The organism is Massilia suwonensis (genome assembly GCF_042655665.1).
Taxonomy (GTDB): Bacteria; Pseudomonadota; Gammaproteobacteria; order Burkholderiales; family Burkholderiaceae_D; genus Telluria; species Telluria suwonensis.
On sequence record NZ_JBHSMR010000001.1, the window covers coordinates 1 to 113,473 of the forward strand.

General features: G+C 63.2%; 109 protein-coding genes (1 of these 109 cut by a window edge). 49 read left to right on the plus strand and 60 right to left on the minus strand.

The features are described from left to right. Positions 1–129 precede the first annotated feature (129 nt). From ACFPQ5_RS00005 to ACFPQ5_RS00060, 12 genes are all read left to right on the plus strand, one after another. Positions 130–1,101: a phage major capsid protein gene (locus ACFPQ5_RS00005; protein ID WP_379750644.1), complete on the plus strand. Its 972-nt coding sequence runs from the start codon at positions 130–132 to the stop codon at positions 1,099–1,101. A 157-nt stretch (positions 1,102–1,258) separates the two neighbouring features. Next, positions 1,259–1,969 (plus strand): hypothetical protein, encoded by a 711-nt coding sequence (locus tag ACFPQ5_RS00010; protein ID WP_379750646.1) that lies wholly within the window; start codon positions 1,259–1,261, stop codon positions 1,967–1,969. Positions 1,970–1,999: 30 nt separating this feature from the next. Beyond that, a complete protein-coding gene (locus tag ACFPQ5_RS00015) occupies positions 2,000–2,722 on the plus strand; it encodes a phage adaptor protein (protein ID WP_379750648.1) in 723 nt (240 codons plus the stop codon). Continuing rightward, entirely contained in the window at positions 2,722–4,371 is a 1,650-nt protein-coding gene (locus ACFPQ5_RS00020) for a hypothetical protein (RefSeq protein ID WP_379750650.1), read from the plus strand. The genes ACFPQ5_RS00015 and ACFPQ5_RS00020 overlap by 1 nt, the downstream gene beginning before the upstream one ends. Positions 4,372–4,382: 11 nt before the next feature. Further along, positions 4,383–4,850, plus strand: a complete 468-nt coding sequence (locus tag ACFPQ5_RS00025) for a GNAT family N-acetyltransferase (protein WP_379750652.1) — start codon at positions 4,383–4,385, stop codon at positions 4,848–4,850. Between the two features lies 1 nt (position 4,851). Next, positions 4,852–5,112, plus strand: coding sequence for a hypothetical protein (locus ACFPQ5_RS00030; RefSeq protein WP_379750654.1), 261 nt, complete (start codon positions 4,852–4,854; stop codon positions 5,110–5,112). An 84-nt stretch (positions 5,113–5,196) separates the two neighbouring features. Beyond that, positions 5,197–6,657, plus strand: a complete 1,461-nt coding sequence (locus ACFPQ5_RS00035) for a hypothetical protein (RefSeq protein ID WP_379750656.1) — start codon at positions 5,197–5,199, stop codon at positions 6,655–6,657. 26 nt (positions 6,658–6,683) lie between these two features. Then, positions 6,684–7,412, plus strand: coding sequence for a phosphoadenosine phosphosulfate reductase domain-containing protein (locus tag ACFPQ5_RS00040; RefSeq protein ID WP_379750658.1), 729 nt, complete (start codon positions 6,684–6,686; stop codon positions 7,410–7,412). Then, a complete protein-coding gene (locus ACFPQ5_RS00045; RefSeq protein WP_379750660.1) occupies positions 7,402–9,369 on the plus strand; it encodes a hypothetical protein in 1,968 nt (655 codons plus the stop codon). The genes ACFPQ5_RS00040 and ACFPQ5_RS00045 overlap by 11 nt, the downstream gene beginning before the upstream one ends. A 2-nt stretch (positions 9,370–9,371) precedes the next feature. Next, a complete protein-coding gene (locus tag ACFPQ5_RS00050) occupies positions 9,372–11,525 on the plus strand; it encodes a glucosaminidase domain-containing protein (protein WP_379750662.1) in 2,154 nt (717 codons plus the stop codon). A 197-nt stretch (positions 11,526–11,722) separates the two neighbouring features. Then, entirely contained in the window at positions 11,723–13,210 is a 1,488-nt protein-coding gene (locus ACFPQ5_RS00055; RefSeq protein ID WP_379750664.1) for a hypothetical protein, read from the plus strand. Next, positions 13,210–13,698 carry a hypothetical protein gene (locus ACFPQ5_RS00060; protein ID WP_379750666.1) on the plus strand — a complete coding sequence of 163 codons (489 nt, stop codon included), beginning with the start codon at positions 13,210–13,212 and terminating at the stop codon, positions 13,696–13,698. The genes ACFPQ5_RS00055 and ACFPQ5_RS00060 overlap by 1 nt, the downstream gene beginning before the upstream one ends. A 215-nt stretch (positions 13,699–13,913) precedes the next feature. Here the strand turns inward: ACFPQ5_RS00060 and ACFPQ5_RS00065 are convergent, their stop codons facing one another. Beyond that, positions 13,914–14,603: a hypothetical protein gene (locus tag ACFPQ5_RS00065; protein WP_379750668.1), complete on the minus strand. Its 690-nt coding sequence runs from the start codon at positions 14,601–14,603 to the stop codon at positions 13,914–13,916. 97 nt (positions 14,604–14,700) lie between these two features. On the opposite strand from ACFPQ5_RS00065, the gene ACFPQ5_RS00070 reads away from it, so the two are divergent. Further along, positions 14,701–14,895 carry a hypothetical protein gene (locus ACFPQ5_RS00070; protein ID WP_379750670.1) on the plus strand — a complete coding sequence of 65 codons (195 nt, stop codon included), beginning with the start codon at positions 14,701–14,703 and terminating at the stop codon, positions 14,893–14,895. Then, positions 14,892–15,092 carry a hypothetical protein gene (locus ACFPQ5_RS00075; RefSeq protein WP_379750672.1) on the plus strand — a complete coding sequence of 67 codons (201 nt, stop codon included), beginning with the start codon at positions 14,892–14,894 and terminating at the stop codon, positions 15,090–15,092. Before ACFPQ5_RS00070 ends, ACFPQ5_RS00075 begins: the two co-directional genes overlap by 4 nt. A gap of 340 nt (positions 15,093–15,432) precedes the next feature. On the opposite strand, the gene ACFPQ5_RS00080 is transcribed toward ACFPQ5_RS00075, so the two are convergent. After that, positions 15,433–15,618: a hypothetical protein gene (locus ACFPQ5_RS00080; protein WP_379750674.1), complete on the minus strand. Its 186-nt coding sequence runs from the start codon at positions 15,616–15,618 to the stop codon at positions 15,433–15,435. A gap of 150 nt (positions 15,619–15,768) precedes the next feature. Further along, positions 15,769–16,068, minus strand: a complete 300-nt coding sequence (locus ACFPQ5_RS00085) for a hypothetical protein (RefSeq protein WP_379750676.1) — start codon at positions 16,066–16,068, stop codon at positions 15,769–15,771. Positions 16,069–16,415: 347 nt separating this feature from the next. On the opposite strand from ACFPQ5_RS00085, the gene ACFPQ5_RS00090 reads away from it, so the two are divergent. From ACFPQ5_RS00090 to ACFPQ5_RS00115, 6 genes are all read left to right on the plus strand, one after another. Then, positions 16,416–16,796, plus strand: coding sequence for a hypothetical protein (locus ACFPQ5_RS00090; RefSeq protein WP_379750678.1), 381 nt, complete (start codon positions 16,416–16,418; stop codon positions 16,794–16,796). Positions 16,797–16,952: 156 nt separating this feature from the next. Beyond that, entirely contained in the window at positions 16,953–17,249 is a 297-nt protein-coding gene (locus ACFPQ5_RS00095; protein WP_379750680.1) for a hypothetical protein, read from the plus strand. A 522-nt stretch (positions 17,250–17,771) separates the two neighbouring features. Then, positions 17,772–18,629, plus strand: a complete 858-nt coding sequence (locus ACFPQ5_RS00100; protein ID WP_379750682.1) for a c-type cytochrome — start codon at positions 17,772–17,774, stop codon at positions 18,627–18,629. A 70-nt stretch (positions 18,630–18,699) separates the two neighbouring features. After that, a complete protein-coding gene (locus ACFPQ5_RS00105; protein ID WP_379750684.1) occupies positions 18,700–20,103 on the plus strand; it encodes an MATE family efflux transporter in 1,404 nt (467 codons plus the stop codon). Between the two features lie 107 nt (positions 20,104–20,210). Continuing rightward, entirely contained in the window at positions 20,211–22,430 is a 2,220-nt protein-coding gene (locus ACFPQ5_RS00110) for a S9 family peptidase (RefSeq protein WP_379750686.1), read from the plus strand. Positions 22,431–22,771: 341 nt separating this feature from the next. Then, entirely contained in the window at positions 22,772–23,971 is a 1,200-nt protein-coding gene (locus ACFPQ5_RS00115) for a right-handed parallel beta-helix repeat-containing protein (protein WP_379750688.1), read from the plus strand. A 60-nt stretch (positions 23,972–24,031) separates the two neighbouring features. On the opposite strand, the gene ACFPQ5_RS00120 is transcribed toward ACFPQ5_RS00115, so the two are convergent. Continuing rightward, positions 24,032–24,211 carry a CsbD family protein gene (locus ACFPQ5_RS00120; RefSeq protein ID WP_136219539.1) on the minus strand — a complete coding sequence of 60 codons (180 nt, stop codon included), beginning with the start codon at positions 24,209–24,211 and terminating at the stop codon, positions 24,032–24,034. Between the two features lie 209 nt (positions 24,212–24,420). Between ACFPQ5_RS00120 and ACFPQ5_RS00125 the strand changes: the two genes are divergently transcribed. After that, entirely contained in the window at positions 24,421–25,527 is a 1,107-nt protein-coding gene (locus ACFPQ5_RS00125) for an AI-2E family transporter (protein WP_379750690.1), read from the plus strand. Between the two features lie 84 nt (positions 25,528–25,611). Here ACFPQ5_RS00125 and ACFPQ5_RS00130 read toward each other — a convergent pair whose 3' ends face one another. The 4 genes from ACFPQ5_RS00130 to ACFPQ5_RS00145 are packed head-to-tail and all read right to left on the minus strand — an operon-like array spanning position 25,612 to position 31,282. After that, a complete protein-coding gene (locus ACFPQ5_RS00130) occupies positions 25,612–25,788 on the minus strand; it encodes a CsbD family protein (RefSeq protein WP_379750692.1) in 177 nt (58 codons plus the stop codon). Positions 25,789–25,822: 34 nt separating this feature from the next. Next, positions 25,823–26,497, minus strand: a complete 675-nt coding sequence (locus ACFPQ5_RS00135) for a class I SAM-dependent methyltransferase (protein ID WP_379750694.1) — start codon at positions 26,495–26,497, stop codon at positions 25,823–25,825. Positions 26,498–26,548: 51 nt separating this feature from the next. Further along, positions 26,549–28,597, minus strand: coding sequence for a M13 family metallopeptidase (locus ACFPQ5_RS00140; protein ID WP_379750696.1), 2,049 nt, complete (start codon positions 28,595–28,597; stop codon positions 26,549–26,551). 30 nt (positions 28,598–28,627) lie between these two features. Beyond that, on the minus strand, positions 28,628–31,282 hold the full coding sequence (locus ACFPQ5_RS00145) for a M1 family metallopeptidase (RefSeq protein WP_379750698.1): 2,655 nt from the start codon (positions 31,280–31,282) through the stop codon (positions 28,628–28,630). 283 nt (positions 31,283–31,565) lie between these two features. On the opposite strand from ACFPQ5_RS00145, the gene ACFPQ5_RS00150 reads away from it, so the two are divergent. Continuing rightward, positions 31,566–31,847 (plus strand): flagellar protein FliT, encoded by a 282-nt coding sequence (locus ACFPQ5_RS00150; protein ID WP_379750700.1) that lies wholly within the window; start codon positions 31,566–31,568, stop codon positions 31,845–31,847. Positions 31,848–32,208: 361 nt separating this feature from the next. On the opposite strand, the gene ACFPQ5_RS00155 is transcribed toward ACFPQ5_RS00150, so the two are convergent. Further along, the gene (locus ACFPQ5_RS00155) at positions 32,209–33,477 is read right to left on the minus strand and encodes a FimV/HubP-related protein (RefSeq protein WP_379750702.1); all 1,269 of its coding nucleotides are present in this window, start codon (positions 33,475–33,477) and stop codon (positions 32,209–32,211) included. An 86-nt stretch (positions 33,478–33,563) separates the two neighbouring features. Here ACFPQ5_RS00155 and fumC point away from each other — a divergent pair, with 86 nt between their 5' ends. From fumC to ACFPQ5_RS00170, 3 genes are all read left to right on the plus strand, one after another. Beyond that, positions 33,564–34,958 carry a class II fumarate hydratase gene (fumC, locus tag ACFPQ5_RS00160; RefSeq protein ID WP_379750704.1) on the plus strand — a complete coding sequence of 465 codons (1,395 nt, stop codon included), beginning with the start codon at positions 33,564–33,566 and terminating at the stop codon, positions 34,956–34,958. Between the two features lie 76 nt (positions 34,959–35,034). Beyond that, positions 35,035–35,247: an RNA-binding S4 domain-containing protein gene (locus tag ACFPQ5_RS00165; protein ID WP_136219548.1), complete on the plus strand. Its 213-nt coding sequence runs from the start codon at positions 35,035–35,037 to the stop codon at positions 35,245–35,247. Between the two features lie 104 nt (positions 35,248–35,351). After that, a complete protein-coding gene (locus tag ACFPQ5_RS00170; RefSeq protein WP_379750706.1) occupies positions 35,352–35,636 on the plus strand; it encodes a DUF883 family protein in 285 nt (94 codons plus the stop codon). A gap of 263 nt (positions 35,637–35,899) precedes the next feature. Here ACFPQ5_RS00170 and ACFPQ5_RS00175 read toward each other — a convergent pair whose 3' ends face one another. The 7 genes from ACFPQ5_RS00175 to ACFPQ5_RS00205 form a co-directional block, all read right to left on the minus strand. Then, positions 35,900–36,100: a YjfB family protein gene (locus ACFPQ5_RS00175; protein WP_379750708.1), complete on the minus strand. Its 201-nt coding sequence runs from the start codon at positions 36,098–36,100 to the stop codon at positions 35,900–35,902. A 19-nt stretch (positions 36,101–36,119) separates the two neighbouring features. After that, positions 36,120–36,674: a molybdopterin-guanine dinucleotide biosynthesis protein B gene (mobB, locus tag ACFPQ5_RS00180; protein ID WP_379750710.1), complete on the minus strand. Its 555-nt coding sequence runs from the start codon at positions 36,672–36,674 to the stop codon at positions 36,120–36,122. Then, entirely contained in the window at positions 36,661–37,452 is a 792-nt protein-coding gene (locus ACFPQ5_RS00185) for a general secretion pathway protein GspB (RefSeq protein ID WP_379750712.1), read from the minus strand. Before ACFPQ5_RS00185 ends, mobB begins: the two co-directional genes overlap by 14 nt. After that, a complete protein-coding gene (locus tag ACFPQ5_RS00190) occupies positions 37,453–39,033 on the minus strand; it encodes an AAA family ATPase (RefSeq protein ID WP_379750714.1) in 1,581 nt (526 codons plus the stop codon). A gap of 4 nt (positions 39,034–39,037) precedes the next feature. After that, a complete protein-coding gene (locus ACFPQ5_RS00195) occupies positions 39,038–39,508 on the minus strand; it encodes a hypothetical protein (protein ID WP_379750716.1) in 471 nt (156 codons plus the stop codon). Beyond that, positions 39,505–39,690, minus strand: coding sequence for a hypothetical protein (locus tag ACFPQ5_RS00200; protein ID WP_136219554.1), 186 nt, complete (start codon positions 39,688–39,690; stop codon positions 39,505–39,507). The genes ACFPQ5_RS00195 and ACFPQ5_RS00200 overlap by 4 nt, the downstream gene beginning before the upstream one ends. A 63-nt stretch (positions 39,691–39,753) precedes the next feature. Continuing rightward, positions 39,754–40,578, minus strand: a complete 825-nt coding sequence (locus ACFPQ5_RS00205; RefSeq protein WP_379750718.1) for a metal-dependent hydrolase — start codon at positions 40,576–40,578, stop codon at positions 39,754–39,756. Positions 40,579–40,716: 138 nt separating this feature from the next. Between ACFPQ5_RS00205 and ACFPQ5_RS00210 the strand changes: the two genes are divergently transcribed. After that, a complete protein-coding gene (locus ACFPQ5_RS00210) occupies positions 40,717–42,048 on the plus strand; it encodes a GIN domain-containing protein (protein WP_379750720.1) in 1,332 nt (443 codons plus the stop codon). Positions 42,049–42,086: 38 nt separating this feature from the next. Here the strand turns inward: ACFPQ5_RS00210 and ACFPQ5_RS00215 are convergent, their stop codons facing one another. The 4 genes from ACFPQ5_RS00215 to ACFPQ5_RS00230 form a co-directional block, all read right to left on the minus strand. Then, positions 42,087–42,626, minus strand: coding sequence for a hypothetical protein (locus tag ACFPQ5_RS00215; protein WP_379750722.1), 540 nt, complete (start codon positions 42,624–42,626; stop codon positions 42,087–42,089). A 74-nt stretch (positions 42,627–42,700) separates the two neighbouring features. Beyond that, entirely contained in the window at positions 42,701–43,204 is a 504-nt protein-coding gene (locus ACFPQ5_RS00220; RefSeq protein ID WP_379750724.1) for a CcdC protein domain-containing protein, read from the minus strand. A gap of 43 nt (positions 43,205–43,247) precedes the next feature. Next, complete coding sequence (locus ACFPQ5_RS00225) at positions 43,248–43,487, minus strand: helix-turn-helix domain-containing protein (RefSeq protein WP_379750727.1); 240 nt, start codon at positions 43,485–43,487, stop codon at positions 43,248–43,250. Continuing rightward, positions 43,487–44,020 carry a DUF2975 domain-containing protein gene (locus tag ACFPQ5_RS00230; protein WP_379750729.1) on the minus strand — a complete coding sequence of 178 codons (534 nt, stop codon included), beginning with the start codon at positions 44,018–44,020 and terminating at the stop codon, positions 43,487–43,489. Before ACFPQ5_RS00230 ends, ACFPQ5_RS00225 begins: the two co-directional genes overlap by 1 nt. 82 nt (positions 44,021–44,102) lie before the next feature. Here ACFPQ5_RS00230 and ACFPQ5_RS00235 point away from each other — a divergent pair, with 82 nt between their 5' ends. Beyond that, complete coding sequence (locus tag ACFPQ5_RS00235; protein ID WP_379750731.1) at positions 44,103–44,924, plus strand: alpha/beta hydrolase; 822 nt, start codon at positions 44,103–44,105, stop codon at positions 44,922–44,924. A 4-nt stretch (positions 44,925–44,928) separates the two neighbouring features. Here the strand turns inward: ACFPQ5_RS00235 and ACFPQ5_RS00240 are convergent, their stop codons facing one another. Continuing rightward, a complete protein-coding gene (locus tag ACFPQ5_RS00240) occupies positions 44,929–47,226 on the minus strand; it encodes a putative bifunctional diguanylate cyclase/phosphodiesterase (protein ID WP_379750733.1) in 2,298 nt (765 codons plus the stop codon). A gap of 320 nt (positions 47,227–47,546) precedes the next feature. Here ACFPQ5_RS00240 and ACFPQ5_RS00245 point away from each other — a divergent pair, with 320 nt between their 5' ends. The 6 genes from ACFPQ5_RS00245 (at position 47,547) to ACFPQ5_RS00270 (ending at position 54,831) form a co-directional block, all read left to right on the plus strand. Beyond that, positions 47,547–48,428, plus strand: a complete 882-nt coding sequence (locus ACFPQ5_RS00245) for a glucosamine kinase nucleotide-binding domain-containing protein (protein WP_379750735.1) — start codon at positions 47,547–47,549, stop codon at positions 48,426–48,428. Beyond that, a complete protein-coding gene (gene nagA / locus ACFPQ5_RS00250; protein WP_379750737.1) occupies positions 48,425–49,510 on the plus strand; it encodes an N-acetylglucosamine-6-phosphate deacetylase in 1,086 nt (361 codons plus the stop codon). Before ACFPQ5_RS00245 ends, nagA begins: the two co-directional genes overlap by 4 nt. Beyond that, the gene (locus tag ACFPQ5_RS00255; protein WP_379750739.1) at positions 49,507–50,529 is read left to right on the plus strand and encodes an SIS domain-containing protein; all 1,023 of its coding nucleotides are present in this window, start codon (positions 49,507–49,509) and stop codon (positions 50,527–50,529) included. Before nagA ends, ACFPQ5_RS00255 begins: the two co-directional genes overlap by 4 nt. Before the next feature lie 10 nt (positions 50,530–50,539). Then, on the plus strand, positions 50,540–52,099 hold the full coding sequence (locus ACFPQ5_RS00260) for a glycoside hydrolase family 3 protein (RefSeq protein ID WP_379750741.1): 1,560 nt from the start codon (positions 50,540–50,542) through the stop codon (positions 52,097–52,099). Between the two features lie 189 nt (positions 52,100–52,288). Further along, a complete protein-coding gene (locus tag ACFPQ5_RS00265) occupies positions 52,289–53,626 on the plus strand; it encodes a tetratricopeptide repeat protein (RefSeq protein ID WP_379750743.1) in 1,338 nt (445 codons plus the stop codon). Between the two features lie 134 nt (positions 53,627–53,760). Beyond that, a complete protein-coding gene (locus ACFPQ5_RS00270) occupies positions 53,761–54,831 on the plus strand; it encodes a flavodoxin family protein (RefSeq protein ID WP_379750745.1) in 1,071 nt (356 codons plus the stop codon). A 160-nt stretch (positions 54,832–54,991) separates the two neighbouring features. On the opposite strand, the gene ACFPQ5_RS00275 is transcribed toward ACFPQ5_RS00270, so the two are convergent. The 10 genes from ACFPQ5_RS00275 to rpsP form a co-directional block, all read right to left on the minus strand. Then, the gene (locus ACFPQ5_RS00275; RefSeq protein WP_379750747.1) at positions 54,992–55,792 is read right to left on the minus strand and encodes a glucose 1-dehydrogenase; all 801 of its coding nucleotides are present in this window, start codon (positions 55,790–55,792) and stop codon (positions 54,992–54,994) included. Positions 55,793–55,883: 91 nt separating this feature from the next. Next, the gene (locus ACFPQ5_RS00280; RefSeq protein WP_379750749.1) at positions 55,884–58,625 is read right to left on the minus strand and encodes a M16 family metallopeptidase; all 2,742 of its coding nucleotides are present in this window, start codon (positions 58,623–58,625) and stop codon (positions 55,884–55,886) included. Between the two features lie 111 nt (positions 58,626–58,736). Continuing rightward, positions 58,737–59,186 (minus strand): CBS domain-containing protein, encoded by a 450-nt coding sequence (locus tag ACFPQ5_RS00285; RefSeq protein WP_379750751.1) that lies wholly within the window; start codon positions 59,184–59,186, stop codon positions 58,737–58,739. A gap of 178 nt (positions 59,187–59,364) precedes the next feature. After that, complete coding sequence (locus ACFPQ5_RS00290) at positions 59,365–59,709, minus strand: DUF3579 domain-containing protein (RefSeq protein WP_136219569.1); 345 nt, start codon at positions 59,707–59,709, stop codon at positions 59,365–59,367. 111 nt (positions 59,710–59,820) lie between these two features. Further along, positions 59,821–60,780, minus strand: coding sequence for a CobD/CbiB family protein (locus ACFPQ5_RS00295; RefSeq protein ID WP_379750753.1), 960 nt, complete (start codon positions 60,778–60,780; stop codon positions 59,821–59,823). 90 nt (positions 60,781–60,870) lie between these two features. After that, positions 60,871–61,548 (minus strand): CoA pyrophosphatase, encoded by a 678-nt coding sequence (locus ACFPQ5_RS00300; protein WP_379750755.1) that lies wholly within the window; start codon positions 61,546–61,548, stop codon positions 60,871–60,873. Positions 61,549–61,610: 62 nt separating this feature from the next. Next, positions 61,611–61,997 (minus strand): 50S ribosomal protein L19, encoded by a 387-nt coding sequence (gene rplS / locus ACFPQ5_RS00305; protein ID WP_379750757.1) that lies wholly within the window; start codon positions 61,995–61,997, stop codon positions 61,611–61,613. A 125-nt stretch (positions 61,998–62,122) separates the two neighbouring features. After that, positions 62,123–62,881, minus strand: a complete 759-nt coding sequence (gene trmD / locus ACFPQ5_RS00310; RefSeq protein ID WP_379751605.1) for a tRNA (guanosine(37)-N1)-methyltransferase TrmD — start codon at positions 62,879–62,881, stop codon at positions 62,123–62,125. Between the two features lie 26 nt (positions 62,882–62,907). Further along, positions 62,908–63,450, minus strand: coding sequence for a ribosome maturation factor RimM (gene rimM / locus ACFPQ5_RS00315; protein ID WP_379750759.1), 543 nt, complete (start codon positions 63,448–63,450; stop codon positions 62,908–62,910). Positions 63,451–63,486: 36 nt separating this feature from the next. Further along, entirely contained in the window at positions 63,487–63,735 is a 249-nt protein-coding gene (gene rpsP / locus ACFPQ5_RS00320; RefSeq protein ID WP_313706804.1) for a 30S ribosomal protein S16, read from the minus strand. 284 nt (positions 63,736–64,019) lie between these two features. Here rpsP and ACFPQ5_RS00325 point away from each other — a divergent pair, with 284 nt between their 5' ends. Beyond that, the gene (locus ACFPQ5_RS00325) at positions 64,020–64,430 is read left to right on the plus strand and encodes an NINE protein (RefSeq protein ID WP_379750761.1); all 411 of its coding nucleotides are present in this window, start codon (positions 64,020–64,022) and stop codon (positions 64,428–64,430) included. 28 nt (positions 64,431–64,458) lie between these two features. Here ACFPQ5_RS00325 and ACFPQ5_RS00330 read toward each other — a convergent pair whose 3' ends face one another. The 8 genes from ACFPQ5_RS00330 to ACFPQ5_RS00365 all read right to left on the minus strand — a co-directional run bounded on the left by ACFPQ5_RS00330 (position 64,459) and on the right by ACFPQ5_RS00365 (position 73,813). Further along, positions 64,459–65,175, minus strand: coding sequence for a hypothetical protein (locus tag ACFPQ5_RS00330; RefSeq protein WP_379750763.1), 717 nt, complete (start codon positions 65,173–65,175; stop codon positions 64,459–64,461). Positions 65,176–65,330: 155 nt separating this feature from the next. After that, positions 65,331–67,121 (minus strand): acyl-CoA dehydrogenase, encoded by a 1,791-nt coding sequence (locus ACFPQ5_RS00335; RefSeq protein WP_379750765.1) that lies wholly within the window; start codon positions 67,119–67,121, stop codon positions 65,331–65,333. Between the two features lie 260 nt (positions 67,122–67,381). Next, the gene (locus tag ACFPQ5_RS00340; protein WP_379750767.1) at positions 67,382–68,314 is read right to left on the minus strand and encodes an electron transfer flavoprotein subunit alpha/FixB family protein; all 933 of its coding nucleotides are present in this window, start codon (positions 68,312–68,314) and stop codon (positions 67,382–67,384) included. 14 nt (positions 68,315–68,328) lie between these two features. After that, positions 68,329–69,078: an electron transfer flavoprotein subunit beta/FixA family protein gene (locus tag ACFPQ5_RS00345; RefSeq protein WP_379750769.1), complete on the minus strand. Its 750-nt coding sequence runs from the start codon at positions 69,076–69,078 to the stop codon at positions 68,329–68,331. Between the two features lie 195 nt (positions 69,079–69,273). Further along, the gene (locus ACFPQ5_RS00350) at positions 69,274–69,531 is read right to left on the minus strand and encodes a sulfurtransferase TusA family protein (RefSeq protein ID WP_379750771.1); all 258 of its coding nucleotides are present in this window, start codon (positions 69,529–69,531) and stop codon (positions 69,274–69,276) included. Positions 69,532–69,955: 424 nt separating this feature from the next. Beyond that, the gene (gene alaS, locus ACFPQ5_RS00355; RefSeq protein WP_379750773.1) at positions 69,956–72,565 is read right to left on the minus strand and encodes an alanine--tRNA ligase; all 2,610 of its coding nucleotides are present in this window, start codon (positions 72,563–72,565) and stop codon (positions 69,956–69,958) included. A 188-nt stretch (positions 72,566–72,753) separates the two neighbouring features. Next, positions 72,754–73,518, minus strand: coding sequence for a glycerophosphodiester phosphodiesterase (gene ugpQ, locus ACFPQ5_RS00360; RefSeq protein WP_379750775.1), 765 nt, complete (start codon positions 73,516–73,518; stop codon positions 72,754–72,756). A 1-nt stretch (position 73,519) separates the two neighbouring features. Further along, positions 73,520–73,813 (minus strand): DUF1294 domain-containing protein, encoded by a 294-nt coding sequence (locus ACFPQ5_RS00365; RefSeq protein ID WP_379750777.1) that lies wholly within the window; start codon positions 73,811–73,813, stop codon positions 73,520–73,522. Positions 73,814–74,015: 202 nt separating this feature from the next. On the opposite strand from ACFPQ5_RS00365, the gene ACFPQ5_RS00370 reads away from it, so the two are divergent. After that, positions 74,016–74,585: a hypothetical protein gene (locus ACFPQ5_RS00370; protein ID WP_379750779.1), complete on the plus strand. Its 570-nt coding sequence runs from the start codon at positions 74,016–74,018 to the stop codon at positions 74,583–74,585. Between the two features lie 36 nt (positions 74,586–74,621). Continuing rightward, complete coding sequence (locus ACFPQ5_RS00375; RefSeq protein WP_379750781.1) at positions 74,622–75,068, plus strand: DUF3597 domain-containing protein; 447 nt, start codon at positions 74,622–74,624, stop codon at positions 75,066–75,068. Positions 75,069–75,093: 25 nt separating this feature from the next. Here the strand turns inward: ACFPQ5_RS00375 and ACFPQ5_RS00380 are convergent, their stop codons facing one another. Together ACFPQ5_RS00380 and trpS are read right to left on the minus strand one after the other, a co-directional pair. Continuing rightward, positions 75,094–76,143 carry a serine endopeptidase gene (locus ACFPQ5_RS00380; RefSeq protein ID WP_379750783.1) on the minus strand — a complete coding sequence of 350 codons (1,050 nt, stop codon included), beginning with the start codon at positions 76,141–76,143 and terminating at the stop codon, positions 75,094–75,096. 155 nt (positions 76,144–76,298) lie between these two features. After that, the gene (gene trpS / locus ACFPQ5_RS00385; RefSeq protein WP_379750785.1) at positions 76,299–77,321 is read right to left on the minus strand and encodes a tryptophan--tRNA ligase; all 1,023 of its coding nucleotides are present in this window, start codon (positions 77,319–77,321) and stop codon (positions 76,299–76,301) included. Positions 77,322–77,688: 367 nt separating this feature from the next. On the opposite strand from trpS, the gene ACFPQ5_RS00390 reads away from it, so the two are divergent. Then, positions 77,689–80,007 carry a family 1 glycosylhydrolase gene (locus ACFPQ5_RS00390; protein ID WP_379751607.1) on the plus strand — a complete coding sequence of 773 codons (2,319 nt, stop codon included), beginning with the start codon at positions 77,689–77,691 and terminating at the stop codon, positions 80,005–80,007. Here the strand turns inward: ACFPQ5_RS00390 and ACFPQ5_RS00395 are convergent. After that, positions 79,998–80,591 (minus strand): hypothetical protein, encoded by a 594-nt coding sequence (locus ACFPQ5_RS00395; RefSeq protein ID WP_379750787.1) that lies wholly within the window; start codon positions 80,589–80,591, stop codon positions 79,998–80,000. The two genes, ACFPQ5_RS00390 and ACFPQ5_RS00395, sit on opposite strands and share 10 nt — an antisense overlap. Then, positions 80,588–82,009, minus strand: coding sequence for a cytochrome P450 (locus tag ACFPQ5_RS00400; RefSeq protein ID WP_379750789.1), 1,422 nt, complete (start codon positions 82,007–82,009; stop codon positions 80,588–80,590). The genes ACFPQ5_RS00395 and ACFPQ5_RS00400 overlap by 4 nt, the downstream gene beginning before the upstream one ends. 118 nt (positions 82,010–82,127) lie before the next feature. Between ACFPQ5_RS00400 and ACFPQ5_RS00405 the strand changes: the two genes are divergently transcribed. From ACFPQ5_RS00405 to ACFPQ5_RS00420, 4 genes are all read left to right on the plus strand, one after another. Next, positions 82,128–83,027, plus strand: a complete 900-nt coding sequence (locus ACFPQ5_RS00405) for an AraC family transcriptional regulator (protein WP_379750791.1) — start codon at positions 82,128–82,130, stop codon at positions 83,025–83,027. Between the two features lie 132 nt (positions 83,028–83,159). After that, entirely contained in the window at positions 83,160–84,065 is a 906-nt protein-coding gene (locus tag ACFPQ5_RS00410) for an MORN repeat-containing protein (RefSeq protein ID WP_379750793.1), read from the plus strand. 99 nt (positions 84,066–84,164) lie between these two features. Then, complete coding sequence (locus ACFPQ5_RS00415) at positions 84,165–85,934, plus strand: cation:proton antiporter domain-containing protein (RefSeq protein ID WP_379750795.1); 1,770 nt, start codon at positions 84,165–84,167, stop codon at positions 85,932–85,934. 48 nt (positions 85,935–85,982) lie between these two features. Further along, positions 85,983–87,233 carry a CaiB/BaiF CoA transferase family protein gene (locus ACFPQ5_RS00420; RefSeq protein ID WP_379750797.1) on the plus strand — a complete coding sequence of 417 codons (1,251 nt, stop codon included), beginning with the start codon at positions 85,983–85,985 and terminating at the stop codon, positions 87,231–87,233. A gap of 94 nt (positions 87,234–87,327) precedes the next feature. Here the strand turns inward: ACFPQ5_RS00420 and ACFPQ5_RS00425 are convergent, their stop codons facing one another. From ACFPQ5_RS00425 to ACFPQ5_RS00485, 13 genes are all read right to left on the minus strand, one after another. After that, a complete protein-coding gene (locus ACFPQ5_RS00425) occupies positions 87,328–87,654 on the minus strand; it encodes a hypothetical protein (protein WP_379750799.1) in 327 nt (108 codons plus the stop codon). Between the two features lie 117 nt (positions 87,655–87,771). Further along, entirely contained in the window at positions 87,772–88,251 is a 480-nt protein-coding gene (locus ACFPQ5_RS00430; protein WP_379750801.1) for a hypothetical protein, read from the minus strand. Next, a complete protein-coding gene (locus ACFPQ5_RS00435; protein WP_379750803.1) occupies positions 88,252–88,671 on the minus strand; it encodes a hypothetical protein in 420 nt (139 codons plus the stop codon). A gap of 44 nt (positions 88,672–88,715) precedes the next feature. Then, entirely contained in the window at positions 88,716–89,834 is a 1,119-nt protein-coding gene (locus tag ACFPQ5_RS00440) for a hypothetical protein (protein WP_379750805.1), read from the minus strand. Positions 89,835–89,999: 165 nt separating this feature from the next. After that, complete coding sequence (locus tag ACFPQ5_RS00445; RefSeq protein WP_379750807.1) at positions 90,000–90,425, minus strand: hypothetical protein; 426 nt, start codon at positions 90,423–90,425, stop codon at positions 90,000–90,002. Positions 90,426–90,525: 100 nt separating this feature from the next. Further along, a complete protein-coding gene (locus ACFPQ5_RS00450) occupies positions 90,526–91,629 on the minus strand; it encodes a hypothetical protein (protein ID WP_379750809.1) in 1,104 nt (367 codons plus the stop codon). 60 nt (positions 91,630–91,689) lie between these two features. Further along, the gene (locus tag ACFPQ5_RS00455) at positions 91,690–93,249 is read right to left on the minus strand and encodes a hypothetical protein (protein ID WP_379750811.1); all 1,560 of its coding nucleotides are present in this window, start codon (positions 93,247–93,249) and stop codon (positions 91,690–91,692) included. Positions 93,250–93,295: 46 nt separating this feature from the next. Next, a complete protein-coding gene (locus ACFPQ5_RS00460; RefSeq protein WP_379750813.1) occupies positions 93,296–96,082 on the minus strand; it encodes a type VI secretion system Vgr family protein in 2,787 nt (928 codons plus the stop codon). 119 nt (positions 96,083–96,201) lie between these two features. Continuing rightward, positions 96,202–97,419: an MFS transporter gene (locus ACFPQ5_RS00465; protein WP_379750815.1), complete on the minus strand. Its 1,218-nt coding sequence runs from the start codon at positions 97,417–97,419 to the stop codon at positions 96,202–96,204. A gap of 267 nt (positions 97,420–97,686) precedes the next feature. Then, the gene (locus ACFPQ5_RS00470; protein ID WP_379751609.1) at positions 97,687–98,556 is read right to left on the minus strand and encodes a hypothetical protein; all 870 of its coding nucleotides are present in this window, start codon (positions 98,554–98,556) and stop codon (positions 97,687–97,689) included. 14 nt (positions 98,557–98,570) lie between these two features. Next, the gene (locus ACFPQ5_RS00475) at positions 98,571–99,347 is read right to left on the minus strand and encodes a hypothetical protein (RefSeq protein WP_379750817.1); all 777 of its coding nucleotides are present in this window, start codon (positions 99,345–99,347) and stop codon (positions 98,571–98,573) included. Then, positions 99,344–99,856, minus strand: coding sequence for a hypothetical protein (locus ACFPQ5_RS00480; protein WP_379750819.1), 513 nt, complete (start codon positions 99,854–99,856; stop codon positions 99,344–99,346). The genes ACFPQ5_RS00475 and ACFPQ5_RS00480 overlap by 4 nt, the downstream gene beginning before the upstream one ends. A gap of 22 nt (positions 99,857–99,878) precedes the next feature. Then, the gene (locus ACFPQ5_RS00485; protein WP_379750821.1) at positions 99,879–100,169 is read right to left on the minus strand and encodes a DnaJ domain-containing protein; all 291 of its coding nucleotides are present in this window, start codon (positions 100,167–100,169) and stop codon (positions 99,879–99,881) included. Between the two features lie 241 nt (positions 100,170–100,410). On the opposite strand from ACFPQ5_RS00485, the gene ACFPQ5_RS00490 reads away from it, so the two are divergent. The 3 genes from ACFPQ5_RS00490 (at position 100,411) to ACFPQ5_RS00500 (ending at position 105,224) form a co-directional block, all read left to right on the plus strand. Beyond that, positions 100,411–102,165 carry a glutamine--tRNA ligase/YqeY domain fusion protein gene (locus tag ACFPQ5_RS00490; protein ID WP_379750823.1) on the plus strand — a complete coding sequence of 585 codons (1,755 nt, stop codon included), beginning with the start codon at positions 100,411–100,413 and terminating at the stop codon, positions 102,163–102,165. Positions 102,166–102,354: 189 nt separating this feature from the next. Then, positions 102,355–104,178 (plus strand): CHASE domain-containing protein, encoded by a 1,824-nt coding sequence (locus ACFPQ5_RS00495; RefSeq protein ID WP_379750825.1) that lies wholly within the window; start codon positions 102,355–102,357, stop codon positions 104,176–104,178. Between the two features lie 263 nt (positions 104,179–104,441). Further along, the gene (locus ACFPQ5_RS00500) at positions 104,442–105,224 is read left to right on the plus strand and encodes a glycine-rich domain-containing protein (RefSeq protein ID WP_379750827.1); all 783 of its coding nucleotides are present in this window, start codon (positions 104,442–104,444) and stop codon (positions 105,222–105,224) included. Between the two features lie 403 nt (positions 105,225–105,627). On the opposite strand, the gene ACFPQ5_RS00505 is transcribed toward ACFPQ5_RS00500, so the two are convergent. From ACFPQ5_RS00505 to ACFPQ5_RS00515, 3 genes are all read right to left on the minus strand, one after another. Beyond that, a complete protein-coding gene (locus ACFPQ5_RS00505; RefSeq protein ID WP_379750829.1) occupies positions 105,628–105,891 on the minus strand; it encodes a hypothetical protein in 264 nt (87 codons plus the stop codon). A 190-nt stretch (positions 105,892–106,081) separates the two neighbouring features. Further along, positions 106,082–106,333, minus strand: a complete 252-nt coding sequence (locus ACFPQ5_RS00510) for a hypothetical protein (RefSeq protein ID WP_379751611.1) — start codon at positions 106,331–106,333, stop codon at positions 106,082–106,084. An 18-nt stretch (positions 106,334–106,351) separates the two neighbouring features. Beyond that, positions 106,352–107,284 carry an NAD-dependent epimerase/dehydratase family protein gene (locus ACFPQ5_RS00515; RefSeq protein ID WP_379750831.1) on the minus strand — a complete coding sequence of 311 codons (933 nt, stop codon included), beginning with the start codon at positions 107,282–107,284 and terminating at the stop codon, positions 106,352–106,354. A gap of 12 nt (positions 107,285–107,296) precedes the next feature. Here ACFPQ5_RS00515 and ACFPQ5_RS00520 point away from each other — a divergent pair, with 12 nt between their 5' ends. The 3 genes from ACFPQ5_RS00520 to ACFPQ5_RS00530 all read left to right on the plus strand — a co-directional run bounded on the left by ACFPQ5_RS00520 (position 107,297) and on the right by ACFPQ5_RS00530 (position 110,185). After that, complete coding sequence (locus ACFPQ5_RS00520) at positions 107,297–108,325, plus strand: CDP-6-deoxy-delta-3,4-glucoseen reductase (RefSeq protein ID WP_379750833.1); 1,029 nt, start codon at positions 107,297–107,299, stop codon at positions 108,323–108,325. A gap of 144 nt (positions 108,326–108,469) precedes the next feature. Continuing rightward, positions 108,470–109,717: an MFS transporter gene (locus ACFPQ5_RS00525; RefSeq protein WP_379750835.1), complete on the plus strand. Its 1,248-nt coding sequence runs from the start codon at positions 108,470–108,472 to the stop codon at positions 109,715–109,717. Positions 109,718–109,789: 72 nt separating this feature from the next. Next, positions 109,790–110,185 (plus strand): HPF/RaiA family ribosome-associated protein, encoded by a 396-nt coding sequence (locus ACFPQ5_RS00530; protein ID WP_379750837.1) that lies wholly within the window; start codon positions 109,790–109,792, stop codon positions 110,183–110,185. 42 nt (positions 110,186–110,227) lie between these two features. On the opposite strand, the gene ACFPQ5_RS00535 is transcribed toward ACFPQ5_RS00530, so the two are convergent. Beyond that, positions 110,228–111,034 (minus strand): helical backbone metal receptor, encoded by an 807-nt coding sequence (locus ACFPQ5_RS00535; RefSeq protein WP_379750839.1) that lies wholly within the window; start codon positions 111,032–111,034, stop codon positions 110,228–110,230. Positions 111,035–111,154: 120 nt separating this feature from the next. On the opposite strand from ACFPQ5_RS00535, the gene ACFPQ5_RS00540 reads away from it, so the two are divergent. Both ACFPQ5_RS00540 and sbcB read left to right on the plus strand, forming a co-directional pair. After that, positions 111,155–112,120 (plus strand): GGDEF domain-containing protein, encoded by a 966-nt coding sequence (locus tag ACFPQ5_RS00540; RefSeq protein ID WP_379750841.1) that lies wholly within the window; start codon positions 111,155–111,157, stop codon positions 112,118–112,120. 93 nt (positions 112,121–112,213) lie between these two features. Then, positions 112,214–113,473, plus strand: the 5' portion of a protein-coding gene (sbcB, locus tag ACFPQ5_RS00545; RefSeq protein ID WP_379750843.1) for an exodeoxyribonuclease I. Its footprint extends 189 nt past the window's final position; only the first 1,260 of its 1,449 coding nucleotides appear in the window; it begins with the start codon at positions 112,214–112,216; the stop codon falls past the right edge of the window.

Here is a 113,473-nt window from a genome sequence, read left to right on the forward strand (position 1 = left end):
AACTGAGCAGTCAAGCCGTCCCGGCCTGACTCACACTAACCGGCCTCCACGAAAGCCGGGGCGGTTCACAGCGGTGAGTAAAGACCTCGATAAGAAACGATCGCAAGCCTCTTAAGGATAAAAATAAAAATGAGTTTCCCAAACCTTAGTGACCTCGCCGCGACCACAATCGAGTTCCGTTCAAAGGACATCGCCGATAACGTCACACAACACAACGCCGCACTGCTGGCAATGAAGAAGTCCGGTGGCTGCACCACCTTTGACGGTGGTACGTTCATCAACGAAAACCTGTCGTTTGCCGAAAACGGTAACGGTGGTTCGTACAGTGGTTACGACACGCTGCCAACAGCAGCCGCAGACGTAATCTCCGCAGCACAATTCTCGTTCTCGCAGTACGCAGTCCCAGTGACCTTCTCAGGTCGCGAAACGCTCGTCAACAACGGCAAAGAAGCGCTGCTCGATCTGGTCGAAGCCCGCGTTAAAGTCGCCGAATCAACAATGTCGAACCTGCTGAACCGTCACTTCTACCTGGACGGTACAGGTAACAGCGGTAAGAACATCACCGGTCTGGGCGCAGCTATTCCGCTGGCAAACACCGTTGGTACTTACGGCGGCATCAGCCGCGCAACTAACACCTTCTGGCAGAACAAGAAGTACCAAGCTTCTGTCGATGGCTCGGGCGTTGCGACTACAGGTACTGCACTGATTTCGCAATGGAACCAGTTCTTGCTGAGCATGACCCGTGGCACTGACCGTCCAAAGATCATCCTGGCATCGCCAGCGATCTACGCACTGTACGAGTCCGGTCTGCAATCCATGCAGCGTATCTCAGATGCGACGATGGGTAACGCAGGCTTCCAGACGCTGCAATTCCAAGGCATTCCAGTTGTCTTCGACACAAACGCTTCGGGTATCGGCGCACAAACCGCGTACTTCCTGAACACCGACTTCATGAAATGGCGTTCCCACAAGGATCGCAACATGGTCGCTCTGGACGACAAGTCCGCAGTCAACCAAGACAGCACTGTCAAGACTTTGGTCTGGGCAGGTAACTTGACCATGTCGGGTCCGCAGTTCTCGGGTATCTACTCGAACACCTAATCAGTGACTTGATTACGAAAAGCTCCTTCGGGAGCTTTTCTGCGTTTGGGCGAAAGGTAAATAGGCGAGCAAGGCAATAACGCCCTGCAGCTTTGCCACCAGTTCGGTGAGCCGCGATAACAAGCGCAACTCGCACCGTTCACGGCAGGAGAAATAGATGGAATCCAACACCAACACCAGCAACATCAACCTTGACGTAGCGATTGCTAATCAAGGTGGCACACACCGCTTTGCAGACGACGAAGCACGCGGCATTCGTGATCCGCGAACAGGCCGCTTCATGCAGCATCAGGACATCGGCGAAGACACGAAACTCAACGTCAAGTTTAGCGCCGAGCCTGTGTTCTCTAAGCGCGAAACCTACTTCGCAGGCGGCGTCCCGAAGTACGTAGACATGGACTTCATCACGATTACTATTCCAGGCAACCGCGATCTGATCGTTCACACGCCAGTTACCGACTTCTACATCTGGCGCTTTCCGCAAGAGTACGAAGCGTACAAACGCGGCCAAGAAGCATCCGTTGTTGGCACGCCGTTGGAAATGTGGCCGGGTCTGCAACCGTCACAAGTAGCCGAGTTGAAGCATCAAGGCATTCGCACAGTCGAACAGCTTGCAACTTTGTCGGACACATCGAGCGGCGTACTGCGCGGCTTCTACGCAATGAAGCACAAGGCACAGCAGTTCCTCGACGACGCCAAGGATAAGACTGCAACCGCCTTTGTTCGTGCCCAGATGGAAGAGCAGAACGAACGCCATCAGGCAGAGCTGAAAGCCGTTGAAGAACGCTTCGCTGCAATGCTCGCGGAGGCAATGGCTACGAAGGACAGTAAGAAGAGCAAGCCAAGTGAAGGCGGCAGCGGCAGCTAAATAGAGCGTTAAGGAGACGACACAACAAACATGGCCCAGAAGACCCTTTTAAACATCGTTCAGCTAGTGACAAGTGAACTCGGATTTCCAACGCCCACAACCGTTGTGTCGTCTACCGACACAAACGTTCAGAAGCTGCTTGCTCTGGTACGTGCGACATGCGATGACCTGCTTCGTGAATACGACTGGCAAGCACTTCAAACAAGCTACTCGTTCACGACAACGAGCGGCGTCGAGGCATACCCCTTCCCTTCTGACGAAGAACGCTTTGTAAGCGGTACTTTCTTCGACCAGAACAGCCGTTGGCCGGTACAAGGCCCACTCACCGCAATCGAATGGGCACAGATCAAGGTATCGAACCTCGCAGCCAGCCCGTTTGAGCGTTACCGCATCTTCGGCGGCAAGTTGCACCTGTACCCAACCCCAGGCGCTACACCGTACACCTTCAACTACGAGTACGTCAGCAACGCTTACTGCACCAGCAACGGCGGCGTACCGCAAACAGAACTCCAACAAGACGGCGACATCATCCGCTTCGATCACCGTTGCGTGATCTACGGCGTCAAGCTCAAGTGGCTCGCGTCTGTGGGGATGGATACCACCGTCGCCCTGGTGGATTACGCTCGTGCTCTGGAATACGCGAAGGGAGCAGATACCCCAGCCCGCCGTTTGAACATTGCGGGTGGTGGCTCGGGCGTCACAATGCTCTCGACTGCGAACATTCCAGACACTGGCTTTGGGGGCGCTGCCTAATGTCCCGATCCTCGTTAAAGCCGCAGCAGCGCAGCGCGATCACAACCCGTATGCCCGCCCCCTACCAAGGCATCAACACGCTCGATCCCCTCGATGCGATGGAGCCGAGCTACGGCCTAAGCATCCAAAATTTCGTCGCGACCAATCAAGGCTTGGCCGTGCGCCAAGGCTACCGCAAGTGGGCAACTGGCTTGCCTGGCTCCTGCACAAGCTTGCTGACCTATCACTCACGTAACAGCGGGTACAACAAGCTGTTCGCGGTATCGGGAGGCGGTATCTACGATGTGACCAATGGCGGCGCTGTAGGCACCCCCGTTGTCTCGGGCCTAAGTACAGTCAATACCTACTGGCAGAGCGTCGTCCAGACCTACACGACCGCATCAAGCAGCATTCTCGTAACAGTCAACGGTGCTGACGCGCCGCGATTCTTCGACGGCTCCAGCTGGATCACAGGCACACAGGTAGCAAGCCCCGCGGGCGTCGGTCAGTTCGCCATCAACGACAACAACGGTACGACAGTCAGCATCAATAACTTCGTTGATGTCGTGCTGCACCAGCAGAGCCTTTGGTTCGTGGCTAACAACACGACTAAAGCGTACTACTGCGACATCGGTTCGGTGGGCGGAAAGCTTTACCCGTTCGACTTCGGTCCGTTCTTCCCTGGCGGCGGCAAGCTGTTCAAACTCGCCACATGGACAACGGACAGCGGCGGCTCAAGCGGTACGTCGGCGATGTTGGTCGCGCTTTCAGACAAGGGCGATGCCGCCGTATTCCAAGGCACGAATCCAAGCTCCGCGACGACCTGGAACCTGATGGGCACGTACAAGATCGGTTCGCCAGTTGGTCGACGTTGCACCACCAAGTACGGCGGCGATCTGCTCGTATTGACGCAAGACGGCCTGTACCCGATGAGCCGATACCTGCAAAGCGCACGCGTCGAGAACACTTCCGCGTTCACGTACAAGATCTCGCCAACGATCAGCAATCTCGTTGCTGCACTGTCAAACACCCCCGGCTTTGAAGCCGCCGTGTACCCAGGCGCGAATGTGATGCTGCTCAATGTCCCGCAAAGCGTCCAGAAGAACAATTTTCAGTTTTGCTTCGACACGATCACGAAAGGCTGGACGCAGTTCACTGGCTGGCCGGCGCAGTGCTACGGACTGTTCAACGACACGTTCTACTTCGGCGGTACTGACTTCGTTGCACTGGCCTTTATCGGCTACAAGGACGGCGCTGACATCAACGGCGCGGGTGGCGACAACATTGTCGCGACCGCGATGACAGCCTTCACGACGCTCGATAGCGCCTTCGGCGGCGCATTGGTCAAGCACGTAAAAATGGTCAAGCCCTTCATCGTAACGGGCAGCTCGGCCCCCAGCGTTCTTGTCGGCGTCAATACAGACTTCAACCTGACACCAATCGTCGGTAGCGCAACCCTTAACCCGGCAACTGGCGCTGTGTGGGATGTCGCCAGATGGGACGACCCGAACGCGACTTGGGTCGGCAGTCTCACGACAGTCAACCGATGGACTGGCGTTGCAGCTTATCCGGCTTCTTACGTCGCCGTCACGATTTCAGTCAGCGCCACAACCGAGACGCTTTGGAGCGCGACAGACTTGATGGTTGCACCGGGCGGCGCATTCGTATGACGAGTAAACGAGTGATCGTTACTGATCAACAGTATGCGCCAGTGTTCTTGAAGTGGATGCGTGACCGTATAGGTGGCGACATCGGCGAGTTCGACGCGAACGAGTGTCGAACAATCGCGCACGTCATGTTTCACGAGGGCCGCGATCCAGAAATCCTCGCAGTTGTCGCCATCAACAGATGGAGTCCATTCGCATGCGAAGGGAACATCGCAAGCGACGGCACACGACGCTGGTTCAGCAGGGATTTCGCGTTCACGGTCTACGACTTCGTATTCCGTCACGCTGCAAAGACACGTTTCAACTTCACTGTCTCAGTGGACAACGAAGCGGCCATCGGTATGCACGAAAAGCTAGGCCACAAGTACGTGGCTTGTCTTGAGGATGCATTCGGTGAGGACAACGATGCGTTTATCTACGGATTGACGCGCAAACAATGGTTGGCAGGCCCATGGTCGAAGCCATCAAAACAGGAGAAGTGAAATGGGCATGGGCACATCAGGAGCACCAGCAATACCAGAAGTACCGGGCGCACCAACAGCACCCGCAGCAACACCGGGCACACAAAAGCCGGGATCAGGACTGACCGATAACCAGATCAAGGCCATCACCATGTTGATGAGCAATCTGGGAAAAACCGGACAGAACTATCAAGGCATCGGCACACCGCAAGGACAAGGCCTGTACCCGCAGACCAGCACGCTGCAAGGCGGTACGTACTTCAACCCGAGCCAGCAACGCTAACTGGCAACACAACTCGACCAACGAGAGAAAGGAGCGCTATCGCTCGCTAAGTAGACGAAACATTTATTGAGGAAGGACGCGCAGATGTCCAAGGGATCAGCACCACCAGCACCGGATTACGTAGGTGCAGCAAAGGCAACAGCAGAAGGCAACCTGCAAAACTTGAATCAGCAAACGGCGGCAAACCGCCCGGACCAGTACACGCCATGGGGTTCGTCTACTTGGACGTCAACACCTGGAGCGGACGGAACTACGTCTTGGACGAACAACATCGTGTTGACGCCAGAGGAACAGCAAGCCCTCAACTCGCAGCAAAAAATTCAGCAAAATCAGTCGCAGCTTGCCCAGGCTATGCAAGGTCAGGTCGCAAGCCAAATGGCGAACGGCTTTACTGCTCCGTCGATGTCGTCGTACATGAACGGCGTCCCGTCGATCAATTCGAATTTCCAAGGCTTTAGCCCATCCGGCGTCGGTAGTGTAGATCAGTCGCACATCAATGCGAATGGCTATACCGGCCAGTATCAAGGCATTAACCAGAGCTTTAATTCGAGCGCTGGGCCACTGCAAACATCAGCCGCGGGCGCGCAAGTCAACACCGATCCAAACGCGTTCACAAGTGGGGCCGGTAGCGTAAACCTAAACGCACCGCAGTTCGATCAAGCGACCGCTGACGCTGGCACGCAAGCCGCGTACAAGGCATCGACTGGCCTGCTTACCGATCAGTGGGCGCAGGACACGAAGAACTTGGACTCACAATTGCGTATTCAAGGTCTTACACCTGGAACTGAAGCGTACAACAACGCCATGCAGAACACGCTGCGCGTTCAGGGACAGCAGAAAGACCAGCTTGCAAACCAAGCTGTCCTGACCGGTAATCAGCTCGCGAACACGAACTACGCGTCTGCACTGGCTGGCTACAGCGCCCGCAATGCAGCGCAGGGTCAAGCGTTTAACCAAGGCCTCAGCAGCTTTGGCGCGGCCAACACGGCAATCGGTCAGCAGTTCGGCCAGAACTTAAGCAACGCGCAGCTGAATAACTCGGCCAGCGCACAGCAGCAGGGCCAAGATCTGAACGCATTCAATGCGAACAACATGGCAGCTACGCAAAGCCTGCAAAACGGCTTGTCGCAGTACGCATCGGCTCTGCAAGGTCAGAGCGCCTACAACTCGGCAGCAGGGCAAGCATACAGCCAGGCACTCGGTTCATACGGCGTGAACCAGCAAGCCCAGTTGAACAGCAACGCGGCGCAACAGCAGTCCTACGCGCAAGCAATGCAACAGTACCAGACCGCGTATCAGGACGCGTACCAGAATTACCTGCAACCACTCAACAGCATGAACGCTGTCTTGACTGGTCAACAGGTGAACATGCCGCAGATGCCGGGTTTTACGGCCGCTGGCTATACGCCGGGTACGGACTACAGCAGCGCAGCAAGTTCGCTCGGTCAGTACAACTCTGGTGTGGCAGCGCAGAACGCAGCGAATTCAAGTTCGACAATGGGCACGATTGGTTCGCTGGCGATGGCGGCAGCGGTAGCTTACTGATGCACAGTCTCAGCTTTGATGAGGTCATGGACGCGCATACCAAGATCGCTCTCCAATTCAGCGGGGGGCGTGACAGCCTCGCGCTGTTGTTGGCGATGCGCCTGTATTGGGATCGCGTCACGGTGTACTACACGAACAGCGGTGACGCCTACCCGGAGACACAAGCGCTCGTTGATGCCGTAAGGGGCGTTGTGCCGCACTTCGTTGAGATTAAAGGCCGCGTTAAAGAGGTTCACGAACAAATGGGGTGGCCCAGCGATGTCATGCATCCAGGTACAGGCTTCGCATTTGCCAAGCAGGACATCGACGGCTACGTGCAGCTGATCGACAGACATAACTGCTGCTTTAACTCGATCATGTTACCGATGCACGAGCGCATGAAGGCTGATGGGATCACGCTTTTACTGCGCGGCCAACGTGACGAAGACACGACCAAGAGCCACGTAAAAAGCGGTGACATTATCGACGGCGTTCAACTAATGTTCCCGATTGCGCACTGGTCAACCGACCAAGTGAACAAGTACATCGCAAGCCAGGGGGTGCCGCTGCCGCCCTACTACGCCGCAGGGCTGACATCAGCGCCCGACTGTATGCGTTGTACAGCCTGGCTTGAACATGGCGCCAATAAATACCTTAAGCAGCATCACCCAGAAGTCGCTTCTGAGGTGAACAAGCGTTTGACAAAAATTAGAGTAGTCGTTGAGCCGTTTATTCGTCGTCTCAGCGAGGCACAGGAGACATTAAATGACAACTAACTGGTTCGGCGGCCCAACTTCGCCATCAGACCCAAGCACGTTTGACTACGAAACCGCCTTACAAAAGGTACAGCGTCAACGAGCCGCCGCGCAAGCCCTTCAACAAATGGGAATGCAGGGCAATCAAGGACAATTCATCAAAAACGGTGACTTTGTCGGCTTTGCCGGTGGTAATACGCTCGGTTCGACCATGGCTCGCCTAGCAGCCGGTTTGTTAAGCGCGAACACTTCCGAGAATGCGGATACAGCACAGAAGCAAGTCGGCCTGGATTCGCAAGCAGCGCTTAGCTGGGCGTTAGACCCTGCAAATTCGCCAGCCGGACAACGAGCAGCAGCGCAGCAGACACAACGCGAAGCCGATGCTGAACTGGCACGTGAAAGCTCACGTGCAACCAGCACGGTCCAAGCGGGCGATGTAATCGACCCGAACGCGCAGTTGACGGATACCGCAGTGCAAACGTTCCCTGTGCCCGCACCCGAAGTCGCCGCGCTACCAAAGCCGCAAGTGCCGCCAACGTCCCGCCGTATCGCTGAGAAAGTACTTGGTGCGGCTCCGGCCGCGCAGGCATCAGCACCTAGCTTGCGACCAAGAGCGGACGCAATTCCGGTCACTGGTGGCCCCAACAGCTTCGGCAGCGGTAACGACTTGACCCGCACTCTCGGCCCGAAAACGTCGCTACCGACAACGGCAACCGGACAGCTAAGCGCTGACGACGTGGCACTCGCTGCAAGGCTTTTGGGTGGCGCTCCCGCCCCTACTGCGAAAGCCTCTGGGACGCACCAGAACGCTCACCAAGCGACGCGCGCGGCACCATCAGCACCGGCACTGCCTCAAATTGCGCCAGCAAAACAAGCGCCGGCTTTGCCTACCCCACCTGCCGCGCCGGCGGCACCGACTCTCGAAAATCGAGCACGCGCTTTGGGTATTGACCCAACTGCACCGCGTGGCGAAGGCGATCCGTCGCTCGCACAGCAAGTTCAGGAAGTCGAGGCCACACAAAACTTGATGGCGCGGGGCATCAACCCCACGGGCGACCCGCGTTCAATGGTCGAGCAAGCTGCTTCGCAAGGCAACGCAACCGCGAGCTATGGCGATCAAATGGCGAACTTGCAGCAGATCGCACGCACAGGTCCGATGGGCCAACAACTTGCAAGCGCGATGATGCAGAGCCAGTTCAGCAAGGACTGGGGCGAAGTAAAGAACGCAGATGGTGCGACCGTTGGCGTCTACAACAAGCGTAACCCTAGCGAGCAGATGGGGTTCAAAGGTGTAGGCATGGGTAGCAAGTCTATCGAAACGATGAGCAATCTGGTCAAGAGTACTGACCCAGACAATCCTGAAGCAGTTGGCCGTCTAAACCAGACATTGGGCGCGATGGGCATCCCGCCAATGACTCCTGATCAGGTGCGCGGTATGGGGATGACTAACGACCAGCGTTTGACGGCGCACCATCACAGCGCAAATGCCGTTAGCTCGATTTCCAAAGCACGCGGCGAAGCGGTCGCACAGGTGGCCGACCTCGGCAAGATCAACAACGACTTGCAGTACGCGATGTCGATCGTCAATGACGCAGCCGGTAAATGGAGGGGCATAGGCGGCTCTATCGCGCAGTGGTTTGGCGGCGGTGAACAGCAGCAGATTCTGAACCGAATTATGAACGACAGCATGCTCATGAGCATCATGCAGGACAAAGGCGGATCAGGTACGGCGGGTGTTGGTTTGATGCAGGCTTACCAGCAACACGGTCTGAAAGCGACCATGCAACCTGAAGCCGTGCAACAAGGTCTGCAACAGATTCAAGCAGCAGTTCAACAGCGCTTCGCCGGTAAGCAAGCAGAGGTGGCGGCGCACGACTATTCGCTTAATCAGCTGGGCTATCAGCCTCAAGTGCCGACTCATCAAACAAGCGGTGGCGCAGCGCCTAACGGTCGTGCTCCCGGCAACTACAGTTTCTAAACATGGCCGACATTAACGACTTCATCAATCAGTACATGTCAGCGGCGGTGAAAGCCGCTTCTCAGCTCGGCACCGACCCGGTTCACGTTCTCGGCCAATGGGGACTTGAGACCGGCTGGGGCCGAAGCGTCATCCCAGGCACGAACAACCTCGGAAACATCAAGGCACTACCGGGTCAGTCCGGCACTGCCGCACGAGACAACCAATTAGGAACCACGGATCAGTACGCAAACTACAGCAGCCCCGAAGCTTCCGCACAGGCTTACGCTGACCTGCTATCCCGCTCGCGCTATCAAGGCACAGTGCAAAGCGGCGGCAATACTAACCAGTTCGTCGGCTCACTCGTCAACGGTGGCTATGCGCAGGACAAGCAGTACGCGGCTAAGCTGGCCGGAGCGATTTCTACAGTCCGTGCCGCTGGCTCGGTTCCGACGCTCGAAGACATGAAAAGCACCCTTGCTCAAGAGGTTGCAAGCGACTATGCAAAAGGCGTTGCACCAGCAGCCATCGTATCTGGTCTGCTCAATAGCAATCTCGCAGGGGCTGACGTAAAGGCGGCGCTTGCTAGCGGAAAGACTGCCGAGCAGATCGTAAACGTTGTCGGTGGTCAGGCACTCGCACACTTCAAGGCGACTGACCCAGGCGAAAAGGTCAAGGCGCAAGGCTTCTTCACGAACGTCGGACAAGGTGCAAGCAACGCAGTTGGCGACCTCGGCAACGGCGCTCGTCAGTTGGTCGACCGTGTAACTGGTGACGACGCAGGCCTCAAAGCTCGCCAAGCCGAACAGGCAGCGAAGGAAGCTGATCCATCACGACAAGCGCTCGGCCATACGGTAGGCGGTATGGTCGGTAGCGGTGGCGTTAAGGCGTTGCCATACTTAGCTGCTGCTGCTGTCGCACCAGAAGGCTTGTTGCCTATGTTGGTGATGGACGGTGCCGTAGGTGCAGCGCAGGGTGCATTGACCCCGACGACAAAGGACGGCCAGTTCGGACACAACATTCTGACTGAAGCCGCCTTCGGTGCTGCCGGTGCCGGTTTGGGCTACGGCGCCGGTAAAGGTGCAACAAGCATCGCGTCCAAGGTACTTGGTGGCGATACGGCGGCAACTGCGCGTTTGGCGGAAGCACAGGCGCAAGGTCTGCCCGCTAACGTCGCCAGCGTCAACGGCGCGAATGGGTTCTGGCGTAACGTCGCCGACTCGATGCCGGAAAACGGAAGTGTTATCTCCGCACAGGCACGCGCTGACCAAGCCGTCGCGACGAAGGTAGCCGAAGGGCTGGGACTCAAGAATTACGCGGGCGCTATCGACACCAACATGCTCAACAGCGCACGCCCAGCAATCAAGCAAGCGCTCGACGACGCGACTAATGTGATGGTCACGCTTCCTCAGTCGTTGAAGACCGACCTCCAAGGCTTGGTTAAGACCGGTACGAATCCGCTGACGGAAGGCATCGCTAATAACAGCACAGTTAATGCGGCGATAAAGAACCTTAACAAGGCCATCGACTCAGGTACTCCGGTTGCGGGCACCGATCTTCAAGGTCTCGCAAGTGAACTGAAAGGATTGTTGTACAGCCAAGGCTCATCACACAGCGAAAAGCAGATGGCGTCGAATGTCATCGATAAGATCAACGGTTCGCTGACTAGCAACATGACCGCTCAGCAAGCGCAAGCGTTCAAGATCGCGAACGAACACTACCGCAACTTGCTTGCTGTTCAGAAGATGGTTAAGGCCAGTAACGATACGGGCGTTGTGACACCACGCCAGATGCTGCAAGCCGCAAAGACAGGTTCGTTCAGTAACTCGTTCTTGAAGGGCGATGCGCCGTTTCAAGACCTGGCTGGAATGGCATCTGAACTGTACGGGCCATCAGCTGGTAAAGGACTTGGCGCGGTCATCGGTAAGGCAACTGGCGGTCACGGACTGGATGCGGCAGCGATGGTACTGCACCCAAGCCCAACAACGTTGCTGGGTGTAGGCGTCAAGTCGCTTGCATCGAGCTTGCTCGCGAAAGCGGCAACGTCCGAAAATCCGGCAATGATTCGTTTGCTTACCGGTGCAGGCGGCAAGCCCATGAGTCCGGTATTGGCTAGTGCAATCAGTCGCGCATTAGGCGGAAGCGGCGCAGCAGGAGCAGGATCGCTTTCACCTTGAACGTAAATAGAAGTCCAAAGCCCACATAACAATAAGAGGCGACTTTAATGTCTTACAACGGTAGCGGGACCTATGTCCCACCAGCAGGGCAACCTGTAGCAACTGGCACTGTAATCCAGTCCAGCACATTCAACACCTTGGTCACTGACATCGGGAACACGCTTAACAATGTGCTTCCACGCGACGGTCAAGCGTCTATGACCGGTCAGCTCAAGCTGATCGACGGGACCAGCAGCATCCCAGGTATTGCCTTCAACAGCGAAGCATCTACGGGCATTTTCCGGCCCACCGCAGGTAACTTAGCGCTCGTAGCGTCGGGCGTGGAAAGCTTGCGCGTCAACAGCGGCGGTCGCGTTCTGATCGGGACGAACGCCGATGATGGATCGAACAAGCTACAGATCAACGGTTCGACCAAGATCACCGGCTCGTTGAGTATGACCGGAGCATCTACGGCCGCTTCGTACACTGGCCCATTGACCGGCAACGTAACGGGTAATGTGACCGGCAACGTGACGGGCAACTTGACTGGTAACGTAACAGGCAACCTGACTGGTAACGTAACCGGTAACGCGAGTGGCACGGCAGCTAACGTGACCGGCGTTGTAGCAGTAGGAAATGGCGGTACCGGTGTGACGACGCTTACGGGTCTGGCTTACGGCAATGGCACTGGTGCTTTCACGGCCGCAACCGCTGCACAAGTGAACAACGTTATCGGTTACACGCCATACAACGCGACAAACCCAAGTGGGTATCAGACAGCAGCAAACGTCACCGCGTCGCTCGCTTCGTATCTCCCGCTGTGGGGCGGTGTAATGACTGGCGGGATTACACTTCCCAACCAAGTTGGTATTTCCGCCAAGGACTCTGGCGGAACCGGTCGCACCATGATGTTCATGGGCGGCGACAACAATAGCTACATCGTCACTGGTAACGGAGGCTATTTAAGAGTTGCTAATGAGTTCGGTACGGGTGTATGGAGTCTTGATACGAACGGCAACATGAGTATGTCTGGGCAGATCCTTGCCAAGCAAGGCACTGCCGCAGCACCAAGTATCACATTCCAAAGTGATGCATGGTCGGATACAGGCTTCTACCACATCAGCGACGGTGCGTTTGGTGTCAGTTGCAATAGCAATCCATTAGTACGCTATGAATCAGGAAAAGTTACGACAGTCGGACAGCTGGCTGTTACGGCTGGTTGGGGTGCCGGCTCGGCGCGTATTCTATTCCTCGGTAGCCAATCAAATGGAACTTCTCGCTTCGGATTAGTTCTTGACGGTAATGACCGTCCATCTATCTGGACATGGGATGCCAATGGAAATTGGTCGGGTGCTGTCGGTTTTTCCGCAGGCGGTATTCAGGCCGATGGTACGGTTAGTGGAGCCGTAGTTACCCAGACATCGGACGAACGCAAGAAAGAGAACTGGCAAGCTGTCGCACCAGACTTCTTGACCAAGCTCGTGAGCATCGAAAAGGTCGGGATGTTCGACTGGATCGAATCGAAAGAGACCAGCCTGGGTGTCGGAGCGCAGTCACTTGAAGCCTGCCTTCCCGCAGCAATTCACACCGACGAAAAAGGCGAGAAGACCGTCAACTACGGCGGCGCAGCAATGGTGTCGGTCGTTGAGCTGACGAAGCTCGTCTTCAAGCTCGAAGCGCGTATTGCCGAACTGGAGGCCGCATAATGGCTCTTCAAGGAAGCGGCACTATCTCACTAACCAATGTATTGAACGAGCTGCGAATCGCAAACCCTAACCGTAGCTCAGTGATCTCTTTAGGCGATGCCGACGTACTGGCATTAGCTGGTAAAGGTAGCCCACCAATCTCGCTAAGTAACTTGTATGGCCGGAGCGCGTACACACCGATGAGCGGTACGCTTTCCAATGTGTACATGACCGGCATGGCGGGCAATACCGGCGCGATGTACAACGAGACGGAGTCGCTCACTATCTCGCTGTCTGGCGGCGCGGCGCCTTACACCTTCGCATGGTCGAAAGTTTCGGGAAGTGGCTCAGTGGATGCTGTGAACAGCGCCTCAACAGTGGTGCGAATGCCTGTTCAACGCTTTGGAACAGCAGGCGACGCTAGTACCCAGGTTGTACAGTGCGTTGTAACCGACGCCAAGGGAAACACGTTGACAAGGCAATGCACCGTCACTATGACCCTGAACTAACACAATGAGACACTTTTTTATGCAATGGCTTACGCACCTGGTAACGGGTGCCGACAACGAAACGGTCGATGTCGCTCGTGTTCTCTGGATCGTGGGCGTTATCGCGTTCCTATGCTTCTCAGGCTACGAAGTCTACAAGACAGGCCACTTTGACATGGCGAACTTTTCGCTTGCCTACGGCGGGCTGCTTGCAGCTGGCGCAGCGGGTGTCAAGATCAAGGAGAGCGCTGAACCGCAGGCGAGGTAGCGTGGTCAGCAGTTGGATGGAAGATTGCAACGATGTCCTTCCAATTACCAATGGCAATGGAGAGTAACGTCGATGCGATAATGCTGTAGATCGCCCATCGTACAGTCGCTTTCACCCCGGATTGCCCCTCAAGCTGAACAGGCCGAATGATGTTTTTGTAAACTTCCTCGTAACGTTCTGCCACAGCAGCTACGCCGCGAAAGTGTTTTTCGATGGTTTCGATTTGACTAAGAAGAGGACGTAACATCTCATTCGCTTTGACCTTTGCCTTCGCATCGACAAGTTGCGCCTCTGCGTCCGAAATTTCGGATCGCAAACGATCTGGGTTGAAGGAAAGGATGTCCTTGATGCGACCGTCCATGCTTTCCAGATCGTCATCTGCCCGGCTTAGAAGGACAGTAAGACGCTCGGCTGTTTTCGGCGTGGTTCCGGCAAGAATAATCGGCTTGAAACCATCTTCGCCGATTTCTTCGTAATAAATACTGCCTTGCTGATTAAGCTCGTAAAGGTATCCTTCCAAAACGTTTCCGTTGGGGAAAATCTTTCCCAGCTCTTGAAAAAGCTCGTTCAACCTTTCGATGGATCCTTTCTCATCTGCGTATCGGATGAAAATCGCGAGAATTCTAGCTACTTGGATAGTTGTAAGTTTGCGCGCCATGTTTTTTGCAATAAGGTTCTCAATGTTTTCGTTAGTCTAACAAACTTTGAACCAAGCTACATAAATAGATGAAATTCAAGAAGCCAAGAGATACTAAATGCTTAATTTCTACACAACCGATGCTGTCGTCACCATGTACAAGGACGACTCCGACCGCAAAACCATGTTGTTCGTGATCGAGCGACCAGCTACCGACGAGGATATTGCTGCACATGCAGAAGCCCACGCCGAGTTCATTGCCTCGATCACGGCACTACCGGAACCAGCAGCTAGCCCAGAAGGTTCGATGTGAGCACCGAGGCGCTGGCAGCAGTTAAGCAAGTCGGTGACGTTGCTGCCGCAAGCGTAACCGTGCTGACAGTCATTAAGGTTTTACCAGCCGTTGCAGCAGGCTTCGCGATCATCTGGTACTCGGTTGGCCTGTACGAGAAGATCACCGGACGGCAGTTCAGCGAATCTTGGCTTGCACGCTTCCTATCTCGCAAATGAAGTGAGTACGTCGAGTTTGTCGAAATACCAGCGCTCTCGATGTACCTTATTTTCTTGGCGAAGGAAGGTGTTATCTTCGCTTCTAACGAAGGCATCTGGCAAGTCAACGACAACAGCCGACTCGCAAGCTCAGAATCGCGCTCTTGTTTCCCAGGTGGTTGGTACTTGGTTCGGAGATGGAAATGCCGGCAGCGGTGGGGTTCCATGTGGGCGCAGCCAATACGTGTAGGCGTCATCAGAAGACGCACCATCAGACGCCATAATTGCAGTTGACTACAGGTGTCGAAATGACGAAAGCCCGCTAAACGCGGGCTTTTTCGTTTATCGGTTCAACCGATAATTATGCGTAATCGCTGCTGCATCCGCAGGGGTTGTGCAGACCGCAAAGCACCAACGCATCGAAAACAACGCTAACGCTTACTTCGTTTTCGTTAGCAACTTCGATCAGTGCTTCCGTTTCAGTTGCGCCGCATTCGATGTAGCCAAGGTATGCGTTGAAGTAGCTGTTATTGTTTGCGTTTGCCATTTTGTTGCTCCAGTTAGTTGCGTTTCGATAACCGGAGGATGCGTTCAGGTGGCTAGCGAATCAACGTAAGAATGACTTGGCTTGTCATTCTTTTTTGCCAAACAAAAACGGCGCTTTTAGCGCCGTTGATTTGCTGCTTAACGCGTTTGCTTACGCGGTCGCTTCGTCTTTCGCTTTACGCGCTGCTCGTGCGCTGTCTCGGAATGCTTGGTCAAGTTCGCCGGTTTCCGCACCTGCTTTAGCTGCTTCGACAAACTTGATCGCAGCTTGCGCGTCACCGACTTTGAAGTGTGCAGTCCCGTTCAGTTGCATTGCCGAATTACCGTTGCGGAAAGTGATTAAGTAGCCGTCTGGGAGCTTCTTGAAGAACTTGCCTTGTTCGGCTGCTGCTTTGATCAGCTTTACAGTCTCGTCGCAATTAGCGCCAAACTTGGTGCGTGCGTTAAGCACCGGGTCGCGTTTTACAGCCACCTGGGAAAGATCAGTAATTGCAGTTGCGAGCGTTCCCAGTTGCGCCAGAAAACCCAGCGCTGCTTGCTCGGTGCCGTTGTTGTTCTCTGCTGGGGTGTTTGCGTTCTTTGCTATTTGCTTGCTCCGTTTGGATCAGTTGCTGCGTTATCGCAGTACACCCAGGATGCGTTCCGGTATGCGGCTCATCAAGCACTAAATGAACCTGTGCCACTTCGCAACGAACCAACTGAAATGTCAATAATTCGCCTTTATTCGGTCGATTTATTGATCCTCGATTAAATAGAAGGTGAGCCGAAACTCTAATCGCTCACTAGGAGAAAACAGAAATGACAAAGCAAGCACGAACACTCGACATCATCACATGCGGCTTTACGCCAGCAAACGGCATCAACCCCGACCGCATTCACTACGGATTCCCTGTTGGCCCAGATCGTCTGTACTTTGCAGACATTTATCCAGAAGGGAACTTTGACCTTGGCACCATCGAAATTGGTAAGCGTTACGTCGTACAGACGAAGCAACTGCGTTGCTTGGCATGGGACAGGAAAGCGCAGCAGTACACGTATCAAGACAAGTTTGTCTGGGTCAAAGCAACCGAAGTCATGCCGGTCGTTAAACTGGCTGCGCGAACAGAGAAGCAACGCAAGCGCAGCGAAGCGCTTGCAGCAGCACCCGTTGTAGACGACGGTTCCCTGTTTACTTGGTAAGCAGTGTTCTCAGATGGTTTTGGCCGGCGTATACAAGGTCGCCTCATACAAGTCTTCCGCATGTGAGTTTTGAATAGTTTCCGTGACCACGCCATCGGTTATGATGTGCTTTCCAGAAGGCAACATCTTGTAACTTTGAACGGAATAGGAAAACAAATGAAACTCAAATTCACTGCAGCCCTGCTGCTGACCTTGCTCGTTGCGGGCTGCGGTGGCTCGCCAGGCCAACTAGAAGGTACATGGAGAGCTGACGCAATGCCGATGACGATCACGTTCCGACCCGGCGAAACAGAGACGATGGGCGTGATCGAACGCGTTGACTATGCGACGAAAGGGAACGTGGTCAAGGTCACGTATAAGGACGGTCTAATGAAAGGGTCGTCGATCAACTTTGTGATCCAGGACCCTAACACTGCAACTAACCCGATGTATACCCTGCGCCGGATTCGATAGAAGTTTAAATAACAGAACCAGAGATCGAATGCTAGCTGACTTTTGCGAACGTAACGGTTGACTGGATTGTTAAATCTTCCACTGCACTACTTGGAGCCTCTTTTCGTCGCCGTAAAGAGCGCGATTTGTTAAGCCCAAGATCAGCGCAACGCATAGGCCATTACAGAGGCAATACGTGATGCTTGTGTTGGCAAACAAGAACCCTTCCGTTTGCACGTTTTTTGTACGGCAAGCTGCGACTACGGTTCCGCCCTACTGGCATCTGACTGTCTGCCAGTTTCGGGGCTAATCCTTGTATTCCACAGTGTGCTCCCGGATGGTTGGATTTGACAGCCCAGGCCGTTCGCGGCACAGGCTGCGATATCGCTTCAGATGGGGATTCACAACATAATTAAAAGTTCTTCGCTTGCCGTATTTACATGGATGCGAGAAGTGATAAATTGAACAAACCTACCATTTGTCACTACGGAGGCATGCATGGGCAAAGCGACGAGATGGACGCTGCGGATCCTGGGTAGCTTAGTGTTGCTGGGCCTGCTGATCGCCGCCGCCGCACATCTGCTGAGTGCGCGCAAACTGCAGCGCACGATCACCGTCAATGTCGCCGCCGTCGCGCTGCCCACTGATCCCGCGCGCATCGCCCATGGCCGCTACCTGTACAGTACCCGCGGTTGTGCCGAGTGCCATGGCAGCACCGGGACGGGTAAAACGGTGGTCGACGCCGATGGCATGCTCGTGATCGCCCCTAACATTACCCGCGGCGCCAACAGCGCCACCACCGCCTATGGCGTGGTGGACTGGGTGCGCACCATCCGTCACGGCGTCAAGCCCAACGGCCAGCCGGTCATCGTGATGCCGAGCGAGGACTATGCCCGCTTCACCGATGAGGACACCGGCGCGCTGGTCGCCTACCTCCAGCAACTGCCGCCATTGCCCGGCGAGCGCCGCCGGATCGAACTGCCGCTGCCGGTCAAGCTGCTGTATGCGGTAGGCGGGATCAAGGACGCGGCCGAGAAGATCGACCACCCCCTGCCGCCGCCGCGCGCCCAGCCCGCCGCCGTGACGGCTGCGCACGGCGCCTATGTCGCGCAAGCCTGTATCGGCTGCCATGGCGCGCAACTGAGCGGCGGCGCCATCCCGGGCGCGCCGCCGGCCTGGCCGCAGGCCGCCAATCTGACGCCGGGCCCTGGCAGTGCCATGCCGCGCTACCCGTCCGCGGAGAGCTTCCTCGCCATGCTGCGCAGCGGCAAGCGGCCCGACGGCAGCGCCATCAGTCCGGTCATGCCCTTCGCTTCCTTCGGCCAGATGAACGAGGTCGATGTGCGCGCCCTCCATGCGTATCTGCAAACGCTGCCGCCACGTCCCGCAGGCCAGCATTGAGCGGCGGCAGCACTATCGCAGGCTTAGCAATTAGACAGTAAAATCATGGGTTTCCGCACCTCGTTTGCCCATGACTTCCACCGCTGCCGCCGCTACCTCGCCCTCCCCCGTCCGCCAGGAAATCGCCACGCTCTGGAAGCTCTCCTGGCCGATGCTGGTCGGCCAGCTGGCAACGGTCGGCATGGGCGTGGCCGACGTCGCGATGACGGGCCACGTCAGCGCCGAGGAACTGGCGGCCGTCTCGCTGGGCGCCTCGGTCTGGTCGATCGTGCTGGTGACGGTGATGGGCATCATGATGTCGATTAACACCGTGGTGGCCCACGAGATCGGCGGCGGGCGCTACGACAAGATTCCGCATTCGGTACGCCAGTCGCTGTGGAAAGGCGCAGGCATCGGCCTGATCGCCTGCCTGGCTGCCAATCTTTGCACGCTGCTGTTCGACCATATCGGCATGGACAAGCTGGTGGCCGAGCGCGCCTCGATGTTCCTGCACGTGACGAGCCTGGGCATGCCGGCCTTTGCCTGCTACCGCGCGCTGTACGGTTACACGACCAGCATCAACGAAACCAAGCCGATCATGATCATCGCGATCCTCGGCCTGCTGTTCAACGTCGCCAGCAACTGGCTGCTGGTGTTCGGCAACTGGGGTTTTCCGCGGCTGGGCGCGGTCGGCTGCGCGGTGTCGACCGCCGCCGGCATGTGGCTGATGCTGGGCGCGATGCTGGCCTGGGTGAAGATTTCGCCCGTGTACCGCATGACCTATCCCTTCACCGGCTGGGAAGGTCCCGATTGGAATGAAATCCGCGAGATGCTGCGCCTGGGCCTGCCGATCGGCGTTACTTATTTTGCCGAGGTCAGCGCCTTCGGCCTGATCAGCCTGCTGGTGGCGCGCTTCGGCGTGATCCAGGTGTCGGCGCACCAGATCGCGCTGAACTTCGCTTCGCTCGTGTTCATGGTGCCTTTGAGCTTCGGCATCGGCCTGCTGACCCGCGTCGGCCAGGCGATGGGCGAAGGCAATCCGTTGCGGGCGCAGTTCGTGGCGCGCGTCGGGGTCGGCATGTCGGTCGCCTTCGGCGTGCTGTCAGCGGCCTGCATCGCGCTCTTCCGCTGGGAGATCGCGCGCGCCTACACCTCCGATCCGGCGGTGCAGGAAGCCTGCGTGCACCTGCTGCTGTTCGCGGCCCTGTTCCAGCTGTCGGATGCGACCCAGGTCGCCACCGCCTCGGCCATCCGCGGCTACCAGGTCACGCGCCCGCCGATGATCATCCAGCTGGTCGCCTTCTGGGGTTTTAGTTTGCCGCTGGGCTATATCCTCGGGATTGCGCCGAGCTGGTTCGCCTGGTCGCCGGGCGCGCCGATGGAAACGACGGGCTTCTGGATCGGCCTGGTGCTGGGCCTGACCATTGCTGCCGTGCTGCTGACCTGGTCGATGGAAAAACTGTCGCGCCAGAAGGTGCGCGCGACAGCAGGCTAAAGATGTGGTTTTACGAGGTGAAAAGGACAAGGTATGTACAGCTTTTCACCCGTGACTCTGGTATCGTCTCGTCCGTTGCACAAAGCTAACTTTCAACGAGACAATCAATGCGCCTTCTTCTCTGCCTCCTGGCCGCTCTTGCGGCTGCGCCCGCTTCCGCGGAACGCCTCACGCTCGACCGCATCCACGGCGAAACCTCCCTCGCCGGTCCTGGCGTCAAGAACCTGAAGGTGTCGCCGGACGGCGAGCGCGTGACCTTCCTGCGCGGCCGTGCCGACAATCAGTTCCAGCAGGACCTGTGGGAATACAACATGAAGGACAAGACCACGCGCCTGCTGGTCGACTCCAAGAAGCTGGTGCCGACGGAAAACCTGTCGCTCGAGGAAAAGGCACGCCGCGAACGCGCGCGTACCGCCGGCCTGTCGGGCATCATCAACTACAGCTGGTCGCCTGACGGCAAGCAGCTGCTGGTGCCGATCGCGGGCGACCTGTACCTGGTCGACGTGGCGCATCCGGACACCGCGCGCAAGGTCGCTTCGGGCAACGTGCTCGATCCGAAGATTTCGCCGAAGGGCCGCTACGTCTCCTTCGTGCGCAACCAGAACCTGGTCGTGATGGACCTGAAAACCGGCGCCGAGCGCCAGCTGACGACGGACGGCAAAGACACCGTGCACAACGGCGAAGCCGAATTCGTGGCCCAGGAAGAAATGGACCAGACCACCGGTTACTACTGGGCGCCGGACGACTCCGCCATCGCCTACAAGCGTTACGACGAGGCCCCGGTGCCGGTCGCGCGCCGCTTCGAGATCTTCGCCGACCGCACCGAAGTGATCGACCAGCACTACCCTGCCGCGGGCGATCCGAACGTGCTGGTGGACCTGTTCATCGTCTCGCCGGAAACGGGCGTGGCGCGTCAAGTCGACCTCGGCGCCGAGAAGGACATCTACCTGGTGCGCGCCGACTGGAGCGCGGACAGCAAGACCCTCGTCTTCCAGCGCCAGACGCGCGACCAGAAGCGCCTCGACCTGGTCGCGGTCGATGCCGGCACGCTGGCCCAGCGCCCGCTGCTGAGCGAAACCTCGAAGACCTGGGTCAGCATCCACAACGACCTGCACTTCCTCAAGAAGCGCCAGGCCTTCATCTGGGCCTCCGAGCGCAGCGGCCGCAAGCACCTCTACCTGTACGACCTGAACGGCAAGCTGCTGAACCCGATCTCGAGCGGCGAATGGGGCATCGACAACGTGCTGGCCGTGGACGAAGCCGCCGGCAAGGTCTACGTGTCCTCGAACAAGGATGCCGTCATCGACAAGCAGACCTACGCCTTGAACCTGAATGGCAGCACGGCCGGCAAGCCGGCCCGCATCACCGCAGGCGACGGCTGGCACGACACGCGCTTCGCCAACAACGGCAAGATCTTCGTCGACACTTATTCGAGCCCGACGACGCCGCCGCAAGTGTCGATCCGCAAGGCCGACGGCGCGATGGTGCAGTGGCTCGAGCGTAACGAGCTGAACGCCAGCCACCCGTTCGCGAAATACGTGTCCGACCTGCTGCCGACCGAATACGGCACCATCAAGGCCAAGGATGGCCAGACCCTGTACTACTCGATGATCAAGCCGGCCGGCTTCGATGCGACGAAAAAGTACCCGGTCTTCCTGTTCACCTACGGCGGCCCGCACTCGCAGCGCGTGACCCGTACCTGGGGCAATTACTTCAACCAATACATGGCGCAGCAGGGCTTCGTCGTGTTCACCCTGGATAACCGTGGTTCGAGCCGCCGCGAACGCGTCTTCACCGACGTCATCTATAACAACCTCGGCAAGAACGAAGTCGAAGACCAGGTCACCGGCATCGACTGGCTGGCACAACAGAGCTTTGTCGATCCGAAGCGCGTCGGCGTGTTCGGCTGGAGCTACGGCGGCTTCATGACGCTGCGCCTGCTGGCGGCGGCGTCGGACAAGATCGCGATGGGCGTCTCGGTCGCGCCGGTCACCGACTGGGCGCTGTACGACACCCACTACACCGAGCAGTTCGTCGGCGCCACGCCGAAATCGGATCCGGATGCCTACGCACGCAGCGGCGTGTTCGCGCACCTGGACGGCCTGAAGTCGCCGCTGCTGCTGGTGCACGGCATGGCCGACGACAACGTCCTGTTCAGCAACAGCACGCGCCTGATCGACGAACTGGTCAAGCGCAACGTCCAGTTCGACCTGATGACCTATCCGGGCGCCAAGCACGGCATCTCGGGCCGCACCAGCCAGCGCCACGTGTATGGCCTGATCGAAGCCTTCTTCAAGAAGAACCTGGGCGGTACCGCGGCGAAGTAAGCCAGAACTTGGCCTGAACCCGGCAAGAAGCCGGAACACCCTGCGGTGTTCCGGTTTTTTTTCGTTCTTTTAGCTCAACAGTTGCTCTGCATGTCACAGAATTTCTGACAACTCAATAAAAAGTCAACGCTGCCTGTTGCAGGCACGCGACATTGTTCAAAATTTTTTTAGAGATACATTTGCCCTCAAATGCATAGTTTTCCTAGGAGAATTGTGAATTCTGAACTCAACAGTACAGGTTGCCTGTAACAAATTCTGTCCCCACGGAATTAATTCCTCAGGGTATTCTGCGTGTTCCTGATCTAGAGACACCGCTTTAAGCGACACCTGAGGACAAAACAATGCAAGCCATCCGTACCAGCGCCACCCGCATCACCTTCGCCGTCACCGCCCTGATCGTGGGCGCCGCAATCGCGGCCCCGGCATCGGCCGCTACCCGTAGCGTCGGCACCGGCAAGACCTATGCAACCCCATGCAAGGCATTCGCCGCGGCAGCCGCTGGCGACGTCATCGAAATCCAGGCCGGCACCTACGTCGGCGACGTCTGCTCCATCTCGAAAAGCAACCTGACCATCCGCGGCGTCAATGGCCGTCCGAAAATCGATGCAGGCGGCAAGAACGCCAACGGCAAGGCCATCTGGGTCGTCAGCGGCAGCAACATCACGATCGACAACGTCGAAATGTACGGCGCCTATGTGCCCGACCATAACGGCGCCGCCCTGCGCCTGGAAGGCACCAACTTCACGCTGCGTAACTCCTTCCTGCACGACAACGAGAATGGCATCCTGAGCGGCGAGAACACCGCCAGCACCATCACCCTCGAGAACAACGAGTTCGGCCACAACGGCCGCGGCGACGGCTACACCCACAACGTGTACATCGGCAAGGCCGGCAAGCTGACCTTCCGCTACAACTTCTCGCACGACGCCAACGTCGGCCACAACCTGAAGACGCGCGCCCTGTACAACACGATTTCGTACAACCGCTTCTCGAGCCTGCGTTCGGGCGAAACCGGCAGCACGGCTGCCGGCAAGCCAAGCTATGAAATCAACGTGCCGAACGGCGGTACCACCTACATCATCGGCAACGTGATCATGCAGCCGACGGCCTCGAACAATCCGGCCATGGTGTCGTATGGCGAAGAAGGCATCTCGACCGATCGCAAGAGCGACCTGTACGTGATCAACAACACCTTCGTGAACGACGACAGCTCGCGCGGTACCTTCGTCACGGTTCGTAACGCCACGACCGCGGCCAAGCTGACCAACAACCTGTTCAGCGGCTACGGCACCGTCACCAACCAGACGAACGCCATCAAGAAGACGAACTACCAGGCGCTTGCGATCGGCTTCGTCAACCTGGCGAGCTACGACCTGCGCCCGCTGGCCAGCGCGCTGGTCCTGAACGCCGGTTCCGCGCCGGGCAACTCGTCCGGTGGCCTGTCGCTGAACGCGACGTCGAGCTACAAGCACACCGCCGCCGCCAGCGCGCGCAGCAAGCTGGGCACCGCGATCGACATCGGCGCCTACGAAGTCCAGTAAGCTGACTTGTATAAGCGAAAAAAAACCCCGGCATGCCGGGGTTTTTTCGTTTTGTCCTGCTTAGTTCGTGGCGTCCTTCAGGTTTTCCTTGACGTCGCCAAACTTCTCCTGGGTCTTGCCTTCGACCTGGTTCTTCAGGCCCTTGACCTGCTGTTCCTGGTTACCGACCAGCTTGCCGGCTTCTTCCTGAATCTTGCCACCGATGTCTTGCAGTTTGCCTTCGACTTGGTCCTTGTTCATGATGATCTCCTTCGGCTAGATGTTTCAGTTAAGGCGCGGTCCGATGACAGCGCGATGGGTCAAGAATACGCTTCGATACGGCCGCGTTCCGTGCGTGTCTTCACATAGCTCGGCAATATGCAGGAAGCGCGATTGCAAACTCATCCATGCGCCGGGGTCGCGCGGCAAATGCTACTGTTGCCTTAACTTTTTGTTAATGGACGACGATCATGCGTGAACCTGCCCGCTCCGCTTCTCCACCTCCGGCACCCGAAGAACAGCGCGACGCCCCGCCGCAGCGCCAGTTGGCCAAGCGCACCGCCCTGATCGACGGCATCGGCGTGCTGTTCATCCTCGGCCTGGCCGCGGTCTGGTACGCGGCCGACGCCCTGCTCCTGATCTTTGCCTGCATCCTGTGCGCGGTGCTGCTCTACAAGTTGAGCGACATGCTGGCGCGCCGCATCAAGCTCAAGCGCCAGTGGTCGCTGGCCCTGGTCGTCCTGCTGCTGTTCGCGGCGATCGGCCTGGGCGGCTGGGCAATGGCGCCGCAGGTTTCCGAGCAGTCGACCAAGCTGGCCGAGGCGGTGCCGAAATCGATCCAGCAGCTCAAAGGCGTGGTCGAGGAATATCCCCTGTTGAAGAAGCTGACGGCCGGCCTGCCGGAGCCGGAACAGATCGTCAAGCAGATGTCGTCATTGGTGCCGAATGCGGGCCTGTTCTTCGGCGGGGTGCTGGGGGCGATCGGCAACGTCGTCATCATCCTGTTCGTCGGCATCTATTTCGCCGCCTCGCCCCATCTGTACACGAACGGCGTGATCAAGCTGGTCCCGCAGGCGAAGCGCCATCGGGCGCGCCAGGTGCTGAACAAGATCGGCCAGACGCTGGCCAGCTGGCTGCTGGGCAAGTCGGTGTCGATGCTGATCGTCGGCACCGCGACCTCGATCGGCCTCAGCCTGCTGGGCGTGCCGCTCGCGCTCATTCTCGGCATCATCGCCGGCCTGCTCGATTTCGTGCCCTACCTTGGGCCGATCATGGCGGGCGTGCCGGCCGTGCTGATCGCGTTTTCCATCAGTCCCGACCTGGCGCTGTACACGGTGCTGCTGTTCGCGGGCGTGCAACTGGTCGAGGGGTATGTGCTGCAGCCGCTGATCGAATCGCGCGCGGTCGATTTGCCGCCGGCGCTGACCATCGTGATGCAGCTGGTGTTCGGGACCCTGTTCGGGTTTGCGGGGGTGGCGCTGGCGACGCCGCTGGCGGCTGCCTTGAAGGTGCTGGTGCAGATGCTGTATGTGGAGGATGTGCTGGGGGATAAGGTCGAGGAATCGGAGAAGGGTTAGAGGGGTGGCGGCACGAACGTGCCGCCCTGCCCAACAAAAAAGCCGCGACACGTCGCGGCTTTTTTGTTGATGAGGACAGGAAAATCAGCGATTGCCCTTGACGATATCCTTCACATCGCCCACTTTTTCCTGCACCTTGCCTTCGGCCTGGTTCGACAAGCCTTCGGACTGCTGCTGGCGGCTGCCGACGGCTTCGCCGACCTTTTGCTGAATCTTGCCGCCGATGTCCTTGGCTTTGCCTTTGATCTGGTCCTCGTTCATGATGCACTCCTTCGGTTGACAGCGAAGCCCAACCTTAGGCCCGATCCTCTACCCCTTCCGTTCGCTGGCTAACATTGGGCTTGCGCCACACACTGGCAAGCCAGGGCTGCTGTTCGCGCGGCAAGCCTGGCGGACGGTAGTAATGCTGCACGGGAAGAAACCCGGCCGCGACCAGATAACGCTCCCAGGTCGGGTAATCGTAATAGCTGCCGTAGCGCGGCCCGTTCCAGCCCTCCTCGTTGTGCCCGCGCGGGTTCGAGCTGAACAGGACGCCACCCGGCTTCAAGGTGGCGAACAGGGCCGCCAGCACGGCATCCAGCGCCGCGCTCGGCACGTGGAACAGCGAGGCGTTGGCGAAGATGCCGTCGAACATGGCCGGCGGCAGGTCGAGGTGCAGGAAATCCTGCTGCCAGGCCTCGCAGCCGCTGTAGGCGCGCGCCATCGCCACGAACTCCGCCGAACCGTCGAGTCCGATCGCGCGGTGGCCGAGCTGGGCGAAAGTCTTCAGGTCGCGTCCGGGACCGCAGCCCAGGTCGAGCAGGGTCCAGGGTGCGGGCGCCTCGATCGCGTCCAGCAGCGCCGCCACGTTCTGGCTGACGTCGTGGTCGATCGTGCCGGCAAAGAAGGCGCGCGCATTGCGTTCGTAATGCGCCAGGGTGCGCCGGGAGATGTTGTCAAAGCGGTCGTCGAGGCTATCGGTCATGGTCATCGTCGATCAAGAGACGCAGGCGGCGCCGGCCGCCTGCTCGTCCCTACGACCTTACCAGATCTTCACACGTTCCTGCGGCGCCAGGTAGAGCTGCTGCCCTGGCTTGACGTCGAAGGCCTTGTACCAGGCATCCATGTTGCGCACGATATAAGTGCGGTACTGGGCCGGTGCGTGGCCGTCGGTCAGCACGGCGCGGCGCAGCGAGGCTTCGCGCATCTTGCTGCGCCAGCCCTGGGCGAAGCCCTTGAAGAACTCGCGATCCGCCTCCGCACTCTTGCCCGACGAGGTCGTCTTGAAGGCATCGTAGGCCGCTTCCAGGCCGGCCAGGTCGGCCAGGTTTTCGCTCAGTGTCAACTGGCCGTTGACAGCGAGGTCAGGGAAGGGCTTATAGTTTCCATATTGAGCAACCAGCTTGCTCGAGGCGGTCTTGAAGTGTTCCAGGTCTTCCTTGGTCCACCAGTCGCGCAGGCGGCCCTGGGCGTCGAACTGGGCGCCCTGGTCGTCGAAGCTGTGGCTGATCTCGTGGCCGATGACCGAGCCGATCGCGCCGTAGTTGGCGGCGTCCGAACCCTTCGGATCGAAGAACGGCGGCTGCAGGATCGCGGCCGGGAAGTTCATGGCGTTCTGCAGCGGCAGGTTGACGGCGTTCACCAATTGCGGCGGCATCGCCCATTCGGTACGGTCCGGCTTGCGGCCCAGCTTGGCCAGTTCCTGCTTGTAATGGTATTCCTCGGCGCGGATGGCATTGCCGAAGGCGTCGCCGGCGACGATGTTCAGGCCCTCGTAGGACTTCCATTTCTCCGGATAGCCGATACCGACGTAGAGCGACTTCGCCTTGGCCTGGGCCTGGGCACGGGTGGCCGGCGCCATCCAGTCGAGCTTGTCGATGCGGCGCACGAAGGCCTCGATGATGTTGGCCACCATCTGCTGCACGCGCGCCTTGTTCTCGGCCGGGAAGTATTTCGCGACATAGACCTTGCCGACCGCCTCGTCCATCGCGGCATTGGTCGCGCCGAGCGCACGCTTCCAGCGCGCCGACTGCTGCGGGGTGCCGCTCAGGGTCTTGCCGTTGAACTCGAAACGCTGGTCGGCGAAAACCTTTGGCAGCAGGCTCGCGTACTGGTTCAGCTTGTGGAAGGCGAGGTAGTCGCGCCAGGTGGCGACGTCGGCATTGGCCAGCAGACGGGCCGCGCCGGTGACGGCGCTCGGGTGGTAGACCTGGAAGCGGTCCTGGCCGGACAGACCGGCCGCCTTGAAGAAGGCGTTCCAGTCGACGCCCGGCGCCTTGGCGGCGAAGTCCTTCATGGTCCAGACGTTGTTCGATTTCTGGATGTCGGCCGATTCCTCGCGGGTGGCGTGGGTCTGGGCCAGCGCCAGTTCGAGCTCGAACACGCGCGCGGCGCGCTCCTCGCTCTTGTCCATGCCGGCCAGTTTCAGCATCGCGGCGATGTGCTGCTGGTACTTGGTGCGCAGCTCGGCCATGCGCGCATTGTTTTCCAGGTAGTAGGCGCGGTCCGGCAGGCCGAGGCCGCCCTGCAGGATGTAAGGCAGGTTGCGCGACGGATCGGTCAGGCCTTGCGCGACCCACAGGCCGAACAGGTTTTCGGTGAAGAAGTTGGTCGCGTTCAGCGGGTCGACGTCGGCGCGGATCGAGCCGCCGAGGGCGCGCACCAGGGCGGCCTTGTCCTTGATGCCGGCAATGCTCGCCAGCATCGGCTTGATCGGCGCCAGGCCGCGCTTCTCGATGCCGGCCTCGTCCATGTAGGCGGCGTAGAAATCGGCCACCTTGCGCGCTTCGCCGCTCGTGTCCTTGGCGGCGCCCAGCTCTTCGATCATTTTGGCGATGCGGGTATTGGTCTCTTCGGCCAGCGCGCCCATCGAGCTCCAGGAACCGCGGTCGGCCGGGATCTCGGTCTTGGCCAGCCAGTCGCCGTTGGCCCAGGTGAAGAAGTCGTCACCGGGCAGCACGGTCATGTTCGTGCTCTTTGCGGGTGCAGCCGGCGCTTTCGCCTCCTGGGCAATGGCGAATCCGGAAACCAGCGTGCTGCCGCACAGGGCGAGGACGATGGCGGTCTTGGTGGCGGTCCAACGAGTCTTCATGCTTTTCCTTTGGTTAGTTACGTTTTTGATTTACTTGTTCTGTACAGCCTGCAAGGCGCCCTGGACTTGCGGCAGCAGGCGCGCTTTCTGCGCGGCGCGCACGCGGATGCCATTTCCGACCCGTCGCGCTTCGACCAGCGCCTCTGGGCCGAAGTTCTGGCCGATATACTTTTCCATCATATCCGCATGACGGGCGTCAGACGATCCCGCCACCACCGAGACGAGCGCGCGGTTGCGGCCCACCGCGTCGGCGCTCTTGAGCAAGGCATCGCGATTGGCCACGGCGAATTCCCAGGCCTGGTCCGGATGCTCGCGCCCGACGCCGGCGACAATGACGCCCGCCAGGTTGGCCGGCAGCTGCGGCGAGACCGCCATGCGCAGCGCGTTCGCGGCCAGGGCCGGGTCTTGCACGATGGTCATGGCAGCGCCGAACCGGTTGCGTTCCTCGTCGGTCGTGGCATGCGCGACCAGCTTGCCCAGCGCCGCGTAGGTGGCAGCGTCGGCGTAGCGGCCGACGGTGAGCACGACGAAATCGAGCATTTCCGGGCTGATCGAGGATGGATCCTCCAGATAGCGCGCGAAGCGCTGCTTCGCCTCCTGGATCGCACGCTCGTCGCCGGCACGCGCCAGGCTGGTGGCCAGCAGCGCGCGCAGGCGGCGGTCTTCGCTCGATTCGCCCGCCTTCGGCTCCCAGCCGAGCCTGGCGAACTTCGGCCCGACCAGCTTGCGCACGAAACCACGGATCAGCGCCTGCTCGGGCTCGCCGCGCGCCAGGTTGTCGAGCGAACCAAGGTTGGACAGGATCGATTCCCACACCGCCAGGCGCGGCTCGTCGGCATAGCTGGCCGCCAGGCGCGTATAGCTGTCGAGCGGCATGCGGCCGCTGGAAACCAGGCTCCAGGCGTCGAGCAGCAGTTTCAGGCGGGTCGGATCGGGCAGGCGCGCGGCATTCCCGGCCAGCGCATCGAAGCTGGCGCGGTCGTACTGGACGCGGAAGAAGCCGACGCTGTGCGGATCGACCACCAGCGTGCCTTCGCAGCTGCCGGTCGTGATCGTCGTGCTGCGGCTGGACAGCAGCGTATACCACGCCTTGCCATTGACGGTGCCGACCTGCAGCGGCACGTTCCACAGGCGGTTTTCCGGCGCCGGTTCGTCGAGCCGGTACTGTTCCTGCGACAGGGTCACCTGGCGACGGCCGTCGACGCAGGCCTGGCTCGCCGAGATCAGCGGATAGCCTGGCTGGGTGGTCCAGTCCGCTGCGAGTTTGCCGACCGGCTTGCCGGACGCCTTTTCGATCGCCGCCCACAGATCGGCCGTGGTCGTGTTCGAATACTGGTGCTTCGCCATGTAGGCACGGATCCCCTTGCGGAAGGGGTCCTCGCCGACCCAGGCTTCGAGCATGCGCAGGAAGCCCTGCCCTTTTACGTAGGTAATGGAGTCGAAGGCGCCGGCGGCCTGTTCCTCGTTGTCGATGCGGGTCTGGATCGGGTGCGTGGTCTTGCGCGCGTCCAGGTTCAGCACGCCCTCGCGCTCGGCGATGCCGTCCAGGTAGGGCCGCCACTCGGGGTGGAAATGCTCGGTGGCCTTGGCCGCCATCCAGGACGCAAAACCTTCGTTCAGCCACAGGTTGTCCCACCAGGCCATGGTGACGAGGTTGCCGAACCACTGGTGCGCCACCTCGTGGGCGTTGACCTCGAAGGTCATCTTCCTGACGTCTTCCGGGCTCTTCTTCGGGTCGTAGAGCAAGGTCGATTCGTTGTAGACGATGCCGCCCCAGTTTTCCATCGCACCATTGAAACCGCCGGGAATGGCGATCTGGTCGAGCTTGGCGAGCGGGTACGGCACGCCGAAATAATTGTTGTAGTAGCGCAGCAGGTCCTTGGTCGCCTGCAGCGGGAAGGCGGTGGAACCGAGCTTGCCGGCGGTAGTGACGACGCCGATCTCGACGCCGTCCTGGCGCGCCGCGACGCGCTCCATTTCGCCCGCCACCAGCACCACCAGGTAGCTCGGCATCTTCGGCGTCGGCGCAAACGAGAAGCGCTGCAGGCCGTTGCCCAGTTTTTCCTGCTTCTCGACCGGCGTATTCGAATAGGCTTTAAAGGTGCCCGGCACGTCGACCGTCAGCTTGAAGCGGGCGCGGAAGGCGGGCTCGTCCCAGGTCGGCAGCATGCGCCGGGCGTCCGATGGCTCCATTGTGGTGGCCACGAGCTTTTTCTCGGCGCCGTTGGCCTTGTAGCGCACCTGGAACAGGCCGCGTCCTTCGCGGTTGATCTTGCCACGGAAGACCAGGCCGAGGACGTAGCGGCCGGGAGCGAGCGGCGCGCCGAGCTCGAGGGTCAGGGTTTCCTGTTTCTCGTCGAGGATGGGTGCGAGCTTGCGTTCGGCCAGGTTGGCCCCTGCGAGCGTGGCGCTGTCGATGTCCAGGTTGGCGGCGTTCAGGACGATGCGGCTGGTCGGGCGCAGCACCTCGATCTCGACGCGCTGCTCGCCGCGGAAGGTGTCGGCGGCGACATCCGGCACCAGGTGGGCGTCGTAGAGCAGCGGGATGACGTCTTTCGGCAGCTTGCCGGGCGTCTCGGCGAACGAAAACGGGACTTCGGCGCGGGCCGGGGCGGCAAGCGCCAGCGCCAGGGCAGCGCCGGCGGTAGCGGCCACGGCTGCGCGCGATGCGCGTGGGTGTCTCATGATTTCCTCTCTACTTTCTTATTGTGGTGGCGCCGCGCCTGGCGCAGCAACCCAGCACGCACTCTAAGCGAAGCGCCGGGCGCGCAGTCCCGGAATGCGACAGACGGCAAAAAGACGCGCTGGAATGCAGAAAACCGGCGCTGCGGCGTCGAATTCCTGCCCTTGCCAGAGTGGCGAGAAAAATTTTCAATTATTTTTTCAAACAGCCCTAAAGTTCTATCGAGCTCTGCCGTAAAAGGAGGACAAGCGCCAATCCGGCCGTAAAAATTGTCACGGTATTCACATGACCCAGAACGAAGTCCTCTCGATGTACGAAAATATTGCCGGCCTGACGGGCAAGATGGCCGTGGCGGCGCAATCGGGTGACTGGGCGGGGTTCGACAGCCTGCAGGCGCAATGCGCGGCCCAGGCGAACGCCACGGCAAGCGGCGTGCCGGCCCTGGAAGGCGCCAAGCGCCTGCGCAAGATCGACCTGCTGAAGCAGATCATGGCCAACGACCGCGCCGTGCGCGACGTGACCGAACCCTGGATGGGCCAGCTGGACCGCGCAATGCGCGCGCACTGAGCCGCTTCCCTCTTTCGAATAAAAAGCGCCTGCGGGCGCTTTTTTTATTGCTGACGCAAAAGGGACAGGCAAACAAAAAGGCGCCCTGGGGCGCCTCGCTGCTACGGACATGGTCCGTATGAATTCGGAGAGCAACACCAGTTAACCCGGTGTCGCCTCTTTGCCGGTTGCATCCGGCGTCCGCTGCCGCTGTTGGCAGCCTGACTGCTTCCGGAAACAGGGTCTTGCGACGTAGCTCCGGTTCCCGCGCCACACTATCGGTGGTGGCTGCGCCGGACGCTGTTCCGTTTTGTGGTTTTGACAACCAACGAGTTCAGTATAGCGCAAATTTCACGCTTGTGTAGACGAATTGTGCGCGACTCTATTCTGGTTGAGAAATCACGTCGGTGAGCACCGGTTCGGCCGGCGTGTCTGCTTCCGGCGCCGGCCCTTTGGCCCGGCCCGGCATCAGGCGCGCCTTGACGGCTTCCATGAATTTCGGCTTCGGCGCGCCCTCTTCCGCAGACGCTTCCTTGCCTGCCTTCGGCAGCTTGGCCGGCTTGTGCGCGGGCTGGATCTTGCCGACGCCGGCACGCTTGCGCCGGCGCAGCAGGGCCAAGGCGAGGCCCGAGATGGCGAGCACGGCGGCGATGCCAGCGCCGATCGGCAGCCACGGCGTTTCCGGCTCGGGCGGCTCGACCTTCTTCGGCTTGCGGTGGATACGCGGCGCGCCTTTCGGGGCGTCTTTCGGGGTTTCCTTCACGGCGGGCGCAGGTGCCGCCTCGTGCGGCGCGGCGGAGGCGGCCTCGTGGGCAGCAGCAGGCGCGGCGGGTGCAACAGGGAGCACAACCGGCGCGACAGCTTGAACGACGGGCGCGGCAGGCGCCGGCTTGGCTACGCCTTGCAGCGCCTTCACTTTGTCCTCGAGCTTGCCCAGGTCGTGGCGCAAGGCGGCGTTCTTTTCGCCGAGTGCGGCGCAGGCGTTCAGGTGTTCGCTGGCCGGCTGGGGCGCGCAGGCCGGCGCTTCGGCGGGCGCCGCATGCACGGGCGCCGGCTTCTTCGCTGGCGCCTTTTTTACCACCGGCACGGCTTGCGGCGCCGGCTTGCGCACGACAGCCGGTGCGTCCACGTATTCTTCGCCCGCCTGCAGGGCAGCGGCCGGACGTGCCACTGGCGCCGGCACCGGCTTCGGCGGCGGGACAGGCAGCGCTTGCGCCTTGACCACCGGCGCGGCTTCCTGCACCGGCGGCGGCGCCGGATTCGGGTCCGGCGTCAGCCACAGGGTCACCAGGCGCACGCTGCGCTGGCCGCCATCGACCAGTTCCAGGTAGACGTGCAGGTGCCGGCTCTCGACCGGCTTGAGCGAGGTCAGATGCAGGAACTGGCGGCCGTCGCGGCGCGTCACAGTCATGTTGAGGCTGGAAAGCACCGGCGGCATGGCGATGTTCGCGCCCCGGTACACGTCCGGATGGGCCAGGCGTACCTGCACCTTGCTGGCGGGATCCTCGACCAGGTTCAGTTCGACGTCGGCGACGAGCGCCTGGCCGATGTAGGAGCGCACCTGGGCCTCGCCCAGTTCGGCGGCATGGCCGGCGCCGAGCATGGCGGAAAACAGCAGGGTCGACAGGAGAATAGGGATGCGCGGTGCCATGAGCAGGAAGAATTTGTAGCCTCAGCGTAATTAACGGGTGTTCGGATACACTCTTTAGCTCCAGCTCCCAAATAACAGGACACCACATGGAAAACCGGATAGAAAAAGACAGTTTCGGCCCGATCGAGGTCCCGGCCGACCACCTCTGGGGCGCCCAGACCCAGCGTTCGCTGCACCACTTCCACATTTCGACCGAGCGCATGGCGCCGGAACTGGTGGCCGCACTGGCCCAGGTCAAGCGCGCCGCGGCCGCCGTCAACCGCTCGATCGGCAAGCTGCCGCGCGACAAGGCCGACGCCATCATCGCCGCCGCCGACGAGGTGCTGGAAGGCCGCTATCCGGACGAATTCCCGCTGGCGGTCTGGCAGACCGGTTCCGGCACCCAGAGCAACATGAACATGAACGAGGTGCTGGCCAACCGTGCCTCCGAGCTCATGGGCGGCGAGCGGGGCGAAGCGCGCCTGCTGCACCCGAACGACCACGTCAACATGGGGCAGTCCTCGAACGACATCTTCCCGACCGCCATGCACGTGGCGGCGGCCCAGGCCGTCTCGAAAGAGGTCCTGCCGGCGCTGGCGCGCCTGCGCGGCACGCTGCAGGTGAAATCGCGCGACTTCGCCGACATCGTCAAGATCGGCCGCACCCACCTGCAGGACGCGACCCCGCTGACCCTGGGCCAGGAGTTTTCCGGCTACGTCGCCCAGCTCGAGTTCGCGGAAGGCGCGCTGCGCGCCGCCCTGCCCGGCCTGCTGATGCTGGCCGCCGGCGGCACCGCGGTCGGCACCGGGCTGAACGCGCATCCGGAATTCGCGCCGCGTATCGCCGCCGAACTCGGTTCGCGCACCGGCCTCGCCTTCAAGACCGCGCCGAACAAGTTCATGGCGCTGGCCGGGCACGACGCGCTGGTGAGCGCCCACGGCGCCTTCAAGACCCTGGCGACGGCCCTCATGAAGATCGCCAACGACGTGCGCTGGATGGCTTCGGGTCCGCGCTCGGGCCTGGGCGAAATCACGATTCCGGAAAACGAGCCGGGCAGCTCGATCATGCCGGGCAAGGTCAATCCGACCCAGTGCGAAGCGCTGACGATGCTGTGCTGCCAGGTGTTCGGCAACGACGTGGCGCTGACGGTGGGCGCTTCGCAGGGCAACTTCGAGCTGAACGTGTTCAAGCCGATGATCGCCCACAACTTCCTGCAGAGCGCGCGCCTGCTGGCCGACGGCATGCGTTCCTTCGACGAGCACTGCGCCCAGGGCATCGAGCCGAACCGCGCCCGGATCGGCGAGCTGATGGAGCGCTCGCTGATGCTGGTGACCGCACTGGCGCCGCACATCGGGTATGATCGCGCCGCGCAGATCGCCAAGCACGCGCAGCACGAAGGCATCACGCTGCGCGAGGCGGCCCGGCAATCGGGTCACGTCACCGAGGAACAGTTCGATCAATGGATCGTTCCGATCGACATGACGCGTCCCGATCCGGAATAAGCGCTCATTCATTGCCAGGCCTGGGCTTGCAAAAGCGGGCCCAAGCGTGCGCCGTTCAATTTATCCCGAGTATATTATGCAAAAAACAACATTCGAACTGACATCCGAGTTCGTCGAACTCAACCAGCTGCTGAAACTGGTTGGCCTGGTGGACAGCGGCGGCGCCGGCAAGAACATGGTGGCCAGCGGCGCGGTGTCGGTCGATGGAAAGCAGGAACTGCGCAAGACCGCCAAGATTCGTACCGGCCAGATCGTGACCGTCGGCGACGTGCGGATTGCCGTTCAGTAGGACTGCCGGCCTCTGCGGCGCACGTTTGCGCGCAGACAAACGCGACCGGTGGTCCATGTTTATATTTTAGATGTGACCAACCGGTTTTTGTGAAGGTGACGGCGATGGAAACCCCGGATGAAAACCCGCAAACGCAGGAAAGGCTGATCGGCGATCTGCGCCTCGTGATCGAAAACGCGGAAGAGCTGCTGAAAAACACCGATCAATACACGAGCGTGCTGTACCAGAACGCACGCGCCAAGCTGGCGATGGCCCTGAACGCCGCCAACGAAGAGCTCGCGCGCTTCGAAGACGCCCAGTTGTGTCGCATGATGGAAGCGACGCGCCAGGCCACCGAAGGCTGCCCCGGCCTGAGCGGCGAAGAGCGTATCCTGCGCGCTTTCCATTGAGTCCGACGCGGCGCCGCAATGGCGCCGCGATACTTCCTTACCGTCACACAGGCGCTGCCGAATATGTAGGGTGGACTCCCGAGTCCACGCGTTGCTACGGCTGAGCAGCCAATTCGGCTCCGTGAACTACCGTGGCATTGCAGGCCTCCTACCGCGTGCGCTCAGAGAGCGCACCCTACAAAACTTCCGAACACCGCCTCATAACAGCACATGCGGTAACCGCGTGCGCTCGAGAGCGCACCCTACATAAGCGAAAACGTCGATCAGGCGGTGGTATTGATCTTGCTGCCCAGGTGAGCCGGCAGGTTCTGCGCCGGCTTCGGCGGCTGGATGCCTTCCAGAAGCTGGCTCATGTGCTGCTTTTGCATGTCCTGCTGCTTCTTCAGCATGGTCATCCCGACCTCCTGCTTGGTGCCGGTTTCGGCGATGGTGGTTGACAGCTTGGCGATGGCGAGGACGTCCACGGAAGTCTCCTGATGAGGGTTATCCCCCATTAACGGCTTGTTTTTTGGAAACTTTAGCCCTGCCCGCCATCCAGTCCATGAGCCAGCGCAAGACGTCCTGCGGCGCGTTCAAGTCCAGCCAAGCGCGCTCGAACCCGGCCGGCGCCGGTACGTCCGAGGCCACGGCCACCACCAGCGGATCGTCGGGATGCAGCGGCGCCCGTCCCAGCGCGGGGCGCCAGACCTCGAGTTTGGGCAGCGGTTCCCACTTGTAGCCTTCGACCAGGGTCAGGTCGGCCGGCGCCAGGCGCGCCAGCTGCTCGGCCAGCGGCGGTTCGGATTCGCCGCGCAGCTCGCGCAGGATGGCGTAGCGGTAGGGAGAGGCGATCATCACCTCGGCCGCCCCGGCCATGCGCAGGCGCGCGCTGTCCTTGTGCGGCGGCTCGAGTTCGATGTCGTGGTGGCTGTGCTTGACCACGTTTACGCGCAGGCCGCGCGCGGCCAGTTCCGCGATCAGGAAGGCGAGCAGCGTGGTCTTGCCGCTGCCCGACCAGCCGACCACGGCAAGGACCGGGCCCGGATCAGTAGCCGACACGGTAGCGGGTGCCCCGGAAATTCATCACGGCATACTTCGGCATCAAGCGTTCCAGCACCAGGCCGGGCGCCAGCTCCTCGCCTTCGCGGCGCAGCGTCTTGTCGACCAGCAACAGGCGGTCGGCCGGATTCGGCGAATAGATGTAGCCGCCCACCGTCACCCTCGGCACCTCGCGCTGGATGGCTTCCGGCAGCTGCTGCAGGGTGCGCAGGTTTTCTTCAAGCACCGGATCGGGCGCACGGACCGGCGCGGGTGCGGGCTCGGGGGCGCGCGCCGGTGCCGGCAGGTAGACCGCTTCGGGCGCCGGGTCGGCAACCGGCGCCGGTGCCGCAGCCTTGCGCGGCGTCGGCGCCGGCTGGGGCGCGGCCGGCGGCGTGGTCACGGGCGGCGCAAGCGGCGCGGCTTGCGCCGCCGGCGCCTGGACTGGAGCGGCCTGCGGCGCCGGCGCTTGCGCAACCGGCACAGGCGCACTCTGCGTTACGGCCGGAGCTGCGGCGACAGGCGGCGGAGGAAGCACGGCAGGCGCGGCCGGCGACGGCGCTGCCGCATTCTGCGCCAGCACGGCCGGCTCCCCCGCCGGCGTCTTCGCCCTCCAGACGAGCCCGGCTGCGATGCCCGCGACGAGCACGCCCGCTCCGAGCCCGATCAGCAGCGGCTTGCGATTCGCCGCGCGCGCCGCCGCAGGAACGGGAACGGCGGTCGGCGTGTGGATGTCGGGCGCATTGCCCAGCTGGCGTTCGGCTTGCGCCTTCTTGAGTGCTTCGAGGATGTACGACATTCAGTGTCCCGTCCCGGCGGCGGCGAGCAGGCGCGGCTCGGCGATGCCGGTCAGCTGGTTGAGGCGCATGTAGGTGCGCGGTCCGGCGACGCCGTCCGCCTTCAGGTTGTTCTTGCTCTGGAACGCGCGCAGCAGCTCGCGGGTGCGCGCGTCGAAAGGCTGGTTGGCCGCCGGCGCCGTGGACTTGTTCAACTGCGCCAGGCGCGTGCCGAGCCAGTCGACGTCGAGGCCCTGGTCGCCCGGCGCCAGGTTGTCGCGGAAGGCGCGCGGCATCTTCCAGAAGGTCGTGTATTCGCCGGTGAAGCGCGGCACCAGGACGGCGAGCTCGACCCGTTGGCGCTTGCCGTCGGCCAGCAGCGTCACGCTGCGCTCGTCCATGCCGGCCAGCACGGCGTAACTGGTAGCGCTGCCGTCGCGCAGGGTGATGACGGCCGGGCGGTCGAGCTGGCGCAATTCGTAGATGCCGCCGCGTCCCGTGTGGCAGCGCAGGTCGAGGCGGAAGGCGACCTGGCAGGGTTCACCCGCCGGCAAGTTCGCATTCCACAGCGAGGCCAGCGAACGCAGCGCCGCGGCTTCGTCGGCCTGGCCATGCGGCACGCGGGCCGCGACGGAGGCCGCAGGCACGATCGCCCCTTTCGCCTCGGCCTTCGCCGGAACAGCCGTCTCCTTGTGCGGCAACACCTGCCAGGCGGCCGCCGCACTCAGCGCCGCGCCCGCCAGCAAGCCGCCGGCGACCAGGGGCCAACGCGCCGCCCGCACTGGCGCCGCGGTCTCGCCGGCAAACACTTCCTCCCCCGCCTTGCGCAGGATCGTGCGCGTTACCTGCCCGCTGTTCTCGACGTAGGCGCCGAGCAGCGCGCGGTCGCACAGCAGGTTGATGCGGCGCGGCACGCCGCCCGTGAGGCGGTGCACCTGCGGCACGACCGCCTGCGGAAACACAGGTGCGCCCTGCGCTCCCGCCACCGCCATCCGGTGCGCGATGTAGGCGCCCGTTTCCGCCTCGGACAGCGGTCCCAGGTGGTAGCGTGCGATCACGCGCTGGGCCAGCTGCTCCAGCTCCGGACGCGCCAGCATGGTGCGCAGTTCCGGCTGGCCGATCAGGATGATCTGCAGCAGCTTGCGCTCGCTCGTCTCCAGGTTGGTCAGCAGGCGCAATTGCTCGAGCACGTCGGGCGCCAGGTTCTGGGCCTCGTCGATGACGAGCACGTTGTTCAGGCCTTCGGCATGCGAGGCCAGCAGGTAGGCATTGATCGCGTCGACGTAACCCTTCACCCCTGCGCCGCCCGGCGCGGCGATGCGGAACTCTTCGCAGACCGATTGCAGCAGTTCGGCCACGGTCAGCTTCGGGTTGAAGATATAGGCGAGCCGGCAATTGTCCGGGATCTGTTCGATGAAGCAGCGGCAGACCGTGGTTTTACCGGCGCCGATCTCGCCGGTGAGCAGGACGAAGCCGCCGCCGCTGCCGATGCCGTAGAGCAGGTGCGCCAGCGCCTCGCGGTGGCGCTCGCTCATGAACAGGTAACGCGGGTCGGGGGCGATCGAAAACGGCGCCTGCTTCAGGTTGAAAAAATTCGTGTACATACTGCTAGCGGCCTGGCGGAAGAGGTTTATACCTCGCGCAGTATATTTTGGATTTGCCCTGGTGATAAGCGATGACGCTGCTGGCACTCGAGACCCGCAGCGGATATTGCGATGCATCAGCCGCCTTGTGGCGTATCCCGACGGCGCCATGGATCGCTTCTTCCAGCTCTTCCGGCCTGGCATCGACGACCGCGGCGATGAAAACCATGGCGTTGGTATCGTCGCTGACCATTAGCTCCTGGACCTGCTTGCCCCACAGCGTGGCCTCGCCCTTGAACCAGAAGGCGCCGCCCTCGTGCTTCGTCGCAGGACCGAAGGCGGTGCTCAGGTAGGAGTGAAAATAAGCATTGTCGAGCTGGCTGCGGCACAGCAGCGCGCTGCCGATCACGGGACCGAAGGTCGAGGGCAAGGCCTGCGCCGCGCTGCAGGCGAGCGCCAGCCATGCCAGGCCGGCAGCGCGAACGAGGCGCGTCACAGCTTCGACAGCCAGTCGCGGTTCGCGGCGATCTTTGCCTTGGCCGAGGCCGGCAAGGCTTCGTAGCAGCCGGGATGCTGCTTGAGCGCATGCTCGCGGACCTCTTTCTCGAGGCCGTTCACGATAAACACATAGACGGTGGCGCCCTCGCTGTTCTTGCGCGTGCCCATGTAACGAATCACTCTGTTCTCCTCTTCGAGCGCCCATTATGACAGGTGCGGCCCGCAACGGCCTGCGCGGACGGTTCAGGCGGCCTGGGGACGCACCGGCCGCCACGCCGCACTGTTGTCATCGAGCCACGCCTGGATCAGGTGGCGGTTGTCGTGCTGCCAGGGGTGGAAGCGCGGCGAGAAATAGTCGAGGCCCGGCTTGAGCAGGTGCCCCGCCAGCCCCTTGCGCCCGAACCAGATTTTGACGGCACTGCCCCAGGTGCGCGGCTTGAACAGCAGGCCGTCCCGCCGCAGGTTGAAACAGGTCTGCAGGAAGGTTTCGAAAGCGAACATGAGGCTCACGTGCACATACCAGAGCACCCGGCGCCAGTAGCCGCCGCCGGCCGCGCGGTAGGCGTCGAAGGCCACGCCCTTGTGCTCGGTCTCCTCGACCGCATGCCAGGTCCAGACCGTGCGCATCTGCGGCTCGGCGCCCTCCAGCCAGTGCGGATGGCGCAGCACGCCGTCGGCCAGCATCGCCGTGTAATGTTCGAGCGCGCAGGTAATCGCCAGCTGGTTCAGCACGCCCATGCGGTCGATCCGCGCGATGCGTTTTTTGGTCGCAGCCTCGCGCGTATAGGGCAGGCCCTGGCGTTCCAGTTCCTTGTTGTACTGGACGTGGATGTAGCGGTGGGTCGCTTCCTGGCCGATGAAGTCCTTGACTTCGGCGCGCAAGGCGGGGTCCGTCAGGCATTCCTGGGGCACGGCGCGCACGGCGTCGATGAACATCTGCTCGCCGAGCGGAAAACTCATCGACAGCGCATTGAACAGCTGGGTGCGGTAGGCATCGCCGCCATTCCAGTGGCGCCCGAAGCCCTGGGCCAGGTCGACGTCGAGTTTCCGGACAGTCAGGGTGGACATGCGTTTCCTTTCGCGCCGTTCAGCGCCCGTTTTTGCTCGTTGATACCGTTATTTTGCACGTCCATCGTCCCGACTGCACGCACGGCGTCGCTTTCGCCTAATGTAGAGGTCCGCCATCACAAAAACAACAGGGACATCATGAACATCAAGCACACCGCCCTCGCCGCCCTCTTTCTCTGCGCGGGCTTCACCAGCATGCACACGGTCTCGGCCGACGAGCGGCGCGCGCCCGTGACGGTCGAGAAGCGCGCCGTCGGCGCCTTCGACGCCATCGAACTGAGCGGCCCATTCCGCGTCATCGTGACCGAAGGCGCGCCGCGCCTGGAAATCTCGGGCCAGCCCAAGCAGCTGGCCGACATCGAAACCGAGGTGCGCGGCGGCACGCTGGTCGTGCGCCAGCGTTCGCGCTCGGGCATCCACTTCAGCTGGGGCAAGCGCGACGAGGCGCCGGTCGTGGTGCGCATCAACGCCAGCGCCCTGAAGTCGCTGGCCAACAGCGGCAGCGGCGACGTCGAGCTTGACGGGATCAAAGGCGAGCGCTTCGTGCTGTCCTCCAGCGGTCCGGGCGACATCCGTGCACGCGGCGCGACGCGCGCGTTCGAGGTCAACAGCAGCGGCAGCGGCGACCTCGACCTGCGCCAGGTAAAAGCGGGCAATGTCGCGCTCAACATGTCCGGTCCCGGCGACGTGCACCTGGGCGCCGTCGGCAACGAACTGTCGGCGCGCATGAGCGGCTCGGGCGACCTGGAAGCGGCCGACGTACGCGTGGGGCGCGCCCTGGCCCAGATCAGCGGTCCCGGCAATGCCACCCTGCGCGGCAGTGCGCGCGAACTGCGCCTGGAGGCCAGCGGCTCCGGCGACCTCGACGCCTGCGACATGCAGGTCGAGAAACTCAGCAGCGTGCAGCGCGGACCGGGCAATGCCTGCGTGGCCGGCACCATCCGCCAGTTCGAGGCCGAAGTGCACGGCTCGGGCGACCTCGAGGCGCGCGGCCTGCAGGCCGGCCGCGCCGTGCTGCGCATGAACGGCCCCGGCAACGTGACGCTGAGCGGCAACGCCGACGAGCTGCGCGCCGACCTCAACGGTTCCGGCGAACTCGAGGCCGACGACCTGAGCGTGCGCCAGGCCACGATCGACAGCAACGGCCCCGGCGACGTCACGCTCTCGCGCGTCACCGACACCCTCGACGCCTCGCTGCGCAGCTCGGGCGGCCTGCGCGCCTCGGTCGACGGCAAGCGCGTGATGCTCAAGATGCGCGGCCCCGGCAGCGTCGAACTCGACGGCCGCGCCGAGCGCATCAGCGCCGAGCTGACCGGCTCGGGCACGCTGCAGGCGCGCCGCCTGACCGTGCGCCAGAGCGACATCAACGTGAGCGGGCCGGGCCATGCCTCCATCAACCAGGTGCGCGAGGGCGGCGGCGGCGAGGAGCTGGTGCAGGTGGGACGCGGCGGGCAGCGCCGGGCGAACTAAGCCAGGCCAGGAAGCGCTGCGTGCGGCTGGGGGCGTGCCTAGCGCTTTTCCTTGTTGATCGTCTGCAGCAGCTTGAACGCCTCATGCTCGATCATCGGTTCCGCGGCCGCCAGCTCCTTGCTCGCCTGGACGTAGGCGGCGCGCTTGCGTTCCTTCTTTTCTTCCGGCGCAACGGCCGCCGTCATGCCCGGCATGCTCAACTGCGGGCCGCTGTTGTACTTGCTGTGGATGACTTTCTTGCCGTACGGAGTCTGGTAGAAGCGGGTCATCTCGGCCGCGGTATCGGCGGAGATGCTGCGCGCCAGCGGCGGCGCCAGGCGCTGGTAGACCTCGGCGGCGGGCGTCTTGTCCAGCTTGGCGAACACGGCCTGGCGCTGGGCGCCGCTTGTGTAGCGGCTGCGCGCGGCGACGCCGCGCAGGACATTTTCCGCCTGCATCGCGCCCAGCAGGTCCTGCACGGCCTTGATGTGCGCGGCGCTCGGCACGGCGGAGGATGCCGCGGGCGGCGTGGCGGCGGCGAAGGCGGGATGCGCGGCGGCCAGCGACAGGCCCAGTGCGAGGTGCAATGCGAATTTCATGCGTTTCCTTGGATTGTTGGTTGAGACCGGCGCCCTAGTCTACCGTTTGCCTTCAAGGAAAAATGCGCACATTGTCACCGGGCCGTCTGCTTCCTCTCCGCCAGGCGCCAGCGCAGCAAGCCCGATGCACCCACCAGGTAGTAGCCGGCGACCACGCCCAGGATCCCCATCGTCAGCGGGCTGCTGCCGAAGGCGGGCAGCTGATGTGCGCCCAGCGTCGCCATCTCGAACAGGCGGTACAGCACGCGCACGATGAAGATCGTGGCGACCAGCATGCCGATCGGCGCGTACGGGGTATAGAAGTAATCCTTGCCGACGCGTTCGAAGCGCACGCGGCGCAGGGCCGCGAAGCCGAGCGCGGCGCCGGCAAGCGTTCCGCCGAGCAGCGTCGCCAGCGCGACGGGCTGATTGACGAGCATGACGGTCAGCGCCAGCAGCAGCGTAGGCAGGAAAGTCACGCCGAACCAGTGGCGCCACAGGCGCGATTTCTGACGCACCGTGAGGCGCTGCACGCGCTTGTAGACGCGCCAGGCGATGAGCGGGGTGGCCGCGAGCATGATGATTTGTGTCTGGGTCATGAACGGAGTATCACTTATTTTTTCCGTTTTGGAAACAAACTGGCTAGCCCATCTCCAGCCCATCCTCGTCCTGCGAGCTGCCTGGGACATAGCGGATGATGTCGCCTGGCTGGCACTCCAGCCGCTCGCAGATTTTCTCCAGCGTCGAAAAGCGCACGCCCTTCACCTTCCCCGACTTGAGCAGGCTGAGGTTCTGCTCGGTGATGCCCACGTACTGCGCCAGCTCCTTCGACTTCAGCTTGCGCTGGGCCAGTAACACGTCGAGCTCGATCACGATCGCCATTACACGAAGCCCTCGTTGTCTTCGGCGAGGCGGCGCGCCTCGTGCATCATCGAGGCGACGACGAAGAACAGCGCGCAGATCAGCACCAGCATCAGTTCCTCCGACGAAACGCCGACGTTCACCGGCCGCGGCGGGCCGCCTGCGACCAGCCGCCAGACGAGCGCGCGCAGGGCCGGCTCCAGCACGGTGAGCAGCAAGGCGCCCAGCAGCGCCGCGGCAAAGGCTTTCATGTGGCCGACCGTCTCCAGCGCGAACATCCGGCCGCTGGCGCAGGCCCGCAGCATGCGGTCCAGGCGCAGGAAAGCATAGACGAGCAGCAGGAGGGCCGGCAGCGCGCACAGCATGCCGCTCCAGCGCAAGGCCGGCGGCAGGCCGGCAACCACGCCCGTCTCCAGGCCGCGCGGCGTAAAGCTGATGTGCACCGGCCCCAGCTGGCTGGCCTCGGGCCACAGCCAGGAGAGCGTGAAGTACAGCAGCTGCAGCAGCGCCAGCACGCCTGCAATGGTGCGTACGACGCGGACGTGACGCGTCATTGACTGATCGTTATTCATTGTTTTATTATCGTTTTACGATAAGTTTTTATTCAATGACAATCATTATATAACAGGAGGCAAGATGGGAATCCGGTTGCTGGCGGCATGCATGGCAGTGAGTGCGGGACTGGCGGGATGCGCCCAGGTGCGCGTCAGCGAAAGCCATTTCATCCGGCCCGACGCCCCGGGCACCGTCGTCGAACAGCGCTACAGCAACGCGGCCGCGAGCGAACTGAGCGTCGCCGGCAGCGACGGCGCCCTCCTGCACGGCATCCTGTTCGAACAGCCCGGCGCGCGCAGCACCGTGCTCTACTTCGGCGGCAACATGTTCCACCTCGACCAGCATGCAAACGCCGCCCTGCCCCTGCTCGCCGCCTGCGGCAGCAACGTCGCCATGTTCGATTACCGCGGCTACGGGCGCAGCAGCGGCAAGCCGACCGTCGCGACCATGCAGGCGGACGCGCTGGCCCTGTTCGATGCGCTGAACGCGCGCTTCCCTGGCCGCGTGATCGTGCACGGCCAGTCGCTGGGCAGCTTCATGGCCGCCCACGTCGCGCAGGCGCGGCCGGTAGCGGGGACGGTGCTGGAAACGACGGCCACCAGTGTCGAAGACCTGGTCCATGCGAACGTTCCCTGGTATGCCTGGCCGTTCGTGCGCATCGAGATGGAGGACTCCCTGCGCCAGGTCGATAACCGCACGGCGGCGGCGCGCTTTTCCTCGGCGGCGCTGGTGATCGCGGCCGGACAGGACAGGACGACGCCGCCAAGGCTAGGCAAGAAAGTGTTCGACGCCATCCCGCGCCAGGACAAGCAGTACCTGCTGCTGGACCAGGCCGGGCACAACGGCGCCCTGCGCACGGAAGGCGCCGGCGCGGCCTATTGCGGGTTCATCGGCAAGCTGTAGCGATTCAGGCAGCCGCCAGGTCGGCGCTGTCGAGCCGCTCGATCAGCTGGGCGAGCGGCATCGGCCGGTGGTACAGGAAGCCCTGCATGTCGGCGCCGTGTCCGGCCAGGTAGCGCGCCTGGGCTTCCGTTTCGATGCCTTCGGCGACCACGCGCAGGCCGAGGTGGCCGGCCATGGACAGGATCGACTGCACGATCGCGGTGCCGCTGAGGTCCTGCGGGATGTCCTGCATGAAGCTCTTGTCGATCTTGACTTCGTAGAGCGGCATTTTCTTCAGGTAGGCCAGGCTCGAGTAGCCGGTGCCGAAATCGTCGATGGAGAAGCGGATGCCGAGCGCGGCCAGTTCGTGCATGCGCGTGATGGTCTGGCCGATGTCCTCGATCAGCAGGCCTTCGGTGACTTCGAAGATGAGTTCGCGCGCCGGCGCGCCCGTCTCGGCCAGGATCGCGCGCACCTGTTCGACGAAATCGGGCTGGCGGAACTGCAGCGGGCTGACGTTGATCGACAGCGGCATCGGGTGTCCCGCCTGGTTCAAGGCCAGCCAGGCCGCGCAGGCCTGGCGCAAGACCCACTGGCCGAGCGCGACGATCATGCCGCTCGATTCGGCGACCGGGATGAAGAGGTCGGGCCGCACCATCGTGCCGTCGGCGCGCTGCCAGCGCATCAGCAGTTCCGCGCCGGCCGGCGCGCCGTGGCGATCGACCTGCAGCTGCAGGTGCATCCCGAGTTCTCCATTCTCGAAGGCCTGCGCCAGCTCGCGCGCGATCGCCAGCTTGTGCTGGGCCTCGTCCAGCATGGCGGCTTCGAACAGCACCACGCCGTTACGCCCGCCCGCCTTGGCGCGGTACATCGCGGTATCGGCTTCGCGCAGCAGGTCGTGCGCGCTGGCGCCGGCCCGCGCGGTGAGCGCCACGCCGATGCTCGCCCCGATGTGGTAGGCCTGGCCGTCGAGGTCGAGCGGCGCGCCCAGGGCGGTGCGGATCGCGCCGGCGGCCTCCAGGGCGGCGCGGCCGGCCTGCGCGGCATCCGGGCCGAGACCATCGAGCAGCACCACGAATTCGTCGCCGCCGATGCGCGCCACCGTATCGTTGGGGCCGACCGCCTGCCCCAGGCGCGCGGCGGCATGCACCAGCAGCGCGTCGCCGGCGGCGTGGCCGCGCGCATCGTTGATGTCCTTGAAGTTGTCGAGATCGAGATAGAGCACCGCGCCGATCCCGCCGTCGGGATCGCTCCGCGCCACCAGGGCGCCCAGGCGGTCCATCAGCAGGCGCCGGTTCGGCAGGCCGGTCAGGCCGTCGTAGAAGGCGAGTTGCTTGATGGCCGCGGCGGCCGCGCGGCGCTCGCTGATGTCGCGCCCGACCACCACCCAGTGGCTGGCGCGCTCGCCGGAGCGCGTGAACGGCACCATCTCGACTTCCACCCAGAACGCTTCGCCGTTGCGCGTGTAGCTCATCAGTTCGGCATTGCAGGGCTGGCCGGACAGCATCGCCTGGGAAATGCGTGCGCTCACGGCCGGGTCGGTCTCGGGCCCCTCCAGGATGCCCAGGCTCTGCCCGACGATCTCGTCGCGGGTGTAGCCGGTGCGGCGCAGGAAGGCGTCGTTGGCGAAGGTGATGGCGCGCTCCGTGCTGCCGGCGTCGCTGGCGCGCGCGATCAGGACCATGTCGTTCAGCCGCGAGACCGCTTCCGAGGTCAGCTCCAGCTCGCTGTTCAGGTTGCGCAGGGCCATCTCGCTGGTCTCGAGCGTGGAAGCGAAGGTGCGCACGTCCGCGAGCGAGAGCGACAGGCCTTTGAGCAGGGAACTGCAGGTAATGGCCAGGATGACGCCGATCGTCGCGTAATTCAGCGCGGCCACCAGCGAGCCCTTCAGGGCGTCATGCTCCCAGCCGGGCACGTTCAGGCTGATGAAGTCGGCGGCGCCCAGGCCGACGAGGGAAGCGGCGCCGACCGCCACGGCCAGCATGGCCGGACGCAGGCTCAGCAGGATGGCGGCGATCATCGGCGGCGCCAGCAGGTAGTTCATGCTGGCCGGTCCGACCGACACCAGCAGGACGATGGCCAGCGCGAACACCACACCGAGGAAATGCAGCACGCGCACGGTGTAGGACAGACGCTTCAGACGCCAGACGGCAAAGATCCAGAGCAGCGCGACCGTATCGGCGAGCGCCACCGGCCACTTTCCCTGCTGGATCAGGAAAGGGACGATCGCCAGGGTCGACAGGGTGCCGACGACCAGCACGACCGACAACAGCGACGAGAAAATCCGTTCCCGCCAGGCGAAAATATCTTTGACATCAAGCATAGAACTGCCGTGCTCACGAAAGAAGGCGACGGCGAAGAAGAGCGAGCGGCCATAATAAATTGCCGGATAGTAACTGTCACTTCAATTCTGGACACGCGCAGCAAGTTCGTGCGCGGTTGGGCGCATTTGTTGTTTTCGGGTTGCATTCTTGATACTCAACCATACCAGTTTGCATACCAGCTTCCGCCCTGCATTTTCATAGGGGTGGACGGCAGCCGTGACAGGGCCGCGCACGAAACAAGTAATACCACTTAAATACCTGTTGACAAGCTCAACCCGCCTCCCTATAGTGCCCCGACCTCCCCGGCATTTATATTCCCATGATCGAATACCTCATCGGCGTCGATGGCGGCGGCACCGGCACCCGCGTGCGCCTGGCCCGTCCCAATGGCGAAGAACTGGCGCAAGCCAGCGCCGGCCCCTCCGGCCTCTCCCACGGCATCGCCAATGCCTGGATCACCATCCTGGCCGCCATCGGCGAAGCCTGCGCCGTGGCCGACATCGGCTCCCCTCCCCTGTCCTCGATGGCGATCGGCCTGGGCCTGGCCGGCGTGCACAACAAGGACTGGGCCGCGCAATTCGTGGCCGCCGATCCCGGCTTTGCCGCCCTCGTGCTCGACACCGACGGCTTCAGCACCCTGATGGGCGCCCACGGCGGCGCGCCGGGTGCGATCGTGGCGATCGGCACCGGCAGCGTCGGCGAAGCGATGCTGGTCGACGGCACCAAGGTCGAAGTCGGCGGCTGGGGCTTCCCCGCCGGCGACGAAGCGAGCGGCGCCTGGATGGGCCTGCGCGCACTGAACCACATCGAACAGGTGCTCGACGGCCGCGTCGAAGGCGGCGCCTTCGCACGCGAGGTCATCACGGCCTGCGGCGGCAACCGCGACGCGGTGCAGATCTGGCTCGGACGCGCCAACCAGACCGCCTACGCCGGCCTGGCGCGCTTCGTCGTCCTGCACGGCGCGAGCGACCCGGTGGCGCGCAGCATTCTCGAACACGCGGGCCGCGAAGTGGCGAGCATCGCCGACGCCCTCGATCCGGGCCACACGCTGCCGCTGGCGCTGTGCGGGGGCCTGGGCGAAGTGCTGCTGGACTGGCTGCCTGCGTCCACCCGCGCGCGCTGCCTGCCGCCCCAGGGCGACTCGGCGCGCGGCGCCCTGTTCATGATCGAAGGCCATTTGAAGAAGAAGGAAGTCCGATGAAAGGCAATATCCTCACGCCCGAGGGCTGGGTCCACGGCACGCTGCGTTTCACGGACCGCATCGAGGCCATCGAGGGCAGCGCGTTTGACCCGGACGCCAACGGCGACGACTACATCCTGCCCGGCTTCATCGACGTGCACGTGCACGGCGGCGCCGGACGCGACATGATGGAAGGCGGCGACGCCCCGCACCTCATCGCCGCCCTGCACGCGAAGCACGGCACCACCAGCCTGCTGGCGACGACCATGACGGCGCCGCCGGAAGACATCGAACGGGCCTTGACGGCCATCGGCGCGGCCTGCAAGGAACGCGGCAAGGGCGAGGCGCGCATCCTCGGCGTGCACCTGGAAGGTCCCTACATCAATGCGGCCAAGCTGGGCGCCCAGCCGCCGTTCGCGAAAGAGGCGACGCTGGCCGAGATCGAAGCCTATGAGGCGCTGGCGCCGATGCGCGTGATCACGGTCGCACCCGAGATCCACGGCCACCTCGAGCTGGTGCGCCTGCTCGCCGACCAGGGCGTGCGCGTACAGATCGGGCACACCAGCGGCTCCTACGAAGACGGCCTTGCGGCGCTCGAACACGGCGCGGCCGGTTTTACTCACCTGTTCAATGCGATGCCGGGCCTGCACCACCGCGATCCGGGCATGGTCGGCGCGGCGCTGGCCCACGCCGAGTACGCCGAGATCATTCCCGACCTGCTGCACGTGCATCCGGGCGCGATCAAGGTGGCCCTGCGCTCGATCCCGCACCTGTTCTGCGTGACCGATTCGACCGCCGCCGCCGGCATGCCCGACGGCGAATACATGCTGGGCCGGCAGGTGGTCCACAAATGCATGGGCGGCGTGCGCCTGGCCGACGGCACCCTCGCCGGTTCGACCCTGACCATGGACGGCGCGCTGCGCAACCTGGTCAAGATCGGCCTGTCGCTGCGGGAAGCCTCGCGCCGCGTCTCGACCAATGCCGCCGACTACCTCGGCGAACGCGAGCGCGGACGCCTGGCCCCCGGCTGCCACGCCGACTTCGTCGTGCTCGACCGCGACCTGAATATCAAAACCGTTTATATCGAAGGAGAAGCCGTATGACCTCATTGATGTTGCAAGAGGCCATGTCGGCCGGCGATTGCGTCGCGCTGCAACTGTCGCAGGACGTCGAGCGCTATGCCGAACTCGGACGCACGCTGCGCGCCACGAATTTCCATAGCGCCGTCACCGTCGCGCGCGGCAGCTCGGACCACGCATCCAGCTATGTCGCCTACCTGATCATGTCGCGCCTTGGCCGCCTGGTCACGTCGCTGCCGATGTCGCTGATCACGCTCTATAAATCGCCGCTCGTCACGCGCGACACGCTGGCGATATCGATCTCGCAATCGGGCCAGAGCCCGGACGTGGTCGAGCCGATCCGCTACTTCCGCGATGGCGGCGCCACCACCGTGGCCCTCGTCAACGACGACACCTCGCCGCTGGCGCAAAGCGCCGCCTGGACCATGCCCCTGCACGCCGGCAAGGAGCAGAGCGTGGCCGCGACCAAGAGTTTCATCACGAGCCTGGTGGCGGGCGCGCGCCTGGTGGCCGAGTGGCAGGACGATGCCGAACTGCGCGCCGGCCTGGCCGCCCTGCCCGACGACCTGCGCGCGGCCTCCCGCGCCGACTGGTCGGCTGCGATCGAGGTGCTGGCGCCGGCCCGCAACATCATGGTGGTCGGCCGCGGCATCAGCTTCCCCATCGCGCTGGAAGCGGCCCTGAAATTCAAGGAAACCTCGGCCCTGCAGGCCGAAGCCTTCTCGGGCGCCGAGATCAAGCACGGCCCGATGGCGCTGATCGAGGACGGCTATCCGCTCCTGATCTTCGCCACGCGCGGACCGGCGCAGGCCGGGCTGGTTGCGCTGGCAGCCGAGATGCGCGGACGCGGCGCGCGCGTGCTGCTGGCCGCGCCCGAGGACATCGCCGAGCGCGACCTCACGCTGCCGGTGGCCGCCACGCCGGACCTCGATCCGATCGTCGCGATCCAGGCCTTCTACGTGATGGCCGCCCAGTTGTCGAAAGCGCGCGGACTCGATCCGGACCGCCCGCGCCATCTCAGCAAAGTCACCAGGACCAACTAAAAACCAAGCCATGGACGACCTGAAAAAAATCGCCGGCCAGCTGATCATGGTGCGCCTGTTCGGCACCGAACTCGATGAGGACACGGCCGCCTTCCTGGCGCAGAACCGCGTGCGCGGCGCCTGCCTGTTCCGCCAGAACATGGTCGACGCCGCCCAGCTGACGAGTTTTACCGGACGCCTGCGCGCCGTGATGGGCCCTGAAGCGCTGATCGCCCTCGACCAGGAAGGCGGCGCCGTGGTGCGCTCGACCTGGGTGCCGGCGCCGCCGTCGGCGATGGCGCTGGGCGCGGCCAACGATCCGGTGCTGGCGCGCGAAGTCGGCGCCGCCATCGCGCGCGCCGTGCGTTCGCTCGGCTTCAACTGGAACTTCGCGCCGGTGCTGGACCTGAACAACAACCCGCACAATCCCGTGATCGCCGAACGTTCCTTTGGCGCCGATCCGGAAACGGCCACGCGCATCGCCCTGGCCTGGATGGAAGGCAGCGAATCGGAGGGCGTGGCCTGCTGCGTCAAGCACTTCCCCGGCCATGGCGACACCCACGTCGACTCGCACCGCGCGCTGCCGACCGTGGACAAGCCGCTGGCGGAACTGGAGCGCTTCGAGTTCGCGCCGTTCCGGATGGCGGCTCCCTTCGCGCCGGCCATGATGACGGCCCACATCGTCTACCCGGCGCTGGACGCCGAGTACCCGGCCACGATGTCGCGCCCCATCCTCACCGGCATCCTGCGCGACAGCTGGAACTACCAGGGCGTGATCATCACCGACGGCATGGACATGCACGCCATCGCCCACCGCTACGGCGCCGGCCAGGCCGCCGTGCGCGCGCTGGTGGCGGGCGCCGACATGGTGATGGCGATCGGCTCGCGCGCGACGCAGGAAGAGACCATCGATGCGATCGCCGCCGCGATCGCCTCGGGCGAACTGCCGATGCCTGAAGTCGAGGCACGCCTTGCCCGTTTGAGCAGGCTGGCGGCCGCGCACCCGGCCGGCGCCGCTGGCAAGCCTGCCGCCGCCGTCACGGCCGCGAGCGAACCGGCGGTGCTGGGCAGCGACGCGCCCGGTGCCGACGAAGCGCCGATCTACAGCACCGATTCCGAAGACCGGGCCCTGATGGCGCGCGCCTGGCAGCGCGGCCTGAGCAGCCGCGGCGTGGTGCGCCGCCCTCCCCAGGGCGCGCGCGTGCGCCTGGTCGCGCGCCAGGACGTGGTCAGCGACGGCGTCTCGGAAGCGGGCGTGCCGGCGGCCGGCATCGCCGCCTCGCTGGCCCAGCTCTACGAAGTCGAGCTGGTGACCTTCGCCGACGCCGACAGCTTCGACTGGAGCGCCCTGCCCCAGGACGGCCGCTTCACCATCCTGGCCTCGACCTCGCGCCGCCGCTACGGCGCGCAGGTGCGCGAAACCTGGCGGCCCGACCTGCACCTGGCGCTGTGGAATCCCTACCAGGCGCTCGACATCGACGCCCCCGCCCTGATGACCTATGGCTTCGCGGCGCCCGCGCTGGCGGCCGTGAATGCCTGGCTGGCCGGCGAGATCGAGGCCACGGGCCACTGCCCGGTGCCGGGCTTCTGAGAGGGCCGGCGTTTCCGTGAATAAAACACGGTAACGCAATGTAACGGCGGCCCCGCACGCTTGCGGCCTGCGGCACAATTGCGCCGCAGGGTCCCCCGGGTTTATGGGACAATGCGCGTTTGCTCAAGCTTGGCAAAACGCCATCTTGCCGCGGATTTCGTACCGCTCATCTTTTTAGAAGGATCATTCATGTCCCATTTCCGCCTCGCTCGCCTGTGCCTGCTGCTGGCCGCCGTCGGCCTGAACACCGCGCCTGCCCTGATGACGAGCGCCCACGCCCAGAAAAAGGCCGATGCGCCCGCGGCTGCGCCGGCGAACACCGTGCGTCCGGAACTCTACAAGCTGCTCGACCCGGCGCAAATCCAGCCGCTGGTCACCGCCAAGAACGCGGCCGAGCTGCAGAACCGCATCGCCCAGGCCGATGCGATGCCGAACAAGACCCCGTACGAGAACTACGTCGTGAACCGCATCAAGATGGTGCATGCCTCGCTCAGCGGCAACGAAGCCGGTATTGCCCAATACGCCGACGAAGTCGTCAAGTCGGGCTTCGAGCCGAAGGAATCGCAGGCGCAGCTGGTGCTGGCCATCGCCGACGTCCAATACAAGGCCAAGAACTATCCTGCCGCCATCGAGCAGCTCAAGCGCTACGAGTCGCTGGGCGGCAACATGGTCCAGGCCCGTCCGCTGCTGGCGCGTGCCATGTACCTGAGCAAGGACTACGCCGGCGCCAAGCCACAACTGCAACAGATGATCAGCGAAGCCGAAGCGGCCGGCAAGACGCCGTCGCAGGAAGACCTGAAGCTGCTGCTGAGCGCCGCCTACGAATTGAAGGACAATGCCACCTACGAGAGCACGGTCCAGAAAATGGTGGCCTCCTACCCGAGCGACGAGATGTGGAGTGAGGTCATCCGCACCGGCGTGATCCGCAAGCCGGGCTTCGACCAGAACAACTACCTGCCGGTGCTGCGCCTGGAATTCGCGGCCCTGAAGACCTTGCGCGAGGAAGACTACGTCGACCTGGCCGAAAGCGCCCTGCGCGACGGCTTCCCGACCGAAGCGAAGAACGCGCTGGACGCCGGCTACGCCGCGGGCGTGCTGGGCAAGGGCGGCAACGCCAAGGCCCACAATGCGCTGCGCGCCAAGGCCGAGAAAGGCGCGGCCGACGACGCCAAGAACATCGCCAGCGGCGAAGCCTCGGCTGCCAAGTCGAAGAACGGCGCCGGCCTGGTCAACCTGGGCTGGGCTTACTCGACCATGGGCCAGCACGACAAGGGCATCGGCTTCATCCAGCAAGGTATCGCCAAGGGCGGCCTGAAGCAGCCCGACGAAGCCAAGCTGCGCCTGGGCGCGGCCCAGGCCAAGGCCGGCCGCAAGGACGAAGCGATCAAGACCTTCGAGAGCGTCAAGGCCGGCGGCGGCCTGTCGGACGTGGCCCGTGTCTGGATCATGACCCTCAAGCAGCCTGCAGGCGCGGCCGCTCCGGCCACCGCGTCGCAGACCACGGTCGCACCGGCACCGGTGAAGTAATCCGCGTACAGCGGGTCCGAAGCGGGCGGTCGCCACTGGCGCCGCCCGCTTTTTTATTGGCGCGACCGTTCGCCAGCGTACATCGCCGTTTTTGCGCTTTGCCGATAATCGGGTCTTCTTGACAGGAGGCTGCAATGACCGACGTTCGCACAGGCCAGGCGCCTCCGCGGCTCGAGCGCGACGAATTCCGGCGCAAATTCTTCGATGGCTTTTTCGATCCCGCTTTCGACGCGGTGGCGTCCGAACTGGCGAAGGTCGAGGAAGTCGCCTGGCACACCTACGAGGACAAGCACAAGGCGCCGCGCACGGTAAAGGCCGGCGTCGGCTTCGCCGATCCCGACTACGACCTCTCGATCGAGTGGAAGGCCACGCGCGACCGCCTGCTGGCGGCCGAGATCCACCAGAAGAAGCCGGATACCCCGAGCCGCATCCTGCTCATCAACGGCTCGGCCCGCAACGACGGCAGCTGTCCGGGCGAGATGTCGAAGACCTGGCGCCTCACGAAAATCGCGCGCGACACGCTGGCCGAATGCGGCATGGAAGCCGACCTGCTCGACCTGTCGCGCCTGATCTCGGATTACGACCGCCACATCCATCCCTGCAAGGCCTGCGCCTCGACCGCCATGCCGCTCTGCCACTGGCCCTGCAGCTGCTACCCGAACCATTCCGAACGCCAGACCGGCGACTGGATGAACGAGATCTACGAACGCTGGGTGGCCGCGCACGGCGTCATCATCCTGACCCCGGTCTACTGGTACCAGAGCCCGTCCACCCTGAAGCTGATGATCGATCGCCTGGTCTGCGCCGACGGCGGCAATCCCGACCCTAGCTCGACGCATGGCAAGGACGCAAAGAAGGCCAAGGAGATGGAGCTGGCCGGCTGGGACTACCCGAAGCACCTCGCCGGACGCGCCTTCGGCCTGGTGGTGCACGGCGACGTGGCCGGCATCGAAGGCACGCGCCGTTCGCTGACGGACTGGCTGAACTGGATGGGACTGGTCGATTCGGGCAGCTTCGGCACCCTCGACCGCTTCATCGGCTACTACGAATCGTATGCCGAGAGCCATCAAGCGCTCGACCGCGACACCAACGTGCAGGAAGAAGTGCGCAACGTGGCGCGCGCGGTGGCGCTGACGGTGCAGGATCTAAGGGCGGGACGCGTCGTGCCGCCGTCGATGAAGCTCGATACGCCGCGGCCCAAGTAGGGTGGGCACTCCGTGCCCACGCGGTTACGGGCGCCCCCGTTTGCCGCGGCAGCGATATGTCGCCCGCAAGGCATGATCTCGCCACGGACGACGACAATGGACACGTGCGTACCGCGTGGGCACGGAGTGCCCACCCTACGTTACGCCACGGCCGCAGGTCTTAAATTGCGGTGAAGCCGCCATCCACCGACAGCTCGTGCCCCGTCACGAACGAAGCCTGCTCGGAACACAGCCACAGCACCGCATCGGCAATCTCGGACGCCTCGGCGAAGCGCCCCATCGGGTGCGCCGCACGCAGCTTCTTTTCCATCGCCGGCTCGCGCTGCAGGGCACGCGCCAGCATCGGCGTACGCACGGCGCCCGGGCACAGCGCATTCACGCGGATGCCTTCTTTCGCATGTTCGAGCGCGGCGCTCTTGGTGAGGCCGGCCAATGCGTGCTTGCTGGCGGCGTAGACGCCCTGCCCCGGCGCGCCGACCTGGCCGAAGCTCGAGGACAGGTTGACGATCGCGCCGCCGCCCTGCTTGCCCATCTGGCGCAGCTGGTATTTCATCGACAGCCAGACGCCCTTGACGTTGACGTCCATGATGCGGTCGTATGCGGCTTCGTCGAACTCGGCCAGCCGCGCGCTCTCCTCGAACAGGGCGGCGCAGTTGACGGCGCAGTCGAGGCGGCCGTAGTGGTGCACCGCCTTGTCGACCAGCGCCGCGACTTCCTGTTCGCGCGTGACGTTGGCCGCCACGAACAGCGCCTTGCCGCCGTTCTCGACGATCATCGCCGCCGTCGAATGGCCGCCGTCGACGGCGATGTCGGCGACCACCACGCAGGCGCCCGCCCGCCCGAAGGCCAGCGCCACCGCGCGGCCGATGCCGCCCGCCGCGCCCGTCACCAGCACGGCCTTGCCGGCAAAGGAAATGCCGGCCTGCGCCGGCTCGCGTCCCTGCTCTTTCTTGCCCTTCATGAAACTGCTCCTACCGCTTATCGATACCGAAAGTGATGCTGAAAGGCAACATTCTACTGGTTCGGCGCAGTTTCACCAAGAGGGTGCAGCGTCAAGGCGCCGGCTTGGCCTTGGACTGGTCACCCGCCATCACGACCGACAGTTTCGCGGGGTCGATCGCCTTCCGGAAGGCGGCATTCAGCTGGGGCAGCGTGACCGCCATCAGCTTGGCTTCGAACTGGCGCGACCACTCGTAGGTGCGGTCGCGGTACAGGTAGGAAGTCCAGCCGGCGGCCAGCGCGCCGTCGTCCGAGCGGGTCTGCTGGCGCTGCTGCATCAGGCCCGACTTGGCGCCGGCCAGCTCGGCGGCGGTGAAGCCATCCTTGACCGCGCGCGCCAGTTCGGCGCGGATCGCCGCATCCAGGCGCTGCAGGTTCTGCGGCGCGGCGATGGCGCTGATGCCGAAGGCTCCGGCCCGATCCAGGTCGCCCGCTTCCAGCTGCGAGCCGCCGCCGTAGGACAGGCCGTCCTTCTGGCGGATGCGGTCCATCAGGCGCGAACGCAGGCCGCCTTCGCCGAAGATGTAGTTGGCCAGCATCAGGGCCGGATAGTCGGGGTCGTCGATGTTCAGGTCGAGGTTCAGGCGCGCCGTATAGATGCCGTTTTCCTTGTCCGGCGTGTCGAGCGTCGTCTTCAGGGGCGCGACGTCGGCGAAGCGGCGCAGCACCGGCGCCACGTTCGCCTGCGGCTTCCAGGCGCCGAACAACTCGTCCACCAGCGGTGCGATGGCGGCGGCATCGAAGTCGCCCACGATCGCCATCTCGGCCGGCACGCTGCCGTAGAACTCGCGGTGGTAGGCGCGCAGCTCGTCCAGGCGCGCCGCCGTCAGTTCGGCCAGGTCCTCGTCGAAGCTGTTCGCGTGGCGCACGTCGCCCTTCGGATACTGGTCGAAGTGGCGCGCCAGGGCACGGCCGGCGACGGCTTGCGGCTCGGCGCGGCTCGCTTCCAGCGCGACCAGCGACTGCCGGCGCAGCTGCTCGAATTCGGCTTGCGGGAAGGCCGGCTCCTTCAGCACGTGGGCCACGAGGCGCAGCGCATCTGGCAGGTGTTCGCGCGTGGTCTGGAAGTGGGTCAGGCCGCCGGCGATCTTGAGGCGGTCGAATTCGTCGGCCAGCTGCTCGCGCGTAAAGCGGCTGGTGCCGCGCATCAGCATGGCGGCCGTCAGCTCGGGCACGGCGCCCTTGCCGAACAAATTCTTCACGTCGCCCATGTGCTGGCGCAGGTCCACGGTGACGGCCTCGCCGCGGTTCTTCTTGGGCAGCAGCGCCAGCTTGACGCCGCCCTTGGTCACCAGCTGGGTGCGTTTCAGGATGTTTTCCTGGGTCGGCTCGAAGTCCTCCGAAACGAGCGTCGAGGCCTGCGGCTTGAACTCCTTGAGGATGCTCTCGACGCTGGGCGCCGGCGGGATCACGGCGCGTTGCGGGGCATCCTCGGGAATGAAGATGCCGGTGACGCGGTTGTCGCGCTTGAAGTAGCGCTTCGCCACGCCCGCCACTTCCTCCGGCGTGATGGTCTTGATGCGTTCGCGGCCCGTGAAGAACAGGCGCCAGTCGCCCAGCGCGATGGTCTCCGACAGCGCCACGCCGACCCGCTGCGGATCGTTCAGGCTGCGCTCCATCTCGTTCTCGTACATGCGGCGGATGCGCGCCATCTCTTCTTTCGTCGGCGGCGTGTTGCCGAAGTTTTCGACGGCTTCGGTCAGCGCCGCACGTACCGGTTCGATCGCTTCGCCCTTCTTCACGACCGCGCCCACGTACTGCATGCCCGGCGCGTAGCCGGTCTCGCCGAAGCTGAACACCTGGCTCGCCTTGCCCGTCTCGACCAGGCCCTTGTGCAGGCGTCCGGTCGGCACGTCGCCCAGGATGGCGGAGGCGAAAGCCATCACGTCGCTGTCGTCGTGCAGGCTCGACGGCACCTTATAGCCGAGCATGACGATCTGGACGTCGCCCTGGCGCCGCACGGCGAAGCTGCGTTCGCCGTCCTGGGTCGGCTCGACCGTCCAGAAGGCAGGCAACGCGCGCTTCGGTTTCGGGATCGCGCCGAACAGGCGGCTGATCTTCGCCAGCGTCGCATCGGCATCGAACTTGCCGGCCACCAGCAGCACGGCGTTGTCGGGCTGGTAGTAGGTGCGATAAAAGGCTTGCAGGTTGCCGATGCGGACGTTCTCAATGTCGCTGCGGTTGCCGATGGTCGAGCGCCCGTAGCTGTGCCAGTCATAGGCGACGCTCTGCATGCGCTTCACCAGCACGCCGGAAGGCGAATTCTCGCCGCTCTCGAACTCGTTGCGCACGACCGTCATCTCGGAGTCGAGGTCCTTCTGGGCGATGAAGGAACCGGTCATGCGGTCGGCTTCCATCTGCAGCGCCCAATCCAGGTTCGCCTGCGAGGCCTGGAATACCTCGTAGTAATTGGTGCGGTCGAGCGAGGTGGTGCCGTTGAAGTCCATGCCGCGGTCGGCGAACTGGCGCGTGATGTCCGGATTCTTCTTCGCGCCCTTGAACAGCAGGTGTTCGAGCAGGTGGGCCATGCCGGTCTCGCCGTAGTTCTCGTGGCGCGAGCCGACCAGATAGGTGACGTTGACGGTGACGGTGGGGCGCGAGCTGTCCGGGAACAGCAGCACCTTTAGGCCATTGGGCAGGCGGTATTCGGTAATGCCCTCGACCGAGGCGCCGAGGGTGACGCCCTTCGGCAGGGGCTTGTTCGGTGCCGCGAACGTACTGCCGGCGGCGAGGAAGGCGAAAGCGCCCGCGATCAGGTGCGCGGGCAGGCCGCGGCGGTACATCGTCGAATTCATGTCATCCCATCAGGTTCGTGCGCCGCTCTGCCGCGGCGCGCCAACGGCGATGGTAACAGATGGTCGCTTTCGATGATGCCGCCGCGCACTAGTTTGGTGCGCGGGTCCGGCTTAGTGGCGGGCGCGCCGTTCTACAGCCTGCTGACTGCCGCTGATGCGCGACAGGTCGCCCATTTCCTCGGCCAGGAATTCGAGCAGGTCGTCGGCGCTGACGATGCCGGCCAGGCCGCCATGACGGTTCACGACCGGTACCCGGCGGATGCCGCGCACGCGCATGTGCTCGATGGTTTGGTAGACGTCGTCCTCTTCGCGGCAGGTCAGCAGGTCGTCGCTCATGATGTCGCCGACCTGCAGGCTGGCCGGATCGAGCCCGAGCGCGACGACCGAGACGACGATGTCGCGGTCGGTGACGATGCCGACTGGAATGGCCGTGTCGTCGCTGCCGTCGACTACGACCAGGTCGCCCACGTGGTGCTTGCGCATCAGGAAGGCGGCGCCCTGCACGGTTTCGTCGCGGTTGCAGCTGATGGTCTGGACGGTGCAGATGTCGCTGATGTTCATGATGGCCTCCCCTGTTGACGTCGTGGTCGCGTTGTAGGGTGGGCACTCCGTGCCCACGTGGAATGCTGGGCTGACATGACACTTGAATTTCGCGTGGGCACAGCGTGCCCACCCTACAAGTCCACGCTAATGCAGGAATATGAGACGCGTTTGATCTGCGTCAAACGCTTGGGGGAACTTATTTCTTGTCGCCAGGGAGTTCGACGAAGCAGGCATCGACGACTTGCAGGTCGTTGTCTTTGGCGAAGTTGACAACGAAGTGATAGGCCAGCGGTTCGGCCTTTTTCAGCTTGTTGTTGACGACCACGGCCTTGACGCCGTTCACCACGGTCGGGTGCACATAGGGCGAGAACTGGAGGTGGGCGTGGCGGCCGCCGCTGCCTTCGGGACGGAAGCAGGACATGACGCCGCACAGGCGTTCGGCCCAGTCGCTGGGGCGGAACTGCTTGCCATTGCTGGTGAGGCCCAGGATGAAGAATTCGCCGACGGCGCCTTCGTTCCCGGTATGCGGTAAGTCGGCCATAGTGCTGCTTGCTGATACAAGAGTGCGTGGAGAGACGAGCCAGTATTATATCTTATAGAAGACTTGGGCACGAGGCTTGTCTCGACAACTTTCAAGCCATGCCTTCCCTGCTCAGCCCAGCCAGACCATACTGGACAGGAGAAGCAGCAGAATCATCCATAGTATCAAAGCACGCCAAACCAGTCCCACAGTGCTCTGGAGTGCGCGCAGGCTCGGCTCTTCGCCGGGTAGGACGTCGGTGTCGGCCTCGCTCAGGTCGACCATCGCCGCATCGGCCGGCAGCAGTTGCGGCGCATTTTCGTTGGGGGTGCCGAGGCGCACGCCCATGGCGCCGCCGCCGGCGGCCAGGATGATGCCGCGCGATTCGTCGGCCCAGCGGTTGGCGAAGTTGCGCCAGGCGTAGATCGCGTCCTCGAAATTGCCGACCACGGCAAAGGCGATCGCGGTCAGGCGCACCGGGATCCAGTCGATCCAGTAGAAGGCCCTGGCGGCGAACTGGCCGAAGGCCTCGTTGCGCATGTGCTCGGGCTCGTTCCAGGCGCGCGCCAGGTATTCGGAGACGCGGTACAGCACCGCGCAGGCGGGACCGGCCGGCATCAGGAACCAGAAGAAGACACCGAACACGCTGCGGTGGGTGGTGATCAGGGATTTTTCGACGGCGATGCGGGCAATTTCCGTCGTGTCCATGCCGACCGTGTCGATGCGCGCCCATTCGGCCAGCAGCGCGCGCGCCGTGGCTTCGTCGCCGCTGTTTAGGGCCAGCTGGATCTGGGTGAAATAATGGCTGTAGTGGCGCAGGCCCAGGGTCAGGTAGACGATCAGCACGTTCCAGGCAAAGGCCAGGAACACGAAACCGAAATACATCAGCACCCAGTAGATGGCCGCGACCGGTACGACCAGCACCGCCATCATCAGGAACCAGCCCAGCCGGCCGTTTTTCGCTTCGCCGGCATTGAACGAGGCTTCGATACGCATGGCCAGGCCCTTGATGCCGGCATAGACCTGGTTATCTGCGCGCAGGGGCTTCAGTTGCTCGATGATGAGCGCGCACAGAATGGAAAAAAATGTCATGCAAGTCCTTCTTTTGTTATGGCAATACCACGCTGCCCGCTACGATAGCGCAGGTCAAGGCCATAATCAAATCAGCACTTGTAAGAATTTTTATGCGCGCAGGAAATGGAACAGGTTGCGTAACATTCCTGCCGTCGCGCCCCAGATGAAGAAGCGCTCATATGGCATGGCATAGAAGTGGCGACGCCCCTTCCCTTCAGGCAGTTCGAAGGACATGCGCTGATGGTTCAGGCCGTTCATCAGGAAGGCGAGCGGGACTTCGAAGATCTCCGCGACTTCGCCCGGATCGGCCGTCAGTTCGAAAGGCGGCTTGACCAGCGCAACGACGGGCGCGACGCGGTAGGCGCTGCCGGTCACGTAGTCGGGCAACACGCCGACGATGGAGATGTGGCGGCGGTGTAGGCCGATCTCTTCTTCCGACTCGCGCAGCGCGGTTTCGATCGGCGAGGAATCGAGCTCCTCGGCGCGCCCGCCGGGAAAGGCGATCTGGCCGGCATGGCTGCTCAGGTGATCGGTACGCTGGGTCAGCAGCACGCTCAGGCCCTCGGGACGCTCGACCAGCGGCACCAGCACGGCGGCGCGGCGCAGCTTGAAGCCCGGCGTCATCCAGGATTCGTCCGGGGTCTCCGGTTCCCAGCGCGGCTGGGTACGGGCGAAGCGCGCGCGCAGGTGTTCGGCTGTCAGCAATGCGGGATCGATGGCAGGTTCGCCGGCGATGGCGTCGACCGGCAGGCGGGAGGGATCGAAATGAACCTTAACCAAAAGCATTATCTCCAACAGATAAAGAAAAAGGCATCCCGGGGGATGCCTTTTTCACGCCACAATCGCGATTACTGAGCGGCGGTGGTGTTTGCAACTTTACGCTGCGGCAGCTTTTCTTTGATACGTGCCGACTTGCCCGAACGCTCGCGCAGGTAGTACAGCTTGGCGCGACGGACGTCACCGCGGCGTTTCACTTCGATCGAAGCGATCAGCGGCGAGTACAGCTGGAACGTACGCTCGACACCTTCACCCGACGAGATCTTGCGAACGATGAAGTTCGAGTTCAGGCCGCGGTTACGACGCGAGATGACGACGCCTTCGTATGCCTGGGCGCGCTTGCGGTTGCCTTCGACGACGTTGACGCTGACGATCACGGTGTCGCCTGGTGCGAAATCAGGAATGGCGCGGCCGAGGCGCGCGATTTCTTCCTGCTCGAGTTGCTGAATCAGGTTCATTTCTTATGACTCCAAAAACCATCTTGCTGGCGCTGTAGGACGCAGTGCGTCGCCCAGTAGAGGATGGGGTTGAACGTACGAGCAACATGCTCATGCGTCTCGCACCGTTATGGTGCATTTTCCGGCTAGCTTTCCGAAGAGAGCGTTGCCAAAAACTGTTCATCGGCCTTGGTCAGCTGGCCCGCTGCGCGCGCCTTGTCCAACAATTCCGGCCGTTTCTTGAATGTCGCTTCCAGCATGCGCTGGCGGCGCCATTTCGTAATCTCTGCGTGGTTGCCGCCCATCAGGACCGGCGGTACCGGCACGCCCTCGTAGACGTCGGGGCGGGTGTAATGCGGCGAATCGAGCAGGCCGTTGACGAAACTGTCTTCGACCGCCGAAGCGTCGTCGCCCAGCACGCCGGGCAATTGTCGCACTACTGCATCCATCAAGGCCATCGCCGGCAATTCGCCGCCGGAGAGCACGAAGTCGCCGAGCGAAATTTCCTCGTCGACCACGCGGTCCAGCAGGCGCTGGTCGACCGCTTCGTAGCGGCCGCACAGGACGACCAGGCCCGGCTCGTCCTTCAGCGCCATGACGCGTTCGTGCGTCAGCGGTTTGCCTTGCGGCGACATGAACACCACACGCGGCGGCGGCAGGCCGAGTTCGACCTGGCGCGCCTTGGCCGCATTGATCGTCGCCTCGAGCGGCCTGGCCAGCATCACCATCCCGGGACCGCCGCCATACGGGCGGTCATCCACGGTGCGGTGGCGATCTGTCGTGAAATCGCGCGGATTCCACAGCGTCAGGCCCCAGCGTTCCTGCTCGAAGGCGCGGCGGGTCACGCCCGACTGCGTCAACGCGGCAAACATCTCGGGAAACAAGCTCACGACGTCAAACTGCATCATGACCTCGCTCCAAACGGACGGGGTTAATAGTCCAGACCCCAGTCCAAAGTAATCGTTTTGGCCTTGAGGTCGACGGTCTTGACGAACTGGTCCACAAACGGAACGAGGCGCTCGGGCGCCTTGTCCTTGCTGTCCTGTTCCGGCACGGGCTCGGAAACGGGCAAAATTCGCAAAATCGATTGCGGACCGTTGCTCATCATGTCGATCACCTTGCCGAGGGCTTCGCCCTGCAGGTTCACGGCATCCATGCCGATCAGGTCAGACCAGTAATACTCGTCTTCCTCAAGCGCGGGAAATTCAGAGCGCGACACGTGCACGGCCGCGCCTTTCAGCGCCTCCGCCGCATCGCGGCCCGACATCCCGACGAGGGTGGCGACCACGTCGCCACCATGCATCTTCGCGGTCCGTACGGTGACGGAGCGCAGGCCCGATTTGTCGAGCCACCAGGTTTTCACGTTCAGCAGCGCATCGGCGTCCGTCGAAAACGGCGTAACGCGGATGGCACCCATGACGCCGTAGGCGCCGGAGATGTAGCCGACCTGGGTCAGGTCGTCAGGGGCTTGCACCCCACTCACTGCTGGATCGCTCAAACCAGGAAAACCTTAGGCAGCCGGCTTCTGCTGGGCAACCAGGCGAGCAACGGTCGGCGACAGTTGTGCGCCAACGCCTTGCCAGTAGGCCAGACGGTCCGCGGTGATCTTCAGGCCGACTTCAGCGCCCGAAGCCATCGGGTTGTAGAAGCCGATGCGCTCGATGAAACGGCCATCGCGACGGTTACGCGAATCGGTTGCAACGATGTTGAAGAACGGGCGCTTTTTTGCGCCGCCACGAGCCAAACGGATAACGACCATAATAATTCCAAAAAGTTGTATTGGACGGAGAAAGCCGACGATTATAGCGCGCAATGCCAAGGAGCAGCAAGCGATAATGACAAAACGGATATCGGAGCGCGCAGTCCCGGCCGAATCGCGCATTATCCGCTATTTTCCGCCCAACCGCCACCGCTCCTCTTTGCGCCCGCCTCCCGCAACAGCCTGATACATTGCATTTACATAAAAACTGATGCTTTTGTCACGTTTATGAACGATACTGGGCCTTTCGTGTAACACATCCGTTTCACTTTATTTGCTTACGCATGGCTCACAAGAACAAGACGCTCGCCACCGCGCTGGCGCTGACCCTGGGGTCGCTGGGGATACATCGCTTCTACCTGCATGGCGGCGTCGACAAATTAGGCCTGCTGCACGTCAGCAGCCTGCCGATCGCCGGCCTCATCTTCAGCAACATGAACGGCATCAATCCCTTCTATGCGCTGCTGCCGCTCCTGATCTCCGCCATCGCCGCCTGCATCGAAGCCCTCGCCCTCGGCCTCACGCCGGACGAGAAATGGGATGCCCGCTTCAATGCCGCGTCCGGCGCCCGTTCGGACTCGAGCTGGATCCTCGCCCTGCTGCTGGTAAGCACCCTGCTGGTCGGCGCGACGGTGCTGATCGGCACTATTTCGCGCCTGTTCGACCTGATGTTCACCGGCGGCGCTTACGGTTGAGCGCCAAGCCTGAGCAGGCAAGCGCTCCTCAAAGCGTGGTCGGCCACCGGTACTTCGGCAGCACGCCTGGTGCCGTGCCGCTGATGATGACGATCTCCCGGTGGGCCACCAGTTCCAGCGCGGCCGGATCGCCCGTATAGCGCGTGAGCCTTTCGTTCTCGATCACATAAAAGCGCACCGGCCCGGCCAGTCCAGCGGTTCCATTGGCGCCCAGCGGCTGGTTCCACAGCGCGAAGAATTGCCCGAGCGTGAACTTCTTCGGCATGTTCGTCTCGATGTGCACCACACCCGTGCCGTCGTGCGTATGGAACTCGTAGGTGCAGCCGCCGCGGCCGACGTTGTCGGGCAGGCCCTGGCGCACGCCGTCCTTGTAGATCGACACCAGCGAATGCTGATGGAAGTCTTCGTTGATCAGGCAGCCGACGCCGCTCACGGTAGCCCGGTTCGGTGGCGCCACCCAGGCATTCCAGCCCGGCGGGCTGTTGATCGTATCGTTGGTCCAGGCGGTAAAGGTATCGGCCAGCACCGGCTCCACCGGGGGCTCCGGGTCGGTCGGTCCCGGCTGGTTCGGCTGGTTCGGCGGCGTCGGCTGCGTAGGTCGCGAAGGCTGACCCGGCTGGGACGGATCGGGAGCGGTGACGACCGGCGCCGGATCGTCGCTGCCGCCGCCACAGGCACTGAGCAGCAACAGGGACGAGACGGCGAGGACCGAAAGGCGCAGCAAGCGTAGTGATGGCGTTCGCATGATCGGGCTCCATGGTTGAGTTGGTGAACCCAGTCTACGAACGCGGCTGTAGTGATTCGTTTAAGCTGAATCAAACTCAGCAAATCGTGCGCAGGGTCCGCTCGTGCATGAAAAAAGCGGCCCGCAGGCCGCTTTCTGACCGACAAGGCTCAGGCTCAGAACTGATCGACTTCCAGCGCCAGCACGCCGGCGCTGCCTTCGACGATGGCCGCGCGCAGGCCCCCCGCGCCGGACAGGATGTGGTCGGCGAAGAAGCGCGCGGTGGCGATCTTCGCGCGCAGGAAGGCGGCGTCGCCTTCGCCCGCATCGAGCTTCTTCTGCGCGACCAGGGCCGCGCGCGCCATCTGCCAGCCGCCCAGCACGATGCCGGCCAGCTTCAGGTAGAGCACGGAGCCGGAGAAGACGCCCTTGATGTCCGACTTCATATTGGCCACGACGAAGTCGACGACTTCTTCCAGCGCGGCCGAGCCGTCAGCGAGCTGCTTGCGGATCGCCACGAAATCGGCGCCCTGCACTTCCGCCAGCGCCGCTTCGGTCTCGCGCACCTGGGCGATGATCGACTTCGCCACGGCGCCGCCGTCGCGCACGGTCTTGCGGCCAACCAGGTCGTTGGCCTGGATCGCGGTCGTGCCTTCGTAGATGGTCAGGATCTTGGCGTCGCGGTAGTGCTGGGCCGCGCCGGTCTCCTCGATGAAGCCCATGCCGCCATGCACCTGCACGCCGTCGCGCGCGACGTTCTCGCTCATCTCGGTCGACCAGCCCTTGATCACCGGGACCAGGTATTCATACACCGCCAGGTTGGCTTTGCGGGTGGCTTCGTCGGCGTGGTAGTGGGCCACGTCCGAGATGCCGGCGCCGACGTAGGCCAGCGCACGCGCGGCTTCGGTCTGGGCGCGCATCGACATCAGCATGCGGCGCACGTCCGGGTGGTTGATGATGGCGACAGGGCCGGCGGAACCTGCCAGGTCGCGCGACTGGATGCGGTCCTTGGCGAAGGCCACCGCCTGCTGGTAGGCGCGTTCGGCCAGGCCGATGCCCTGCATGCCGACGCCGAAGCGGGCCGCGTTCATCATGATGAACATGTATTCCAGGCCGCGGTTCTCTTCGCCGACCAGGGTGCCGATGGCGCCGCCGTTGTCGCCGAACTGCAGCACGGCGGTCGGGCTGGCCTTGATGCCGAGTTTATGTTCGATCGAGACGCAATGGGCGTCGTTGCGCGCGCCCAGCGAGCCGTCTTCGTTGATCAGGAACTTCGGCACGATGAACAGCGAGATGCCCTTCACGCCCGGCGGCGCGTCCGGCGTACGGGCCAGCACCAGGTGGATGATGTTCTCGGCCATGTCGTGCTCACCGTAGGTGATGAAGATCTTGGTGCCGAAAATCTTGTAGGTGCCGTCGCCCTGCGGCACGGCGCGGGTGCGCACGGCGGCCAGGTCCGAACCGGCCTGCGGCTCGGTCAGGTTCATGGTGCCGGTCCATTTACCCGTGATGAGCGGCTCGAGGAAGCGCGCCTTCTGCTCGTCGGAACCAGCGGTCAGCAACGCTTCGATGGCGCCGTCGGTCAGGAGAGCCACCAGCGCGAACGAGATCGAAGCCGCGTTCAGCATCTCGGTGCATGGCGTCGCGACGATCTTCGGCAAGCCCTGGCCGCCGAATTCCTGCGGGTGCTGCACGCCCTGCCAGCCGGATTCGCCGAAGGCCTGGAAGGCGACCTTGAAGCCGGCGGAGGTGGTGACCTGGCCGTCGTGCCAGAAGCTCGGCTCCTTGTCGCTCGGGGCGTTCAGGGGCGCCACGACTTCGCCGCAGAACTTCGCGTTCTCTTCCAGCACCGCTTCCACGGTGTCGATGGTCGCGTCTTCGCAGCCTGGCAGCTGGCTGACCTGCTGCAGGTTCGCCAGTTCGTTCAGGACGAACAGCATGTCTTTGATCGGGGCTTGGTAGCTCACGATATCTCCTCAGAATGTAGACGTAGAACAGGCCACGGTAGCCGGCAGATGCCGAACCAACGTGGCCTGTATTCTTAATTGGCTCCGGCCAAACGGATCGAATCGCATACGGTGAACCGCGTGGGCATAGAGTGCCCACCCTACGTGCTCGCCACTAATCGTAGGGTGGGCACTCTGTGCCCACGCGGTGATACGTGGCGGCGAGATCGTCGAACACGAGATCGGAGCCGACAGCGTTACGCAGCGATCACCGACCAGATTTAGCCGAGTTCCTGCACCAGTTGCGGAATCACTTCGAACAGGTCGCCCACCAGACCGTAGTCAGCTACCGAGAAAATCGGCGCTTCCGGATCCTTGTTGATGGCGACGATGGTCTTCGAATCCTTCATGCCGGCCAGGTGCTGGATCGCGCCCGAGATACCGACGGCGATGTACAGCGACGGGGCGACGATCTTGCCGGTCTGGCCGACCTGCCAGTCGTTCGGCACGTAGCCGGCGTCCACTGCCGCGCGCGAGGCGCCCATGGCGGCGCCCAGCTTGTCGGCCAGCGGTTCGAGCAGCTTGAAGTTGTCGCCCGAGCCCATGCCGCGGCCGCCGGAGACGATGATCTTCGCGGCGGTCAGTTCCGGACGGTCCGACTTGGCCAGCTCGCGGCCGACGAAGGACGACTTGCCGAAGTCGGCAGCGGCGGCGATCGTCTCGACGGCGGCCGAACCACCGGTGGCAGCGGCAGCGTCGAAGCCGGTGCCGCGCACGGTGATGACCTTCACGCTGTCGCTCGACTGCACGGTGGCGATGGCGTTGCCGGCGTAGATCGGACGCTCGAAGGTGTCAGGGGAATCGACCTTGGTGATTTCCGAGATCTGGGCCACGTCCAGCTTGGCGGCGACGCGCGGCAGGATGTTCTTGCCGTAGGCGGTGGCCGGAGCCAGGATGTGCGAGTACGAACCGGCGACGGCCAGGATCTGCTCGGCCACGTTTTCGGCCAGGCCGTCGGCGAAGTACGGCGCGTCGGCGACCAGGACTTTCGAGACGCCGGCGATCTGCGCGGCGGCTTCGGCGGCGGCGCCGCAGTTCGAGCCGGCGACCAGCACGTGGACGTCGCCGCCGCACTGGGCGGCCGCGGTCACGGTGTGGTGGGTTGCGCCCTTCAGGGAGCCATTGTCGTGTTCAGCAATTACGAGTGCGACCATGATGTGTCCTATATTTAGATGACTTTGGCTTCGGTGCGCAGCTTCTGCACCAGCGTGGCGACGTCCGGCACCTTGATGCCCGCCGAGCGCTTGGCCGGCTCGACGACTTTCAGGGTCTTCAGGCGCGGAGCGACGTCGACGCCCAGGTCTTCAGGCTTGATCGTTTCCAGCGGCTTCTTCTTGGCCTTCATGATGTTCGGCAGCGTGACGTAGCGCGGCTCGTTCAGGCGCAGGTCGGTGGTGACGATCGCAGGCAGGGTCAGCAAGACCGTTTCCAGGCCGCCGTCGACTTCGCGGGTCACGGTGACCTTGCCGTCTTCCAACACGACCTTCGAGGCGAAGGTGGCTTGTGGCCAGCCCAGCAGGGCCGCCAGCATCTGGCCGGTCTGGTTCGAATCGTCGTCGATCGCCTGCTTGCCCAGGATGATCAGCTGCGGCTGCTCCTTGTCGGCCAGCGCCTTCATGATCTTGGCCACGGCCAGCGGCTCGGTGTCGCCTGCGGTTTCCACCAGGATGCCGCGGTCGGCGCCGATCGCCATGCCGGTGCGCAGGGTTTCCTGGCACTGGGCCACGCCGACGGACACGGCCACCACTTCGGTAACCTTGCCGGCTTCCTTCAAACGGGTCGCTTCTTCGAGCGCGATTTCGTCGAACGGGTTCATCGACATCTTGACGTTGGCGATATCCACGCCGCTGCCGTCGGACTTGACGCGGACCTTGACGTTATAGTCGACCACGCGTTTGACGGGTACCAGGACTTTCATAGGTGTGCCTTTGAAAAATTGAAGAGGTAGACTGGGCTAAAGTGGTCCAGATTATAAGAGATAAATCGCAGCAAAACTAAATTAAAGCACGATCGTGCGATTTTTAGGTAGAGGAATGCTTCCAAACTTCATCTGACTAAACATTCGACGGAAAAGGGAAACGGGCGGAGCAGGATCTGCCCCGCCGGATCGCGCTTACTTGCGGCGCATGTAGAAGACGAACTCGCCGTGGTTCTGCGAGTGGTGAACCAGCGCGTTGCCGGTCTGCTTGGCGAAAGCCTGGAAGTCACGCACGGAACCCGTGTCGGTGGCAGTGATCCGCAGCACCTCGCCGGTGGCCATCTCGGCCAGCGCCTTCTTGGCTTTCAGGATAGGAAGCGGGCAGTTCAGGCCGCGCGCGTCCAGGTCCTTCTGGAATTGAATCGTATCGGTATCGAGAATGATGTCGCTCATCGCATGCCTGCTCAGGTGGTGATCCGGGGTGATACTGGATGCATACTACTCCAATTCCCGGATTATGACGCGCCGCACCAAAATAGTCACGAATTGTTGCATTATCACAACCGCAACAGATGAGTTGGAGAAAGCTTGACAGGGGGATAAATTGTCGCGGCACGGGCGCTTGTGCCCCGTACCGATGCTGTGTGGCGGGTGATCGTGCCCTTGTCGGGCACTTGGCAAATGTGAATTCGTGCAGAACGGGTTGATTGTTTTTGCACCGTTGCGGTACGTGGATGCACCAAAAACGCATCCGTTAACGACGTAGGGTGGACGGGTCCCCCGTCCACGCGTTCAAGCAGCAGATGAAAAGCCATAACGACCTTGTCACCGTGCGTTGAACGCGTGGACGGCGAAGCCGTCCACCCTACAGGTACTGTTAAGCGCGTTCGCCGACCCAGCCCGGCACCGCAGCCAGCGCGTTCGGCAGTCCCGACGGGTCGGTACCGCCGGCCTGCGCCATGTCCGGACGGCCGCCGCCCTTGCCGCCGACCTGCTGGGCGACGAAGTTGACCAGCTCGCCGGCTTTGACTTTGCCGGTGGCGTCCTTGGTCACGCCCGCGATCAGGCTGACCTTGCCGTCCGCCACGCTGGACAGCACGATGGCCGCGGTGCCCAGCTTGTCCTTCAGCTTGTCCATCGCCTCGCGCAGGGTCGCCATGTCGGCGCCTTCCATGGTCGCGGCCAGCACCTTGATGCCGTTGACGTCGACCGCCTTGCTCAGCAGTTCGTCGCCCTGGCCCGACGCCAGCTTCGACTTCAGCGCCGACACTTCCTTTTCCAGCACTTTCACCTGATCCTGCACCTGGGCGATGCGCGACGGCAGTTCGTCCGGCGCCGTCTTCAGGGCCGACGCGGCGGCCAGCAGCTTGGCATTGGTCGCCTGGACCCAGGCCAGCGCGCCCTCGCCCGTCACCGCCTCGATACGGCGGATGCCGGCTGCGACGCCGCCTTCCGACACGATCTTGAACAGGCCGATGTCGCCGGTGCGGGTCACGTGGACGCCGCCGCACAGCTCTTTCGAGGAGCCGATGTCGAGCACGCGCACTTCGTCGCCATACTTCTCGCCGAACAGCGCCATCGCGCCGTGCTTGACGGCGTCGTCGAAGGACATGTGCTGCGCCTTGGTCGGGTGATTCTCGAGGATCTCGCGGTTGACGATCATCTCGACTTGCGCGATCTGCTCGGCCGTCACCGGCGCATTGTGGCTGAAGTCGAAACGGGTTTTATCGGGATCGACCAGCGAGCCCTTCTGCTGGACGTGGCTACCGAGGACTTCTTTCAGCGCCTTGTGCATCAGGTGGGTCGCCGAGTGGTTGCGGATGGTGCGGGCGCGCTTGGCCTGGTCGACCTGCGCGTCCACGGTGTCGCCCACCTTCAGCGAACCCGAACGCAGCACGCCGTGGTGGCCGAACACTTCGGCCTGGATCTTCAATGTGTCTTCGACTTCGAAGTCCCCTGCGCCGGCGCGGATCAAACCGTGGTCGCCGACCTGGCCGCCGGATTCGGCGTAGAACGGCGTCGTGTCCAGCACGACGATGCCTTCCTGGCCGGCCTTCAGCTCCTGCACCGAGACGCCTTCCGAATACAGCGCCAGCACGTGGGTGTTATGCACCAGCGACTCGTAGCCGACGAATTTCGTCTTCTCGCCTGCGTACTCCACCTTGGCGGCCATCTTGAACTTGCCGGCGGCGCGCGCCGTCTTCTTCTGCTGCTCCATGGCGGCGGCAAAGCCGGCTTCGTCCAGGGTCACGCCGCGCTCGCGGCAGATGTCGGCCGTCAGGTCGAGCGGGAAGCCGTAGGTGTCGTACAGGGTGAAGGCGGTGGCGCCGTCCAGGTTTTTCGCATCCTTGGCCAGCTGCGCTTCCAGGATCTTCATGCCGTTTTCCAGCGTCTCGCCGAAACGCTCTTCCTCGGCCTTCAGCACTTGCGCGACGCGGTCCTTGGCTTCGGTCAGTTCCGGATAGGCGGTGCCCATTTCCGCATCGAGGTCTGCCACCAGCTTGTGGAAGAACGGACGGGTCTGGCCCAGCTTGTGGCCGTGGCGCAGGGCGCGGCGGATGATGCGGCGCAGGACGTAGCCGTGGCCTTCGCTGCTCGGGATGATGCCGTCGACGATCATGAAGGACGCCGCGCGGATGTGGTCGGCGATGACCTTCAGCGAGTTGTTCTCGAGGTCGGTGGCGCCGGTTTCGCGCGCGGCCGCCTTGATCAGGGCCTGGAACAGGTCGATCTCGTAGTTGCTGTGCACGTGCTGCAGCACGGCGGCCAGGCGCTCCATGCCCATGCCGGTGTCGATCGACGGCTTCGGCAGCGGGGTCAGCACGCCCGATTCGTCGCGGTTGAACTGCATGAACACCAGGTTCCAGATCTCGATGAAGCGGTCGCCGTCTTCTTCCGGCGAGCCCGGAGGACCGCCCCAGATGTCGGCGCCGTGATCGTAGAACACTTCGGTGCACGGACCGCATGGGCCGGTGTCGGCCATCTGCCAGAAGTTGTCGGAGGCGTAGCGCGCACCCTTGTTGTCGCCGATGCGGATGATGCGCTCTTTCGGCACGCCGATCTCGTTGGCCCAGATGTCGTAGGCTTCGTCGTCCTCGAAGTAGACGGTGACGGTCAGCTTCTCGGCGGGCAGCATGTAGACCTTGGTCAGCAGCTCCCAGCAGTAGTTGATGGCGTCGCGCTTGAAGTAATCGCCGAAGCTGAAGTTACCCAGCATCTCGAAGAAGGTGTGGTGACGCGCGGTGTAACCGACGTTTTCCAGGTCGTTGTGCTTGCCGCCGGCGCGCACGCAGCGCTGCACGGTGGTCGCGCGCGAGTAGGGGCGCGAATCGAGACCGAGGAAGACGTCCTTGAACTGCACCATTCCGCTGTTGGTCAACAACATGGTCGGATCGTTGCCCGGCACGAGGGGGCTGGACCGTACGATCGTATGGCCCTTGGACTCAAAGAACTTGAGGAACTTTTCGCGAATTTCGGAAGATTTCATGTTGGTGGGTGCGGAAAGAGCGCGGTACGGTAGATAAAGCAACGATTATATCAGTCACTTCGTGAGTTTATTTACACGGGGTTCGCAGGCGATTTTTAGAAGCTGGTGGGGCGCATAATCGGTGGGCACGGAGCGCCCACCCTACACGACGCCGCATTCGTAGGGTGGGCGCCCTGTGCCCACCGCCCTTACGCGAAATCCGGCCCGATCAGGTCGATCCGGTCGGTACAAAACGCCTCCACACCCCAGGACAGCAGCTCGCGCGCCCGCGCCGGCTCGTTGACGGTGTAGCAGAACAGCCCATAGCCCGCCGCCCTCACCTCCTGCGCCAGCTCCGGCGTCAGATGCCTGTGGTTCGTATGAATCGCCACCGCCTCCACCGACTGCGCCCTTCTCTCCCAATCCGGCGGCAGTTCGCTCATCAGGCAGGCGCGCGGCAGCTCCGGCGCCACTTCGCGTGCCGCTTCCAGCGCCAGATGGCTGAACGAGGACAGCAGCGGCACGGCCGCCACCTGCCCCGCCGCGATCTCGTCCGCGAACAGGGCCGCGGCGATGCGCGCCACCGTGCCGCCGGTCTCAATCTCGTAGCCCGGCGCCGGCTTGATCTCCATGTTCATCCAGATCCCGTGCGCCTTGCAGTACGACGCGAACTCGACGAACAGCGGCACCGGTTCGCCCTCGTGCGCGCGGGCGAACCAGCTGCCGGCGTCCATGCCTGCGAGCTCCAGCGCGTCGTAGTCGAAGACATTGCCGGTCCCGAGCACCGTGCGGCCGAGGTAAGGGTCGTGCATCACCACCGGCACGCCGTCGCGCGCCAGCATGATGTCGTATTCGATGGCGCGAAAGCCGCGCCGCATGCCCTCGTGCAGGCCGGCCATCGTGTTCTCCGGCGCCAGCGTGCCGCCGCCGCGGTGGGCCAGCACGCGCGGGTAGCGCCAGGCGCCGGGCTTCATTTCAGGCTCCCGCCAGGCGCGAAGACAGCCACACGAAGCCGGCGACGTTGGCGACGACCGTGAACCAGAACATCTGCTGGAACGAAGGTTTCGCCGTTTTGTGGCGCAGCCATTGCTGGGCAAGCACCCCGCCTGGCCAGCCGCCGACTAGGCCCAGCAGCAGCAAAGTGCGCTCGGGCGTGCGCCAGCCGCCGTTCCTGGCGGCGGACTTATCGATCGCGTAGGCGACGAAGCAGGTCAGGCTCGTGACCAGGTAGGCGCCGCCCACCAGCCAGGGCAGGTTCCAGGCCAGCATGGCGCCTGCATAAATTGCGGCAAATAAAAGAATGGGCAGGTAGGGCATCTCGTCAGCTTAGCGTCAGTAGGTCCCGCATGCAAATTGCTGATAAGCATGCATGTGGCTGTTTTATCCGTTGACGGTTCGATACCGAACCGAAACCTGCAATCGTGCGCCCTACCCTCATCCTTCAACTTGTCACCGCATGCAGGAGGACGTCATGGCTTTTGATTTAGGCAATCTGTTGAACCAATACCTGGGCGGCGCGGCCGGCGCCGACAATGCCCGCACCGAAGAGGATTTCGAGCGCGCCACCCAGGCGGCGCCGCGCGAGGCGGTCGCCCACGGCGTGACCCAGGCGCTGCGCTCGGACCAGACCCCGCCTTTCCCGCAAATGGTCGGCCAGATGTTTGGCCAGAGTAACCCGAATCAGCAGGCGAGCATGCTGAACCAGCTGATCGCCGCCGCTGGCCCTTCGCTGATCGGCATGCTCTCCGGCCGTGGCGGCATGGGCGGCATGGGCGGCGGCCTCGGCAACCTGGGCGGCATGCTGGGCAACCTGCTCGGCGGCGCCGGCGGCGGCCAGCCGCAGATCACGCCGGAACAGGCGTCCCAGCTCTCGCCTGAGCAGGTGCAAGAGATCGCCCAAAAGGCGGAACAAGAGAACCCTGGCGTGGTCGAGCGTATGGGCGACTTCTACGCCGAGCATCCGAACGTCGTCAAGGGCCTCGGCGCAGCCGCGCTCGCCATCGCGCTCGGCCACATGGCGCAGAACATCCAGCGCCGCTGATCTGCAGTCCAACCCACCAACAACAAGGAGCATCACATGGGCATTCTGAGCAATATCTTCAACAAAATCTTCCCGAACTCGGACTCGGCCAAGAAAGCACAGGCGCAAGCACAGGCCCAGGCACAAGCGCAAGCCCAGGCACAAGCCCAGGCGCAGCGTCCGACGACGCCAGCCGCTCCCGCACCTGCGGCGCCTGCGCCCGCGCCTGCTCCGGCAGCAATGGAGCAAGTCGACGTCGAAGCCATCCTGAACCAGAAGCTGCAAGCCTCGGGCCAGAACCTGAACTGGCGCACCTCGATTGTCGACCTGCTCAAGCTGCTCGACCTCGACAGCAGCCTACAGTCGCGCAAGGAACTGGCTGCCGAGCTGCACTACACCGGCGACACCTCGGACTCGGCCTCGATGAACATCTGGCTGCACCGCCAGGTGATGAACAAGCTGGCCCAAAACGGCGGCAAGGTGCCGGCCGACCTGAAGGACTAAGCCTTGATCGCGGCACCGGCCCGGCTCAATCGGCCAGGCTGGTGTTTGCCGCTGTCCCGCACGCGAAGCAGAACCTGCCGAAGGCATTCTTGCGCGTGGCGCAGCCGCCGCAGCGGTCGAACAGGCCGATGCCGCAGTGCGGGCAGTAATCCGTCTTGTCGTCCTTCAGGTCGACGGGCCGCTCGCAGCCCGGGCAGACGCTTTTTCCCAGACGCGCCAGCGCCGTGTCGTAGCGCAGGGTCTGGCGCCGCTGCACGTCCGGCAGCGCTTCGCTTTCCTTTTGCCGCGCCAGGTAGGCCTGCAGCGCGGCGATCGCATAGCGTCCGACCACCACGGTGAGGATGATGCCGACGATGTAGCGCACGTAGCCCCCATAGCTCGGCAGGTAAGGCACCAGCTCGAAGAAGAAGGCGAACAGGGCGAAAAAAATGAAGCCCCAGGCGAAGGGCCAGGATGGTGTCTTGCGCTTGTGCTTGAACAGCCAGCCGGCGACCAGCAGCAGCGGCAGGGTCAGCGCCAGGCGGTAGCCGAAGACGCGCAGCTCCTTGCTGCGCATCGCATCCCGAAAGGCGTCGACGGCCGGGCGTTCCAATGCGTTCCAGCGGGTTTGCGCGCGCTCGGCCGCCTGGCTGGCGTCGAGCATGGCCTGGCGCTCTTTCTCCACCGCCGCCAGGGCGCGCCGCTCGCTCGCTTCCAGCGCGTCGAGCTCGTGGGTGCGCTTGATCAGTTCCGGATCCTGGTCGGGGCGCGCCGTGGCCTGGCGCGTGGCGCGCCAGTTCTCGAAGCTGGCGCGTGCCGACTGGGTGTTCGATTGCGCCACCTGATGCTGCTCGCTGGCCTGCTCCAGGTTCAGGCGCGCATTATCGCGCCCTTTGTCGGCCTGCTCGATCTCGGCGCGCAGGGCCGCGGCCTGGCCCGCATCCATGAACTGCTCGACCGTCAGTTCCGGCTCCACGTCCCACAGGTTGTCGACGATCTTGCCGCCCAGGCCAATCAGAAAGGCCGCGAAGGCAAAAGCCACCAGCCACAGCGCCCGCTGCAGCCATTTCTCGGTCAAGCGCAAACCCTTGCTCATATTCCCTCCCGTCATGATGAAGCGGCGATCATCGTCGAATCGCGTGGGACGGAGCTTGGCATGGCGCAAGGCGCGATGCCAGCGCGGGTGATGAGGGAGCGTATGGCGCTACCACGGGTGGCACGAAGCGCACCCGTTGTTACATCAGCGACAAATCAGAAGTACGACAGCCCCAGCGCGCGGCGCACTTCGTCCACGGTGCCGGCCGCCACTTCACGCGCCTTCATCGTGCCTTCCTTCAGCATCTGCAGCACCGCGCCCTTGTCCTTGGCGAACTCTTCGCGGCGGGCGCGGATTGGGGCCAGCATTTCCTGCAGCACGGCATCGAGGCGCTTCTTGACGATGCTGTCGCCCAGGCCGCCACGGGTGTAGTGGGCTTTCATCTCTTCCAGCGCCACTTTGTCGTTGTCGAAAGCGTCCAGGTAGAGGAAGGCGACGTTGCCCTCGACGTGGCCCGGGTCCGAGACCTTCAGGTGCAGCGGGTCGGTGTAGACCTGCTTCACGGCGGCGCGGATTTGGTCTTCGCTGTCGCCCAGGTTGATGGTGTTGCCGAGCGACTTGCTCATCTTGGCCTTGCCGTCGATGCCGGGCAGGCGGCCGATTTCCGGCACCAGGGCCTTGCACTCGACCAGGATGTCCTTGTTGGCCAGGCGGTTGAAGCGGCGCACGATCTCGTTGCACTGCTCGATCATCGGGATCTGGTCCTCGCCCACCGGCACCAGGGTCGCCTTGAAGGCGCTGATGTCGGAAGCCTGGCTGACCGGATAGGTCAGGAAGCCGGCCGGGATGTCGCGCTCGAAATTGCGCAGCGCAATTTCCGTCTTGACAGTCGGGTTGCGTTCCAAACGGGCGACGGTCACGAGGTTAAGATAATAGAATGTCAACTCAGCCAGTTCCGGAACCTGGGACTGGATGAAGATCGTCGAGCGCGTCGGATCGATGCCGACGGCGAGGTAATCGAGCGCCACTTCGACGACGTTCCGGTGTACCTTGCCGGTGTCATCCATGTTGTCGGTGAGCGCCTGGGCGTCGGCCAGCATGATGAACTGACGGTATTCGTTCTGGTAGGCGACGCGGTTGCGCAGGCTGCCCACGAAGTGGCCGAGGTGCAGCGGGCCGGTCGGACGATCGCCGGTCAGGATGACGGGTGCGGGAGTGTTGGTCGCGGTTTGGTTCATCGGTTTTTCCTAGGATTTGTGGGTTTGCCCCGATCCCGCCGCGCCAAACAAAACGCCACCTGAATCGAGGCGGCGTTCATTGAGTCACATCTTCTCGTTACGGCCGCGCGCTGTCAGCGGCGCCACCAGGTGCAGAAAGAATGTGGGTTGATAAATTTCATGGATGGCATGTTTGCAGGTTGGCGGCGCGCTGTCAACCGGAAGTGAAACAGGACCGCGACGGGGGAAGCGGTTCCGTCCGGCCATGAAGGAAGCGCTCGTTGCACGAGCGGCAGCAGATCCAGACAAGTCGATTATTCCGAACTTTATCTTTTCGGCGACCGTCTAAAAGTTTTTTGTTGTTAAAATTCTAATAAGTGATGAAATGATGAATAACACGAGCCCGAACAGCCAACCCCGCCCACTGGAATTGTGGGGCGGCCTCGAATGTACCGTGAACCGTGTGCAAGACGAATACTTCAGCCAGCTCGACCGTAACGGCCACGCGCTGCGCAACTGCGACATCGGGCGCTTCGCCTCCACCGGCATCCGCGCCATCCGCTATCCGATCCTGTGGGAACGCACCGCCCCCGACGGCATCGACAAGGCCGACTGGAGCTGGCCGGACGAGCGCCTCCCGCTTCTCCGCGATGCGGGCGTCACCCCGATCGCCGGCCTGATCCACCACGGCAGCGGTCCGCGCGACACCAGCCTGCTCGACCCCGCCTTTCCGGAACGCCTCGCCGAATATGCCGGCGCCGTGGCCGCCCGCTATCCCTGGCTCGAGTACTACACCCCCGTCAACGAACCCTGCACCACCGCGCGCTTCGCCGGCCTGTACGGCGTCTGGTATCCGCACGCGCGCGACGATAAAAGCTTCATCCAGGCCCTGCTGATCCAGTGCCGCGCCGTCGTGCTCTGCATGCGCGAAATCCGCAAGGTCAATCCGAACGCCAAATTGGTGCAAACGGACGACCTGGGTAAAACCTACAGCACGCCGGAGCTCAGCCGTGTCGCCGAGTTCTACAACGAGCGCCGCTGGCTGGCCTGGGACCTGCTGTGCGGCACCGTCGGCCCCGAACACAAGCTGTGGAAATACCTCACCGGCACCGGCGTCGACGTCGCCGACCTGCTCTGGTTCCGCGAGAACACCTGCCCGCCCGACCTGATCGGCGTGAATTACTACGTCACCAGCGAGCGCTGGCTCGACCACCGTCCGGAACGCTATCCGCAGCACCACCGCGGCGTGGCCGACGGCATTCCCTGCGCCGACATCGAAGCCTCGCGTGCGCTGGCCACGCCGACGGCCGGCATCGCGCCCCTGCTGACCGAGGTCTGGGAGCGCTACCGCCTGCCGCTGGCGATCACCGAAGCCCACATCGACGCCAACCGCGAAGATCAATTGCGCTGGCTGCTGGAAATCTGGCAGGCGGCCGAGAACGTACGCGCCAACGGCGTCGACCTGCGCGCCGTCACCGTCTGGTCCCTGCTTGGCTCCTTCGACTGGAACAGCCTGGTCACCCAGAACCGCGGCTATTATGAGCCTGGCCCCTTCGACGTGCGTTCGCCGATGCCGCGTCCGACCGCGCTGGCCGCGATGATGCGCGAACTGGCGTCCGGCCAGCCGCTGAGCAACCCGGTGCTGCGCGGCCAGGGCTGGTGGCGCCGTCCGAACCGCTTCCTGTGCCCACCGGTCGCGACTCCGGCCGCCCTGAGCTCGATCCCGGCACCGGCCCAGCGCCTGACCGGCATCAGCGCCGCGCCGATCCTGATCACGGGCGCCACCGGCACCCTGGGCCGCGCCTTTGCGCGCCTGTGCCAGAAGCGCAACCTGGCCTATAAGCTGCTGTCGCGCCAGGACATGGACATCGCCGACCCGGCTTCGGTCGAACGCGCGCTGGCCCACTACAAGCCTTGGGCGCTGATCAACACCAGCGGCTACGTGCGCGTAGACGACGCAGAGCGCGAAGCCGAGCGCTGCATGCGTGACAACACGGTCGGTGCCGCGATCCTGGCCGAGGCCTGCGCCCGCCACGGCGTGCACCTGACGACCTTCTCGAGCGACCTGGTGTTCGACGGCAGGAAAGAAAGTCCGTATGTCGAAAGCGATCCGGTCACGCCGCTGAACGTCTACGGCCGCAGCAAGGCCGAATCCGAGCAGGCCGTGCTGGCCGCGCATCCGGGCGCCCTGGTCGTGCGTACCAGCGCCTTCTTCGGTCCCTGGGACCGCCACAACTTCGTCACCCTGGCGCTGAACGCGCTGGAGCGCGGCGAGACCTTCGCCGCGGCCGACGACATGACCGTCTCGCCGACCTATGTGCCGGACCTGGTGCACACCTGCCTCGATCTCGCCATCGACCGCGAAGCCGGTGTCTGGCACCTGAACAACGCCGGCTGCGTCACCTGGTACGAGCTGGCCAAGCTGGCGGCGGACAAGGCCGGCATCAGCGCCGCGACGCTGGTGGCGCAATCGTCCGGCACGATGGGCATGGCGGCGCCACGTCCTGGTTACAGCGTGCTGCACAGCGAACGCGGCGTGCTGCTGCCGAAGCTGGAAAATGCGCTGGAACGCTATATCGAACTGCGCGGCGTCGACGATCCGGAGTACGAAGAGCTGGTCAAGACGATGGAAACGCGGGTGCCCGCCGCCGCCGGCCATCGCCAGCTGGAAGAAACGCCGGCCGAAGCGGTGGCCGGTCAGCTCTGAACGTAAGTCTGCCTGTAGATCGGCGGCACCTCGTAGGGCTGCAGCTTGCCCATGAGGGCCGCCACGACCAGGCTCGAGACCAGCGCGCCGGCGCATAGCGGCACGACCAGCGCCGCCGTTCCCGCGCGCCGCGCCAGCGCGCAGCCGAGGTGAGCGAACAGCGCCAGCACCGCCAGGAAATAATAGGGCACGAAAAACAGCTGGTAGGGCCAGACCTGCAGCCCGGCAGCCGCGAAGTGGACGTTCGTGTCCAGATCCAGCACGGCGCGTCCAAACAGGACCGCCGACACGTGAATCAGCAGGAACAGCGCGAGGTAGACGCCGGACGCCGCCTGCAGCCGCGCGATCGGGTCGCTGCGGCGCTTCCCCATCAGCATGCGCAGGCCGCTCGCTGCCTGCGCCAGCAGCGCCAGCAAGAGCAGGCCTTCGACCAGCGGCTGCCGGTACACCAGCCGCACCGCCTCCATGAAGCGCAGGTGCGCATCGATGCCTTGCAATGCCGCCAGGTGGTTCGCCAGGTGCATCAGGACGAAGATCCCGACGAGCAGCGCGCCGCCACGGTGCAGCTTGCGCACGGTCTTCACGCCATTCTCCTTTCCAGCACCAGGTGCAGCGGTTCGCGCGGACGCAGCGTGATGTTGAATACCGGCTCGGGCGGCGCCATGCCTGCGGGTGCGCGCACGGCAAAACGCTGCAGGAACATGGCCGCAATGACCGTCATCTCGGTCAGCGCCAGGTGCTGACCGATGCACACGCGCGGGCCGGTACCGAAAGGCATCCAGGCGCCGCGCTCGATCTCCGGGGCGCCGTCGGCGAAGCGCTCGGGGCGGAACGCGTCCGGCTCCGGAAACAGGCGTGCATCGCGCTGCATCAGGCCGAGCGGCACCGTGAACATGGTGCGCGCCGGGAAGCGCCAGCCGCCGAGCGCGACCGGTTGCCGGGTGCGGCGCGTCAGCAGCACCGGCGCGGCCGGATACAGGCGCAGGGTCTCCTGCAACGTGCGCGTCAGATAGCCAAGCTGCGGCAGGTCCGACGCGGCCGGGACGCGGCCTTGCAGGACGGAGTCGACCTCCTCGCGCGCGGCCGCTTGCGCCGCCGGGTTGGCGGCCATGCACCAGGCCCACCAGGTGAGCGTGGCGGCGGCCGTCTCGTGGCCGGCCAGGAAGGCCGTCATGCATTCGTCGTGCACGGCCCGCAAGGGCCAGGCGGCGGGATCGGCGCGGTGCAGACTGAGGAGCCGGGTCAGCAGGTCGGCCGGCCACTCCTCCTGCGCCAGCGCCAGGCGCGCCGTCACATGGCGTTCGATCAGGCTGCGCAGCACCCGCATCGCGCGCCGCTTCGTTCTCTTCCAGGGCATCCAGTCCGGCCAGCTCGCCGGCCAGTACATCTCGGCATTGCCCGCCACCGAGACCGTGTGCACGGCGCGCTCGGCCAGCCGCGCATCGGCCCCAACCGCGCTCGAAAACATGGTGCGCAGGATGACGTCCATGCCGAGCGAGGTGAAGGCCTGTTCGATCGGCCAGCCTTCCGCGCCTGCCTGCCAGCCCTTGAAGGCCTGCTGCGCCGCCGCCGCGATGACGGGCACGAAGGAGTGCGCCGCCCTGGGCGTGAACGCGGGCTGCAGGGCCTGGCGCCGCGTGCGCCACAGCGCGCCTTCGGCCGTCAGCACGCTGCGCCCGTGCAGTTGCGACATGACCGCGATGCCGCTCTCCCAGCGCACCAAGTGCGCGTGCTGCGTGACCAGCAGTTCGCGCACCAGGGCCGGGTCGGTGAGGACGATCTGGTGCTCGGGCCAGATGCGCAGGTGGACGACGTCGCCATGCTGGCGGCGCCACTGCTCGAGCGAGCCGAGCGGGTCGCGCGACATTGCGCGCAGCAGGCCCCAGCCGGTGAGACCCGGCGCCGGCCCGGGCGGCCAGGACAACTGTGCCGGCGAATGGTCGAGGGGCCGTGGTGCTGCGCCGGCGTGGAAAGGACATTGAGAAGTCGTGTCGGGTTTCATGGCACCGATTCTCCAGCGTCCCGCACGACGGGTCTTGTACGAAAGCGACATGCAGAGAGCATGACATTTTGACAGCACTTCCTTGCTATACTCGGCGTTCATGGCCGCCCGACCTCACATGTCGCCACCCTCCCCGCTCGAACGCGCGCCGCTTGCCCCGCGCACGGACGGCACCGCCCTCGAATGGCTGCGGCTGGCGCCAGCCTCCTTGCAGGGCGCGCTGCTCGCACTGATCACCCGCGACACGAGCGGCCTGGCGCTGAGCGATGCGCAGCGTCTCACCCACTTTCCAGCCTCGCCCTTCGTCACCCTGTCCTGGTTCCGCGGCGCCGACGTGGGCCTGGTGACGAACGAGCCGTGCTGGTCGCCCTTCGGCGCGCCGGTTGTCGTCTCCGGCACGCAGTCGCACCCGTCGGTGAGCTGGGCGCCGACCACCGGCTACGGCCACGTCCTGTGCTTCAATGCCGATGCGGCGCAGGCACTGTTCGGGCTGGATCTCGCGGCGATCCAGGACCGCTTCATCTCCGTCGACGAGGCGATCGGTCCCGCATTCGCACCGCTGTGGGCCGATCTTCTGGCCAGCAGCGACGCCGACATACCCGCCGTACTGGAGCGCCACCTGGCCCGGCGCTGGCAAGGCCTGCAGGGACGCGATTCAGCCCGCCCTTCGCTGCAGCAGTTGGGGCGGCACTGGGTCGAGCGCCTGGCCTGGCAGGCCGGCCAGTGGGCGCGCGTGCACAGTCCGCGCCACGTCGAGCGCCGCGTGAAATCCTTCAGCGGCAGGTCGCTGCGCGAATGGCAGTCCATCGTGCGCACCGAAGGCCTGTTCTTCGCCGCGCGCGAACGCCACGAAGCCGGCCTGCCTTTCGACTGGCCCGCGCTGGCGCTGGACCAGGGTTTTACCGACCAGGCGCACATGATCCGCAGCGTCAAGCGCATCACCGGCTTTTCGCCGACCGAGTTTGCCCAGCGTTTTACGGACGACGAATCGTTATGGATGTACCGGCTGTGGGTGTAGGGCACCGGTTGTAAGCCTCCTGATTTGTCTCAAATTACATGAAAGTGGATCTGAAATGTTGCCAGCTATCATTGACTGTCGTCGATAAATTAGCTGAAAATCAATAGCAACAAATCAACAAGGAGTTCATCCGTGCACACGTCCGCTTTCCTGTTCGCCCTCGGCATGGCCTTCGGCTGTTCTTCCGCCCTTGCGCAGGGAGTAGGGGCGGCAGCGGGCGAAGTGACCCTCAAGCTGCCCGGCGGCGGCACCTATATTGGCACGGTCACCAATGGCGTCCCCGACGGCAAAGGCTATTTCAAGGATGCCGATGGCATGCAGTACGAGGGCGAAGTGCACATGGGGCAGCGTACCGGCGTGGCCGAGGCCCTGTACCCGAACGGCAACCGCTATAAGGGAGAATGGAAAGACGGCAAGCCGGACGGCAATGGCACCATGACCTACATGCTCGGCGGGAGTTATGAAGGCCGCTGGAAACAAGGCGTACGCGATGGCCGTGGCATCATGACCTTTGCCGGCAGCGGCCGCCGCGCCGAGGTCGGGTTCATGGAAGGCGAGCGCGTCGACATCAAGTCGTCCGTCCCGGAACCGGAACCGCCAAAGGAACGATACGCACTGCGCGACGCCAATGCGAAGATCGGTTCCCACTTCTCGCACAAGATCAGCACCTCGGCGATCCCGCTGAACGTCGGCTGGGAGCAATTGACGCCGGCGCAGCAGCGCATCGTCCGCGACGACTTCCCGGCGCTGGACGAGGCTGACGAACCGCCTTATCCGGTCAAGGGGCCGCAGACATTCTTTGCCAGGCTGGCCGAACTGGGCGGAAAGTACCAGCTCCACGAGGACCTGCGCGTCTACGTGCTGATTGGCGCGGACGGCAAGGTGGTGTCGGTGACCTCGATCGGCATCGAGGACCCGGAAGCAAGGCGCCTGGCCGGAGTGCTTGCCGGGCTGGTGAAGTACAAGCCGGCGCGCTGCGGCGGCCAGCCTTGCCAGATGATATTTCCGTTCAACGTGCGCCTGAGCGTGACTTACTAAGCGGAAATCCGAGGGCAGCCCCTGCTGCCCCGCTGCGGCCACGCCGGGCCGCCGTTATAAAATGCCAATGCCAGTCAACAACCGCAAAGGCCGCCCTCCGTGCAAGAGCAACACGCTTTCCCGTTTTTCCGGGAAATCATCCTTTTCCTGATCCTCGCCGGCATCCTCATCCCGACCTTGCAGCGCCTGCGCATCAACCAGGTGCTGGGCTTCCTGGCGGTCGGCGCCATTGCCGGCCCCTTCGGGCTCGGCCTCCATGCGGCCGAATTCCCCTGGCTCGCGTGGCTGAGCTTTCCCACCGGCCCGGGCGTCTCGATGCTGGCCGAGATCGGCGTGCTGTTCCTGATGTTCATGATCGGCCTCGAACTCTCTGCCGCGCGCCTGTGGGCGATGCGCGCCTGGGTGTTCGGCGGCGGCACGGTACAGGTGCTGGCCACCGCCGTCCTGATCGGCGCCGCCGCCATGTTCCTTGGACTGCCCTTCCCCGCGGCCGCCATCCTCGGCGCCGTGCTCTCGCTCTCGTCGACCGCCGTCGTCATGCAGCTGATGAGCGAGCAAAACCGGACCGGCAGCCGCCTGGGCCAGGCCGCGTTCTCGATCCTGATGCTGCAGGACCTGGCCGTGGTCCCGATCCTGGTCATGATCGGCGTGCTGGCGCGCGGCAGCGGCGACGGCGTGGCGACGCTGGCGCTGGTAACGATGGCCAAAGCGGGCGGCGCCATCGCCCTGATCTACCTGGTCGGCCGCCGCGTGATCCACCCGCTGTTCAAGGCTTTTGCGCGCCACCGCCAGCCGGACGTTTTCATGGCGCTGATCCTGCTCAGCACTTTCGGCATCGCTGGCCTGTCGGCGGCGGCCGGCCTGTCGATGGCGCTCGGCGCCCTGATCGCCGGCCTGCTGCTGGCCGAGACCGAGTTCCGCCACGAAGTCGAGCTCATGGTCGAACCCTTCAAGGGCCTGCTCATGGGCCTGTTCTTCATGACGGTCGGGATGGGCATGGACACGCGTCAGCTCGCCGAGGCGCCGCTGTGGCTGGGCGCCGTCGTGCTCGGCCTGGTGCTGGTGAAAGCGCTGGTCGTCACCCTGCTGCTGCGCGCCGGCCGCCTGCCTTGGCCGCGCGCACTCGAGGGCGGTCTGCTGCTGGCGCAAGGCGGCGAATTCGCCTTTATCGTGCTGGGCGACGCGATCAACGCGAAGCTGCTCGACCCGGGCCTCGGCGCGCGCGTGATGCTGGCCGTCGGCCTGTCGATGTTCATCACCCCGCTGCTGGCGCGCCTGGGCCGCAGCATCGGCGAGCACGCCGAACGCGCCGCCGTCGAGACCGCGGCGAAGCACGACGAGGCTGCGCTGGCCGCCGGACAGGGACAGATCGTCATCGCCGGCTTCGGCCGCGTCGGCCAGCAGCTCGCCAAACTGCTGACGGCCCAGCACATCCCCTTCATCGCCTTCGAGAACGACGCCGCGCTGGTCTCGAAATTGCACGCGCAAGGCATCCCGGTCTACTACGGCAACGCCGCGCGCCCGGAACTGCTGCGCCTTGTGAAGGCGCAAGACGCGCCGGCCATCGTGCTCACCATGGACAATCCGGCCTCGGCCCTGCAGGCCGTGCGCGGCATCCGGCGCGAATTCGAACACGTGCCCCTGTTCGTGCGCTCGCGCGACGAACGCCACGCGCGCCTGCTCAAGCGCGCCGGCGCGACCGTCGTCGTGCCGGAGACGCTGGAAGCGAGCCTGCAGCTGTCGGCCTTCGTGCTCGAAGCGATGGGGCTGGATGAGCGCACGGTGGACGACATCGTCGACTACGAACGCGACCTGTTTGCGGAGCAGCTCAACGATGCGGGCCTGCGCGAACCGGGGCACCGGACCTGACTGGACGGCCAGCTATAATCGCGGCTCGACAAGCTTGCATAAAACATCATGACCGATTCCGCTCAAGCAGGAAGCGCCGCGAAGGCGCTGGGACATATCCGCGTACTCGACCTGTCGCGCGTGCTGGCAGGTCCCTGGTGCGCCCAGAACCTGGCCGACCTCGGCGCCGACGTGATCAAGATCGAGCGTCCCGGCTGCGGCGACGACACGCGCGCCTGGGGCCCGCCCTACGCGCGCGACGCGCAGGGCAAGGACACGGGCGAAGCGGCCTACTACCTGTCGGCCAACCGCGGCAAGCGCTCGGTGACGGTCGATATCGCCAGCCCCGAGGGCCAGGCCCTGATTCGCGACCTGGCGCGCCATGCGGACGTGGTCCTCGAAAATTACAAGGTCGGCCAGCTGAAACGCTACGGCCTGGATTACGAATCGCTGAAGGCGGTGAAGCCGGACCTGGTCTACTGCTCGATCACCGGCTTCGGCCAGGACGGGCCATATGCGCACCGCGCCGGCTACGACTTCCTGATCCAGGGCATGGGCGGCCTGATGTCGGTGACGGGAGAACGCGACGAACTGCCCGGCGGCGGCCCGCAAAAGGCCGGCGTGGCCCTGACCGACCTGATGACGGGCATGTATGCGACCATCGCCGTGCTGGCCGCCCTGACCCACCGCGACCGCACCGGAGAAGGCCAGTACATCGACATGGCCCTGCTCGACACGCAAGTCGCGATGCTGGCCAACGTCGGCAGCAATTACCTCAACAGCGGCAAGGCGCCGCAACGCTGGGGCAACGCGCACGCCAACATCGTGCCCTACCAGACCTTCGCCTGTTCGGACGGGCACATCATCGTCGCGGCCGGAAACGACGGGCAGTACCAGAAGTTCGTCGACGCCGGCGGGCGGCCGGAGCTGGCGCTGGACCCGCGCTTTGCCACCAATCCGCAGCGTGTCGCGAACCGCGACGTGCTGGTGCCGCTGCTGGCGGAGATGGTCGCGACACGCACCCGCAATGAGTGGATCGCCGCGCTGGAAGCCGTCGGCGTGCCCTGTGGTCCGATCAACGACGTCGGCGAAGTCTTCGCCAACGAGCAGGTGCAGGCACGCCGCATGGCGGTCGAGCTGCCGCATCCGAGCGCCGGCAAGGTCAAGCTGGTGCGCAGCCCGATGAAGATGTCGGCCACGCCGGCGACGAGCGACAAGGCGCCGCCGCTGCTGGGCCAGCACACCGAGGAAGTGCTGCGCGATGTGCTGGGCCGAAGCGGCGAGGAGATTGCGGCGCTGCGCGCACGCGGGGTGGTGTAAGGGGCGCGTTCTACACGCCTGGTACGGCGGGCGGCGCTGCCGCCCAGCGCTCGCTGCACCGGCTACGCGTTTGCGTAGGCCGGCGATGGCTTGCTTAGTGCAGCTTGTGCTTGAAGTCGGACAGCTCGGCGTGCACGCGGGTGACGACCGCCTCCAGGTGCGCCGGCATCTGCGGGCTGGAACGGCTGATGCGCTTGGCTTCGTCGCCCATGTCTTCCATCCTGTCCACGGCCTGGACGATGCGCGCCTCGTCGTTCGACTGCATCACATCGCGCGCCTGCTTCACTTCGCGCGCAATGCGCTCGATACAGTCACGCATCTCGGGCGGCGTATCCCGCGACGCCTTGCAGGCCTGCTCGGCTTCGCCGATGGTCTGCTGCAGGTGGCTGTATCGTTGCTGGATTTCATTGGATTGCAGCATGATGACCTCCTCAACATAAAGAGAGCAGGTCATTTTAGCGCTGGATCAAAAAGGGGCGCGCGCGGTGGCAGTTCGTGCATTAATAGTCGAGTAGCCTCAGTCGGCGCAATACAGAACTTACTTCAAGCTCAAATAGAGCAAGCCCTTGGCTGAACCATTGCAGATGAACCCACCCACTCGTTGCCCAGTTTCCCTCAGCTTTCCATGTGCTGCACGACAGTTATAGTGGCTGGATAAGTCGACAGAAGCATTACGATGCTGACTCAGCAACGACCGAAAATCTGAGGAGATCCAGGGTCGTGCTGCCTCGGGTGCAATCCATACGGTTCCTGACTTCGCTCTTTTCTTAAATTCGGCTTCGTTGAGACCAGGCACCTCGGCGACAAGCGTCACGAAATCCGTGGGGCCTTGGACTGCTCCGACGTATTCCGGCGTTCCGAAAATCTCCCAGCGAATTGCCCTTGGCGCTACATCGAGCTCGACTATGTTGTGCAACGCATCAACGTCATCGGAGATATTTCTGCTGTCAGTCACCTGACAGCCGGCAAGCAAGATGCAGAGGCCCAACCGAGTCAGGCGCGCGATTGCCGGCTTCACCTAGGCACCTTTGCGCCGAATCTCCATGAGGCCGCCCATGGCGTCGAAATAAAAGTAGTCGCTCTTATGTTTCGAAAGACCGCCGATGCCAGCGCGCGTACTGCCCCGCACGTAACACATCATCCCTTGAGACTGCTCTTCGATGCGCAAGCATTGCGCGTCCTTTGCTTTGTCGGCAGGCCACCACATTTGCTCCCAGAATGCAGCCTTTTCCGAATCGCTTACGAGCCTGGCACCTGCGATTTCGTTCGAGCCGTGGACACGTACCTTCCATACACTCCCGGTTTTCTTCACAGTCCAGACCGAGTCGTTCTTGATGCGTGTGAAGTCATGCGTAAAGCTTCCGACGAGAGGATCGGTGCCGGCGCTCACACCACCTGCAAACGCCCACAAACAGAAAACAGTCAGCAAACGATTCATTTAAGTCTCCTTTTTGTACAAGATGAGAATTACGATGGGCGTTGCTAGTTTTCCTGGTTCTCTTCCCACTGCCAGAAGGTCTGTCCATAGGATGAGTTCACGCTCGGAGCGATTTCACCGGCAGAGAAAAATCGACGCGATCCGGGCGCAGCGGGAGCGAAGTAATAGCCTGACTGGACGAAGCGATCGCCAGACGCGACGCGATCAGGTATCTGTGCTTGGGTGGTGTCCGTCTCGGCAGACGTATCGAGCTCCTCGAATTCGTTCGGGACGATATCGACCAGTGCCCAGCGGCACGGCTTCTCGGTGAAAGCAGATCGTGCAACCGCCGATGGAGCGAGTGACGGATACGGTTCATCACCCAGGTAAACCGAATCGTGGAAAAGCTTGGCGTACGGTTCGGATGTCGCAAAGGCGAACATTTTTTCATCATCAAGCCACAGCGATTTCCGCCCGACCGCAGCGAATGCGGCGAGGCCGATTTCGTTGAACGTATTCGCCATTCGAAGCTTCACCCCATCAGACCCGCTCCATACGAACTGTAGCGAGGCATGGGGATCATCGAGTGCCACGTATACTCCGGTCCTCTGGGGCAGCTCCCCGGCAAGGACAGAGAAGTCGGGGCGCACCTCAAATTTTGGCATCCGCAGCATTTGGCGAGCGAATGTTGGATACACATAAGCAAAGCAATAGTCGTCCCACCTGTTCTGGTAGGGGTTAACGGCGTCATCGTATTGAGATGCATATTCGCTGATCGTTGCTGTTGCCAACTGCAGAATTCGCTCTTCGTCAGGGGTAGCCCAGTCCATAGAGTACTCAGCCACTCCACGCAATGACTCGTTAACAGCTGTACGTCGAAACTTCTCGGACGTTCGCAACGCGATATCTTTAGCAAGGGATATCTGAAGGTCATTTAGAAACGGCCATGCATTATACTCCCAATTGCGCGCTGTATTACGATCGCCCCATACTTCGCTCACCAGCACTTTGTCCCGGCCTTGCGTCCTCGCTGTTTCTAGCAACGGACCTACCAAACCGCTGATAAGCTCACCAATCAGTTTATGCAATCCTTTTAGATAATCGACGGACGTGAAGTGATATAACATTGCGGCTTGCGCCTTCTGCCACGGCGTCAATCTTATTGGTGCAATTACTTTTGCCATAGAACTCACCGGTCACTCCGCATTAGTGCAGCCGCCCAGGCAGGTCGGGAGGCCAATCTTTAGAAAGGATTAAAGGCAAATTTACATGTAAAGATCTTCAATGCCAAGAGCGCAGGATCGACCATTAGTAAGGGATGAATATGTTCATGGTCGTATTGAACAGTATCACTTGGTGTTTTCCAGATACTGAAGGAATACCTCCTTGATTTCCTCTTTTGTCAAATGCGGAGACTGCAAAACGGCAGCAAGCTCCTTCCGCGTAAGGGGATATTCCCTTAACGCCCGGTTCAACGCCTCCTTGTCGAAGGCGCGAGCCTCGAGAGGATCAATCTCAGTTGGATCGGTTAAATCGCGTAGCGTCAGAGGCATACGATCAACGTTGACGTACACCTTATAGCGTGTAAATCCTTCGGGAAAACTCTCTTCAAAATAGAGCGTCGTTCCGGGTGGGAGTGTATGCAAGACCTTGTCGCTTCGATCACTCGAAATTATCAACGGTTGAGTTAAGGTGTGGACCTTGACAAGCCGCTGCCCCTTCCAGATGAGCATCGACGCAGCGACAATGACGAGCGCAGACAGAAATCCTGACATGAAAATTCCTGTGGCTCTCATTGTTTCTCCCCTATTTATAGAAGCGTCAGGGCCGAAAAATATGCGAATTGCGGGTACCGATCTAGCAATAGCGCGCCTATCAAGTCACAACGCCGCTTTCTTGGTTGTCATCCCACTGCCAGATTGTCTTTCCGTAATCTGAGCTCAGGGATGGAAACTGTTCGCCATACTGGAAATGGCGGCGTGAACTTACCGCTGCTGGAGAAAAATAGAACCCGTCTTTCGCACACAGTTCACCGGCAGCACAACGCAGGGTTTCCTGTCGAGTTTCGTCAACTTCAGGCTCGATCGGCTCGTACTCATCTTTGGCAAGCTCTACATAGCACCAACGTGACGGGGCTGAGGTGAAGGCGTTTCGCGCAACCAAACTCGGAGCGAGTTCTGCGGTCTTCGAATCTTCAAAAAAAGAATCGTTGATTAAATCCGGATTCGACAAGTTGCCGAGGACAAAGCGAAGCATGGCTTCGCCGTCCCTCCATAATCCCGCTCTACCAACTGCTGCTAGCGCGGATTTTCCCGTAGCGTTAAAGGTGGTCGCGTCCAGGAGCTTGCCAATGGGTGAGCCCGTCCATGCGAATTGAAGTGTCGCGTCCGGATCGTCCAGCGACACGTAGACACCCGTCTTGGGTGGCATTTGGCCACTGTGCGCAAGAAGATCAGGACGAATCCTCATTTTTGGTAAGACGGGGAACTGGACCGCATGGTGTTCCCATGCCAGTGTTAACCCAAAGTCGTCCCATCTAGTTGCGGCCGTCGTCCGGTCCGTCGTCTCGTCGATGTATCCGGCATACTTGTATAGTTCTGCGAACATCTCATCAAATTGGTCTTGTTCCGTCGAAGTAGTCCATTGCATCGAGAATTCACTCATCGCCCGGGCGCATTGATATGCACCCGTCTTGTGGTATATGTTTGATCTTTGGTCAACAATACTCTGCGCCACAGACCGCTGAAAGTCGCTCAGCAAAGGCCAGCCGTTATTTGCCCAGTTTTCTCCAGTATTGCGGTTACCCCACTGCTTACTTCTGAGATATACATCCCGACCTTCCGCATCGCTCGTATCCAAAATTCCTTCCGCAAAGATCCTTAGCGCACGCACACGATCTCGCAATCCTTCGAGATAACTCGACGATGCAAAATGGTAAAGCAATACCGCTTGTTTTTTATGCCATTGAGACAAATTCATTCTTGACTTTCCATTATATGTTCTATACAAAACGTTGAAATCAGCCATAGTAAGGCGGGATTATTTTTGCAAAACCGTTGACTGACCTGGCAGATTTGGAAGACCAATCTTACCCGCGAATCCAGCGCCTTCGAAATCCGTATATCCCCAACCCGTCTCAAACGGCCCACTAATGTTTGGATGGGTTATCGTTTCCCGTATCGATACATACTCTTTTTTCTGAACGTCCGAGAGCTTGTTGAATTCTGTTTGCGATATGGCTTGTTGCAATATATTTTTTTGACCACCCTTCAGCTTGTAAAAGCGCACCACATCGTTTCTCGAGTCTGTTCGCGCAACATTAAAAACAATCTGCTCCCACCCTCCTTCAAGATGCGCATCCGGCAAGAATTCTTTAGTTTGTCCGGAAGCGGGTCCCCTCCAGACTTTGAGAGACTCTCCGGGCTTTATGTCGTAAATTACGAATTGACCGTTTGCGTTCCAATCCGGCCATACTGCGAGAAACTTACGCCACGCCGCCCTGGGGTCAGAGGAGTTTTGAATGTCATTAAAAACTTTTTCACTCACCCAGCAGTCACTCATTGCTCTACTGTTCGGCGACAAGATCCGATACAGGCGTTCCGGCCCTTTAATCTCAGCGCTGGCCAATTTATGGAATGACTGTATATTTCCGTCTGTTAGATTCGGCCACCCATCTTTTACCTTGGCCGCTACAACAGGTCTAGCCGAAGCGACTTTCGCCTGGGCCCACCTCAACGAAGCTCCGTCACTGAGCCACGTCGGACGTGTTCTTGCATTGCGCATCAAGGAAACTGCTTTTGCCTCAGGCAAGGTCCCTCTAAAATGCACGTTTCTTACATCTACTATTCCCTTCTGCTGTTGTAATGCTTCGCGCTCCAGTTTCATTATCGCGGAGTCGACTACGTGTTGCACCGGCTTTAACGCTTCTGCAAAGTATTTGTCCGCTTGCATACGAATCCTCTTTACTTCGACCAAGGCTTGTTTTGCTTTGCTCCCTAAAATAGGAACCAACTCAACCTTATTGGCCATTACTTCCACGACCTTGATTGTCCTGTCAAAAGCCGCAGTCAACTCGCCCACGTTGATTTTTGCACGAACCGCTTTGATCTCTGTGGCCAGCCACTTCAGAACCTCGTCGACCTTGTGAGCCTTCAAATATTCTTGCACCTTGCGTCGACGCAGGAATGAGATTATCCAGCTCATGGCAGCTTCGACACCTTCCGTTATCTTGTCTGCGCCACTTCTTCTAACAAAACCAAAAAATATTTTAAGCACACCCTTCACCAGCGAACCTAACGCTGGAAACAATCCGATAAGCGTCAGTACAAGCGCGACCCAGTTCCACACATCAGTATGGTTCTGAGAAAGCTTGCGGCAGTTGGCGATGAGATCTCGCAAGTCGCAGAGCTGATCGACCAGAGGTATCATCGAGATACCCGCATCTACGAGAATTTGGGACGTCGATCTGCTTTCGTTGAAGTCCCCTTCGATAGCCTCCCAGAACCATACAAAAGGGTTCTTGCTCGGCTCGTCAGGTTCAGCGTCATCTGTCGCCCACGCCAGTGCGTCGCGCATTTGAGTTGCGTTTACCTCTGCCATAAAGTTCCTTTCGATAGGAAGCAGCGACATTCATGGGGGCCGATCGTCAGCCAAGGATTTTCTCTAATGGATCGTGAGACTTCTCTTTCGTTGGCGCACGCGGCTTATACACGACTTTCTTGACAGGCTCCTTTAAGACATTTTCGTGAAGGGCTTTACCATCCTTGTCGAGCGTTCCCGACAATACTGTTCCCTTCTCGAAATGGATCTGATAGTCGACCTCAGGTATCCCTTCCGCCAGTTCCGGATCGAGATAGTGCAAGGCGATCCAGTGCTTCGCCTCTTCGCTTAGCTCGCCAGGCAAATTCAGCGAGTTGGCAGCCTTGCTCGCGCCACTATCGAAGAAGTGCTTCCCACCCTTCACCGAAAACTTCCCCGGACAAGCAAACGTAATATCCCCACCCTCCAGCGTGATCGCCGACTGCCCGGCCTGCAGCACGATCTTCTGCTTCGCCTTGACCTCGATGCAGTCGTTCACCGAGATCACCGTGATTTCCTTGTCCGCCAAAATCTCCAGTGCATCCGTATGCGCCTGCAGCGACAGCGGACCGTTGCCGGCGATCGCCTGGATGCCTCCGGCATGCGTGAACAGGCTGGCCGAGCCACCGGCAACCGACGACACCGTATGCGCCGCCGTCATGTGCGAGTCCGACTGCGTGGTCCAGTGCAGCTGCTGGCCCGCGTAAATGACCGTCGAGGCCGGCGTAGCCCAGTTGATGCTGGCGGCCGAGTCCATCAGCACGATCGATGAGCCGAATTTCTCGACCGGCTGTTCGCTATCGAGCTCGCGCGAACCGCTTCTCGCTTTCAGGGCCGCATGCCCATTGACCGCACCGGCGAACTTGCCCCTCTCCTTGGGGTCGATCTGTCCGATAAGGTCGGCCTCGGCCTTCAAGGCATCCGCACTGAACAGCGCCTGCTGCTGCGCCGCCGCGTCACCCAGCGTCTTGCCAAGCGCCTGCGCGCCCTTCAGCAGCGAGACCGCCTCCGCTGCGTCCATCTGCGTCGACGTCACGCCGCAGCCCTGTCGCGTTCGCGCGCTGGTCGAGAGCAGCACGCCCTCCCCGCCACGCACCACGGCCCAGGCGTCGGTGCGCAGTTCAAAACCGCTGCCGCGGTAGCCGCCGCGCTGGGCGGAGCCAGGGGATTGCTGGATCAGGTAGCCGAGGTTCAGCTGGGTGCTGGCGGTGCTGGTCGCCAGTCGCGTGCGTACCTGGCCCTGCGTATCGTCGAGCTGCCATTGATTGAAGCCGCCGCCGTCGAAGTTGTGGCTGTGGATGCCCGACAGGGTGCCCGGATGCTCGACGCCGGAATCGATGCCGGCCGAGAAAGGCGGCAGGTCCGAGCCGGTGAACAGCTGCGCCACGATCACCGGGCGGTCGATGTCCCCTTCGATGAAATCGACCAGCACCTCGGTGCCGATGCGCGGGGCGAACAGCGTGCCCCAATTCGGGCCGGCCAGCGCTTCGGCGACGCGTACCCAGGTGCCGGAGCGCTCGTCGCCGGGAGCGCAGCCTGTGCTGTCCGTGTCGTGTTCCAGGCCGCCGGCGTTCGGGCGGACGCCGCGCTGCCAGGGGAACTGGATGCGCACCTGGTGATCGCGCGTGGTGGTCGATACCGCATCAAGCAGGCCGACGACGATCGCGCATTGCGGTCCCAGCGCCGTGATTTGGTGAGGCTCCGCCGTCAATGCGGGCAAAATGGCCACCGTATCGCGCACGCAGCCAAAGCGGTTGCGGTAGGTGCCGTTTTCGATACCGGCCCGCGCGACCTGCGCGATGCCGGCATCGAAGTTGTTGCGCGCCTCGTGCTGCACCCAGAGCACGGTGAAGGCATTCTCGCCCTCGGGATAGCGCTCGTGCTGGGTGAGCTGGAAGGCGTGACCGGCCGCCAGCCGGCGCGCGGCGCCCGTGCCTTCGAACTGTTTGTTCTCGAGTTCCAGCGCCTGCAGCATCAACTCGCTGTGCGTATCGGCGGCGCTGCGCCCGCTCGCGATGCGTTCGCCGCTGCCGTCGTACAGCCAGAGTGCAGGCAGATCTCCCGCGTCGAGGTTCGACTGCTGCTCGCAGCCTGGCGCCATCAGTTGCGCGGGGTCCCAGCTGCTGATCGCGACGCCGTTGGCGGCCACGCGGCGCTGCGCGCTGAAGCTGTCGATGGCGTCGTCGCGTTCGGTGGCGCGTACGGCGTGGAAGCGGATAGTGTCGTCGCCGGGCGTGGCGGGTGGAACGGCGCGGCTATCAAAGATGATCAGGCGATGACGGATCTCATGTTCGAAGCGCCAGCTCAGGCCTTCGGAGGCCAGCAGGCGCACGAAGAAATCCAGGTCGCTCTCGCGGTATTGGGTGCAGATCGCGCGTTTCGGCAGCTCCTGCGTGAGCTCGAAATCGAAGTCGACTTGCGGATAATCGGCCAGCAGTTCGGTGACGATGTCGCGGACGTTCTTATCCTGGAAGATCCAGCTGTCGCGGCGCCGTTCCAGCAAGGCCAACGCCGGTTCCAGCCGCAGACGGTAACGGGCGACGCCGCCGTCGGCGCCGAGCCAGGCCGCTTCAAGGCACAGGCCGTGCCAGGCGCGGCGGCTGCCGTCGGGCTGCAGCAGCGTGAGCGTGAGCTCTTCGCCGATAAAGGCGTCGATGTCGAGATCGGTCGAGGTGCTCAGGACATCGACGTCGAAGCAAAACAGTTCGTTGAGCGCCTCGCGGCCGGTGAAGGCTTCGGCCGCCAGCGCTTCGGGCAGCGCGCTGTCCTGGCTGGTTTCAAGCGTGATGAGCCGTGCATGCTGGCTCAGGCCTGTGCCGAACAGGCCAAGGGTGGGAAAGCCGGGCGCGTTCATGCGCACTCCTCCGTCTGGGATTCGACGGCAAGCAGGACGCTTGCCAACCGTCGATGTTACCGGACGTAAAGAGGACGAAGATGCCTGCGGGCATGACCCGCATCAAGACTCGCGCGGGTTCAGCCGGGCGGCGCGGCGGTGGCGGGTTCGAGCGGCGCCAGGCCGCGCAGGCGCAATGCGATCAGCATGGCGCCGACCAGCACGGCGCCGAGCAGGCCGACCACGCCGCTCCAGCCGCCGTGTTCCCACACGTAGCCGCAGAACCAGCCAACCACGCTCGAACCGAGATAATAGAAGAAGAGGTACAAGGCCGAGGCCAGCGCCTGCGGTGCCCGCGCGCGCCGTCCGACCCAGCTGCTGGCCACCGAGTGCGAGGCGAAGAAGCCGAAGGTGTAGAGGCCGACGCCGGCGACCACCGCGACGAGATTGCCGAACAGCGTCAGCAGGAGCCCCGCGAACATCACCGACATCACCAGCCACAATACGTTGCGCCGCCCTAACCGGTCGGCCAGGCGCCCGGCCCAGACCGAGCTGAAGATACCTAACAGGTAGAGCACGGACAGCGCGCCGACCGCGCTCTGGCGCAGGCCGAATTCCGGTCCCAGCAGGCGGTAGCCGATGTAGTTGTACAGGCTGACAAAAGAGCCCATTAGCAGGAAGGACAGCGCGAATAGCCAGGGCAGGCCGGTGTCGCGCGCATGGCGCCGTACGCCGTTGACCAAGCCGCCGAAGCCGCCCTGCCCGGGCCGGAAGCGTTTCGAGGCGGGCAGGCTGCGCCAGAATTCCCAGGCCGCGTACAGGCCCGCCGCGCCCATCAGGCCGAGGGCCATGCGCCAGGACCAGAAGTCGCTGATGAAGGAGGCCAGCACCCGCCCGAACATGCCCCCGAATGCGCTGCCGCTGATGTACATGCCCATGGCCAGGCCGAGCGAGGTCCCTTCGATCTCTTCGCTCAGGTAGGCCATGGCGACGGCCGGCATCCCGCCCAGCATGAAGCCGAGCAGCGCGCGCAGGATCAGCAACTGGTTGTAGTCGCTGGTGAAGGCGGCCAGCAATGTCAGCAGGCCGCCGCTGAGCATGGAGGCGGCCATCAGGGGCTTGCGGCCGAATCGTTCGGACAGCACGCTCGAGACCAGCAGCGAGACCGCCAGTGCGGCGGTGGAGATCGACAGGGCGAGGCTGCTTTGGGCGGGCGTCAGGGCGAAGTCGCGCGCGAGCAGGGGCATCAGGGGCTGGACGCTGTAGAGCAGAGCGAAAGTGGAGAAGCCACCGAAGGCCATGGCGCGGTTGACGCGTTTGAAATCGCTGCTGCCGGCGGCGATGGGGGGAGAAGACATGGGCACATCCTGGAACTGGACTGCTCATGATAGCGAAAAATGGGAGGGCTCGTCGGCGGAGGGGCGGTTTGGGAGTGTGTGTTTACGATGATGCGGGCGACGGTTGAACGCGTGGGCGGGGGACCCGCCCACCTTACGTTCCTGCGCTTAGGGCGACGTTTTGCGGGCATTGGTGGGCACGGAGCGCCCACCCTACGGCGGATTGCGATCACGGGCGTATGCAAACCGTAGGGTGGGCGCCCCGTGCCCACCGCTCCAAAGCCGGCGTTACGGATACTCGGTATCGAGCTCCGACCCCGCATAGTTCTCCAGCTCCGCGATCAGCTGCGTCATCGGCGCCTTGGTGCGGATGCTCTGCAGGACCGTGCAGTGTTCGCGGTAGGTTTGCACGCGCTCGGCGATGATGGCCTTGTGCGGCGCCGGTACCTTGTCGAGGAAGGCGGCCCAGCCGGTCTCGTAGTCGGGATTGTTCTTGCGGACCGCCTTCACGAAGCGCTCGAAGTCCTTCTGCCCTGCCCGCGCATGGATCGTGCCGCCGTCCACCGCGAAGATGACGGCGAGCGCGATCACGCCTTCGGCGTTCAGGTCCGGATCGTTGATCGGGCCTTCGAAGTGGTTCTTGCGCAGCCACTTGGCCGCGTTGACGACCGCCTGCACGCCTTCGCGCTGGCGCAGTTGACCCAGGTAGCGCTCGTAGCCGCTCCAGCTTTCGCCCGGATCGGCGGTGCAGATGTCGACGAACAGCTCCTTCAGGCGGCGGCCGGCGTAGACCGGGTCGTTGTCGTATTCGCCGACCAGGCTGTCCTCGGGCAGCGCGGCCAGTTCGCGGATCATGCGAAAGCCCGCCTGGAACACGTACTCGGCGCCGTCCGCGATCAGGATGTCGAGCGCGGTCTCGTCGCTGTCGTCGTCGACCAGGTGCTCGAGGCCCAGCGAGACGCCGCCGATGGTCAGCATCTGCGCACGCTGGATGCCTTCGGCGGTGCGGTCGTTTGTGAACTTCTCGGCCACCATCGCGGTGATGGACGCGAGTTCGTCGGCCAGGCCGATCGCCTCCTCGGCGTCGGCCTGGGTTGCGGCCAGCTTGATCGCACGGATCAGCCGGGGCAGTTTTTCAATGACGATTGCAGGCAGCATCGATGGCGATCCGGTCACGAGAAGATGTCCGTGCCCATGCTCTTGCGCGTGCTGCGCCTTGGCATGGTGCGCACCGACGGCACCTGCTTGCGCAGGCGGTACAGCAGGTCGCGCGTGCTCCGTTGCTGGAAGTCCGGGTCTTCGTCCGGGTCGTCCGGGAATTCGGCGTCGGCCATCTCGGCGCTGTGACGGAACTCGGGGAAGAGCTCGATCAGCGAACGCTCCCAGCCGTCTTCGCTGGCTTTCGCCAGGTCGATGGCCAGCGGCACGATGTCGCTGTCGGACGAGGTCTGGCCCGTCACGTAGCGGCCCTTCGAGATGATCTCGCCTGCCACTTCCAGGATCTCCTTCGGCGCCAGCGACCACAGGATCGCGAACACGGTGGCGCCATGGTCGGTGGCCGAAGCCTCTTGCAGCAGCTCGTGGCGGCGGTCTTCGTCCTCGGTCGCGTAGACGACGCCGTGGACGTGGTTGAACAGACCCTCGGCGATGCGCTCGGGGTCGTCCTCGATCATGTTGTCGGGCCAGGTCGCCGCCATGTAGGCCAGGCTCTCGGCCCAGGCTTTAGGAGGCACCAGCATGGTGGCCAGCGAAGTCTTGGCGCCGTCGAAGCCGGCCAGGTGCAGGGCCGTCACTTGCGGTGGCAGCGTGGACAGCACTTCGGCCACGGCGTAGTCGCCGTGCTCGTCGGCCGCCTGCGAGAACGCCTCCTCGGCGTGCTGCAGCGAGCCGGCCAGCACCAGTTCGCTGACCTGCTTGGTCAACGCGGGCAAATTAGCTTTGTCGCTCATTCCCGTTCTCCTTCGGCGTCGAAGATCTGCGTGAAGTCGTCCGACGCCATCGTGTCGTCGTTCTCGTCCTCGTCGTCGCCCTCGTCGCCCCGGCCGAGCTGCTCGAGCGACTGGTCGTCGTCTTCCCAGCGGCCCTGGTGCTTGAACAGGAAGGCGGTGATGATCGCCTGGCGCGCCAGTTCAGGGTGGTTGTCCGTCATCGCGGCATACATCGCGGCGCCGTCCTCGCCCGTGCACTCGGCCATGGCGAAGACCTTGGCAGGATCGTCACCTTCGTAGTCGGCCGCTTCGCGCAGCAGGCCTTTCGGGTCGATGAACTTGATCTTGTCAACGAGGGCGAAGGCCATCAGGTTGACGTCGTCGATGCCGGAACCGCTCGCGTATTCCGAGACCAGGGCGTCGACCATCATCTGGTAATTCTTCTTGTTGGGCGGATCGCCCAGCGTGCCTTCGATCTGGCCTTCCAGTTCGCGCGACTGGTAGGCGAATTCGGGATGTACTCTTTTCATATTGTGTCCTGTAATGGGGAGCTCAGCCCTGCAATGTGACGCCGTTCAGCGCGAACAGCGAGCGCCACAGCTCGAAGGCTTCGGCTTCGGCGTCGAGCACGATGCGGTGGTTCACGCTCTGGTTGTATTCTTCGCGCTTGGTCCGGTCCGACAGGATCTCGTAAGCCTTCGTGACAGCCTTGAAGCGCGCTTCCGCGCCCGGCGCGTCGTTGCGGTCGGGGTGATAGCGCATCGCCAGCGAGCGGTAGACCTTCTTGATCTCCTCGTCGGTGGCATTCGGCGCGACGCCGAGGATCGCGTATAAATTTTCCACTTTGGAACTCTCCGGCTGGGGCCGAACGAACGGCAAAAACGAGATTATCCTATAGAAAACGCCAACATGACAGGGACGGCAAAGCGCGGCGGCACCGTCCCCTGCCCTTGCAAGCGGGCCGATGCGCCCCAAGTATGTTCCTTGCATAGCGCGCGGACCGTGCGCTCCACCACATAGGCGGCCCCTGGCCAGGCCGTGTACGGTAAAATGCCGTTAACTTTACCTATCCAAAACACCATTCATGAGTAACGACAAGAACAAGGCGGCGGCTGCCCCCGTGCCTCCGTCAAATTTCCTGCGCGCCATCATCGACAACGACCTGGCGGCAGGCACCCACAAGCGCGACGGCATGCCGCCGGTGATCACCCGTTTCCCGCCGGAGCCGAACGGTTACCTGCACATCGGCCACGCCAAATCGATCTGCCTCAATTTCGGCCTGGCGCGCGACTACGCCGGCCGCTGCCACCTGCGCTTCGACGATACCAATCCGGAAAAAGAGGACCAGGAATACGTCGACACCATCATGGACAGCGTCAAGTGGCTCGGCTTCTCGTGGGAGCAAGGCGGTGAACAATACCTGCACTACGCCAGCGACTATTTCGACAAGCTCTACGAGATCGCCGAATACCTGATCCAGAAGGGCCTCGCCTACGTCGACAGCCAGAGCGCCGAAGACATGGCCAAGAACCGCGGCAACTTCGGTACGCCGGGCACGAACTCGCCTTTCCGCAACCGCCCGATCGAGGAGTCGCTGCAGCTGTTCCGCGACATGAAAGCCGGCAAGTACAAGGACGGCGAGCACATCCTGCGCGCGAAGATGAGCGAAGACGCCATGTCCTCGCCCAACATGACCAACCGCGATCCGGCCCTGTACCGCATCCGCCATGCGCACCACCACCGCACGGGCGACGACTGGTGCATCTACCCGATGTACGACTACACGCACCCGCTGTCGGATGCGATGGAGTCGATCACCCATTCGATCTGCACGCTGGAATTCCAGGACCACCGCCCCTTCTACGACTGGCTGATCGCCACCGCGACCGAAGGCGGCTTCTTCACGCCGCCGGTGCCGCGCCAGTACGAGATGTCGCGCCTGAACCTGACCTATGTCGTCATGTCCAAGCGCAAGCTGCGCCAGCTGGTCGACGAGGGTATCGTCTCCGGCTGGGACGACCCGCGCATGCCGACCATCGTCGGCCTGCGCCGCCGCGGCTACACGCCGGAATCGATTCAATTGTTCAGCGAGCGCATCGGCGTCTCGAAGTCCGACGGCTGGATCGACATGAGCACGCTGGAAGGCGCGCTGCGCGACGACCTGGATCCGAAGGCGCCGCGCGCGATCGCCGTGCTGCGCCCATTGAAACTGATCGTCGAGAATTTCCCGGAAGGCGAAGCGCACGAGTGCAGCTCGCCGGTCCACCCGCACCATCCGGAATGGGGCGTGCGCACTTTCCCGTTCACGCGCGAACTGTGGATCGAGCAGGAAGACTTCATGGAAACCCCGACCAAGGGTTATTTCCGCTTCACCCCGCCCGTGGGCGACCAGCCGGGTTCGCGCGTGCGCCTGAAATACGGCTACGTGGTCGAGTGCACCGGCTACGACAAGGATGCGGACGGCAAGGTCACCGCCGTGCGCGTGAAATACTTCGAGGATTCGAAGTCGGGCACGCCGGGGGCCGACAACTACAAGGTCAAGGGCAACATCACCTGGGTCAGCGCCGCGTCCGCGCTCGAAGCCGAGGTGCGCCTGTACGACCGCCTGTTCCTCGATGCGCACCCGGATGCCGGCGGCAAGGATTTCAAAGCCCTGCTCAATCCGAACGCGCTGGAAACCGTCACCGCCTACCTCGAACCGGGCATGGCCAACGCGCAGCCGGAGCAGCGCTTCCAGTTCGAACGCCATGGGTATTTCGTGGCCGACCAGGTGGATTCGAAGCCGGGCAAGCCGGTGTTCAATCGCGTGACGACGCTGAAGGATAGCTGGGGCAAGTGATCGTCCACACGGACGATTAACGCCTTTCAGCTGTATTCCAGCATCCCGCCCCGGCCTGGCCGCGGCGGGATTTTTTTTGGCAACGTGCGCTCCTCTGCAACTAGCAGACCTGAGAGGTTTCATGCAGGAGCCATCTAGAGGATTCTGATATTTATCAAATAAGTCGGATTTCGATTGATGGAGACAAGAATGTCCGGCCCAATCAAGCAGATGAAAGCAATCAAGCTTGGCTCCTGGTTGGGTGCATTGCTTTCACTAAGCGTGGGCGTCGGCTTGTACGTCAGTACCAGCCAGGCGATCGAGAACGACGCGCGAACGCGCTTCGACCATATGGCACGCAACGTCCAGTTGATTCTCGACGGTCGCATCAAGACCTATACCGATCTGCTGCGTAGCACGGCCAGCCTTTTCCTCGCCGACGACGAGGTGACGCGCGACGACTTCCGTCGTTATGTGGCAGGCCTCGACCTGCCACATCATTTCCCTGGCGTCGAATCGATCAACTTCGCCCGGCACTTCGCTGACGCCGACCGCGAATGGTTCGAAGCGAACATGTTGCAAAACATCGACGGACGCGGCCGTAATGCCCGGATCACGCCCCCGGGCCGACGCGCCGAATACACGGTGCTGACCTTCGTCGAACCTGGCGAGGCCTGGATCGACCGGATCGGCGTCGATATGCACGCGAAGCCTGGAGGTGCGACGCTCTTCGCGCATTCGCGCGACACTGGCGACGTACTGACCTCGGGCGCCCCGGTGCGTACCGGATCCCTGGTCATGGGTCTCGCGATGCGCTTGCCGGTGTACCGTGGTGCCGTACCTCCGCAGACCGTGGCCCAGCGCCGCGCTTCCTACCTCGGCACACTTGGGATCGGATTCAGCGTCAGCAGTCTCGCCCACGGCGTGCTCGACAACACGCCAAAAAACGCCACACGGCTGGTGATTTCCGGAACCAGCCCGGTCAAGGAAGCCGGCAAGCCGGGCTACTATCGCCGCACCGTATTTTTCGACAACCGACCAGGCTCGCTGCCAGACGAGCAGGCCGAGTTTCGCGCCTTGCTGCCAGTAGGCCTGGGTGGACGCGAATGGGATATCGATTTCACCGTCAGAAAACGCAGCCTGTACTCCTCGCTCGACAGCGCCCTGCCTTGGGTGGCAATGCTGGCCGGGCTGGTCGGCACCGGCCTGCTGTACGCACTGTTCCAGACCCTCAGTTCGTCGCGCCGGCGCGCCATCGGCATCGCCGAAGAGATGACCGGGGAACTGCGGGCCAGCGAAGCGAAACTGCAGAAAACCAACGACAACCTGCGCCGCCTGGCAGCCCATGCCGAAAGTATCAAGGAAAGCGAGCGCAAACGCATTGCACGGGAAATCCATGACGACCTCGGCCAGAACCTGCTGGCGCTACGCATCGAGGTCGACCTGCTGGCTTCACGCACCAACAAACGCCATCCGCGCCTGCATGCCCGCGCGCACTGGATGCTCGAGCAGATCGATGCGACCATCAAGAGCGTGCGCCAGATCATCAATGACCTGCGTCCACATGTGCTCGACTTGGGCCTGACGGCGGCGGTCGACTGGCAGATCGCCGAATTCCAGCGACGCACGGGGGTGGCTTGCGAACTGGTGTCGCATAATCACGACCTGCATGTCAGCGACCGCTGTGCCACGACCTTGTTCCGCATCCTGCAGGAATCGCTCACCAATGTGTCGCGCCACGCCCGGGCTACCAAGGTCCGGGTCGAACTCACGGCCGATCACGAATCGATCTCGATGACCGTCAGCGACAACGGCATCGGCCTCACCAAGGCCGGGGGACAGAAGCCGGGCTCCTTCGGCCTGGTCGGCATCGAAGAAAGGGTCCGTATCCTGGGCGGCAAATGTCTCATCACCAGCGTGGCAAACGCCGGTACCACGGTCCACGTGTCGCTTCCTGCGGCCGACAATCTCCTATCGGTCTCCTACGTGCCGGAACCCCCGGCAGCCCTCCGTCCCGTCTTTGACACCCTGTAGGCGCAAAGATTGCGATCTTGTAGGCCTACTGCCCGCAGCCCTGTAGGCGAATTTGCTACACCAATCTTGTTGACCTCCTCCAACTTGCGCGAAATCAACGATTTTCAGCTGCTTGAGGTGGAAAATTCTCATCAATGCTTCACGTCAATAACGACGGCAGCAGCAAAAATCGAGGAGGCCTACCCATTTGCCAGCACCACTTCATCGCTTGCCGATACGCACACCAAAATAACGATGCAGTAGCCAAAACAAAAGGATAGATCATGATTTCGAATAACGACTTCGCCCTCATTGCCGCGCTGGATTTGAACCCAATTAAAATGAAGCTGATGCACAAGGAATCCGGCGAAGGTTGGTCGCTGGAACGCGCGAGCGCCGTGGAAACCGAATACCGTCGCTTCCTGTACCTGATGAAGGCTTTTCCGCACGAGCAGACGGCGCCGCTGATGGACGTCGATACCTTCTGGCACTACCACATTCTCGACACGATGAAGTACACCCGCGACTGCGAGCAGGCCTTCGGCTACTTCGTGCACCATTACCCTTACCTCGGGCTGGTCGGTAACGACAGTGCGGAAATGCACCAGCAGGCAGGCGAACGCATGCGTCGCCTGTACGAGTCGACCTTTGGCGTGTCGTATGTCCGTCCGCTGCGGACCGACGGCGCACTGGAAGCGGCTGATGTGCAGACAGCATGCGAGCCGGGCGTGAGCGAGGCCGCGAACTCGGCCTGGTGTTTCGGTCCGGATCACCCCAAGGCGGCCGACGTCCAGACCGCATGGTGCTTCGGCCCGGACATCAAGGCAGCGGATGCCCGCACCGCGTGGTGCTTCGGCCCGGACATCAAGGCCGGCAGCGCCCGCACCGCCTGGTGCTTCGGTCCTGACATCAAAGCCGGCAGCGCACGCACCGCCTGGTGCTTCGGTCCGGACATCGTCAAAGCTGGTGACGTGCGCACCGCCTGGTGCTTCGGTCCGGACATCGTCAAGGCCGCCGACGTCCAGACCGCCTGCAGCCCTTTGTCGGCGGTTGCGCAAGCGGCTTGATGGTTCACATGTGTATTGGCCGGCGCGGCAGGGTCGGCCAATACGGCGCGGGCGCAACTCAGCGCATTCTCACCCAGTCACAGCACAGCCTCCATCGCCCCGGCCTCGCCGGGGCGTTTTTTTGTCCTCGAATCAGATACCCTCAACGATCAATCTGGACAGGCTGCGGCCAGTCGACATCACGAGCATTCCGATTTCTGTCAGACAATTCGCGGAGAAATGCGGCGGCATGACAAGGCTGGCTGGAACTCGGCCCGCATGCCCGGACTTGTGAGAAAGCGTCTTGACCAGGGGCCCTCGAGCCGATCAGGACCAGGCTGATGCGCGCAAAATCCGGCGAAAGTGGTCGCAGGAACGCGCGGACGCCGTGGAAACCGAGTACCACTAGCCGGCGGTCCCTCTTTCAGACGCCGGCCGCTCCCGCTTCCGGCGCAATCATCAGCGCGCGCAGTTCGCGAATACTGAAATCGCTGATCTCATGCATGCGCAGCAGGATCGTGGCGCCGATCGGTAAGGTGTTGTGACGGATCTTGCTGATCACCGGCGGCGCCACTTCCAATGCGCGCGACAGCGCAGCGTCGTTCTTCAGGCCGGTCTTCTCGATGATCGCGTCGAGCACGCGGTTAGGGTCGTACTGCGCGCCTTCCGGCAGCCTTCTCACTGGCATATCAATTCTTTCCAATTGTCACAAACCGCAGGTAATTTTTCACAATGTTTCTTTTATAGTGAAAAGTTAGCCTCACCGGCAAAATATGCACCGTTTATGCGGTGATTTTCTATCGGTGGCAATGATAATAGGAAAGTGAATTATTTCTCAAGCAACTACTGCGGATAGCCCACGCCGTGTTGCAGACGCGTCAGCTTTTCTTCTGGCGGGCGCGCAGTTGCTGCCTGCTTTGCGTCTGCACCTTGTTCTGCTTATGGGTGAACAAGGTCTTCGCTTCCTTGCGCGCCTGCTCGACCGTCCGCATTTCTTCGTGATCGTCGTGCGCGACGAAATGGTCGTTGGCTTGCGCGTCGACGACCAGCTTGATGGCCGCGGCATCGTCCAGGTCGTACAGCTCGGTCAGCAGGGTTGCGATTTCGTCGAGGAAGGCTTCGTAGGTCAGGGTCGTCATGCTGGTGCCTTATGGTGGGTGCTTGTCGAAAGGGGGCGCTATTCTATCAGCGCCTGCCGCTGCCCACCGCGCGAGCGCGTGCTGCACGTCCGGATAGCGCAGGCGCACGCCGAGCTCGCGCCGCATGCGCGTGTTGTCGAGGCGGCGCGATTCCGACATGAAGGAGAGCAGCATCGGCGACACCGCCGCGCGCAAGTCCTCGCGCGCCAGGCGCGGCGGCCGCGCCAATTGGTAGGCGTCGGCGACGACGTCGAAATAGTCTCCCATTTTCAGGCGCGTGTCGTCGGCCGCGTGGTACACCCTGCCCGGCAGGCCGCGAAACAGGGCCAGCGCGACGATGCGCGCCAGGTCGTCGGCCTGGATGTGGTTCGTGTAGACGTCGTCTTCCGCGCGCAAGGCCGGCGTGCCTTCGTGCAGGCGCCTCAAAGGCAGGCGGTCGGCGGCGTAGATGCCGGGCACGCGCAGGATGGCGACGCTGCTTCCCGTGCGCACGGCCCAGGCGCGCAGCACGCGCTCGGCATCGACGCGGCGGCCGGCACGCGCGTTCTTCGGCGCCACGCTGCGGGTTTCGTCGACCAGCGCTCCTTGACAATCGCCATAGACCCCGCTCGTGCTGACATAAACGAGGCGTGCCCCCTCGGGTAGAATGGCGGTCAGCCGGCGCGTGCGCAGGTCGACCGCGCCTTCTGTTGGCGGCGGCGCCAGGTGCACGATCCGGGTGGCCAGGCCGCGCAGGCGTGCCAGGCTTTCCGGCCTGTCGAGATCGGCCACGACCGGCACCGCACCCAGCGCGCGCAGCTGCGCAGCGCGGCTTGCTTCGCGCGTGACGGCAAAGACCCGGAAGTGCGGAACGAGTAGCGGCAGCAGGCGCATGCCGACATCGCCGCAGCCGACCAGCAGCAGGCGCGGGCGGCCCAGACGAAATTTATTATTGAAATTCATGTTGAGGATTGTATGACGTTCCAGATCACTGTCCAGCCTAGCGGCACCCAGTTCGCCTGCGAGGCCGACGAAACCGTGCTGTCGGCCGCGATCCGCGCCGGCGTGGGCCTGCCGTATGGCTGCAAGAACGGCGCCTGCGGTTCGTGCAAGGGCAAGGTCGTCGGCGGCAGCGTCACTCACAAGCCGCACCAGGCGCGCGCCCTGTCCGAACAGGAAAAGCTGGGCGGCATGTCGCTGTTCTGCTGCGCACTGCCCGAAGGCGACGTCGTGATCGAAGCGCGCGAAATCGGCGGCAGCAGCGATTACCCGATCCGCAAGATGCCGACCCGGGTGCAGTCGATCACGCGTGCCGCGCCGGACGTGGCCATCGTCACCCTGCAGCTGCCGGCCAACGAGGCGCTGGCCTACCGTGCCGGCCAGTACGTCGAATTCCTGCTCAAGGACGGCAAGCGCCGCGCCTACAGCCTGGCCTGCGCGCCGACCCTCGAGCGTCCGCTGGAACTGCATATCCGCCACCTGCCGGGCGGCCTGTTCACCGATCACGTGTTCGGCGCCATGAAGGAGCGCGACATCCTGCGCTTCGAAGGACCGCTGGGCACCTTCTTCCTGCGCGAGGAGTCGGACAAGCCGATCGTGCTGCTGGCCTCGGGCACCGGCTTCGCGCCGGTGAAGGCCTTGGTCGAGCACCTGATGCATTTGAAGTCGACGCGTCCGGTACGCCTGTACTGGGGCGGCCGCCGTCCGCAAGACCTGTACATGGACGAGCTGTGCCAGGCCTGGACCACGACCATGCCGGACTTCCAGTATGTGCCCGTGATTTCCGACGCGCTGCCGGAAGATGGCTGGACTGGCCGCACCGGCTATGTGCACGCGGCTGTGATGCAGGACATTCCGGACCTGTCGGGCTGGCAGGTGTATGCCTGCGGCGCGCCGGTGATGGTCGATGCGGCGCGCACGCAGTACGTGGCGCAGTGCGGGCTGCCGGCGGAGGAGTTTTATGCGGATGCGTTCACCACGGAAGCCGATCTCGCGGCGGACTGACTTGTAGGGTGGGCGCCCCGTGCCCACCAGATCGATGAGCAAACGTGACGCATGCATCGGTGGGCACAGGGCGCCCACCCTACAGCAGCAACTTGCCGTTTCAGGCACAATTGACAGCTTCTCGCCAGTCAATGTTCCTCATTCATGTCTTTGCTCTCGTCTTCCAGCGGCCTCGCCGTCCTGCGCAACCGTAATCTCTCCTTTTATCTTTCCTCGCGCTTCCTCGGCACCCTGGCCGTCCAGATGCAAAGCGTGGCCGTCGGCTGGCAGGTGTACCAGATCACCGGCAGCCTGTTCGACCTGGGCCTGATCGGGCTCGCGCAGTTCGCGCCTTTCCTGGTGCTGATCCTATGGGCCGGCCATGTGGCCGACCGCCATGACCGGCGCAAGATCATCGTCGGCTGCATGCTGACCCAGCTGCTGGTGAGCGCGCTGCTGCTGGCCTTTACCGCCAGCGGCAGCCACGTCGTCTGGCCCGTGTTCGCGGTGCTGGTGCTGTTCGGCAGCGCGCGCGCTTTCATGATGCCGGCCTCGCAGGCCGTGCTGCGCAACCTGGTGCCGGACAAGGATTTCGGCCAGGCCGTCGCGCTCGGCTCCTCGACCTTCCACGTGGCCGTCATTGCCGGTCCCGTGCTGGGCGGGCTGCTGTACACCTTCGGGCCGACCGTCGTGTACATGATTTCCGCCGCGCTGCTGATTGTCGCCACCTTGCTCATGGCCTCGACCACCAGCGCGCCGCAGGTGCGCAGCACGCAGCCGGCCAGCTGGCATACCCTGCTCGAAGGCCTGCGTTTCGTGCGCTCGCGTCCGATCGTGCTGGGCGCGATCTCGCTCGACCTGTTCGCCGTGCTGTTCGGCGGCGCCACCGCCCTGCTGCCCGCCTATGCCCACGACGTGCTGCACGCCGGCCCCACCGCGCTCGGCTGGCTGCGTACCGCCCCCGGCGCGGGCGCCGCGCTGTGCTCGATCGCGCTCGCCTTCGTGCCGATCCGGCGCCACGTCGGCGCCTGGATGTTCGGCGGCGTCGCCGTGTTCGGCCTGGCCACGCTGACGCTCGGCTGGACCGACCGGTTCCCGGTAGCCCTCGTCGCCCTGTTCCTGCTGGGCGCGGGCGACATGGTCAGCGTCTACGTGCGGCACCTGCTGGTCCAGTATGAAACGCCGGACGAGATCCGCGGCCGCGTCAGCGCCGTGAACGCCGTCTTCATCGGCGCCTCCAATGAACTGGGCGAATTCGAGTCCGGCGTCACCGCCGGCTGGTTCGGCCTGACGCGCGCGATCTTGCTGGGCGGCGCGGCGACCCTGGTCGTGACGGGACTGTGGACCGTGCTGTTCCCGGTGCTGTCGAAGATGGACCGTTTTCCGCATCACAAGGAAGAGGCGAAGGTCTAGTCTCCCGGACGCGTCGAAAAATGCAAAAAGTGTAAGATCGGCTCCAAGATCTTTGATAAGGGAGCCATCTTTATGCAAATCAATGTTAATACCGACCGTACTATCGACAAACACCAAGGTCTCGATGAACACGTGCAATCCGTCGTCGAGAGCTCGATCGGCCGCTTCCAGGACCAGGTCCACCGCGTCGAAGTCCACCTGAGCGATGAAAACAGCCAGAAAGGCGCCGACGGCGGCAGCCGCTGCATGATGGAAGCGCACGTCGCCGGCTATGCGCCAGTCGTCGTCAACGAACACGCGGACAACCTGCACCAGTCCGTCACCAGCGCCGGAAACAAGCTCAAGCGCGCGCTCGACAGCGCCCTGGGCCGCCTGGCCGACAAGGCCAAGCGCGAGCCGGTGCCGCTGGGCGATGCCGACGGCGATCTCGCCCCGGAGCAGGCCAAGAACCTGACCAGCGGCATGTAATCGTTGCGGATGCAAACGAAGCGCGGCCTGGCCGCGCTTTTTCTATCCCTCGAGCATCGCGCGCAGCTGGCGCAGATAGCGCAGCCCGGCCAGCGCCCGGCTGCCATACCAGGACATCATTTCCCCATCGACCAGGAACACCGGAATGCCGAGCTGTTTTTCGAGCGCGTCCGCGTGTGCTTCGGTGAAGCGGTAGGGTTCGGTGGACAGCAGTACCGCGTCGAGCTGGCCGACCAGTTCCTCCGACCACGCAAAACGCGGGTAGCGGGCGCTGTCGGGCAGCGCCGGCAAACTCCAGCCGAGTTCGGCCAGCATGCGCGCGATATACGTGTCGCTTGAGACGCTCATCCACGGATCCTGCCAGATGCAGTACAGCACCGTGCGCGGCGGCCCTGCCCGCTCCTGCTTCAGCGCCGCGTACTCGGCCTCGAAGTCCGCGCACCAGCATTCGGCCGCCTCCTCCACGCCGAAGATGCCGCCCATCAGCCGTGCCAGGGCCAGGTTGTCGCGCGGCCCGAGTGGATGGGTAACGACCAGGTGCGGCACGAAGGCAGCCAGGGCGTCCGCCGTCGGCTTCTCGTTCTCGTCGATGTTGACGATCACGTGGGTCGGCGCCAGCTTGCGGATCTTCTCGAGATTGACGTCCTTGGTGCCGCCGACTTTGGGGATCGCCGCGACCGTATCCGCGGGATGGATGCAGAAGCCGGTGCGTCCGACCAGCAAGTGGGCCAGGCCCAGGTCGCACAGCAATTCGGTGATCGAGGGAACCAGCGAGACGATGCGCGCGCCGGGCGCTGGAGGATGGGCGACGCCGAGGGCGTCGATGCGGTGTGCGAGGGGTGCGGTCATGGCCGCTATTGAAACACTCCTGTTTCCGAAATACCAGCGGGAACGCGGCGGCGAATGGTTTATTATGCATGCTTATTTCCCTACAAATTCCTGCTACCAGCGAGCACGCGGAGGAACGTTTTGAAACTGATCGGAGCATTTCGGGATTCGGGCTACACGGTGGACCAGCTGGAGCTGTTCCGCGGCGCGGACACGCAAGCCGTGACGACGGCGCTTGCCGATTGCGAAGTGGTGCAGGTCGCCGCCGGCGAACCGATCGAGGATCCGGTGCGGGCACGGCTCTACATCGTGCTGACCGGCGTGCTCGAAGTCGAGACCGATGGCCACACCGGCAGTTCCGACGGCAACGTCAACCGCATCTTGCCGGGCGAAAGCGTGGGCGAGCAATCGGTGCTGGACGACGCCGCCAACCTCGACGCCGTGCACGCGGTCGAGGAAACGCAGTTGCTGGTGATCGAATCGGAGCTGGCCTGGGAATTGATCGACCATTCGAACGCGGTGGCGCGCAACCTGCTGCGCCTGATGTCCTTCCGCATCCGCGCCGCCAACGCCCTGCTGCGCCGGCGCCAGAAGCTGGGCGAGTTCTACCGCCAGCTCTCGCTGAACGACACTCTGACGGGCCTGTACAACCGCACCTGGCTGGCCGACATGCTGCCGAAACTGGTGGCGCGCGCCCGCGCCCAGGGCAGTCCGCTGTCCCTGCTGATGGTCGACCTCGACAATTTTAAAAAGTTCAACGACACCCACGGCCACCTGGTCGGCGACGCCGCCCTGTGCGCGGCGGCAAATGCCATCCGCGACGGCCTGCGCCCGTCCGACTTTGCCGTGCGTTATGGCGGCGAAGAATTGATGGCCGTGCTGCCGGAAACCAATGCCGAACTGGCCCACATGGTGGCCGACCGCCTGTGCCAACAGATGCGCGAGGTGGTGCTGTTCCCCGACATGCGGGTGCCGATGCCGCACCTGACGGCCTGCTTCGGCGTGGCCGTGCTCGATCCTGAAGGCGATGAAATGAGCCTGATCGAAGCGGCCGACGCGGCGCTGTACCGTGCGAAGGAAGCCGGCCGCAATTGTGTGAGCGTTTGATTGGTGTGGGCGTTTGATTGACGGATCGCGACCGCGCACCGACAATCCGTGCCACGCTGGACGCTTCAGCACGAAGGCACACACAATAAAACGATGAGCACACACACTTTCCTCTGGCACGACTACGAAACCTTCGGCGCCCAGCCGCGCCGCGATCGTCCGGCGCAGTTCGCCGCGATCCGCACCGACGCCGAGCTCAACGAGATCGGCGAGCCGCTGATGCTGTTCTGCCAGCCGGCCAACGACTACCTGCCCGATCCGCAGTCCTGCCTGATCACCGGCATCACGCCGCAGCAATGCCTGGAGCAAGGCGTGCCCGAACACGAGTTCGCGCGCCAGATCGAGGCCGCCTTTGCGGAACCGGGCACGATCGGCGTCGGCTACAACACGATCCGCTTCGACGACGAAGTCACGCGCTTCCTGTTCTGGCGTAATTTGCTGGACCCGTATGCGCGCGAATGGCAGAACAATTGCGGCCGCTGGGATCTGCTCGACGTCGTGCGCATGACCTATGCGCTGCGTCCTGAAGGCGTCACCTGGCCGACGCATCCGGACGGCCGCCCCAGCTTCCGCCTCGAGGACCTGACGCGCGCCAACGGCCTCAGCCACGACGCGGCGCACGATGCGCTGTCCGACGTGCGCGCGACGATTGCCCTGGCACGCCTGATCCGCAGCAAGCAGCCGCGCCTGTTCGACTTCTGCCTCGAGTTGCGGCGCAAGGACAAGGTTGCCAGCGAAATGGGCCTGCACCTGGAACGCAGCACGCGCCAGCCATTCCTGCACGTGTCGGGCATGTTCCCGGCCGAAAACGGCTGCCTGGGCCTGGTCTGGCCGCTGGCCCAGCATCCAAGCAACAAGAACGAAATCCTGGTCTGGGATTGCCGCCACGATCCATCCGAGTTGTTCGGGCTGGACGTCGACACGATTCGGCAGCGCATGTTCACGCGCAGTGCCGACCTGCCGGAAGGCGTGACGCGCTTGCCGATCAAGAGCGTGCACCTGAACAAGTCGCCGATGCTGGTCGGGAATCTCAAAACCCTGAGTCCGGCGATGGCCACGCGCTGGGGCATCGACCTCGAGCAGGCCAAGGTCCACGCCCAGCTGGCGGCCAACGGCCCCGACATGACGGCGGTCTGGGCCCAGGTCTACCAGAAGCCTGCGGCAGGCAACGAGACCGATGTCGACGAGGATCTATACGGCGGCTTTGTGAGCAACAACGACCGCCGCAAGCTGGAATCGCTGCGCATGCAGACGCCGGCGCAGCTCGCCACCGCCCGTCCCTCCTTCGAGGACGCGCGCCTGGACGAGCTGCTGTGGCGCTACCGAGCGCGCAATTTCCCGCAGACTTTAAAT

Coding starts and splice junctions, on each gene's coding strand:
- ACFPQ5_RS00005 (WP_379750644.1), top strand. CDS start 130: ATGAGTTTCCCAAACCTTAGTGACCTCGCCGCGACCACAATCGAGTTC.
- ACFPQ5_RS00010 (WP_379750646.1), top strand. CDS start 1,259: ATGGAATCCAACACCAACACCAGCAACATCAACCTTGACGTAGCGATT.
- ACFPQ5_RS00015 (WP_379750648.1), top strand. CDS start 2,000: ATGGCCCAGAAGACCCTTTTAAACATCGTTCAGCTAGTGACAAGTGAA.
- ACFPQ5_RS00020 (WP_379750650.1), top strand. CDS start 2,722: ATGTCCCGATCCTCGTTAAAGCCGCAGCAGCGCAGCGCGATCACAACC.
- ACFPQ5_RS00030 (WP_379750654.1), top strand. CDS start 4,852: ATGGGCATGGGCACATCAGGAGCACCAGCAATACCAGAAGTACCGGGC.
- ACFPQ5_RS00035 (WP_379750656.1), top strand. CDS start 5,197: ATGTCCAAGGGATCAGCACCACCAGCACCGGATTACGTAGGTGCAGCA.
- ACFPQ5_RS00040 (WP_379750658.1), top strand. CDS start 6,684: ATGGACGCGCATACCAAGATCGCTCTCCAATTCAGCGGGGGGCGTGAC.
- ACFPQ5_RS00045 (WP_379750660.1), top strand. CDS start 7,402: ATGACAACTAACTGGTTCGGCGGCCCAACTTCGCCATCAGACCCAAGC.
- ACFPQ5_RS00050 (WP_379750662.1), top strand. CDS start 9,372: ATGGCCGACATTAACGACTTCATCAATCAGTACATGTCAGCGGCGGTG.
- ACFPQ5_RS00055 (WP_379750664.1), top strand. CDS start 11,723: ATGACCGGTCAGCTCAAGCTGATCGACGGGACCAGCAGCATCCCAGGT.
- ACFPQ5_RS00060 (WP_379750666.1), top strand. CDS start 13,210: ATGGCTCTTCAAGGAAGCGGCACTATCTCACTAACCAATGTATTGAAC.
- ACFPQ5_RS00065 (WP_379750668.1), bottom strand. CDS start 14,603: ATGGCGCGCAAACTTACAACTATCCAAGTAGCTAGAATTCTCGCGATT.
- ACFPQ5_RS00070 (WP_379750670.1), top strand. CDS start 14,701: ATGCTTAATTTCTACACAACCGATGCTGTCGTCACCATGTACAAGGAC.
- ACFPQ5_RS00080 (WP_379750674.1), bottom strand. CDS start 15,618: ATGGCAAACGCAAACAATAACAGCTACTTCAACGCATACCTTGGCTAC.
- ACFPQ5_RS00090 (WP_379750678.1), top strand. CDS start 16,416: ATGACAAAGCAAGCACGAACACTCGACATCATCACATGCGGCTTTACG.
- ACFPQ5_RS00095 (WP_379750680.1), top strand. CDS start 16,953: ATGAAACTCAAATTCACTGCAGCCCTGCTGCTGACCTTGCTCGTTGCG.
- ACFPQ5_RS00105 (WP_379750684.1), top strand. CDS start 18,700: ATGACTTCCACCGCTGCCGCCGCTACCTCGCCCTCCCCCGTCCGCCAG.
- ACFPQ5_RS00110 (WP_379750686.1), top strand. CDS start 20,211: ATGCGCCTTCTTCTCTGCCTCCTGGCCGCTCTTGCGGCTGCGCCCGCT.
- ACFPQ5_RS00115 (WP_379750688.1), top strand. CDS start 22,772: ATGCAAGCCATCCGTACCAGCGCCACCCGCATCACCTTCGCCGTCACC.
- ACFPQ5_RS00120 (WP_136219539.1), bottom strand. CDS start 24,211: ATGAACAAGGACCAAGTCGAAGGCAAACTGCAAGACATCGGTGGCAAG.
- ACFPQ5_RS00125 (WP_379750690.1), top strand. CDS start 24,421: ATGCGTGAACCTGCCCGCTCCGCTTCTCCACCTCCGGCACCCGAAGAA.
- ACFPQ5_RS00130 (WP_379750692.1), bottom strand. CDS start 25,788: ATGAACGAGGACCAGATCAAAGGCAAAGCCAAGGACATCGGCGGCAAG.
- ACFPQ5_RS00135 (WP_379750694.1), bottom strand. CDS start 26,497: ATGACCATGACCGATAGCCTCGACGACCGCTTTGACAACATCTCCCGG.
- ACFPQ5_RS00140 (WP_379750696.1), bottom strand. CDS start 28,597: ATGAAGACTCGTTGGACCGCCACCAAGACCGCCATCGTCCTCGCCCTG.
- ACFPQ5_RS00145 (WP_379750698.1), bottom strand. CDS start 31,282: ATGAGACACCCACGCGCATCGCGCGCAGCCGTGGCCGCTACCGCCGGC.
- ACFPQ5_RS00150 (WP_379750700.1), top strand. CDS start 31,566: ATGACCCAGAACGAAGTCCTCTCGATGTACGAAAATATTGCCGGCCTG.
- ACFPQ5_RS00155 (WP_379750702.1), bottom strand. CDS start 33,477: ATGGCACCGCGCATCCCTATTCTCCTGTCGACCCTGCTGTTTTCCGCC.
- fumC (WP_379750704.1), top strand. CDS start 33,564: ATGGAAAACCGGATAGAAAAAGACAGTTTCGGCCCGATCGAGGTCCCG.
- ACFPQ5_RS00165 (WP_136219548.1), top strand. CDS start 35,035: ATGCAAAAAACAACATTCGAACTGACATCCGAGTTCGTCGAACTCAAC.
- ACFPQ5_RS00170 (WP_379750706.1), top strand. CDS start 35,352: ATGGAAACCCCGGATGAAAACCCGCAAACGCAGGAAAGGCTGATCGGC.
- ACFPQ5_RS00185 (WP_379750712.1), bottom strand. CDS start 37,452: ATGTCGTACATCCTCGAAGCACTCAAGAAGGCGCAAGCCGAACGCCAG.
- ACFPQ5_RS00190 (WP_379750714.1), bottom strand. CDS start 39,033: ATGTACACGAATTTTTTCAACCTGAAGCAGGCGCCGTTTTCGATCGCC.
- ACFPQ5_RS00205 (WP_379750718.1), bottom strand. CDS start 40,578: ATGTCCACCCTGACTGTCCGGAAACTCGACGTCGACCTGGCCCAGGGC.
- ACFPQ5_RS00210 (WP_379750720.1), top strand. CDS start 40,717: ATGAACATCAAGCACACCGCCCTCGCCGCCCTCTTTCTCTGCGCGGGC.
- ACFPQ5_RS00215 (WP_379750722.1), bottom strand. CDS start 42,626: ATGAAATTCGCATTGCACCTCGCACTGGGCCTGTCGCTGGCCGCCGCG.
- ACFPQ5_RS00220 (WP_379750724.1), bottom strand. CDS start 43,204: ATGACCCAGACACAAATCATCATGCTCGCGGCCACCCCGCTCATCGCC.
- ACFPQ5_RS00225 (WP_379750727.1), bottom strand. CDS start 43,487: ATGGCGATCGTGATCGAGCTCGACGTGTTACTGGCCCAGCGCAAGCTG.
- ACFPQ5_RS00230 (WP_379750729.1), bottom strand. CDS start 44,020: ATGACGCGTCACGTCCGCGTCGTACGCACCATTGCAGGCGTGCTGGCG.
- ACFPQ5_RS00235 (WP_379750731.1), top strand. CDS start 44,103: ATGGGAATCCGGTTGCTGGCGGCATGCATGGCAGTGAGTGCGGGACTG.
- ACFPQ5_RS00240 (WP_379750733.1), bottom strand. CDS start 47,226: ATGCTTGATGTCAAAGATATTTTCGCCTGGCGGGAACGGATTTTCTCG.
- ACFPQ5_RS00245 (WP_379750735.1), top strand. CDS start 47,547: ATGATCGAATACCTCATCGGCGTCGATGGCGGCGGCACCGGCACCCGC.
- nagA (WP_379750737.1), top strand. CDS start 48,425: ATGAAAGGCAATATCCTCACGCCCGAGGGCTGGGTCCACGGCACGCTG.
- ACFPQ5_RS00255 (WP_379750739.1), top strand. CDS start 49,507: ATGACCTCATTGATGTTGCAAGAGGCCATGTCGGCCGGCGATTGCGTC.
- ACFPQ5_RS00260 (WP_379750741.1), top strand. CDS start 50,540: ATGGACGACCTGAAAAAAATCGCCGGCCAGCTGATCATGGTGCGCCTG.
- ACFPQ5_RS00265 (WP_379750743.1), top strand. CDS start 52,289: ATGTCCCATTTCCGCCTCGCTCGCCTGTGCCTGCTGCTGGCCGCCGTC.
- ACFPQ5_RS00270 (WP_379750745.1), top strand. CDS start 53,761: ATGACCGACGTTCGCACAGGCCAGGCGCCTCCGCGGCTCGAGCGCGAC.
- ACFPQ5_RS00275 (WP_379750747.1), bottom strand. CDS start 55,792: ATGAAGGGCAAGAAAGAGCAGGGACGCGAGCCGGCGCAGGCCGGCATT.
- ACFPQ5_RS00280 (WP_379750749.1), bottom strand. CDS start 58,625: ATGAATTCGACGATGTACCGCCGCGGCCTGCCCGCGCACCTGATCGCG.
- ACFPQ5_RS00285 (WP_379750751.1), bottom strand. CDS start 59,186: ATGAACATCAGCGACATCTGCACCGTCCAGACCATCAGCTGCAACCGC.
- ACFPQ5_RS00290 (WP_136219569.1), bottom strand. CDS start 59,709: ATGGCCGACTTACCGCATACCGGGAACGAAGGCGCCGTCGGCGAATTC.
- ACFPQ5_RS00295 (WP_379750753.1), bottom strand. CDS start 60,780: ATGACATTTTTTTCCATTCTGTGCGCGCTCATCATCGAGCAACTGAAG.
- ACFPQ5_RS00300 (WP_379750755.1), bottom strand. CDS start 61,548: ATGCTTTTGGTTAAGGTTCATTTCGATCCCTCCCGCCTGCCGGTCGAC.
- rplS (WP_379750757.1), bottom strand. CDS start 61,997: ATGAACCTGATTCAGCAACTCGAGCAGGAAGAAATCGCGCGCCTCGGC.
- trmD (WP_379751605.1), bottom strand. CDS start 62,881: ATGCAGTTTGACGTCGTGAGCTTGTTTCCCGAGATGTTTGCCGCGTTG.
- rpsP (WP_313706804.1), bottom strand. CDS start 63,735: ATGGTCGTTATCCGTTTGGCTCGTGGCGGCGCAAAAAAGCGCCCGTTC.
- ACFPQ5_RS00325 (WP_379750761.1), top strand. CDS start 64,020: ATGGCTCACAAGAACAAGACGCTCGCCACCGCGCTGGCGCTGACCCTG.
- ACFPQ5_RS00330 (WP_379750763.1), bottom strand. CDS start 65,175: ATGCGAACGCCATCACTACGCTTGCTGCGCCTTTCGGTCCTCGCCGTC.
- ACFPQ5_RS00340 (WP_379750767.1), bottom strand. CDS start 68,314: ATGGTCGCACTCGTAATTGCTGAACACGACAATGGCTCCCTGAAGGGC.
- ACFPQ5_RS00345 (WP_379750769.1), bottom strand. CDS start 69,078: ATGAAAGTCCTGGTACCCGTCAAACGCGTGGTCGACTATAACGTCAAG.
- ACFPQ5_RS00350 (WP_379750771.1), bottom strand. CDS start 69,531: ATGAGCGACATCATTCTCGATACCGATACGATTCAATTCCAGAAGGAC.
- alaS (WP_379750773.1), bottom strand. CDS start 72,565: ATGAAATCTTCCGAAATTCGCGAAAAGTTCCTCAAGTTCTTTGAGTCC.
- ugpQ (WP_379750775.1), bottom strand. CDS start 73,518: ATGAAGCCCGGCGCCTGGCGCTACCCGCGCGTGCTGGCCCACCGCGGC.
- ACFPQ5_RS00365 (WP_379750777.1), bottom strand. CDS start 73,813: ATGCTGGCCTGGAACCTGCCCTGGCTGGTGGGCGGCGCCTACCTGGTC.
- ACFPQ5_RS00370 (WP_379750779.1), top strand. CDS start 74,016: ATGGCTTTTGATTTAGGCAATCTGTTGAACCAATACCTGGGCGGCGCG.
- ACFPQ5_RS00375 (WP_379750781.1), top strand. CDS start 74,622: ATGGGCATTCTGAGCAATATCTTCAACAAAATCTTCCCGAACTCGGAC.
- ACFPQ5_RS00380 (WP_379750783.1), bottom strand. CDS start 76,143: ATGAGCAAGGGTTTGCGCTTGACCGAGAAATGGCTGCAGCGGGCGCTG.
- trpS (WP_379750785.1), bottom strand. CDS start 77,321: ATGAACCAAACCGCGACCAACACTCCCGCACCCGTCATCCTGACCGGC.
- ACFPQ5_RS00390 (WP_379751607.1), top strand. CDS start 77,689: ATGAATAACACGAGCCCGAACAGCCAACCCCGCCCACTGGAATTGTGG.
- ACFPQ5_RS00400 (WP_379750789.1), bottom strand. CDS start 82,009: ATGAAACCCGACACGACTTCTCAATGTCCTTTCCACGCCGGCGCAGCA.
- ACFPQ5_RS00405 (WP_379750791.1), top strand. CDS start 82,128: ATGTCGCCACCCTCCCCGCTCGAACGCGCGCCGCTTGCCCCGCGCACG.
- ACFPQ5_RS00420 (WP_379750797.1), top strand. CDS start 85,983: ATGACCGATTCCGCTCAAGCAGGAAGCGCCGCGAAGGCGCTGGGACAT.
- ACFPQ5_RS00425 (WP_379750799.1), bottom strand. CDS start 87,654: ATGCTGCAATCCAATGAAATCCAGCAACGATACAGCCACCTGCAGCAG.
- ACFPQ5_RS00435 (WP_379750803.1), bottom strand. CDS start 88,671: ATGAATCGTTTGCTGACTGTTTTCTGTTTGTGGGCGTTTGCAGGTGGT.
- ACFPQ5_RS00440 (WP_379750805.1), bottom strand. CDS start 89,834: ATGGCAAAAGTAATTGCACCAATAAGATTGACGCCGTGGCAGAAGGCG.
- ACFPQ5_RS00445 (WP_379750807.1), bottom strand. CDS start 90,425: ATGTCAGGATTTCTGTCTGCGCTCGTCATTGTCGCTGCGTCGATGCTC.
- ACFPQ5_RS00450 (WP_379750809.1), bottom strand. CDS start 91,629: ATGAATTTGTCTCAATGGCATAAAAAACAAGCGGTATTGCTTTACCAT.
- ACFPQ5_RS00455 (WP_379750811.1), bottom strand. CDS start 93,249: ATGGCAGAGGTAAACGCAACTCAAATGCGCGACGCACTGGCGTGGGCG.
- ACFPQ5_RS00460 (WP_379750813.1), bottom strand. CDS start 96,082: ATGAACGCGCCCGGCTTTCCCACCCTTGGCCTGTTCGGCACAGGCCTG.
- ACFPQ5_RS00465 (WP_379750815.1), bottom strand. CDS start 97,419: ATGTCTTCTCCCCCCATCGCCGCCGGCAGCAGCGATTTCAAACGCGTC.
- ACFPQ5_RS00470 (WP_379751609.1), bottom strand. CDS start 98,556: ATGCTGCCTGCAATCGTCATTGAAAAACTGCCCCGGCTGATCCGTGCG.
- ACFPQ5_RS00475 (WP_379750817.1), bottom strand. CDS start 99,347: ATGAGCGACAAAGCTAATTTGCCCGCGTTGACCAAGCAGGTCAGCGAA.
- ACFPQ5_RS00480 (WP_379750819.1), bottom strand. CDS start 99,856: ATGAAAAGAGTACATCCCGAATTCGCCTACCAGTCGCGCGAACTGGAA.
- ACFPQ5_RS00490 (WP_379750823.1), top strand. CDS start 100,411: ATGAGTAACGACAAGAACAAGGCGGCGGCTGCCCCCGTGCCTCCGTCA.
- ACFPQ5_RS00495 (WP_379750825.1), top strand. CDS start 102,355: ATGTCCGGCCCAATCAAGCAGATGAAAGCAATCAAGCTTGGCTCCTGG.
- ACFPQ5_RS00500 (WP_379750827.1), top strand. CDS start 104,442: ATGATTTCGAATAACGACTTCGCCCTCATTGCCGCGCTGGATTTGAAC.
- ACFPQ5_RS00505 (WP_379750829.1), bottom strand. CDS start 105,891: ATGCCAGTGAGAAGGCTGCCGGAAGGCGCGCAGTACGACCCTAACCGC.
- ACFPQ5_RS00515 (WP_379750831.1), bottom strand. CDS start 107,284: ATGAATTTCAATAATAAATTTCGTCTGGGCCGCCCGCGCCTGCTGCTG.
- ACFPQ5_RS00520 (WP_379750833.1), top strand. CDS start 107,297: ATGACGTTCCAGATCACTGTCCAGCCTAGCGGCACCCAGTTCGCCTGC.
- ACFPQ5_RS00525 (WP_379750835.1), top strand. CDS start 108,470: ATGTCTTTGCTCTCGTCTTCCAGCGGCCTCGCCGTCCTGCGCAACCGT.
- ACFPQ5_RS00530 (WP_379750837.1), top strand. CDS start 109,790: ATGCAAATCAATGTTAATACCGACCGTACTATCGACAAACACCAAGGT.
- ACFPQ5_RS00535 (WP_379750839.1), bottom strand. CDS start 111,034: ATGACCGCACCCCTCGCACACCGCATCGACGCCCTCGGCGTCGCCCAT.